Source organism: Rhodobacter capsulatus (assembly GCF_005144475.1).
Classification (GTDB): domain Bacteria; phylum Pseudomonadota; class Alphaproteobacteria; order Rhodobacterales; family Rhodobacteraceae; genus Rhodobacter; species Rhodobacter capsulatus_C.
This window is the reverse complement of sequence record NZ_SWJZ01000015.1, coordinates 1-82,233: the sequence shown is the minus strand read 5'-3', so window position 1 is coordinate 82,233 and position 82,233 is coordinate 1. Positions and strand designations below refer to the sequence as shown.

70 protein-coding genes and 4 riboswitches are annotated in these 82,233 nt (G+C 66.7%); of the genes, 39 read left to right on the top strand and 31 right to left on the bottom strand.

Features of this window, described 5'->3' with window-relative positions; translation table 11 throughout:
* The 7 genes from FBT96_RS05235 to FBT96_RS05205 form a co-directional block, all read left to right on the top strand.
* Positions 1-1,254: chemotaxis protein CheA (locus FBT96_RS05235; RefSeq protein WP_169583228.1), on the top strand; the 1,254-nt coding region annotated here is incomplete at its 5' end.
* 10 nt (positions 1,255-1,264) lie between these two features.
* A complete protein-coding gene (locus tag FBT96_RS05230) occupies positions 1,265-1,747 on the top strand; it encodes a chemotaxis protein CheW (protein ID WP_169583226.1) in 483 nt (160 codons plus the stop codon).
* A 21-nt stretch (positions 1,748-1,768) separates the two neighbouring features.
* Positions 1,769-3,970 carry a HAMP domain-containing methyl-accepting chemotaxis protein gene (locus tag FBT96_RS05225; RefSeq protein WP_136905277.1) on the top strand — a complete coding sequence of 734 codons (2,202 nt, stop codon included), beginning with the start codon at positions 1,769-1,771 and terminating at the stop codon, positions 3,968-3,970.
* Between the two features lie 108 nt (positions 3,971-4,078).
* Positions 4,079-4,615 (top strand): chemotaxis protein CheW, encoded by a 537-nt coding sequence (locus tag FBT96_RS05220; RefSeq protein WP_136905276.1) that lies wholly within the window; start codon positions 4,079-4,081, stop codon positions 4,613-4,615.
* Positions 4,616-4,626: 11 nt separating this feature from the next.
* On the top strand, positions 4,627-5,517 hold the full coding sequence (locus FBT96_RS05215) for a CheR family methyltransferase (protein ID WP_136905275.1): 891 nt from the start codon (positions 4,627-4,629) through the stop codon (positions 5,515-5,517).
* 3 nt (positions 5,518-5,520) lie between these two features.
* Positions 5,521-6,627, top strand: a complete 1,107-nt coding sequence (locus tag FBT96_RS05210; protein WP_136905274.1) for a protein-glutamate methylesterase/protein-glutamine glutaminase — start codon at positions 5,521-5,523, stop codon at positions 6,625-6,627.
* Positions 6,628-6,788: 161 nt separating this feature from the next.
* Positions 6,789-7,388, top strand: coding sequence for a FecR domain-containing protein (locus FBT96_RS05205; RefSeq protein WP_169583225.1), 600 nt, complete (start codon positions 6,789-6,791; stop codon positions 7,386-7,388).
* Here the strand turns inward: FBT96_RS05205 and FBT96_RS05200 are convergent.
* Positions 7,378-9,129: an adenylate/guanylate cyclase domain-containing protein gene (locus FBT96_RS05200; protein WP_136905272.1), complete on the bottom strand. Its 1,752-nt coding sequence runs from the start codon at positions 9,127-9,129 to the stop codon at positions 7,378-7,380. The genes FBT96_RS05205 and FBT96_RS05200 overlap by 11 nt on opposite strands.
* The gene (locus FBT96_RS05195) at positions 9,129-9,830 is read right to left on the bottom strand and encodes a Crp/Fnr family transcriptional regulator (protein WP_023921105.1); all 702 of its coding nucleotides are present in this window, start codon (positions 9,828-9,830) and stop codon (positions 9,129-9,131) included. Before FBT96_RS05195 ends, FBT96_RS05200 begins: the two co-directional genes overlap by 1 nt.
* 133 nt (positions 9,831-9,963) lie before the next feature.
* Here FBT96_RS05195 and FBT96_RS05190 point away from each other — a divergent pair, with 133 nt between their 5' ends.
* Positions 9,964-11,841 carry a calcium-binding protein gene (locus FBT96_RS05190; RefSeq protein WP_136905271.1) on the top strand — a complete coding sequence of 626 codons (1,878 nt, stop codon included), beginning with the start codon at positions 9,964-9,966 and terminating at the stop codon, positions 11,839-11,841.
* A 57-nt stretch (positions 11,842-11,898) separates the two neighbouring features.
* On the opposite strand, the gene FBT96_RS05185 is transcribed toward FBT96_RS05190, so the two are convergent.
* The 3 genes from FBT96_RS05185 to FBT96_RS05175 all read right to left on the bottom strand — a co-directional run bounded on the left by FBT96_RS05185 (position 11,899) and on the right by FBT96_RS05175 (position 16,900).
* Positions 11,899-13,458 (bottom strand): 2-isopropylmalate synthase, encoded by a 1,560-nt coding sequence (locus FBT96_RS05185; RefSeq protein WP_136905270.1) that lies wholly within the window; start codon positions 13,456-13,458, stop codon positions 11,899-11,901.
* A gap of 316 nt (positions 13,459-13,774) precedes the next feature.
* Positions 13,775-15,244 carry a sensor histidine kinase gene (locus FBT96_RS05180; protein WP_136905269.1) on the bottom strand — a complete coding sequence of 490 codons (1,470 nt, stop codon included), beginning with the start codon at positions 15,242-15,244 and terminating at the stop codon, positions 13,775-13,777.
* Between the two features lie 198 nt (positions 15,245-15,442).
* Complete coding sequence (locus tag FBT96_RS05175) at positions 15,443-16,900, bottom strand: MORN repeat-containing protein (RefSeq protein WP_136905268.1); 1,458 nt, start codon at positions 16,898-16,900, stop codon at positions 15,443-15,445.
* 147 nt (positions 16,901-17,047) lie between these two features.
* Between FBT96_RS05175 and FBT96_RS05170 the strand changes: the two genes are divergently transcribed.
* The gene (locus tag FBT96_RS05170) at positions 17,048-18,706 is read left to right on the top strand and encodes an NAD+ synthase (RefSeq protein WP_136905267.1); all 1,659 of its coding nucleotides are present in this window, start codon (positions 17,048-17,050) and stop codon (positions 18,704-18,706) included.
* Positions 18,707-18,960: 254 nt separating this feature from the next.
* Here FBT96_RS05170 and FBT96_RS05165 read toward each other — a convergent pair whose 3' ends face one another.
* Positions 18,961-19,425: an REP-associated tyrosine transposase gene (locus FBT96_RS05165; RefSeq protein ID WP_136905266.1), complete on the bottom strand. Its 465-nt coding sequence runs from the start codon at positions 19,423-19,425 to the stop codon at positions 18,961-18,963.
* Between the two features lie 66 nt (positions 19,426-19,491).
* Positions 19,492-19,809 (bottom strand): antibiotic biosynthesis monooxygenase, encoded by a 318-nt coding sequence (locus tag FBT96_RS05160; RefSeq protein ID WP_136905265.1) that lies wholly within the window; start codon positions 19,807-19,809, stop codon positions 19,492-19,494.
* A gap of 331 nt (positions 19,810-20,140) precedes the next feature.
* Between FBT96_RS05160 and FBT96_RS05155 the strand changes: the two genes are divergently transcribed.
* From FBT96_RS05155 to FBT96_RS05140, 4 genes are all read left to right on the top strand, one after another.
* A complete protein-coding gene (locus FBT96_RS05155) occupies positions 20,141-21,199 on the top strand; it encodes an ABC transporter substrate-binding protein (RefSeq protein ID WP_249306319.1) in 1,059 nt (352 codons plus the stop codon).
* Positions 21,200-21,270: 71 nt separating this feature from the next.
* On the top strand, positions 21,271-22,164 hold the full coding sequence (locus tag FBT96_RS05150; protein WP_136905263.1) for an ABC transporter permease: 894 nt from the start codon (positions 21,271-21,273) through the stop codon (positions 22,162-22,164).
* Positions 22,161-22,943, top strand: a complete 783-nt coding sequence (locus tag FBT96_RS05145; protein WP_136905262.1) for an ABC transporter permease — start codon at positions 22,161-22,163, stop codon at positions 22,941-22,943. Before FBT96_RS05150 ends, FBT96_RS05145 begins: the two co-directional genes overlap by 4 nt.
* On the top strand, positions 22,940-23,986 hold the full coding sequence (locus tag FBT96_RS05140; protein ID WP_136905261.1) for an ABC transporter ATP-binding protein: 1,047 nt from the start codon (positions 22,940-22,942) through the stop codon (positions 23,984-23,986). The genes FBT96_RS05145 and FBT96_RS05140 overlap by 4 nt, the downstream gene beginning before the upstream one ends.
* 144 nt (positions 23,987-24,130) lie before the next feature.
* Here the strand turns inward: FBT96_RS05140 and FBT96_RS05135 are convergent, their stop codons facing one another.
* Entirely contained in the window at positions 24,131-25,003 is an 873-nt protein-coding gene (locus FBT96_RS05135) for a MurR/RpiR family transcriptional regulator (protein ID WP_136905260.1), read from the bottom strand.
* 272 nt (positions 25,004-25,275) lie between these two features.
* On the opposite strand from FBT96_RS05135, the gene FBT96_RS05130 reads away from it, so the two are divergent.
* The 8 genes from FBT96_RS05130 (at position 25,276) to FBT96_RS05095 (ending at position 35,234) form a co-directional block, all read left to right on the top strand.
* Positions 25,276-25,782 carry a TRAP transporter small permease subunit gene (locus tag FBT96_RS05130; RefSeq protein ID WP_136905259.1) on the top strand — a complete coding sequence of 169 codons (507 nt, stop codon included), beginning with the start codon at positions 25,276-25,278 and terminating at the stop codon, positions 25,780-25,782.
* The gene (locus tag FBT96_RS05125; protein WP_136905258.1) at positions 25,782-27,107 is read left to right on the top strand and encodes a TRAP transporter large permease; all 1,326 of its coding nucleotides are present in this window, start codon (positions 25,782-25,784) and stop codon (positions 27,105-27,107) included. Before FBT96_RS05130 ends, FBT96_RS05125 begins: the two co-directional genes overlap by 1 nt.
* Before the next feature lie 47 nt (positions 27,108-27,154).
* Positions 27,155-28,186: a TRAP transporter substrate-binding protein gene (locus FBT96_RS05120; protein ID WP_136905257.1), complete on the top strand. Its 1,032-nt coding sequence runs from the start codon at positions 27,155-27,157 to the stop codon at positions 28,184-28,186.
* Between the two features lie 53 nt (positions 28,187-28,239).
* Positions 28,240-29,604 carry a glutamine synthetase family protein gene (locus FBT96_RS05115; RefSeq protein WP_136905256.1) on the top strand — a complete coding sequence of 455 codons (1,365 nt, stop codon included), beginning with the start codon at positions 28,240-28,242 and terminating at the stop codon, positions 29,602-29,604.
* Between the two features lie 40 nt (positions 29,605-29,644).
* Entirely contained in the window at positions 29,645-31,033 is a 1,389-nt protein-coding gene (locus FBT96_RS05110) for an aldehyde dehydrogenase family protein (RefSeq protein WP_136905255.1), read from the top strand.
* Positions 31,030-32,184, top strand: a complete 1,155-nt coding sequence (locus FBT96_RS05105) for an iron-containing alcohol dehydrogenase (protein ID WP_136905254.1) — start codon at positions 31,030-31,032, stop codon at positions 32,182-32,184. Before FBT96_RS05110 ends, FBT96_RS05105 begins: the two co-directional genes overlap by 4 nt.
* 168 nt (positions 32,185-32,352) lie before the next feature.
* A complete protein-coding gene (locus FBT96_RS05100) occupies positions 32,353-34,548 on the top strand; it encodes a YjbH domain-containing protein (RefSeq protein ID WP_249306314.1) in 2,196 nt (731 codons plus the stop codon).
* Positions 34,545-35,234, top strand: a complete 690-nt coding sequence (locus FBT96_RS05095) for a YjbF family lipoprotein (RefSeq protein WP_169583223.1) — start codon at positions 34,545-34,547, stop codon at positions 35,232-35,234. Before FBT96_RS05100 ends, FBT96_RS05095 begins: the two co-directional genes overlap by 4 nt.
* A 175-nt stretch (positions 35,235-35,409) precedes the next feature.
* Here the strand turns inward: FBT96_RS05095 and FBT96_RS05090 are convergent, their stop codons facing one another.
* Both FBT96_RS05090 and FBT96_RS05085 read right to left on the bottom strand, forming a co-directional pair.
* Positions 35,410-35,595, bottom strand: coding sequence for a hypothetical protein (locus FBT96_RS05090; RefSeq protein WP_013067107.1), 186 nt, complete (start codon positions 35,593-35,595; stop codon positions 35,410-35,412).
* Between the two features lies 1 nt (position 35,596).
* Entirely contained in the window at positions 35,597-35,932 is a 336-nt protein-coding gene (locus FBT96_RS05085) for a hypothetical protein (RefSeq protein WP_136905252.1), read from the bottom strand.
* Between FBT96_RS05085 and FBT96_RS05080 the strand changes: the two genes are divergently transcribed.
* Entirely contained in the window at positions 35,910-37,214 is a 1,305-nt protein-coding gene (locus FBT96_RS05080; RefSeq protein ID WP_136905251.1) for a UDP-glucose dehydrogenase family protein, read from the top strand. The genes FBT96_RS05085 and FBT96_RS05080 overlap by 23 nt on opposite strands.
* Positions 37,215-37,223: 9 nt before the next feature.
* Here FBT96_RS05080 and uvrB read toward each other — a convergent pair whose 3' ends face one another.
* Positions 37,224-39,407: an excinuclease ABC subunit UvrB gene (uvrB, locus tag FBT96_RS05075; RefSeq protein WP_136905250.1), complete on the bottom strand. Its 2,184-nt coding sequence runs from the start codon at positions 39,405-39,407 to the stop codon at positions 37,224-37,226.
* A gap of 367 nt (positions 39,408-39,774) precedes the next feature.
* On the opposite strand from uvrB, the gene FBT96_RS05070 reads away from it, so the two are divergent.
* The 5 genes from FBT96_RS05070 (at position 39,775) to FBT96_RS05050 (ending at position 47,304) form a co-directional block, all read left to right on the top strand.
* Positions 39,775-40,086, top strand: coding sequence for an ETC complex I subunit (locus FBT96_RS05070; RefSeq protein WP_136905249.1), 312 nt, complete (start codon positions 39,775-39,777; stop codon positions 40,084-40,086).
* Positions 40,087-40,941: 855 nt separating this feature from the next.
* Positions 40,942-41,979, top strand: a complete 1,038-nt coding sequence (locus FBT96_RS05065) for a homocysteine S-methyltransferase family protein (RefSeq protein WP_136905248.1) — start codon at positions 40,942-40,944, stop codon at positions 41,977-41,979.
* On the top strand, positions 41,976-44,702 hold the full coding sequence (gene metH / locus FBT96_RS05060; protein WP_136905247.1) for a methionine synthase: 2,727 nt from the start codon (positions 41,976-41,978) through the stop codon (positions 44,700-44,702). The genes FBT96_RS05065 and metH overlap by 4 nt, the downstream gene beginning before the upstream one ends.
* 59 nt (positions 44,703-44,761) lie before the next feature.
* Positions 44,762-44,957, top strand: a riboswitch (cobalamin riboswitch).
* Between the two features lie 57 nt (positions 44,958-45,014).
* Complete coding sequence (locus FBT96_RS05055) at positions 45,015-46,250, top strand: aromatic ring-hydroxylating oxygenase subunit alpha (protein ID WP_136905246.1); 1,236 nt, start codon at positions 45,015-45,017, stop codon at positions 46,248-46,250.
* 4 nt (positions 46,251-46,254) lie between these two features.
* A complete protein-coding gene (locus FBT96_RS05050) occupies positions 46,255-47,304 on the top strand; it encodes a hybrid-cluster NAD(P)-dependent oxidoreductase (RefSeq protein ID WP_136905245.1) in 1,050 nt (349 codons plus the stop codon).
* A 13-nt stretch (positions 47,305-47,317) separates the two neighbouring features.
* On the opposite strand, the gene prpB is transcribed toward FBT96_RS05050, so the two are convergent.
* From prpB to FBT96_RS05030, 4 genes are read right to left on the bottom strand one after another with little or no spacing between them, the layout of a single operon-like run.
* A complete protein-coding gene (gene prpB, locus FBT96_RS05045) occupies positions 47,318-48,229 on the bottom strand; it encodes a methylisocitrate lyase (protein WP_136905244.1) in 912 nt (303 codons plus the stop codon).
* A gap of 3 nt (positions 48,230-48,232) precedes the next feature.
* Positions 48,233-49,408, bottom strand: coding sequence for a bifunctional 2-methylcitrate synthase/citrate synthase (gene prpC, locus FBT96_RS05040; protein ID WP_136905243.1), 1,176 nt, complete (start codon positions 49,406-49,408; stop codon positions 48,233-48,235).
* A gap of 10 nt (positions 49,409-49,418) precedes the next feature.
* Positions 49,419-50,930 (bottom strand): MmgE/PrpD family protein, encoded by a 1,512-nt coding sequence (locus tag FBT96_RS05035; RefSeq protein WP_136905242.1) that lies wholly within the window; start codon positions 50,928-50,930, stop codon positions 49,419-49,421.
* A 29-nt stretch (positions 50,931-50,959) separates the two neighbouring features.
* Positions 50,960-51,358 carry an acyl-CoA thioesterase gene (locus tag FBT96_RS05030; RefSeq protein WP_136905241.1) on the bottom strand — a complete coding sequence of 133 codons (399 nt, stop codon included), beginning with the start codon at positions 51,356-51,358 and terminating at the stop codon, positions 50,960-50,962.
* Positions 51,359-51,474: 116 nt separating this feature from the next.
* Between FBT96_RS05030 and FBT96_RS05025 the strand changes: the two genes are divergently transcribed.
* A complete protein-coding gene (locus FBT96_RS05025) occupies positions 51,475-52,860 on the top strand; it encodes a short-chain fatty acyl-CoA regulator family protein (protein WP_136905240.1) in 1,386 nt (461 codons plus the stop codon).
* A gap of 12 nt (positions 52,861-52,872) precedes the next feature.
* Here FBT96_RS05025 and FBT96_RS05020 read toward each other — a convergent pair whose 3' ends face one another.
* The 3 genes from FBT96_RS05020 to FBT96_RS05010 are packed head-to-tail and all read right to left on the bottom strand — an operon-like array spanning position 52,873 to position 55,719.
* Entirely contained in the window at positions 52,873-53,490 is a 618-nt protein-coding gene (locus FBT96_RS05020; RefSeq protein WP_136905239.1) for an anaerobic ribonucleoside-triphosphate reductase activating protein, read from the bottom strand.
* Positions 53,483-53,671: an anaerobic ribonucleoside-triphosphate reductase gene (gene nrdD / locus FBT96_RS21415; protein WP_074555516.1), complete on the bottom strand. Its 189-nt coding sequence runs from the start codon at positions 53,669-53,671 to the stop codon at positions 53,483-53,485. The genes FBT96_RS05020 and nrdD overlap by 8 nt, the downstream gene beginning before the upstream one ends.
* A 17-nt stretch (positions 53,672-53,688) precedes the next feature.
* Positions 53,689-55,719: a ribonucleoside triphosphate reductase gene (locus tag FBT96_RS05010; protein ID WP_169583221.1), complete on the bottom strand. Its 2,031-nt coding sequence runs from the start codon at positions 55,717-55,719 to the stop codon at positions 53,689-53,691.
* 96 nt (positions 55,720-55,815) lie between these two features.
* A riboswitch (cobalamin riboswitch) is annotated at positions 55,816-56,003 on the bottom strand.
* A gap of 185 nt (positions 56,004-56,188) precedes the next feature.
* Positions 56,189-56,393: riboswitch (cobalamin riboswitch) on the top strand.
* A 99-nt stretch (positions 56,394-56,492) separates the two neighbouring features.
* Between FBT96_RS05010 and FBT96_RS05005 the strand changes: the two genes are divergently transcribed.
* Positions 56,493-57,623 (top strand): BLUF domain-containing protein, encoded by a 1,131-nt coding sequence (locus FBT96_RS05005; RefSeq protein WP_136905238.1) that lies wholly within the window; start codon positions 56,493-56,495, stop codon positions 57,621-57,623.
* A 76-nt stretch (positions 57,624-57,699) separates the two neighbouring features.
* Here FBT96_RS05005 and FBT96_RS05000 read toward each other — a convergent pair whose 3' ends face one another.
* Positions 57,700-59,310, bottom strand: coding sequence for an isocitrate lyase (locus tag FBT96_RS05000; RefSeq protein ID WP_136905237.1), 1,611 nt, complete (start codon positions 59,308-59,310; stop codon positions 57,700-57,702).
* 123 nt (positions 59,311-59,433) lie between these two features.
* A complete protein-coding gene (gene aceB, locus FBT96_RS04995) occupies positions 59,434-61,056 on the bottom strand; it encodes a malate synthase A (protein WP_136905236.1) in 1,623 nt (540 codons plus the stop codon).
* Between the two features lie 156 nt (positions 61,057-61,212).
* Between aceB and FBT96_RS04990 the strand changes: the two genes are divergently transcribed.
* Positions 61,213-62,649: a helix-turn-helix transcriptional regulator gene (locus tag FBT96_RS04990; RefSeq protein WP_136905235.1), complete on the top strand. Its 1,437-nt coding sequence runs from the start codon at positions 61,213-61,215 to the stop codon at positions 62,647-62,649.
* 13 nt (positions 62,650-62,662) lie between these two features.
* Here the strand turns inward: FBT96_RS04990 and FBT96_RS04985 are convergent, their stop codons facing one another.
* The 3 genes from FBT96_RS04985 to FBT96_RS04975 form a co-directional block, all read right to left on the bottom strand.
* Positions 62,663-63,775 carry a CobW family GTP-binding protein gene (locus FBT96_RS04985; protein ID WP_136905234.1) on the bottom strand — a complete coding sequence of 371 codons (1,113 nt, stop codon included), beginning with the start codon at positions 63,773-63,775 and terminating at the stop codon, positions 62,663-62,665.
* A gap of 200 nt (positions 63,776-63,975) precedes the next feature.
* On the bottom strand, positions 63,976-64,749 hold the full coding sequence (locus tag FBT96_RS04980; protein WP_136905233.1) for an ABC transporter ATP-binding protein: 774 nt from the start codon (positions 64,747-64,749) through the stop codon (positions 63,976-63,978).
* Between the two features lie 212 nt (positions 64,750-64,961).
* Positions 64,962-65,179: riboswitch (cobalamin riboswitch) on the bottom strand.
* Positions 65,180-65,478: 299 nt separating this feature from the next.
* On the bottom strand, positions 65,479-65,808 hold the full coding sequence (locus FBT96_RS04975; RefSeq protein WP_136905232.1) for a HesB/IscA family protein: 330 nt from the start codon (positions 65,806-65,808) through the stop codon (positions 65,479-65,481).
* 73 nt (positions 65,809-65,881) lie between these two features.
* Here FBT96_RS04975 and FBT96_RS04970 point away from each other — a divergent pair, with 73 nt between their 5' ends.
* A complete protein-coding gene (locus FBT96_RS04970) occupies positions 65,882-67,030 on the top strand; it encodes a deoxyguanosinetriphosphate triphosphohydrolase (RefSeq protein WP_136905231.1) in 1,149 nt (382 codons plus the stop codon).
* A 130-nt stretch (positions 67,031-67,160) separates the two neighbouring features.
* Here FBT96_RS04970 and FBT96_RS20610 read toward each other — a convergent pair whose 3' ends face one another.
* Positions 67,161-67,325, bottom strand: a complete 165-nt coding sequence (locus tag FBT96_RS20610; RefSeq protein ID WP_013068032.1) for a hypothetical protein — start codon at positions 67,323-67,325, stop codon at positions 67,161-67,163.
* 94 nt (positions 67,326-67,419) lie between these two features.
* Complete coding sequence (locus FBT96_RS04965; protein ID WP_136905230.1) at positions 67,420-69,015, bottom strand: peptide chain release factor 3; 1,596 nt, start codon at positions 69,013-69,015, stop codon at positions 67,420-67,422.
* 204 nt (positions 69,016-69,219) lie between these two features.
* Here FBT96_RS04965 and FBT96_RS04960 point away from each other — a divergent pair, with 204 nt between their 5' ends.
* The gene (locus FBT96_RS04960; protein WP_136905229.1) at positions 69,220-69,438 is read left to right on the top strand and encodes a cysteine-rich small domain-containing protein; all 219 of its coding nucleotides are present in this window, start codon (positions 69,220-69,222) and stop codon (positions 69,436-69,438) included.
* Positions 69,439-69,450: 12 nt separating this feature from the next.
* Here the strand turns inward: FBT96_RS04960 and FBT96_RS04955 are convergent, their stop codons facing one another.
* From FBT96_RS04955 to ccmI, 4 genes are all read right to left on the bottom strand, one after another.
* A complete protein-coding gene (locus FBT96_RS04955; protein WP_136905228.1) occupies positions 69,451-70,446 on the bottom strand; it encodes a Hint domain-containing protein in 996 nt (331 codons plus the stop codon).
* Between the two features lie 251 nt (positions 70,447-70,697).
* Positions 70,698-70,949, bottom strand: a complete 252-nt coding sequence (locus tag FBT96_RS04950) for a DUF1289 domain-containing protein (RefSeq protein ID WP_136905227.1) — start codon at positions 70,947-70,949, stop codon at positions 70,698-70,700.
* The gene (gene ruvX, locus FBT96_RS04945) at positions 70,942-71,421 is read right to left on the bottom strand and encodes a Holliday junction resolvase RuvX (protein WP_136905226.1); all 480 of its coding nucleotides are present in this window, start codon (positions 71,419-71,421) and stop codon (positions 70,942-70,944) included. Before ruvX ends, FBT96_RS04950 begins: the two co-directional genes overlap by 8 nt.
* Entirely contained in the window at positions 71,418-72,689 is a 1,272-nt protein-coding gene (gene ccmI / locus FBT96_RS04940) for a c-type cytochrome biogenesis protein CcmI (RefSeq protein ID WP_136905225.1), read from the bottom strand. The genes ruvX and ccmI overlap by 4 nt, the downstream gene beginning before the upstream one ends.
* 238 nt (positions 72,690-72,927) lie before the next feature.
* Between ccmI and FBT96_RS04935 the strand changes: the two genes are divergently transcribed.
* Positions 72,928-74,172, top strand: coding sequence for a sarcosine oxidase subunit beta family protein (locus tag FBT96_RS04935; RefSeq protein WP_136905224.1), 1,245 nt, complete (start codon positions 72,928-72,930; stop codon positions 74,170-74,172).
* Here FBT96_RS04935 and FBT96_RS20605 read toward each other — a convergent pair.
* On the bottom strand, positions 74,169-74,336 hold the full coding sequence (locus FBT96_RS20605) for a hypothetical protein (protein WP_169583219.1): 168 nt from the start codon (positions 74,334-74,336) through the stop codon (positions 74,169-74,171). The two genes, FBT96_RS04935 and FBT96_RS20605, sit on opposite strands and share 4 nt — an antisense overlap.
* A 195-nt stretch (positions 74,337-74,531) precedes the next feature.
* Here FBT96_RS20605 and FBT96_RS04930 point away from each other — a divergent pair, with 195 nt between their 5' ends.
* The 5 genes from FBT96_RS04930 (at position 74,532) to FBT96_RS04915 (ending at position 79,444) form a co-directional block, all read left to right on the top strand.
* A complete protein-coding gene (locus FBT96_RS04930; protein ID WP_136905223.1) occupies positions 74,532-74,855 on the top strand; it encodes a sarcosine oxidase subunit delta in 324 nt (107 codons plus the stop codon).
* Positions 74,852-77,806 carry a sarcosine oxidase subunit alpha family protein gene (locus FBT96_RS04925; RefSeq protein ID WP_136905222.1) on the top strand — a complete coding sequence of 985 codons (2,955 nt, stop codon included), beginning with the start codon at positions 74,852-74,854 and terminating at the stop codon, positions 77,804-77,806. The genes FBT96_RS04930 and FBT96_RS04925 overlap by 4 nt, the downstream gene beginning before the upstream one ends.
* Complete coding sequence (locus FBT96_RS04920; protein ID WP_136905221.1) at positions 77,799-78,353, top strand: sarcosine oxidase subunit gamma; 555 nt, start codon at positions 77,799-77,801, stop codon at positions 78,351-78,353. Before FBT96_RS04925 ends, FBT96_RS04920 begins: the two co-directional genes overlap by 8 nt.
* A 201-nt stretch (positions 78,354-78,554) precedes the next feature.
* Positions 78,555-78,731 (top strand): hypothetical protein, encoded by a 177-nt coding sequence (locus FBT96_RS20600; RefSeq protein ID WP_055210617.1) that lies wholly within the window; start codon positions 78,555-78,557, stop codon positions 78,729-78,731.
* Positions 78,732-78,841: 110 nt separating this feature from the next.
* Positions 78,842-79,444, top strand: coding sequence for a superoxide dismutase (locus FBT96_RS04915; protein ID WP_136905220.1), 603 nt, complete (start codon positions 78,842-78,844; stop codon positions 79,442-79,444).
* A gap of 280 nt (positions 79,445-79,724) precedes the next feature.
* On the opposite strand, the gene FBT96_RS04910 is transcribed toward FBT96_RS04915, so the two are convergent.
* Positions 79,725-81,089, bottom strand: a complete 1,365-nt coding sequence (locus FBT96_RS04910; protein ID WP_136905219.1) for a tryptophanase — start codon at positions 81,087-81,089, stop codon at positions 79,725-79,727.
* Positions 81,090-81,313: 224 nt separating this feature from the next.
* Between FBT96_RS04910 and rarD the strand changes: the two genes are divergently transcribed.
* On the top strand, positions 81,314-82,198 hold the full coding sequence (gene rarD / locus FBT96_RS04905; protein WP_136905218.1) for an EamA family transporter RarD: 885 nt from the start codon (positions 81,314-81,316) through the stop codon (positions 82,196-82,198).
* Positions 82,199-82,233: the final 35 nt, after the last annotated feature.

Below are 82,233 nucleotides of genomic sequence, written 5' to 3'. Positions count from 1 at the left end.
GCCGAGACCTCCGCCGCCCCGCCCGCCGCCGCCGCGGCGCCTGCGGCCCCGCCGCGCTCCGCGCCCCGGGCGCAGACGATGGCGGGACAGGACACCGTGCGCGTGCCCTCGGCCAAGCTCGATTCGATCCTTGATCAGCTCGGCGAGCTGGTGATCGCCCAGGCCCGGCTGAATCAGACCGCGGCACGGCTGGGCGATGCGACGCTTGAGGGTCTGGTCGAAGAGGTGCACCGTCTGGTCACCGGCCTGCGTGACACCACGCTGTCGGTGCGGATGCTGCCGATCGAGACGGTCTTCGGCAAGTTCCGCCGCGTGGTGCGCGATCTGTCGACCGAACTGGGCAAGGACGTCGTCCTTGTTACCGACGGCGGCGAGACCGAGATCGACAAGAACGTGCTCGACCGGCTCAGCGAACCGCTCGTGCACATGATTCGCAACTCGGCCGATCACGGCATCGAAGCTGCCGCAGATCGTCTGGCCGCGGGCAAACCGGCGCAGGGCCGGGTGCGGCTGTCCGCGTCGCAGGACGCGGGCGAGATCGTCATCGTGATCGAGGATGACGGCCGCGGGCTTGATCACGAACGGATCCGGCTCAAGGCGATCGAACGCGGTCTTCTGACCGCCGAGGCCCGCCCGAGCGAGGCGGCCTTGGCGCAGATGATCTTCGCGCCCGGCTTTTCCACCGCCGAAAAAGTCTCCTCGGTCTCCGGCCGCGGCGTCGGCATGGATGCGGTCCTGTCGGCCATCACCGGGCTGCGCGGCACCGTCGAGGTGACCTCGCGCAGGGGCGAGGGCACGCGGCTGACGCTGCGCCTGCCGCTCAGCCTGGCGATCATCGACGGTCTGCTGGTGCGGCTTGGCCCCGATGTCTTCGTGCTGCCGCTGATCGCGGTCGAGGAATGCGTCGAATTCGACGTCACCGAACTGACGCGCAACAGCGGGCGGCGGATGCTGCGGATCCGCGACCATCTGGTGCCCTTCGTCGATCTGGCCGATGCGCTGGAGGGCACGGTCGAAAACGACGGCCGCCGTCGCGTGGTGATCGTGCGTGCCGAGGGCGAGCGGATGGGGCTCGTGGTCGATGACATCCTCGGCCAGCACCAGACCGTGATCAAACCGATGAGTGCCTATCACGCCGATCTCGACGATTTCGCCGGCGCGACGATCCTTGCCGACGGCACGGTGGCGCTGATCCTCGATGTGGCGATGCTGCTGCGCCGTCTGGGCGGCACCGGCATCAGCCTTGCGGCCTGAGGAGGCGCCCATGACACAATCTTCCGCCGCCACCGTCCTTGCCGAGGAGGACAGCAATTCGATCGCGCTGATCATCCGCGTCTGCGGCGAGGCCCTGGCGATCCCGGTCACCCATGTGCACGAGGTCATCGACCCGATCCCGCGCACCCGGGTGCCCCGCGCCTCGAGCTTCGCGCCCTGGCTGATCAACGTGCGCGGCGCCGTCGTGCCGCTGGTCGATGTCCGGCAACGGCTGCGGATGCCGGTCCACGCCGCCAACGAAGGCCGGGTGGTGGTGCTCGACATCACCCTTGGCGCCGAGTCGTTCCGCCTCGCGATGCTGGCCGACGAGGTGCAGGAGGTGATCGACATCGACCCGGGCGCGATCGAATCGCTGCCGGAAAACGGCTCTCCCTGGCCTTCGAATTATGTCACCGGCGCGCTTCGGCGCGGCGACGATCTCATCCTCCTCCTCGATCCCGAAAACCTCTTCCGTCCCGAACAGGCGGCTTGAACCGAACAAAGTGAGACGATCATGAAGCTGACAATCAAGGCCAAGCTGATGGCCACCTTCGGGTTGGTGCTGATCCTGCTGGCAGCCATATCCTGGATAGGGCTGTCCTCGTTGAAATCCTCCAACACCGATGCGAACCGGATGGCGAATGTTCAGGCGCGCATCCAGACGCTTTCGGTGATGCTGAAGGACAGCTACGCCAATTCCGACATCAAGACCCTGCAGCATATCGCCACGGAGACCGAGGCCGACATGCAGGCGCTGGAAGATGGCATTGCCGCCGACCGGGGCGAGCGGACGAAGATCGTCGAGGAGATGCGCGCGCTGGACGAAGGGGCTCTCGGAGCGGAGCTGACCGCGCTTGATGCGCAGGTGAAGCTGGTGGCCGAGACCCGCAATGAACTGCTGACGCTGTCGCGCCAGGCCACGGTTGCCAAGGCCAAGGTGCTCTTCCAGGGGCCGTCCTATGACGATCTGAAGAAAATGGACATCGCGATCGACGCGCTGCACGACGCCCTGGCCCGGGCCCCGGTTCTGCCGGTTCCCGCCGATGTGGCGAAAATGCAGGTCATGCAGGTCGAACGCGCGATCATGGAAATCGCGACGATGAATGCGCTTGCGATCATGGACAGCAGCGACGCGGGCACGGCGACCAAGCTGGGCGAGGTCGAGAAGCTGCGCGCCGCCCTCACGGAGGTTGTGGACGAGCTTGACACGATGATGGGCACGCGGTTCCCGACCGAGGTGACTGCGATCAAGGTCATCGTGGCGGATTACCTCTCGATCAACGATGAACTCGAGAAGCTGACCCTCGCCAATACCGAAGGCAAGGCCGCGGTGCTCATGCGGGGCAAGTTGAAGGATGAACTTGCGCAGCTCTATGGTCTGCTCGACAAGGTCTCGCAGGTTGCCAGCACCGCGATGCGCCAGTCGCAAGACCAGCTGAACGCCAGCTATGCCAACAGCAAGACCCTGATCCTGACGATTTCCGGCATCGCGGTTCTGGGGTCGCTGATCGCCTCGACGCTGATCCTGATCGGCATCAGCCGCGGCATGAGCCGCGCCGTGAGCGTGGCCCGCAAGGTCGCCGAAGGGGATCTGAAGGTCGATACCCGCGTCACCTCGAAGGACGAGATCGGCGAGCTGATGCAGGCGCTGGGCGAGATGACGGTGGCGCTTGACGGCATGGCCACCGTGGCCGATGCGATCGCGCGCGGCGATCTGACGGTGAACATCAAGCGCCGCTCGGAGGCCGACTCGCTCGGCATCGCGCTCGAAACCATGATCGGCAAGCTGCAGGAGATCGTGATCGACATGCATGTCTCGTCGCAAAGCGTCTCGGCCGGGGCCCATGCGATGAGCGCGACTGCCGAGGATCTGTCCTCGGGCGCCACCGAACAGGCGGCGGCGGCGGAACAGGCCAGCTCGGCGATGGAAGAGATGACGGCGAACATCCGTCAATCGGCCGACAATGCCGCGCAGACCGAAAAGATTGCCACCCAGGCCTCGAGCCGGGCGATCGACACCGGCAAGGCGGTGGACGAGGCGGTCGGCGCGATGAAGACGATCGCCGACAAGATCACCATCATCCAGGAAATCGCCCGTCAGACCGACCTTCTGGCGCTGAACGCGGCGGTGGAAGCGGCGCGGGCGGGTCAGCATGGCCGCGGCTTCGCGGTGGTGGCCTCGGAGGTGCGCAAGCTCGCCGAACGCAGCCAGCAGGCGGCGCGCGAGATCAACGAACTGTCGAGCCGGTCGGTCGAAGTCAGCCGCAATGCCGGCGACATGCTGGGCGAACTGGTTCCGGCGATCCAGCGCACCGCCGATCTGGTGCAGGAGATCTCGGCCGCGATGCGCGAGCAGAACACCGGCGCCGATCAGATCAACCTGGCGATCCGCCAGCTCGACACGGTGATCCAGCGCAACGCCTCGGCCTCGACCGAAGCCGCCTCGGTCTCCGAGGAACTGGCGAGCCAGTCCGAGCAGCTGCATGACGTGATCGGCTTCTTCAAGGTGCAGGGGCAGCCCGGCCGTTCCGATCGCTCCGATCGGGCCGAACGCGCCAAGGATGCCGCCTGGGCCCGCACCGCGCGGCACGAAACCCCCGCCGCGGCTCCGGCCAGCCGTCGCAAGACGCGCGTGGCGGCGGGCACCCGCAACGGCGGCTTTGCCCTTGATCTGTCGGAAGATGATATCGACGACTCCGACTTCGAGAAGATCTGACACGATGGGCTTTGCCCGACGCGCTGCCCGGCCCGCCATGGTCCGGGCAGGTTTCCTCCGGGCGGTCCGGCCGCCGGGGAATTTTCCAGAAACGAAAGGGATCTCCGGATGACTGCCGCCCCGCTTCTCAAGGAACCGTCACAGTTTCGCCCCCCGGTCGAAGCCGAAGTGGTCGAAACGCGGCGGGCTTATGTGACCTTCGACATCGGCAACCAGGTTCTGGCGGCCGATGTGGCGGATGTCCGCGAGATCCTCGACCATCAGGTGATCGCCCCGTTGCCGAATGCCACGGCGGCGCTTCTGGGGATGATCGACCTGCGCGGCGAGGGGATCGCGGTGATGGACATCGCGCAGTCGCTGGGCCTGTCGCGGCAGGCCGATGATCGCAGCGGCCGGATCATCGTCCTGGACCTGCAGACCGACCGCGAGGCGGCGATCGCGATCGTCGTCGACCGGGTGCGGACCGTGGTCGAGGTCGACGAGGCCGAGGTCGATCCGGTGCCGTCGGTGCCGGGGGGGTGGAATTCCGGGGCGATGTTCGGGCTGACCCGGGTCGAGGGCGACCTCGTTTACATGATCGACCTGCGCGCGGCGCTTGGCCAGTCGGGATCGGCGGCCTTGCCCGGGCCGTTCGATTTCGAGTGACGGAGATCGCCTTGCGCCCGACCTCTCAGGACTATGCCGACATGCTGACACAACCCTCCGTGCCGATGAGCACGGTGGCGGCGCGTGAACTCGTGAGGATCCTGAAGGCGGAAGCCGGGATCCGGATCGACCCTTCGAACACGCAGTTCATCTCCTACCGGCTCGACCGGCGGGTGACGGAACTGGGGCTGGAAGATTACGATCAGTATCTGGCGCATCTGCAAAGCCCCGAGGGGCCCGCCGAGATCCAGCGCCTGGTCGAGAGCCTTGCGACCCACACCACCAGCTTCTTCCGGGAAAAGGCGCATTACGACTGGCTTGACACGGTCGGTCTGCCAAAGCTGGTCGAGGCCGGTGCCGGGCGGGCGCATCCGCTTGTCGTCTGGAGCGCCGCCTGTTCTTCGGGGCTCGAACTCTGGTCGGCGGGCATCGTGCTGGATCGCTACAGCCACAAGGTGCAGGGCGGCCTGCGCTGGGGGCTTGTCGGCACCGACATTTCCGCCGCCATCCTGCGCAAGGCGCGACTGGGCATCTATTCCTCGTCGGAGCTGTCGGGGCTCTCGATCGACCTGCGCTCGGATTATCTGCTGCGCTCGAAACCCGGGGCGCGGATTTCGCCGAAACAGCGCGTCTACCGGATCGCCCCGGCGCTGCGCAGCCGCGCGCATTTCAGCGCGGCCAACCTGCTCGGGAAGCTCGAAGGGCAGGTGCCGCTTGCCGATGTGATCTTCCTGCGCAACGTGCTGATCTACTTCACCGCCGAGGACCGGATCCGGGCGATCCGCAACGTCATGCAATGCTTGCGGCCGGGGGGCTACCTGCTTCTGGGCCATTCCGACAATCTGCGCAGCCTGCCCGAGGGGTTGACCCCCGCGGGCACGGCGGTTTTCCGAAAGGACTAGGTGATGACCGTGATGCCCGATCCGCATTCCACCCGCCGCCCGCCGGGCGACCGCCCGGTCCGGGTCTTCATCGTCGACGACAGCGCGGTGGTGCGGCAAGCCCTGACCGATATCATCGGCTCCGATCCGCGGCTCGAGGTGATGGCGACGGCCTCCGATCCCTTTGCCGCGGCGGAGCGGCTGAAATCCATGGTGCCCGATGTCATCATCCTCGATGTCGAGATGCCGCGGATGGACGGGCTGACCTTCCTGCGCAAGCTGATGGCGCAGCATCCGCTGCCGGTGGTGATCTGCTCCTCGCTGGTCTCCGACCGCTCCGAGACCTATCTGGCCGCGATGTCGGCGGGGGCGGTCGACGTGATCGCCAAGCCCGAGATCGGGGTGAAGCAATATATCTCCGAAAGCGCGCAGCGGATTCGCGACGTTCTGGTGCAGGCCGCCTCGGCCAAGGTGCAGCCGATGCGCGAACGCGCGGTGCAGCCGAAGCTCAGCGCCGATGCGATGCTGGCGCCGCCGCGCGAAAGCGGGGCGATGCTGCACACCACCGAAAAGATCGTGGCGATCGGCGCCTCGACCGGCGGCACCGAGGCCCTGCGCGAATTGCTGCAGGCGATGCCGCCCGACTGCCCGCCGATCGTGATCGTGCAGCACATGCCGGAGCTGTTCACCGGCGCTTTCGCCAAGCGCCTTGACGGGCTTTGCGCGATCACCGTGAGCGAGGCGAAACCGGGCGACCGGCTCTTGCGCGGCCATGCGCTGATCGCGCCGGGCAACAAGCACACGCTGCTGGCCCGCAGCGGCGCGCAATATCATGTCGAGATCCGCGAAGGGCCGCTGGTGTCGCGGCACCGGCCCTCGGTCGATGTGCTGTTCCGCTCGGTCGCGCGCTTTGCCGGGCGCAATGCGGTCGGCGTGATCATGACCGGCATGGGTGATGACGGCGCCCGCGGCCTGCGCGAGATGCGCGACACCGGCGCCACCACGCTTGGCCAGGACGAGGAAAGCTGCGTCGTCTACGGCATGCCGAAGGAGGCGATGGCCCGCGGCGCCGTCGGGCAGGAAATGGCGCTGGGCCAATTGCCCGCGGCGATCCTGCGCGCGGCGCGCTGATCCGGACGGCGCAAGACCCGGCGCTTGATCCGCGGCGGTTTCGCGTCATACTCGACGCGGGGCACTTCGGAACATCCGAGCAAAGGGGGCGGCACCGCGTCATCGCGCGCGGCACCGGCCGGGGGCCCGCAGGGAACCAACCGAACGGGTGTCACATGGCGATGAGCCGACGTCTTCTGCTGTCTTTGCCCGCGGCGCTTGCCCTGGCGCCCCGCGGCGCCTTCGCGCAACCCGCGATCGGCACCACCCGGGCGCTGACCGGGCAGGCCAGCCTGACCCGCGCCGGTCTGCGTGCCGATCTGCATGCCCGCGATCCGCTGATGGAGGGGGACGAGATCGCGACCATGGCCGCCTCGACCGCGGCGCTGGAGCTTTTCACCGCGACGCAGATCACCCTTGGCCCCGAAACGCGCTTCACCCTCGATCGCTTCACCGCCGATCTGGGCGGGGTGGTCAGCATCGGCGGCGCGATGGTCTTCGACCGGCCCGAGGCTCTGCCGAAACTCGATCTGACCGTGCAAAGCGCCTTTGCCCGCATCGGCGTGCGCGGCACGCGGTTCTTCTGCGGCCCGTCGAAAGGCGTTTACGGCATCTTCGTCGCGCGCGGCAGCGTCGAGGTGGTGGCGGGCGGCGAGACCCGGCGTCTGGGACCGGGCGAGGGCATCGACATCGCCCGCCCGGGGGCCGCGCCCGGCGCCGTCGCGCAGTGGAAAGCGCCGCGGATCGCCGCCGCCTTCGCCTCGGTCGGGCTCACGCCCTGAGCGTGTAAAGCGGCAGTCGCCCGAAGCTGCGCAGCTCGATCTCGCCGAGCGCCACAAGGCCCGGCTCCCGCGCCCCCAGCGTCGGGCCGATGCAGATCCTTGTGCCCAGCGCCTTGTTCGCCTCTTGCAGCCGCGCGGCGAGGTTCACCGCAGGTCCATGCGCGGTGTAGTCGATCCGGGTGCCGAACCCGACATCGCCCAAGACCGCGGGGCCGCATTCGACGCCGATCCGCGTCTTGCCGAAGCCGTTGTTTTCGCGTGCGAAAGCTTCGGTCGCCGTCACGATCTCGGCGGCACAGGCCAGCGCCGCCGCCTCGTGGCCGGGTTGATCCAGCGGCGCGTTGAACAGCGCATGCAGGCTGTCGCCGACGAGCTTGTCGATCATCCCGCCGTGGCGCAGCACGATGGCGCAGGTGAGCGCGAAATAGGCATCAAGCCGCGCCACCATCTCCACCGCGCCCATCGCCGAGGTGGCGGTGGAAAAGCCCTCGATATCGGTGAAAAGCGCCGTGATTTCGCGGGTTTCGCCCTCAAGCCGCATCAACCGCGGCTGCGCGGCCAGGCGGCTGACAAGCGCGGGGGGCAGCACTTGCCCCATGCGGTCGCGCAGCACCCGTTCGGCCCGGGCCAGCGCGGCGGCGCGGCCCAAAAGCGCGGCCAGCAGGATCAGCGCCAGCGCGACAACCGGCAGGACGGGGTCGAGCAGCAGCCCGCCGCGGCCGAAAAGCACCGCCGCCCCGGCCCAGAGCGCGGCCAAAGTCGCGGCCATCGCCGCCGCGCGGGCAGGGCGCAGGCGCAACAGCCCCAGCAGCGTCAAAAGCCCCGTCAGCGCGACGAAGCCGCCTTCAAGCGCCGGGGCCCAGCCCGGGCGGTGCGGCAGCTGCCCCGAACGCAGCCCTGCCACCGCATCGGCAAGGATCTGCACCGAGGGCATCACCGGGCTGGTTGCGCTCGGGCGCAGCCCGCCGCGCTCGGGCAGGCTTGAGCCGATCAGGAGCACCGCGTCTGCGGGCGGCCTCGCCTGTCCGGCCAGCACCGCGGCGGCGGGCAGGGTGCGGCGGGCCCAGCTTTCGGGGCGGGAGGCGGCAAAGCGCAGGCTGCCCGCCTCCAGCGGGAAGGTCGTCGCCCCCAGCCGCAGGCCCGTCGGGCCGATCAGCGGCAGGAGGCCCTCGGCCCGGGCGGCGATGGCGACGGCAAGACCGGGCAGGGTCTGGTGCCCCACCGCCACCGCGACCGGCAGATGGCGCACCGTGGCATCCGCATCGCCCATCAGCGCCATCACCGCCCAATCCTGCGCGGAAAACTGCGGGCAGGGCGTCTCGGCCCCCGCGGCCTGCCAAAGCGGCAGCGGCCCGGTCTGGCCCAGCCGGGCGGGCGGCAGGGGCGGGCCGGGCGTGTCGGAGAGCAAAAGCCCCAGCACCGCGGGCTGGCCCCGCAAGGCCGCCGCCAGATCACCGGCGGGGGCGCCGTCGCACTCCCCCGCGATCAGCATGTCGAGGCCGATCACCCGCGGCTTGGCCTCGGCCAGCCGGGCCACCAGCCGCGCCGTCGCCGCCCGGGTCCAGAGGGCGCCGGTCTCGTCCCGCGCGCCGATGTCGAGCACGACGATGCCGCCCGTGTCCGGCGGCCGGGGCAGGGGGGCGAAGACCCGCTCCTGCAGCGCGACGAGCGGCGCGGGCGGCCGCGCCAGCAGCAGGCCAAGCGCCGCCGCGATTGCAAGGACCGCGCCGCGCCAGGCCATCACGCCTCCGGCTCGGCGGCGGCGGAAAGGGCGGCCATGTCGAGCGTCCAGGCCCCGTCCTTGCGCCCGATCGCCCCCGCGGCTTCCAGCGCCTGCAGCGCCCGGTTGACCTTGGGACGGCTCGCGCCCAGCACCGCCGCAAGATCGCCTTGCGAGATTTCCAGCCGCAAGACCGCCGTCGGCGGCAGATCGGCGCCATTCAGCTGGCGCAGGGTGAACAGCAGAAACCGCGCCAGACGCGCCTCGAGCTGGTAAAGCGCGATGCCCTCGAGCTGCTCGGTCGTCTCGCGCAGGCGGCGGCAGAAATAGCGCGCGACCGACAAGCCCAGATCCGGATGCGCCCCGGCCAGTGCGGTGAACTGCGCCCGGTGCAGCACGAAGCCGGTCGTCGCCTGCACCGCCGTCGCATCGGCCGAACGCGGCCCGCCATCGACGAGCGCGAATTCGCCGAGCGTGTCGCCCGCCTCGGCATGGCGCAAGATCAGCTCGCGCCCGCCCGGCGCCAGAAGCGTCAGCTTCACCCGCCCCGCCGCCAGCGCCACCATCCAGTCGCCCGGATCGCCGCGCTGAAACAGCATCTCGCCCGGCTGCCACTGCTGCTGTCGCGCCAACCCCGCAAGCGCCGCCAACGCCGCCGCCTCCAGCGCTTCGAAAAGCGCGAAAGAGCGCCAGAACGCCGGTTTTTCCGCCAGTTTCCGCATGTTTGGCCCCCATCCCGTGCCCCATGCTGGCCGGGTCGGGGCCGTCTGGCAAGCCTGTTCCCTGCGGAACAGCGCGACCGGCCGCAACCGGGCAGGGTGAGCCCACGCAACCCCCAACCGAAAGGTTCCTTCCATGTCGGACATCATCGGCACCAACGGCTCCAACAGCCTCGACGACGCCTTCTCCTTCGGCATCCCCGGCTTCCGCAACGACCGCGTCGCGGCGCTGGGCGGCAACGACACGATCACCATCAACGACGGCAATGACACGGTCTTTGGCGGCACCGGCCATGACCGCATCGTCGATGCGGCGCTGGCGGGCTTCGTCTCGGGCGATGACCAGATCTTCGGCGAGGCGGGCAATGACACGATCGTGGCGGGCGCGGGCCGCGACACGATCAACGGCGGCGCCGACAGCGACACCGTCGATTACAGCCGCTCGGGCGCGGCGATCACCGTCAACCTGGGCTCCAGCGCGGCGCAATCGGGCGGTCTGGCCGCGGGCGACCGGCTGATCAGCATCGAGAGCGTGACCGGCAGCACTTTCAGCGACAACCTGACCGGGTCGGGCGTGGCCAACCGCCTTTTGGGCCTTGGCGGCAACGACCGGATCTTCGGCCTTGGCGGCAACGACCTGATCGATGGCGGCAGCGGCAATGACACGATCCTGGGCGGCACCGAGAATGACGGTCTGTCCGGGGGGAGCGGCAATGACCGCCTGCTGGGGGAAAGCGGCGCCGACACGCTGTCGGGCGGTGACGGGACCGACACGCTGTCGGGCGGCACCGGCAACGACCAGTTGGCGGGCGGCACGGGCAACGATCAGCTGGACGGCGGCGAACATGACGACCGGCTGGCGGGCGATGCGGGCAATGACGCGCTCTCGGGCGGCGCGGGCCATGACGTGCTGACCGGCGGCGCCGATGCCGACACGCTTGCGGGCGGGGCGGGCAATGACACGGTTGACGGCGGCAGCGGCAACGATGTCGTGCAGGTCGAAAGCCGCGCGGAGGCCGACCGTCTGGAGGGCGGCGCCGGGATCGACACGCTCAGCTTCGCCTCGCTGCCCGCGGTCTTGCTGCCGCCCGGCGTCTTCAACGGCATCGATCTGGTCGCCGGGCGCAGCTTTGCCACCACCTATCACGGCTTTGAAAATGTCATCGGCTCCTCGGGGGCGGATGCGATTTCGGGCGATGCGCTGGGCAACCGGCTGGAAGGCGGCGCGGGCGGCGACCGGATTGACGGCCGCGACGGGGTCGACACGCTGATCGGCGGCAGTGGCGCCGATACGGTGGCGGGCGGCCGCGGGGCGGATGCGCTGTTTGGCGGCACCGAGGGCGATCAGCTGTCGGGCGGCGATGACGCGGACCGGCTGGAGGGCGAGGCCGGGGCCGACCGGCTCGCGGGCGATGCGGGCAATGACACGCTTTCGGGCGGGTTCGACGCCGACACGCTCTCGGGCGGGACCGGGAATGATCTGGTCTCGGGCGGGGCGGGGGACGATCTGGCGCAGGGCGATGCGGGCGATGACCGGGTGTTCGGCGACGGCGGGGCGGATGCGCTGTTCGGTGACGCGGGCGCGGATCAGCTTTCGGGCGGCAGCGACGCCGACCGGCTGGACGGCGGCAGCGAGAATGACCTGCTGCGCGGCGGAGACGGCGCCGATGTGCTGATCGGCGGCACCGGGGCCGACACGCTGGAGGGCGGCGCGGGGGCGGACACCTTCGTCTTCCTGACCACCCTCGACTCGCTCAACTCGGTCGGCGGCAGCGACCATATCACCCGTTTCGAGCTGGGCGTGGACAGGATCGACCTGTCGGCGCTGGCGCCCGGGGCCGAATTCCATCTGGCGCTGGTGGCCGATGGCGCCGGGGCGGTGGTGACGAATGTGGTCAATGGCGCGACCGTGGTCAGCGTCTTCACCGATGCCGACGCCGCCCCCGATCTGGTGTTTCAGATCGACGCGCTGGTCGGCACCGGCGGGCTGACCGAGGCCGACTTCCTGTTCTGAGCCCGAAAGAAAATGCCCCCGGGCCGCAAGGTCCGGGGGCTTTCGTGGTTGGACGGATTACAGCTTGTAGCTGATCGATTTCACATCGGCATCGGGCGCGGTCTTCTGGCTGCGCACGCGCAGACGGTTCAGCGCGCCGACATAGGCCTTGACCGAGGCGAGGATCGTGTCGGTGTCGGCGGCCGAGCCGGTGACGATGCGGCCATCCTCGGCCAGACGCACCGAGACGGTGGCCTGCGCATCCGTCCCTTCGGTCACGGCATGGACCTGATAGATCTTCAGCTCGGCCGTGGTCGGATAGATCGCCTGCACCGCCTTGAAACAGGCGTCCACCGGGCCGTCGCCCGCACATTTCGCCGTCTTTTCAACGCCATCGACCAGCATCTTCAGTTCCGCTTCCTGCCCGTCGCTGCCGCAGATCACGCGCAGCCATTTCACCTGCAGGAAGTCGTGGTCGGTGTTCGCGGTGCTGTCGGTCAAAAGCGCGATCAGGTCGTCGTCATAGACTTCCTTCTTGCGGTCGGCGAGCGCCTTGAAGCGCACGAAGACGTCGTTCAACTGGTTGTCGGCGAGTTCAAACCCCAGATCGCGCATCTTGGTGCGCAAGGCGGCGCGGCCCGAATGCTTGCCCATCGCGATGTTGGTCTCGGTCAGGCCGATGTCGGCGGGGCGCATGATCTCGAAGGTTTCGACGTTTTTCAGCACGCCGTCCTGATGGATGCCGGATTCGTGCAGGAAGGCGTTCTTGCCGACGACGGCCTTGTTGAACTGCACCGGGAAGCCCGAGACCTGCGCGACGCGGCGGCTCAGATTCATGATCTTCGTCGTGTCGATGCCGGTGGTGAAGGGCATCAGATCCTTGCGGACCTTGATCGCCATCACGACTTCCTCAAGCGCGGTGTTGCCCGCGCGCTCGCCCAGACCGTTGATCGTGCATTCGATCTGCCGCGCCCCCGCCGAAACCGCGGCCAGGGCATTCGCCGTCGCCATGCCAAGGTCGTTGTGGCAATGCGTGGCAAAGATCACCTCGTCGGCGCCCGGCACCTTTTCGAGCAGCATCGCGATGATGTCCGAGGATTCCGAGGGCAGGGTGTAGCCCACGGTGTCGGGGATGTTGATCGTGGTGGCGCCCGCCTTGATCGCGCATTCGACGACGCGGCACAGATAGTCGCGCTCGGTGCGGATCGCGTCCATCGCCGACCATTGCACATCGGCGCAGAGGTTGCGCGCATGGGTCACGGTGTCGTGGATGCGTTCCAGCATCTCCTCGGTGCCGAGGTTGGTGATGCCCCGGTGCAAGGGCGAGGTGCCGATGAAGGTGTGGATGCGCGGCCGGGCGGCGTGTTTCACCGCCTCCCAGCAGCGGTCGATGTCCTTGTAATTGGCGCGCGACAGCCCGGCGATGACGGAATTTTTCGAGGCTTTGGCGATCGCGGACACGGCTTCGAAATCGCCTTCCGAGGCGATCGGGAAGCCGGCTTCGATGATGTCGACGCCCATTTCGTCGAGCAACATGGCGATTTCGAGCTTTTCGTCATGGGTCATGGTGGCGCCGGGCGATTGTTCGCCGTCGCGCAGCGTGGTGTCAAAAATCAGAACGCGGGATTTGTCGGTCATGGTCTGGGCCTGAGAATGTTCAATGTCGGTGTCTTAGCCTTGCGGTCTCCCGAATGCCAGCGTCTCGCCTGGGGTTCGGGGGGTGGGCGCTGATACATCTGAGCGGTCGCGCCCGGGGGCACGCTCAGAGCAGGCTCAGAAGAAGGAGGCCGCGCACGGACAACAGGGGGGCGAAAGCCCCGCGCTTGCCGATAAAACTGATCGTGTTCCGTGCCATGGCGGGACTATGGCGGGGCGGCGGGAAAATGAAAAGACCGAAAATGCGCGGTTTCGAAAATGTACTGTCCCGAAAAGGGGGGGCGAAAAGGGGGCAGGCTCAGGCCCGCGAGGTGCGCAGCCCGGGTGCCGGGCCGCGCCCGCCCGGCTGCGCCCGGCTCGACGCTGGCGGGCTCGGCGTCTGCGGCGGTGTTTCCGGGGGCGATTCCGGCGGCGGCATATCCTCTGCGGTATCCGGCCGGGGCTCCTCGGCGGGGGCGATCGGCAGCAGAAGATGCATCGCCGTGCCCTCGGGCGAGCTGTCGATGGTCAGCAGGCCGCCCGATTGCCGGGCGAATCCGTCCACCATGCTCAGCCCCAGCCCCGAGCCCTGACCCACGGCCTTGGTGGTGAAGAAGGGTTCGGTGACGCGGCGGATGATCTCGGGCGGGATGCCGGTGCCGGTATCGGCCACCGTCACCTCGGCATAATCGCCCGCGGGCAGGACCGTGCCGTCGGGCTGCACGTCGTCGGTAAACAGATGCACCGGCCGCGCCGAGACCGTCAGCGTGCCGCCCCCGGGCATGGCATCGCGGGCGTTGACGACCAGATTGACCAGCGCGGTGATGAACTGGTTTTCATCCAGCGCGACCCAGAGCGGCGCCTGCGGCGCCTCGAAATCCTGGGTGATCGAGGCGGGCAGAAGCCGCCGCGTCAGCAGTTGCAGCTGTTCGAGCAGCGCGCCGACATCGCGCCGCGCGATCCGCATCTGCGTGCGCCGGGCATAGGCGAGCAGCTGCTTGACCAGCTCTGCCGCGCGCAAGGCCGCCGTCTTCGCCTCGGTCACCGCATTGAGCCGTTCGGCCTCGGTGTCCATGGCGTCGTAAAGATCGAGATTGCCGATCACCGCGGTCAGGATGTTGTTGAAATCATGGGCAACTCCGCCCGCAAGCTGGCCGATCGCCTCCATCTTCTGCGCCTGGACCGAGCGCAGCGCGGCCCGTTCGGCCTCGATCCGGATGCGGCGATGCGCGAGCAGCGTCAGCGAGAAATAGACATGCAGCCCCACCGCCGCCAGCACCGTGCCAAGGATCGCGCCCGGATGGTCAAGCTGCTGGATGGTGCGAAAGACCACCCAGGCGATGGCCGCGCCGATCACCGCGATCTCGCCCAGCATGACCGCCAGCACCCGATCCGAGCGGTAGATCAGGAAGACGAGCATCGCCCCCATCCCCGCCGCGCCGCCGATCCGCAAGGCCGGGTCCGCGGTGGTGATCATCTCGGCGGGCAGCCAGATGAAGGCGGCGACCAGATACCAGAACACCGCCCCCGCAATCAGCACCTCGCGGCGCGAGCAGGTCTCGCCGCGGCTGCGCAGGAACAGGAAATGGGCGATGTGCCCGACGATTTGCGCCGCGATCCACCAGACAGCCATCAGGTTGTCGAGATAGAAATACAGCACCACGCCCACGGACAGGATGACCCCGAAGCGGAACGCCGTATCAAGGCGCCGCCCGTATTCCAGATCAAACAGCCGGTCGATTTCCTTGCGGCCGTCGATGCCATCAATCTCGGACTGCTGACTTGCCAACACACCCACCTGCCCGATCGCTGCGGGCTGTTCCGCGCGGACTGCCCACACAGGCCGAATCCCGCCTGTCTCAGCAATACCCCGGTTTCCCCTACCGATTTCTTACGATCCTAGCGCATTCGCGGGGCAGATGCCAATAACGGCAGTTCCGGCGCGAAAAATCGCGGCAGGATTGCGCTGCGCCGCCGGGCGGGCGCCTCAATCGGGACTGCCCGGCGGCTGCGGTTGCGGTTGCGGCGGGGGCGGCGCCGGGGGCAGCGGCTGGGCCGGTTCGGCCAGACGGTCGTCGGCCCAGGTGCCGCCCGCGACCTTGCCCGAGGCATAGCGCATCACCCCCTTGCCCTGACGGCGGCCCTGCACGAAATTGCCCTCGTAGACATCGCCATTGGCATAGGTGGCCTTGCCCGGCCCGTCGATCTCGCCGTCGCGCCACATGCCCTCGTAGGTGAAGCCGTCGGGCATGATCAGCTTGCCCTGGCCCGAGCGCTGCCCGGCCTCGAACCCGCCCTCGTAGATCGTGCCGTCGGGATGGGTGGCCCGGCCGCGCCCCTGCCTTGTGCCGTCGGCCCAGTCGCCGTCGTAGACATAGCCGTCAAGATAGGTCATCCGGCCCTTGCCATGCTGCCGGGCTTCCAGGAAGTCGCCTTCATAAACAAGGCCGTTGGCGTAACGGGCGACGCCCCGGCCGGCGATGTTTCCGGCCAGCCAGCCGCCCTCGTAGCTGGCGCCGTCGGGATAGGTGATCTTGCCCTGGCCTTCGGGCATGTCGTTGCGAAAGGCGCCCTCGTAGACCGAGCCGTCGGGAAATTGTGCCCGGCCCAGGCCTTCGATCCGGCCCTCGACCCAGCCGCCGGTATACTCATAGCCGTCGGCGCCGCGGAAATGGCCCTGACCCTGCGGCTTGTCGGCCAGAAACTCGCCCTCGTAAAGATCGCCGTTGGCATAGACCACCCGGCCCTTGCCCTGCCGCTTGCCCGCCACCATCGCGCCCTCGTAGCGATCGCCATTGGGCTGGATCAGCACGCCCTGACCCTCCATCTGGCCAGCCTTCCAGTCGCCTTCATAGGTGACGCCGGTCTTCAGGATCAGCGTGCCGCGGCCCGCGCGCTGGCCGCCCGCCATCTCGCCTTCGTAGCGGGCGCCGTCGGGGTAGGTGATCTTGCCGCGGCCCTGTTTCACGCCCTGCACCCAGTCGCCCTCGTAGCGGTAGCCGTCGGGGCCGGTCAGCACGCCCGCGCCATCATGCAGCGCATTGGCGAACCGGCCCTCGTAGCGGGTGCCGTTGGCATAAAGCGCGACGCCGGTGCCGGTGATCTGCCCCGCGACCCAGTCGCCCTCGTAGGTGCCGCCATCGGGATAGGTGATCTTGCCGCGGCCCTCGGGCTTGCCATGGGCGAACTGGCCCGCGTAGAGCGACCCGTCGGGAAAGCGGGCGCGGCCCTGACCGACGATTTCGCCCGCGCGCCAGTCGCCCTCGTATTCATAGCCCGAGGGCAGGCGGTATTTGCCATGGCCATCCTGCTTGCCGTCCTTGAACGTGCCCTCGTAAATGCCGCCGTCCTGATATTGCTTGGTCTGCACCTCCTCGGCCTGCGCCGCCGCGGCGAAAACCAGCGCCGCCGCCAGCATCAGCCCCCGCTTGCCCGCTTGCCCCATGCTTTTCCCCTGACTGTTGGCCGATCGGGGCAAACCTAATGGCGTGCCAAAAGCGTGACAAGCGCCCGGCGGCCGCGGATTTCGCGCCCGGGTGCTTTTCCCCGCCCGCCCTTGGCGTTACATCAGGGGCAACAGACAGGATCCAGCATGACCGATCGTTTCCGCATCACCCTTGCGCAACTGAACCCGACGGTGGGGGCGCTGGCCGCCAATACTGAGCAGGCGCTGGCGGCCTGGCAGGCGGGCCGCGCCGCGGGGGCCGATCTGGTGGCGCTGCCCGAGATGTTCCTGACCGGCTATCAGACCCAGGATCTGGTGCTGAAACCGGCCTTCCTGCGCGATGCGATGGCGGCGATGCGGGCGCTGGCGGCGCAGGTGGTGGACGGTCCGGCGCTGGGCATCGGCGGGCCTTATGTCGATGAAACAGGCAGTTACAATGCCTGGTGGGTGCTGAAGGACGGGCATGTGATCGCCCGCGCGCTGAAGCATCATCTGCCGCATGACGATGTCTTCGACGAGATGCGGCTTTTCGATCAGGGACCGGTCAGCGACCCCTTGCGGCTTGGCCCGGTGGCGCTTGGCATGCCGGTCTGCGAGGATGCCTGGCACCCGGATGTGGCGGGGGCGCTGGCGGCGGCGGGGGCCGAAGTGCTGATGGTGCCCAATGGCTCGCCCTATCGGCGCGGCAAGCTGGATCTGCGGCGGCAGGTGGCGGCGGCGCGGGTTGCGGAAACCGGCCTGCCGCTTTTGTATCTGAACATGGTCGGCGGGCAGGATGATCAGCTCTTCGACGGCGCCAGTTTCGTTTTGAACCCCGATGGATCGGTGGCCGTGCAGCTGCCCGCCTTCGAGGAAGCGGTGGTGCATGTCGATCTGCAGCGCACCGCGGCGGGCTGGCGGGCGGTGCCGGGCGAGATCGTGCCGCAGCCCGGCGACATCGAGCAGGATTACCGCGCCATGGTGCTGGGCCTGCAGGATTATCTGCGCAAATCCGGGTTTTCCAAGGTGGTTCTGGGGCTTTCGGGCGGGATCGATTCCGCGCTGGTGGCGGTGATTGCCGCCGATGCCCTGGGGGCCGGGAACGTGCAGTGCGTGATGCTGCCCTCGCGCTACACTTCGCAGGGCTCGCTTGACGATGCCGCCGATCTGGCGCGGCGGCTGGGGGCGCGGCTTGATACGGTCGCCATCGAAGGCCCGCGCGCGGCGGTCGAGGGCGCTTTGGCGCCTGTGCTGGCGGGCACCGCGCCCGACGTGACCGAGGAGAACATCCAGTCGCGTCTGCGCGGCGTGATCCTGATGGCGATCTCGAACAAGTTCGGCGCGATGCTGCTGACCACCGGCAACAAATCCGAGGTGGCGGTGGGCTACTGCACCATCTACGGCGACATGGCGGGGGGCTACAACCCGCTGAAAGACCTGTATAAAACCCGCGTCTTCGAGACTTGCCGCTGGCGCAACGCCACGCATCGGCCCTGGATGCAGGCGCCCGCGGGTGAGATCATTCCGGTCGCGATCATCGACAAGCCGCCCTCGGCCGAGCTGCGCGAGAACCAGACGGATCAGGACAGCCTGCCGCCCTATGAGGTGCTGGATGCGATTCTGGAGCGTCTGGTCGAGGGCGATCAATCGGTCGAGGAGATCGTCGCGGCCGGGTTTGAGCGCGCCACGGTGAAGCGGATCGAGCATCTGCTTTATGTTTCGGAATGGAAGCGCTTCCAGTCCGCGCCCGGGCCGCGGCTGACGACACGGGCGTTCTGGCTCGATCGGCGCTATCCGATGGTGAACCGCTGGCGGGACACCGTCTGAGTCTGGGCCCCGGCCGCGGTCGCCCTGACCGAGGCCATTGCCGAGGTCATGCGAAACAGCCGTCCCCGGACTGCCGGGGCGCCAAAGCGTCCCGGCCAGCGCCCGCCCCGACCTGGCGGGCGCTTCTCGCCCGCGAGGTCGGGGCGGGCCTCTGTCAGGCTTGGGGAAACGGTCCTGTGACCCCGTGGCGATGCGGGCGGGGAAAGGCAGTGCCTTTCCTGATCCGCCCGAAACCGGGGGGAAGGGCAGGGGGCCTAGACCCCCAACCGCCGCCTTGCGGCAATCCGCAGATCGCGGTGCAGCGAGGAATAGGGCCAGTCCTCGGGATGCGTCGCCAGACCCAGCCGCACCGGCGCCTCCCAGCAGAAGGCCAGGGCGCGGTTCACCGCGGTCGCATCCGGCAGTGGCTCGATCAGGATCTCGGGCTGCCAGACCGTCTCGGGCGCCTCGGGCGCCACACGGCCCGCGAAATCGCGGCGCAATTGCGACCAGCGCACCGACACCGCCCGCGGCCCCGGCGGCAGTGTCAGCACCGCATGCAGGTGATCGGGCAGAACCACCATCGCGCCGCAGACCGTGGGGTGATCCGCCACCATCGCGGCCCAGGCGGCCCGCAGGTCTTCGATGTGATCGACAAGCAGACAGCTTCCGGCCCGCGCCAGGCGGAGCGTGAAGAACCGGGTCTGCCCCGGAAGCGGGAATCGGTCCATGATGCTCATGCAACGATCCTGCGCCCACAGGGTTAACGAAATCTGAATCGGGCCGGAATCAGGGCCGGTTCGGACCTAGAAATCGGCCGCGACCTCATACATCACCGGCTCGAAGCTGCGGCAGAGCGTGGCGATGTGGCGATTGCGGGTGATCATCTCGGGGCTGCGCAGCATCGCCTGATAATCGCCGCGCTTTTCCCATTTCGAATAGGTGGCGATGCGGGTGTGGGCATCGTTCATGTGCAGCCCCGCACCGATGAAGCCCGCCGATTTGCTGATGCAGTCGGCATAGGCCGATTGCAGCGCCTCCATCAGCTCGATCGCCGTCGCGGGCGTCATCTCGAAGGTGCAGATCACCGTCTGCCCGGTGAAATCCTTGGTAATCTCGGCCATTTCATCCTCCCATTCGGTTTGCTCAAGTTCAAGAATGACGCAGTTGCCCGAAAAATCCACCCCCCGCAGCAGGGCTTGCGCGACCTGCCGCAGCGGCAAGCTCGCGTTCCGGCTGAATGTGACGGATCGATAACAGAAATGTTGCAAGCGGCTGGTTTTCGGGCAAGTCTTTCGCTGTCGGCCACGACCGACCGCCGGGGGCCTGGCTGTCAACAGACTGTCACAGAACGCGCCTAGGTGCTGGCTGGTGCCCATAGTGGGCCCAACCTTCCGATAACGGGGAGAGAGACAGATGAAACCGATGCACGTCCTTGCCGGTGCGGCTTTGCTGATGGCCACGACGGCGCTTGTTCACGCCGAGGATCTGGCCGCGATCGAAGCTGCCGCCAAGGCCGAGGGTCAGCTGACGACGATCGCGCTGCCGCATGACTGGTGTGGTTACGGGGCGGTGATCGAGGGCTTCAAGGCCAAGTATCCCGACATCAAGGTGAACGAGTTGAACCCCGACGCCGGTTCGGCCGACGAGCTGGAGGCGATTCGCGCCAACAAGGGCAACACCGGCCCGCAGGCCCCCGACGTGATCGACGTCGGCCTGTCGTTCGGCCCGCAGGCCAAGGAAGAGGGGCTGATCCAGCCCTACAAGGTCTCGACCTGGGACGAGATCCCGGCCGAAATCAAGGATGCCGACGGCTACTGGTATGGCGATTACTATGGCGTCATGTCCTTCATGGTGAACAAGGATCTGGTGCCGACCCCGCCCGCCGACTGGGCCGATCTGCTGAAATCGGATTACGCCGGACAGGTGGCGCTGGCGGGCGATCCGCGCGCCTCGAACCAGGCGATCCTCGCGGTTCTGGCCGCGGGTCTGGCCAATGGCGGCAAGGCCGGGGCCGAAGCCGGGGCCAAGGGGCTCGATTACTTCAAGGCGATGAACGACGCGGGCAATTTCGTGCCGGTCATCGGCAAGGCGGGCACGCTGGCGCAAGGTGCCACGCCGATCGTCGTGATGTGGGACTATAACGCGCTGTCGGCGCGTGACACGCTCAAGGGCAACCCGCCGGTCGAGGTGGTCGTGCCGCAGACCGGCGTTCTGGCGGGCGTCTATGTGCAGGCGATCTCGGCCCATGCGCCGCATCCGAATGCCGCGAAACTCTGGATGGAATACCTTTATTCGGATGAAGGTCAGAACCTCTGGCTGAAGGGCTACTGCCACCCGGCGCGCTTCAACGCGATGTCGGCGGCGGGCAAGGTTCCGGCTGACCTGCTGGCGGCGCTGCCCCCGGCCGACGCCTATGCCAAGGCCTATTTCCCGAGCCTTGACGAGCAGGCCGCCAACAAGGCCGCCGTCACCGAGGGCTGGGACAAGGTCGTGGGCGCCAACGTCCAATAATCGGCTTGAAAGATCTGCGCCGCCTCCGGGGATCCCGGGGGCGGTTTTCCCGCTCTCGACCAAGGGCCGCCGTGACCGACACATCCCCCTCTGCCGCCCCCCCGGCCGCCCCGTCTCGCCGACGGTTGAGCCTTGCCTGGCTGGGCCTCGTTCCCTTCGCGCTGTTCGTCGGGCTTTTCCTGATCGCGCCGACGATGAAGATCGTGATCGGCGCCTTTCAACGCGCCGATGGCAGTTTCACCTTTGAAAACCTGATCGGGCTCTTCACCCCCTCGATCCTGGCGAGCTACTGGATCTCGATCAAGATTTCCGTGGCCTCGGCGGCGCTGGGCGCGCTGATCGGCTTTCTGATGGCCGCCGCGATGGTGCTGGGCGGGCTGCCGCGGGTCATCCGCGCGCCGCTGCTGACCTTTTCCGGCGTCGCCTCGAACTTCGCGGGGGTGCCGCTCGCCTTCGCCTTTCTGGCGACGCTCGGGCCGCTTGGCCTTGTAACCGTTTGGCTGCGCACCGAATTCGGCATCAACCTGCGCGCCTATGGCTTCAACATCCTGTCGTTCTGGGGCCTGACGATCACCTATATCTTCTTTCAGATCCCGCTGATGATCCTGATCATCACCCCCGCGCTTGACGGGCTGAAGCGCGAATGGCGCGAGGCGGCGCAAAGCTTGGGCGCCACCGCGACGCAATACTGGACCTCGGTCGCCTTGCCGATCCTGTTTCCGTCGCTTCTGGGCACCTTCGCGCTTTTGTTCGCCAATGCCTTTGGCGCGGTCGCCACCGCCATCGCGCTGACGGGATCGAGCCTGAACATCGTGCCGATCATGCTGTTTGCGCAGATCCGCGGCGACGTGCTGGGCAATCCGCATCTGGGCTATGCGATGGCCTTTGGCATGATCCTGATCACCGCGCTGGCCAACATCCTGTACATCTGGCTGCGGATGCGGTCGGAAAGGTGGCTGAAATGAAGACCGCCGCCGCTTGGGCCATCTTTTTGCTGGGCATGGCCTATTTCATCCTGCCGCTGGTGGGGCTTGTCGAATTCTCGCTCTCGATGACGCGCGGCGAATACAGTCTTGAGGCCTACCGTGTCGTCTTCGCCGATCCGCGCTTTCGCGACACCTTCAGCTATTCGGTGCTGATGGCGGTCTTGACCATCGTCTTCGGCGTCGTGCTGGTGGTGCCGACGGCGTTCTGGGTGCGCCTCAAGCTGCCGCATTGGCGCCCGGTGATCGAATTCGTCACGCTGTTGCCGCTGGTGATCCCGGCCATCGTCATCGTCTTCGGCTATATCCGGCTTTACAACACCTCAAGCTGGCTGCCGCTGACCGGCTCCACATCGGGCACCAACCTGCTGCTTTTGTTCGGCTATGCGACGTTGAGCCTGCCCTACATGTATCGCGCCATCGACACCGGGCTGCGCACCATCGACGTGGCGACCCTGACGGAAGCCGCGCAATCCTTGGGCGCGGGCTGGGGCACGATCCTGGCGCGGGTGATCCTGCCCAATGTGCTGGTCTCGGTGCTCTCGGGCGCCTTCGTCACCTTTGCCATCGTCATGGGCGAATTCACCCTTGCGGCGCTTCTGGACCGCCCGGCCTTCGGGCCCTATCTGCAACTGATGGGGGCCAACCGCGCCTATGAGCCCTTCGCGCTCGCCACCATCGCCTTCATCATCACCTGGGCCTGCATGGGGCTGATCCAGCTCGTCACCCGGTTCACCAAACACGACAAGGCCCCGCGATGAGCTATCTTGCGCTGACCCATCTGGAGAAACGCTTCGGCACGCTGCGCGTGGTGAAGGACTTCAACCTGACCGTCGAAAAGGGCGAGTTCATCTCACTGCTCGGCCCCTCGGGCTGCGGGAAAACCACGGTGCTGCGGATGGTGGCGGGGTTCGAGACGCCGACCACCGGGACGATCTCGATCGCGGGCAAGGAGGTGACGGACCTGAAGCCGAACCAGCGCAATATCGGCATGGTGTTTCAGGCTTACGCGCTGTTCCCGAACCTGACCGTGGCGCAGAACGTCGGCTTCGGGCTCAAGGTCAAGGGCACGCCCAAGGCGCAGATCGCCAAACGGGTCGAGGAGATGCTGGCGCTGATCGGCCTGCCCGAGCTTGGCAACCGCTATCCGTTCCAGCTTTCGGGCGGGCAGCAGCAGCGCGTGGCGCTGGCCCGGGCGCTGGCGCCGAAACCCTCGGTGCTGCTCTTGGATGAGCCGCTGTCGGCGCTCGATGCCAAGGTGCGGGTCAGTTTGCGCAATGAAATCCGGGCGATCCAGCGCGAATTGGGCATCACCACGATCTTCGTGACGCATGACCAGGAAGAGGCGCTCTCGATGTCGGACCGGGTCGTGGTGATGCACGAGGGCATCGCCGATCAGGTCGGCACGCCCTTTGACATCTACAACCGCCCCGCCACCCGCTTTGTCGCGGGCTTCGTCGGCACGCTGAACACGCTCGATGTGCAGGTGCTGGACGCCGCGCGGGGCCGGGTGCGGCTGGGCGCGACCGAGATCGACCTGGCCCGGCCGCTGCCCGCGGGCGCGGTGACGCTGGGCCTGCGCCCCGAGGCGGTGACGCTGGGGCAGGGGACGCACGACACGCGGCTGACCGCGACGATCCGCGAGGTCGATTTCCTCGGCTCGGTGATCCGGCTGCGCGCCGATCTGGCGGGCCAGCCGATCGCCTTTGACACGTTCAACAACAGCCATGCCGCGCCGCCGCAGGTGGGGACCGAGGTCACGCTCGGCCTCAATGCGGCCGATCTGCTGGTGATCGGCGCCTGAGGGCGGGGGCGCTGCCCCCGCACCCCCGGGATATTTGGGGCAAGATAAAAGCACGATCTGCGGCTTTCATTTATCTTGCTTCAAATATCCCGGGGGGTGAATTGGCCGAGAGGCCAAGAGGGGGGCAGCGCCCCCCCCCTTTTCTTACTTGCGGCCGCGAAAGAACCGCGCGCGTTCGTAAAGTGCTTCCAGCCGCGCCATCCGCTCTGCGGTGCTTTGCCAGGTCAGATCCTGCACCGCCGCCATCAGCGTCTCGACCAGAAGCTGGATCGCCACCGTGCTGTCCCAGGCCGAGGGCACCTCGACCTGAACCGAGAACCGATAGCGCGCATGCGCCGCCGCGGGGCTGATCCAGGGGTCGGTGACCAGCACCACCTCGGCCCCTTGTTCGGAAGCCATTTCAACCAGTTGCAGCACGTTGTTCTCATAGCGGCGGATGTCGAAGACCAACAGCACATCGCCCGGCCGCATCTCCAGCAGCGCGGGCGGCCAGGCGTTCGAGACCGGCATCAGCAGTTCCACCTCGGGGCGGATCACCTTCATGTGGGTGACGAAATATTCCGCCATAGCGAGCGTGATCCGGCCCCCCGTCGCAAAGACCTTGCGCGCCGGATCCGCCATCAGATGCGCCGCCGCGTCGAAATCCTGCTGGTCGATCTGGGCCAGCGTCGCCTGCAGATTGCCCAGCACCGCATCGGCGAAGCGATTGAGCACATGGGCTTTCGGCGCCTGCGCCGACCAGCGGTCGTGCTTCGAGATCGGACCTTCCAGCCGCGCTTCCAGCTCGTCGCGCACCGCCCCCTGCAGCCCCGGATAGCCGCCATAGCCCATCTTCTGCGCCAGCCGGACCACCGTGGGCGAGCTGACCTGCGCCGCCCGCGCCAGCTGCGTGACCGAGCCGAGCAGCGCCACCGGATAATGCCGCAGCACATGGCCCGCCAATTGCCGTTCCGCGCGCGTCATCGTGTCGATCGCCTGGCGCAATTGCTCCTCGATCGTGGCCTTGCCTGCCGCCAAAACGGGCACCTCGCTGCGGCACGGGCGGTTCGCCCTTGCCGAACAGATTGTAACAGAATTGCTTCCCCTGAAATGAAGTTGACAGTTTCTTGCGTCCGGTCAAGCCTGCACGACAGGAGATCGCAGAATCGCCGTCAAGACCAGGGAGCCAGGGTGAAAGAACCGACAAAAGGCGCGGTCGTCATCACGGGATGCGCGGCGGCGGACCGCAGCGCCCGGATCCGGCCTGCTGCGGCGCCGATGCAACCGCGTGCAACGAAGGAGGCCGCCTGATGCCCCGTGTGCTTGTCGCCTATGTGCATTTCATTGACGGGGTGAACCGGCGCGTCGGCCGGTTCGCCATGTATCTGCTCTATCTCATCATGGCGATCATGATCGTCTCGATGGTGACGAAGGCCGTGCATGTCCCGGCGCTCTGGACGCTCGAGATGGCGCAGTTCACGCTGGTCGCCTATTACATGCTGGGCGCGCCCTTTGCGTTGCAGACCGATGTGAACGTGCGGATGGACCTGATCTATGGTCGCTTCTCGCGCAAGGGACAGGCGCTGACCGATGTCTTCACCGTCTTCTGTCTGATGTTCTATCTGGGCGTGATGCTGTATGGCGCCTTTGACAGCACCGTCTATTCCTTTGAAATGTCGGAACGAAATCCGACCGCCTGGCGCCCGGTGCTGTGGCCGATCAAGTCGATCATCACGCTGAGCTTCGGGCTGATGCTGTTGCAGGCCGTTTCGCTGCTGATCCGCGATGTGGCCACCCTGCGCGGAGTGAAACTCTGATGGATTACAACACGATTGCCGCGCTGATGTTCTCGTCGATGCTGTTGATGATGCTGACCGGGCAGCGCGTCTTTGGCGCCATCGGCATCGTCGCCGTGGTCGCGGCGCTGACGCTTTGGGGCGATGGCGGCGCCGACATGGGCTTTTCGGCGGTGATGAAGCTGATGAAATGGACCGCGCTTTTGACGCTGCCGATGTTCGTCTTCATGGGCTATGTGATGTCGGAAACCCGGCTGGCCGAGGATCTCTACCGGATGTTTCACGTCTGGTTCGGGCCGCTGCCGGGGGGGCTGGCCATCGGCACCGTGCTGTTGATGGTGCTGATTTCCGCGATGAACGGGCTTTCGGTGGCGGGCATGGCGATCGGCGCCACCATCGCCTTGCCCGAGTTGCAGCGGCGCGGCTACGACAAGCTGATGATTTCCGGCGTGATTCAGGCGGGCTCCAGCCTTGGCATCCTGATCCCGCCCTCGGTCGTGCTGGTGCTTTATGCGATGATCGCGCGCCAGCCGGTGTCGAACCTCTGGCTGGCCGGGATCATGCCGGGGCTTTTGATGGCGGCGCTGTTCATCGTCTATATCGTCATCCGGACCTGGGCCAACCCGTCGCTGGCGCCGCGGATGTCGGCCGAGGAACGCGCCGCGATCACCCGGGCCGAGAAGTTCAGCCTGCTGCGGGCGGGTCTGCTGCCCGTCTTCATCTTCGTCGCGATGATGGTGCCCTTTGTCAACGGCTGGGCCAGCCTGACCGAGACCTCGGTGATCGGCGTCGCGGCCACCGTGCTGGTCGCCTGGGCGAAGGGCCGGATGAGCTGGCCTGTGCTGGAAACCGCGACGAAACAGACGCTGCTGATCACCGTGATGTTCATGATGATCATCACCGCGGCGCTGAGTTTCGGCGCGGTCTTCGATGGCCTGGGCGCCGGGCGCTCGATCCAGACCTTCTTCACCAAGGATCTGGCGCTGGAGCCCTGGCAGATCCTCGTGCTGATGCAGGTCAGCTTCCTGATCATGGGGATGTTTCTGGACGATACCGCGATGCTGGTCATCGTCGCGCCGGTTTATGTCAGCCTTGCCAAGGCGCTCGGCTTCGATCTGATCTGGTATGGCGTGCTTTATACCATCACCTGTCAGATCGCTTACCTCACGCCGCCCTTTGGCTATAACCTGTTCCTGATGAAGGCGCTGGCGCCGCCCGAATATACGCTGCCGGTGATCTACCGCTCGGTCTGGCCCTTCGTTCTGGTGATGCTGCTGACGCTTGTGCTGATCATGGTGTTTCCGCAAATCGCGCTCTGGCTGCCGCAGGCGATGCTGGGGCGCTGACACGAACGACCCCGAAAATGGGGCATCAACGCAACAAGGAGAGAGAAATGACGACCAGACGGACGTTCCTCACCACCGGCGCGATGGGTGTTGCGGCGGGTCTTGCGACCCCGGCGCTGGCGCAATCGGCGCCGATCAAGTGGCGGTTGCAGACCTATGCCGGCACGGTGCTGGCCGAGCAGGTGGTGAAACCGGCGATCGACGCCTTCAACACCATCGCCAATGGCCAGATGGAGATCGAGCTTTACACCTCGGACCAGCTGGTGCCGACGGGCGAGCTGTTCCGCGCGATGCAGAACGGCACCATCGATGCGGTGCAGTCGGATGATGACAGCATGGCCAGCCCGACCGAGGTGACGGTCTTTGGCGGCTATTTCCCGCTTGCGCTGCGCTATTCGCTCGATGTGCCCGCGCTGTTCAACGAATGGGGGCTCGATCAGATCTGGAAGGAAGAATACGCCAAGGTCGGCATCAAGCATATCTCGGCGGGGTCCTGGGATCCGTGCAACTTCAACATGAAGGAGCCGGTGAAGTCGCTCGCTGACCTTTCGGGCAAGCGCGTCTTCACCTTCCCGACGGCGGGGCGCTTCCTGGCGCAATTCGGCGTCATCCCGGTGACGCTGCCCTGGGAGGATGTCGAAGTGGCGCTGCAGACGGGCGAGCTCGATGGTCTGGCCTGGTCGGGCATCACCGAGGATTACACCTCGGGCTGGTCGAAGGTCGCGCCCTATTTCCTGACCAACAACATCTCGGGCGCCTGGATCGGGCATTTCTTCGCCAATATGGAGCGCTGGAATGCCCTGCCGCCGCATCTGCAGGCGTTGATGCAGACCTGTTTCGACCAGTCGCATTACCGCCGCCAATGGTGGTATTGGGCGGGCGAAGCCAAGCTGCGCGTCGAGGGCGCCGACATGACGCTGACCTCGCTTCCGCCCGAGGATTACGCGAAGATCGAGGAGGCCGCGACGAAGTTCTGGGACGAGATCGCCGCGGAAAGCCCGCTCAAGGCAAAGGTGGTCGAGATCATCAAGAAATACAACGACACGATGGTCAAGGCCGGCGTGCCCTATCGCTACTGATCGGTGGGGCCGGGGGCAGCCCCGGCCTTTCCCCGCCCGAGGAGGAGAGAGAGATGCCCGCAAACCTGACCTTTGCCGCGCTGAAGAAAGCCGTTGCCAGCGGCGAGATCGACACCGTCATCACCTGCCTCTGCGACATGCAGGGCCGATTGCAGGGCAAGCGCTTCCATGCCGCGCATTTCCTCGAAAGCGCGCATGAGGAAACGCATTGCTGCAACTATCTGCTGGCCACCGACATGGAGATGATCACCGTGCCGGGCTACAAGGCGTCAAGCTGGTCGCGCGGCTATGGCGACTATGTGATGAAGCCCGACATGGCGACCTTGCGCACCATTCCCTGGGCCCCGGGCACGGCTTTGGTGATGTGCGATCTGCTTGACCATCACACCCATGCGCCGGTCGCCCATGCGCCGCGCACGGTCTTGAAGCGGCAGATCGAGCGGGCGAAAGCCATGGGCTTTGACGTGATGATGGCGACGGAACTGGAATTCTTCCTGTTCGAGGAAAGCTTCCCGGCGCTGTTCGATGCGGGCTATCCGCTGCCCACGCCGATGGCGCGCTACAATGTCGATTACAACCTGATGGGCTCGGCGCGGGATGAAAAGATCATGCGCGACATCCGCAACAAGCTTTACGGCGCGGGGATCCCGATCGAATGCTCGAAGGGCGAGGCCGAGGCCGGTCAGGAAGAGATCAACGCGAAATATTCCGACGCGCTTGACACCGCCGACATGCACAGCCTGATCAAGCTTGGGGTGAAGGAAATCGCGCAACAACACGGCGCCAGCGTGACCTTCATGGCGAAATACGATCACCGCAAGGCGGGGTCGTCGAGCCACATTCACCAGTCGCTCTGGAAGGATGGCCAAAACGCCTTTCACGATCCTGCCGCCGAACATGGCATGAGCGCGGTGATGCGGCATTTCCTCGCCGGGCAGCTGGCGTTTTCGCGCGAGATTTCGGTCTTTCTGGCGCCCTATGTCAACAGTTACAAGCGCTTCTGCGTCGGCATGTTCGCGCCGACAAAGGCGGTCTGGTCGCTGGACAACCGCACCGCGGGCTATCGCATCTGTGGCGAGAACACCAAATCCGTCCGCGTCGAATGCCGCATCGGCGGCGCCGATCTGAACCCCTATCTGGCCTGTGCGGCGCTTCTGGCGGCGGGGCTTGAAGGGATCGAACAGATGCTCGATCCGGGCAACCCGGTGAACGGCGATCTCTATCAGTCCGAGACCGCGCCCGAGGTGCCGCGCTCGCTGATCGAGGCGGCCGAGGCGCTGAAGGATTCCGCTTTCCTCGCGCAGGCGCTGGGGGCAGATGTGGTGGAACACTATTATCACGCCGCGCGCTGGGAGATCGAGGAAAGCCTGCGCGTCGTGACCGATTGGGAACGGCACCGCGGCTTCGAGCGGGCGTAACGGGTTCACGGGGGCGACGGCGCCCCAAAGGAAGGTCGACATGACGAAGATGATCCAATGTATCTCGCCGGTGGATGGGCGGGTTTATGCAGAGCGCCCGGCGCTGTCGCTGGCCGAGGCCGAGGCGGTTGCCGCGCGCGCCCGGGCGGCGCAGGCCGATTGGGCGGCGCGTCCGCTTGAAGACCGCATCGCGCTGGTCAAGGCCGGGGTGGCGCGGCTCAATGACATGAAAGACCGCGTGGTCGAGGAGCTGGCCTGGCAGATGGGCCGCCCGACGCGCTTTGGCGGCGAATTCGGCGGCGTGAACGAGCGCACGAATTACATGGCCGAGATCGCGGGCAAGACGCTGGCGCCGACGCTGGTCGAAGACAGTGACCGCTTCCGCCGCATGCTTGCGCGTGAACCCGTGGGCGTCGTCTTCATCATCGCGCCGTGGAACTATCCCTATCTGACCACGATCAACACGTTGGTTCCGGCGCTGATCGCGGGCAACACGGTCGTTCTGAAACACGCCACGCAAACCATGCTGGTGGGCGAGCGTCTGGTCGAGGCCTTCACCGAAGCGGGCATTCCCGAGGACGTGTTCCAGAACGTCTATCTGACGCATGATGTGACGGAATCCCTGCTGCAGAACCGCGCCTTCAACTTCGTCAACTTCACCGGCTCGGTGGGCGGTGGTGCTGCGATCGAACGCGCGGCGGCGGGCACCTTTACCGGGCTGGGCCTTGAACTCGGTGGCAAGGATCCGGGCTATGTGATGGACGACGCCGATCTGGACGCGGCGGTCGACAGCCTGATGGATGGGGCGATGTTCAACGCCGGGCAATGCTGCTGCGGCATCGAGCGGATCTATGTGCATGAAAGCCTGTATGACGCTTTCGTCGAAAAGGCGGTGGCCTGGGTCAAGGCCTTGAAACTGGGCAATCCTTTCGATCAGGCGACGACGCTGGGCCCGATGGCGCACAAGCGCTTTGCCCATGTGGTGCGCGAGCAGGTGGCCGAAGCCATCGCCGAGGGGGCGACGGCGCTGATCGACCCCGCGCTGTTTCCGGAAGACGACGGCGGCGCTTATCTGGCCCCGCAGATCCTGGTGAATGTGAACCACGAAATGCGGGTGATGCGCGAGGAAAGCTTCGGCCCGGTCGTCGGCATCATGCCGGTTGCCAATGACGAAGAAGCCATCGCCGCGATGAATGACAGCCCTTACGGTCTGACCTGCTCGCTCTGGACGCAGGATGTGGAGCGCGCCGCCGCCATCGGCGCGCGGATCGAGACCGGCACCGTCTTCCTGAACCGCTGCGACTATCTGGACCCGGCCTTGTGCTGGACCGGCTGCAAGGACACCGGCCGCGGCGCGGCGCTGTCGGCCCTTGGCTACCATTCGGTCACCCGGCCGAAATCCTACCATCTGAAGAAGGTGACGAAATGAGCGTTCCGAACAGAAACTGGAACTACCCGACGCCGATCAAATTCGGTTGCGGCCGGATCGCGGAGCTGGCCGAGCATTGCAAGGCGGTGGGCATCCAGAAGCCGCTGCTGGTCACCGACAAGGCGCTGGCCAGCCTGCCGATCACCGCGCAAGCCCTTGATGTGATGGACAAGGGCGGGCTTGGCCGGGCGGTGTTCTCGGAGGTCGATCCGAACCCTAACGAGGGCAACATGGCCGCGGGCATCGCCGTCTACAAGGCGGGCGGCCATGACGGGGTGATCTGTTTCGGCGGCGGCTCGGCGCTGGATCTGGGCAAGATGATCGCGCTGATGGCCGATCAACGGCCGGATCTGTCGGTCTGGGATCTGGAGGATGTGGACGACTGGTACACCCGGGCGGACGCGACGAAGATCGCACCGATCGTCGCCGTGCCGACGACGGCGGGGACGGGGTCCGAAGTCGGCCGCGCAGGCGTTTTGACGAATTCCGTCACCCACAAGAAGAAGATCATCTTCCACCCGAAGCTGATGCCCGCGGTCACCATCTGCGATCCGGAGCTGACGGTGGGCATGCCCGCCTTCATCACCGCGGGCACCGGCATGGACGCGCTGGCGCATTGCCTCGAGGCCTATTGCAGCCCCTTCTACCACCCGATGTCGCAGGGCATCGCGCTGGAAGGGATGCGGCTTGTCTTTGAAAACCTGCCCAAGGTCTACAAGGACCCGCAGGATATCGAGGCCCGCGCCCATATGATGTCGGCCGCCGCGATGGGGGCGGTGGCGTTCCAGAAGGGCCTTGGCGCGATCCATTCGCTGAGCCACCCCGTGGGCGCGGTTTACGGCACCCATCACGGCACGACGAATGCCTGCGTGATGCCGATGGTGCTGGATTACAACCGCGCCGCCATCGAAGAGCGGATCGAGAAAGCCGCCGCCTATATCGGCATCCCGGGCGGGTTTGACGGCTTCCGCGCCGCCGTGGTGGCCTTGAATGCGGAGCTCAAGATCCCGGAAACGCTGACGAAAATGGGTGTGAAACCGGAAGATCTGGAGATGCTGACCGAGATGGCGCTGGAAGATCCCTCCTGCGGCGGCAACCCGATCCCGATGACGCGCGAAAACACCCGCGCGCTGTTCGACGCCTGCATGTAAGCGCGGCGCCCGGCGGCTTCGATGCCGCCGGGCCACCACCCTTGGCGGCATCCCCCACAGGTTGCGGCTTTCCTGCCATTCCCCCACATTCCTGCCACAATCGCTGCGTTTCGCTCTCGTCTCGAAACGGAAAACGGGTATAACGGGGAAAAGATTTGGGAGATCCTCGTGCAGACTGCGATTGCGCCCATGCCGCAACCGGGAAAATCCGGCCTTGGCCGCTGGTTGTCGGCCACAAGCCTTGTCGTTCTTGCCGCGGCCCTGGGGGCGGCGCCCGCGCTGGCCGATCCGCTGGTCGGCAAGACGCGCAACACCTTCGGCATGCCCGGCGTGCTCGACATGCCCACGGCCGAGATGTTCCCCGATGGCGAATTGGGCATCGGTCTGACGGTGCTTGATGACGGCACCTCGCGCGCGACGCTGACCTTTCAGATCGCCCCCTCGCTGGTCGGCGCCTTCCGCTATTCGCGCGTGCCCGGGCTGATGCCGGTCAAGGACGACGACGACAAGGAAACCGGCGCCTATACCGCGCTTTACGACCGGTCCTTCGACATCCGCTGGCAGATGCTGGAGGAGGGGCGCTATCGTCCCGCCGTCGCGGTGGGGATGAACGATTTCGTCGGCACCGGGGTCTATTCCTCGGAATATATCGTCGCCACGAAAAGCTTTGGCGACCGGCTGCGGGTCTCGGGCGGTCTGGGCTGGGGGCGGCTTGGCTCGCATGGCTCGATCGCCTCGATGGGGACGCGGCCCGAGTATGACTACGGCTCGACCGGCGGGCAGTTCAACGGCAAGAACTGGTTCCGCGGCGATATCGCGCCCTTCTTCGGCCTGTCTTACGCGATGACCGACCGGCTGACGCTGAAGGCGGAATATTCCTCGGACGCCTATGAAAAGGAAACCGCCGACAGCCCGCCCAATGGCGAGTGGGAGCGGCGCACCTCGGTCAACATCGGTGCCGATTACCAGCTTGGCGCCTTTACCCACATGCAGTTCTTCTACATGCATGGCGACAAGTTCGGCTTCCAGATCACCCGCGCCATCAGCCCGCAAGAGCCGCCCTTCGCCTCGGGCATCGAGCGTGCGCCCTTGCCGGTGCAGCCGCGCCCGCCGGTGTCCGCCGACCGGCTGGGCTGGTCGGGCGCCTGGAGCCAGGATCCGACCGCGCAGCCCGCGATTCAGGGCGCGCTGGCGCAGGCGCTGGAAAAGGACGGGCAGGTGCTGGAATCGATGTCGCTTTCCGCGACGCGGGCCGAGCTGCGCATCCGCAACATGACCTATGGCGCGCAGCCGCAGGCAATCGGCCATGCCGCCCGGACCGCGACCCGCGCGCTGCCGCCCTCGGTTGAAACCATCACCATCACCTCGGTCGAGCGCGGTCTGGCGATTTCCTCGGTCACCTTCCATCGCCGCGATCTGGAGCGGCTGGAAAACACCCGCGCGCTCGATATCCTGCCCTCGACCACGATCACCGCGGCGGACGCGCATGATCCGGCGCAGGTCCGCACCGCCGATCTTTACCCCCGCTTCCGCTGGGGGTTGATGCCCTATGCCGAGGCCTCGATCTTCGATCCCGACAATCCGCTGCGGGCCGATTTCGGCGCCCAGCTTTCGGCGAAATTCGAACTTGCCCCCGGGTTCGTGATGTCGGGCCTTGTCCGGCAGAAGGTCGTGGGCAACCTCGACAATTCCACCCGGGTCTCGGATTCGGAGGTGCAGCATGTGCGCTCGGATCTGGTCGAGTATCAGCGCGAGGGCGATCTGGCGCTGCAATATCTGACGCTCAGCCATTACGGCCAGCCGCTGCCCAATGTCTTTTCGCGGGTGACGGTGGGCTATCTGGAACGGATGTATGGCGGGGTTTCCGGCGAGATGCTGTGGAAACCCGTCGACAGCCGTCTGGCGCTGGGGCTGGAGGCGAACTGGGTGAAGCAGCGCGACTTCGACCAGCATTTCGGCTTTCAGGACTATGACACCGCCACCGGCCATGTCTCGGCCTATTACGATTTCGGCAGCGGCTATGTCGGCGAGCTGCATGTCGGCCGCTATCTGGCGCAGGACTGGGGCGGCACGGTCGAGCTGGACCGCGAATTCGAGAACGGCTGGAAGGTCGGCGCCTTCGCGACGATCACCGACATGTCTTCCGAGGAATATGGCGAGGGCTCGTTCGACAAGGGCATCCGCCTGACCATTCCGGTCGCCTGGAGCACCGGCAAGCCTTCGGTCAACACGCTGAAGACGACGATCCGTCCGCTGCAACGCGATGGCGGCGCGCGGCTGGATATCGACGGGCGACTGTTCGACACCGTTCACGGCGCGCAGACCGGCTCGCTTTACAACGAATGGGGGAGATTCTGGCGATGACGAACAGGCGTCGGGCCGTCCTGGCCGCGCTGGCGCTCGTCGCCGGGCTTGCGGCTTGCGGCACGGATCAGACCCGGCTGGAAACCGGGCGCGAGGCGACGGCCGAGGTGAAGGCGCTGCTGCGCGGGCTGCTCCATCGCGGGCCGAAGGGGGCTGCCCCCGATCCGCAGGTGATCGCGCGCGAGGCGCTGGCGGCCAATCCGGGGCCGGTGATGCTGGTCTCGCTCGAGGCGACGAAATCCACCTCGGTCTTCGGGCTGCGCGGCGAGAACAACGGCATGCGGACCTGGCTCTCGCCCTCGGGGCAGGGGGTGATCACCCGTGGCGGCGTGCTGGCGGGCACCCGCGGCTTCGGCAACGATCTGATGTCGTCCGACATCGGGCCGCTGATCGGCGCGGTGCAGGGGCGGCGCACGACCGAGCTGAAGATCGAGCTGCGTTATCTGGACGGGCTGGGCAAGGAACGGCCGCTGCCGCTGGACTGCCGGACCGGCACCGCCGCGCCCACCGGCTATGATTTCGCCGGGATGCGGTTCGAGGGGACGCCGGTGGCCGTGCATTGCGAGGGCTACGGCTTCAAGTTCGACAACAGCTATATCGTCTCGGGGGCGGGGACGGTGCTGTCCTCGCGGCAATGGATCGGGCCGCGGCTGGGCTATCTGACCCTGCAGTCGCTGCGCAACTGACCCCGCGCGCGACGCCGCGGGATCGACATGACAAGGGGCGCCCTGCGGGGCGCCCCTTTGTCGTCTGATCGGTCTTTGGGGGATCGGTCTTCTGTCCGGCGCGGCGGTCGGCGCAAAGAAGAAGGCCGGAAAGCTTGCGCTTTCCGGCCGTATCAGGCAAGCCTGATCGTCGAACTCAGTTCGACGAAGCGGCCACGGCCACGCCGACGAGCAGCAGAGCCGGGATCAGGATGCCGGCGTTCGACGACGAGGTGCCGGCGACGACCGGGGTCGATTCGACGACCGGAGCGGTGTAGCCGCCAGCGAAAGCGGTCGAAGCCGAGAGGCCGAGGGCCAGGGCGATGGTAGCGATCTTTTTCATGTCAATCTCCGTCATTGCTGTAGAGAGCCGCCAAGCCCGGCAGCATCATGGCGAGAAAAGCATATGAGCCGCTAAATGCAAAGGGGAATTCTTGACCGGTTCCATAAGGGTCCCCCAAAGTGTTGCACTTTCGCACCCCCTTGCGGGCGATTGGATGCTGCACGGCGGCATCGCGCCTGCAGCGCTCTGCAAAGGGTGCAAAAAGGCGCCGTTTTCCGGCCAGTTGCAAACTTTCGCCGCGGCTTGACAAGGGGCGGATTGACTTCGTGCCTTGGGGCATCGAATTTTGCCATGTCACGACGAAAGGACTTGCGATGAAGATTGCGATGATCGGCACCGGCTATGTCGGTTTGGTGTCCGGGGTCTGCTTTTCCGATTTCGGGCATGACGTGGTCTGCGTCGACAAGGATCCGGCCAAGATCGAGCGCCTGTTGCAGGGCGAGGTGCCGATTTACGAGCCCGGCCTGGACGCGCTGATGGCGAAGAACGTGGCGGCGGGGCGGCTGTCGTTCACCGGCGATCTGGCGGCGGCGGTCGATGGCGCGGCGGCGGTCTTCATCGCGGTGGGCACGCCGACGCGGCGCGGCGACGGCCATGCCGATCTGCGCTATGTGATGGCGGCGGCCGAAGAAATCGCCGCGGCGCTGACCGGCTACACTGTGGTGGTGACGAAATCGACGGTGCCTGTCGGCACCAACCGCGCGGTGAAACAGGTGATCCGCAAGGCCCGGCCGGAGGCGGAATTCGACGTCGCCTCGAACCCGGAATTCCTGCGCGAGGGCGCGGCGATCGACGATTTCATGCGTCCCGACCGGGTGGTGGTCGGCGTTTCCTCGGAGCGGGCGAAAGAGGTGATGGGCGAGGTCTACCGGCCGCTCTTCCTGCGCGAATTCCCGGTGCTTTACACCGATCTGGAAACCGCCGAGATGATCAAATACGCCGCCAACGCCTTCCTGGCGACGAAGATCACCTTCATCAACGAGATCGCGCGGCTGTGCGAAAAGGTCGGCGCCGATGTCAAGGAAGTGGCGCGCGGCATGGGGCTGGATGGCCGGATCGGCAACAAGTTCCTGCATGCCGGGCCGGGCTATGGCGGCTCGTGCTTCCCCAAGGATACGCAGGCGCTGGCGCGGATGGGGCAGGATCACGCCGTGCCGATGCAGATCACCGAGACGGTGATCAAGGTCAATGACGAGGTGAAGCGGCGGATGATCGACAAGATCGTCGATCTGTGCGACGGCTCGGTGAATGGCAAAACCATTACCGTTCTGGGGGTTACCTTCAAGCCCAACACCGATGACATGCGCGACGCGCCGTCCTTGACGATCGTGCCCGCGCTGATCGGGGCGGGGGCGAAGGTGCGCGCCGTCGATCCGCAGGGCATGCGCGAGGCGCAGCAGATGCTGCCCGGCGTGCATTGGATGGACGATGCCTACAAGGCGGCGCAGAAGGCCGATTGCCTGGTGCTGCTGACCGAGTGGAACGAATTCCGCGCCCTCGATCTGAAGAAACTGGCAAAGAAGATGACCACGCCCCGCATGGCCGATCTGCGCAACATCTATTCCGCCAGGGATGCGAAAAAGGCGGGCTTCGAGGGCTATGTCAGCGTCGGCCGCTAGGGCAGGGGGCTAGCGCTTCTTCGGCCGTTTCACCCCGCCGCGCTGCCCGGGCCGGCCGGCGGTGGAGCGGCCCTTGGCCTGGGTCGCGGCCTCGACCGCCTCCTCGACCGCCGATTGCCGCGCCAGCGGATCGTCGGCCACCGCCAGCTCGACCGCCTCCAGCCGCCGCAGCTCGTCGCGCAGCCGCGCCGCCTCCTCGAATTCGAGGTTCTCGGCCGCCTTGCGCATCTTCGTGCGCAGCGCCTCCAGATGCGCCGCCAGGTTCGAGCCCACCGGCGGGGCGTCCACCTTGGCGGTGACGCGCGACATGTCGGTGTCGCCCTGCCACAGCCCGGCCAGAACATCATCGACATTCTTGCGCACGGTCTGCGGCGTGATCCCGTGTTCCAGGTTGTAGGCGATCTGCTTTTCACGCCGCCGGTTGGTCTCGTTCAAGGCGCGGCTCATCGAGCCGGTGATGCGGTCGGCATACATGATCACCCGCCCGTCGGCGTTCCGCGCCGCCCGCCCGATGGTCTGGATCAGCGAGGTTTCCGAGCGCAGGAACCCCTCCTTGTCGGCATCGAGAATGGCAACGAGCCCGCATTCGGGAATATCCAGCCCCTCGCGCAACAGGTTGATGCCGATCAGCACGTCAAAGGCGCCCAGCCGCAGATCGCGCAGGATCTCGATGCGCTCGATCGTGTCGATGTCGGAATGCATGTAGCGCACCCGGATGCCCTGTTCGTGCAGATATTCGGTCAGATCCTCGGCCATGCGCTTGGTCAGCGTGGTCACCAGAACGCGCAGGCCGCGCGCCGCGACCTTGCGGATTTCGTCCAGCAGATCATCGACTTGCGTCTCGACCGGGCGGATCTCCACCTCCGGATCCAGAAGCCCCGTCGGCCGGATCACCTGTTCGGTGAAGACGCCGCCGGTCTGTTCCAGCTCCCAGGGCGCGGGCGTGGCCGAGACGAAGACCGATTGCGGCCGCATCGCATCCCATTCCTCGAATTTCAGCGGCCGGTTGTCCATGCAGGAGGGCAGCCGGAAGCCGTGTTCGGCCAGCGTGAACTTGCGCCGATAGTCGCCGCGATACATGCCGCCGATCTGCGGCACGGTCACATGCGATTCGTCGGCAAAGACGATGGCCGTGTCGGGGATGAATTCGAACAGCGTCGGCGGCGGCTCGCCCGGGGCGCGGCCGGTCAGATAGCGCGAATAATTCTCGATGCCGCTGCAAACCCCGGTCGCCTCGAGCATTTCAAGGTCGAAATTGGTGCGCTGTTCCAGCCGTTGCGCCTCGAGCAGCTTGCCTTCGTCATTGAGCTGCTTCAGCCGCAAGGCCAGTTCTGTCCGGATCGATTTCGTCGCCTGCTGCAGGGTCGGGCGGGGGGTGACGTAGTGGCTGTTCGCATAGATGCGGATCTGCTGGAAACTGTCGGTCTTCGCCCCGGTGAGCGGGTCGAATTCGGTGATCGCCTCCAGCTCCTCGCCGAAGAAGGAAAACCGCCAGCCGCGGTCCTCAAGGTGGGCGGGCCAGAGATCGATCGTGTCGCCCTTGACCCGGAACGAGCCGCGCTGAAAGGCGGCATCGAGGCGCTTGTATTGCTGCGCCACCAGATCGGCAAGGAACTTGCGCTGGTCGTACAGGCTGCCGACGGTCAGATCCTGGGTCATCGCCGAATAGGTCTCGACCGAGCCGATGCCGTAGATGCAGCTGACCGAGGCGACGATGATCACGTCATCGCGTTCCAGAAGCGCCCGGGTGGCCGAGTGGCGCATCCGGTCGATCTGTTCGTTGATCATCGATTCCTTCTCGATATAGGTGTCGGTGCGGGCGACATAGGCCTCGGGCTGGTAGTAGTCGTAGTAGGACACGAAATATTCGACCGAGTTGTCGGGGAAGAAGCCCTTGAATTCGCCGTATAATTGCGCGGCCAGGGTCTTGTTGGGGGCAAGGATGATCGCCGGGCGCTGCGTCGCCTCGATCACCTTGGCCATCGTATAGGTCTTGCCGGTGCCGGTGGCGCCCAGAAGCACCTGATCGCGCTCGCCCGCCAGCACGGCTTTCGATATTTCCGCAATCGCCGTCGGCTGATCGCCCGCGGGCGAGAAATCCGATTTCATCACGAATCGCTTGCCGCCTTCGAGCTTCGGACGGGTCAGAACCTCGGGGCGCGGGGTCGGGCGGTCATTGGTATTGTGGGGCATGGGGCCTCCTTGATCCGCCCCAATGTCGGTCCCTTTTCGTTCTCTTTCAAGGGATTGCTGCAGATGTTAAGCGAAGGTTAAGGCGTGGACGTATTTTTTCGATGCAAAACATGACCTTATGGATATTTTGCGCTTGCTTTTGATCGCGCGTGTTCGCATATTGTTCAGGCAAGCAGCGATTGGCTACCGGCCGGGGCACCACCCCCACCCCTCGCTCCCCAAGCCCGGCCGGTAGCACCCCTTCCCGCAGATCCCAAACCCCTGCCGGATCGGTCAACGTCGCGTCGCCTTCTGCACACCATTGTATGCAGAGCTTGAATTTTTTGTCGGATCGGCCTAGGACTGGGGCAAGACAAAGGGGGATCCCATGCGCGCACGCATCTACCAACCGGCCCGCAATGCCATGCAATCCGGTCAGGCGAAAACGAAGCTCTGGTATCTTGATTTTCTGCAGGCCGATGCCCGCAATCTGGACCCGCTGATGGGCTGGACGGGCACGGACGACACCCAGGCGCAGGTGCGTCTGAAGTTCGACAGCCGCGCGGCGGCGGAGGCTTTCGCCAAGGCGCGGGGTCTGGACTACACGGTGACCGAGGGTCACAAGCGCTCGGTCAACATCCGGCCGATGGGCTACGGCGAGAATTTCGCGACGAACCGCCGGGCAAACTGGACGCATTGAGGGTGTAGAAAAGACTAGAGTTCTCACCGAGGTCTACATATTGGGCGCCCGATGGGTGCCCTTTCCATATCTTGATTTCCGCATCGCGCACCCGGCCCCCTTTTCAGGCGGGGGCCTGCAGGAAGCCCATCGGGCAGATTCCTTGTGTCCGACCGAACCTGATTTTGCGGCCGTCACAGGCTCTCCAGCACCTCCCCGATCGCCTGCGCCAGATCGGTTCCGACACGTTGGAATCCCAACAGACGCGCGATCGCCCGTGTCATCTCGTCGGGCGGCATTTCACCGCTTTCCTTGACGAGGCGCCGCGCGGCCGCCGCTATTTCCGTCAGTGGCAGGTTTGAGGCCTTGAGAAGGCTCGCCCCCCGCGCCGGGGCTGGTCCATCATTCCGACCGCGGAGCGCAATCGCTGTCGATCAAAGACATCGGGCGGCTGGCCAAGGTCGGCATCGACCCTTCGGTGGCCAGGACGATCCCCCCTTTCGCGGCTTGTGCGGCCCACCGGGGCCATGCCCCCCACATCTTCAAGGCCGAGGTCCTCTATCGTCGCGGCCCGTGGCGCGGCTTCGAGGCCGTCGCCTTTGCAACGCTCGAATGACTCGACGGGTTCAACAATCGCCGCCTGCCCAAGCCGATCGGGAATATTCCGCCCGCCGAAGCAGGGCCAAACGTCGACGCCGCGCCGGGCCCCGCAGCCATGGCCGCGTCGCGTTGAACCCCTGCTGCGACCGGCATGGCCTGCGCTCCGGAACCTCCGCAAGTTGCGGACATGAAATTATTTCATAATCGTGCTGACGAATATGAATTTGATGCGAGATGACTTGTGGTCTATCTGCTCGGCGTCCTGCGGAGACTGTGATGGTGACCCAAAACTTGCCCCGATCGCCGGCCTATGCCGAGCTTGACGCCCTTTCTCGCGAAAGGATCCTGATCCTTGACGGGGCCATGGGCACCCAGATCCAGCAGCTTGGCCTGAGCGAAGACGACTTTCTGGGCCATGGCTCGGGCTGCGCCTGTCGTCACGCGACGGATCATCCGCAAAAGGGCAACAACGATCTGCTGGTGCTGACCCAACCCGAGGCCATCGAGGAGATCCATTTCCGCTATGCGATGGCGGGGGCGGATATCGTCGAGACCAACACCTTTTCCGCCACCACCATCGCGCAGGCCGATTACGGGCTGGAAGGCGCGGTGTTCGATCTGAACGCGGCGGGGGCGCGGGTGGCGCGGGCGGCGATGGACCGCGCCGAGGCCACCGATGGGCGGCGCCGCTTCGTCGCGGGCGCCGTGGGGCCGACGAACCGCACCGCCTCGCTCTCGCCCGATGTGAACGACCCGGGCTACCGCGCCGTCACCTTCGACGATCTGCGCACGGCTTACGGCCAGCAGCTGCGCGGGTTGATCGCGGGCGGCGCCGATATCCTGCTGATCGAGACGATCTTTGACACGCTCAACGCCAAGGCGGCGATCTTTGCCTGTTTCGAAGCCTTTGCCGAGCGCGGCGAGCGGTTGCCGGTGATGATTTCCGGCACGATCACCGATGCTTCGGGGCGCACGCTGTCGGGGCAGACGCCGACCGCATTCTGGCATTCCGTGGCCCATGCCCGGCCCTTCACCGTCGGGCTGAACTGCGCTTTGGGGGCAAGCGCCATGCGCCCGCATCTGGCGGAACTCGCGGGCGTGGCCAGCTGCGCGATCTGCGCCTATCCCAATGCCGGGCTGCCGAATGCCTTTGGCCAATATGACGAAACCCCCGACCAGACCGCCGCGCAGGTGGCCGACTTCGCCCGCGAGGGGCTGGTGAATGTGGTGGGTGGCTGCTGCGGCACCACGCCCGATCACATCCGCGCCATCGCAAACGCCGTGCAATCTTTCCCGCCGAGGGCCCTGCCATGAGCCGTTATCTGCGCCTGTCGGGGCTGGAGCCCTTCACGCTTACGCCCGATATTCCGTTTGTGAACATCGGCGAGCGGACCAACGTCACCGGCTCGGCCCGCTTCCGCAAGATGATCGTGGCGCGGGACTATGCTGCCGCGCTCGATGTGGCGCGCGATCAGGTGGAAAACGGCGCGCAGATCCTTGACATCAACATGGACGAGGGGCTGATCGACAGTCAGGCGGCGATGGTCGCCTTTCTCAACCTGCTCGCCGCCGAGCCCGACATCGCCCGGGTGCCGCTGATGATCGACAGCTCGAAATGGGAGGTGATCGAGGCCGGGCTGAAATGCGTGCAGGGCAAGCCCGTCGTCAATTCGATCAGCCTCAAGGAGGGCGAGGAGATCTTCCGCCATCACGCGGCGCTCTGCCTTGCCTATGGCGCGGCGGTGGTGGTGATGGCCTTTGACGAACAGGGGCAGGCCGACAGTTTCGCCCGCAAGACCAGCATCTGCGCCCGGGCCTATCGCATTCTGGTCGAGGAGATCGGCTTTCCGCCCGAGGACATCATCTTTGACCCGAACGTCTTCGCCGTGGCGACGGGGATCGAGGAACACGACAATTACGGCGTCGATTTCATCGAGGCCACGCGCTGGATCCGGGCCAATCTGCCCCATGCCCATGTCTCGGGCGGGGTGTCGAACCTGTCGTTCAGTTTTCGCGGCAACGAACCGGTGCGCGCGGCGATGCATGCGGTGTTTCTGTTCCACGCCATCCGCGCGGGGATGGATATGGGCATCGTCAATGCCGGGCAGCTGGTGGTTTACGACCAGATCGACCCCGAGCTGCGCGAGGCCTGCGAGGATGTGGTGCTCAACCGCGCGCCGAAAGCGGGCGGCACCGCGACCGAGCGGATGCTGGAGGTGGCGGAAAAGTTTCGCGGCGGCGCGCGGGAGGAAAAGACCCGCGATCTGGCCTGGCGCGATTGGCCGGTGGACAAGCGGCTGGAACATGCGCTGGTGAACGGCATCACCGAGTTCATCGAGGCCGATACCGAGGCCGCAAGGCAGCTGGCCGAACGCCCGCTGCATGTGATCGAAGGCCCCTTGATGGCGGGGATGAATGTGGTGGGTGACCTGTTCGGCGCGGGCAAGATGTTCCTGCCGCAGGTGGTGAAATCGGCGCGGGTGATGAAACAGGCGGTCGCCGTGCTGCTGCCCTACATGGATGCCGAGAAGGCCGCGCGCGGCGGCGAAGGGCGCGAGACCGCAGGCAAGATCCTGATGGCGACGGTCAAGGGCGATGTGCATGACATCGGCAAGAACATCGTCGGCGTCGTTCTGGCGTGCAACAATTACGAGATCGTCGATCTGGGCGTGATGGTGCCGCCTCAAAAGATCCTTGAGGTCGCGCGGGCCGAAAAGGTCGATGCGATCGGGCTTTCCGGGCTGATCACGCCAAGCCTTGACGAGATGGTGCATCTGGCCGCGGAAATGGAGCGGGAGGGGTTTGACATTCCGCTTTTGATCGGCGGGGCGACCACGTCGAAAGTGCATACGGCGGTGAAGATCGCCCCCGCCTACAGCCGCGGGCAGGCGGTCTATGTGCTCGATGCCAGCCGGGCGGTGGGGGTGGTGGGGGCGCTGCTCAGCCCGACGCAAAAGGACGCCACCCGGGCGCAGATCCGCGCGGACTATCTCGACATCGCCGCCCGTCATGCCCGCGACGATGCCGCCAAGGTGCGGCTGCCGCTGGCCGTGGCCCGGGCCAATGCGCTGCGGCTTGACTGGTCGGGCTATGTCGTTCCCGCGCCGCAGTTTTTCGGCCCGCGCGTGATTGACGACTGGGATCTGGCCGAGGTGGCGCGGTTCATCGACTGGACGCCGTTCTTTCACGCCTGGGAATTGAAGGGGGTCTATCCGCGCATTCTGGAGGACGCGCAAAAGGGCGAAGCCGCCCGGTCGCTGTTCGCCGATGCGCAGGCGATGCTGGCGCAGATCATTGCCGAACGCTGGTTCACGCCGCGCGCCGTGGTGGGGTTCTGGCCCGCGAATGCGCAGGGCGACGATATCCGGCTTTACACCGGCGAGGACCGCACCGAGGATCTGGCCACCTTCTTCACCCTGCGCCAGCAGACCGGCAAGCGCGAGGGCCGCCCGAATGTGGCTTTGGCCGATTTCGTCGCGCCTGCGGGCACGGTGCGCGATTATCTGGGCGGTTTCGTGGTCACCGCCGGCCCCGAGGAAGCCGAGATCGCCGCGCGGTTCGACGCCGCCAATGACCATTATTCCGCGATCATGGTCAAGGCGCTGGCCGACCGGTTCGCCGAGGCGCTGGCCGAAGCCCTGCATCAGCGGGTGCGCCGCGACTATTGGGGCTATGCGCCCGAGGAAAGCTTCGCCCCCGATCAGCTGATGGGCGAGCCCTATCGCGGCATCCGCCCCGCGCCCGGCTATCCGGCCCAGCCCGACCACACCGAAAAGCTGACGCTGTTCCGGCTGCTTGGGGCCGAGGCCGCGACCGGCGTGACGCTGACCGACAGCATGGCGATGTGGCCCGGCTCTTCCGTCTCGGGGCTCTATATCGGCCATCCGGAGGCCTATTATTTCGGTCTGGCGCGCATTGAGCAGGATCAGGCCGCCGATTACGCCGCGCGCAAGGGTATGGCTTTGTCCGAGGTGCAGCGCTGGCTGGCCCCGGTGCTGGGGTCGGCCGCACCCGCCGCCGCTTCGGTGGCCGCGTGATCCTGTCTGAAAGCGTGGACAGCGCGTCGTTTTTGGCGCGCGCCCTCTGCGACAATCTGTCAGGCTGAAGGCCTCAGGGTGCCCGTCCGCAAGGCCGGGAGAATTGGGAAGCCGGTGCAAGACCGGCGCTGCCCCCGCAACGGTAAGCAATGAGGGACGGCAAGGCCACTGGACCCCGGGTCCGGGAAGGGGCCGCGCCCGGGTGCGACAGCACGCTTTGCAAGCCCGGAAACCAGCCCCGAGACCGCCGGGCCCAAGGGCTCATCCATCCAACCAGCCCTTGCGGGGAGGCAGGGGCAAGTGAGGTGCAAGATGCCGAACGCATCCGACATCCGTGCGCAGCTCGCCGCACGGCGCAAGGACCATTCCCTGCCGCAGCCCTTTTACTGCGATCCGGGGATCTTTCAGACCGATCTGACGCAGGTCTTCTACCGCGAGTGGCTCTTCGCCATTCCCGCCTGCCAATTGGTCAAGCCGGGCGATTACGCCACGCTGCAGGTGGGGGCCTATCCGGTGATCCTCGTGCGCGGGGGCGATGGGATGATCCGCGCCTTTCACAACGTCTGCCGCCATCGCGGCCAGCGGCTTTGCGCCAAGACCATGGGCAACAGCCCGAAGCTTGTCTGCCCCTATCATCAATGGACCTATGACCTTGACGGAAAACTGCTCTGGGCCAAGGACATGCAGGAAGATTTCAACCCCGCCGCGCATGGGTTGAAGAAGGTGCATTGCGTCGATATCGGCGGGATGGTCTTCATCTGTCTGGCCGAGGTGCCGCCCGCCATCGCCGATCTGGCGGGCACTCTGGGCCGCTATCTGCTGCCTGCCGGGCTGAAACAGGCTCGCGTCGCCCATACCTCGACCATCATCGAGAAGGGCAACTGGAAGCTGGTGATCGAGAACAACCGCGAATGCTATCACTGCGGCGGCTCGCATCCCTCGCTCTGCCGGACCTATTCCGACAATCCGCGCATGACCGCGATGGAGGGCCCCGAGGCCGCCAGCCCCGATATTCTGGCGCATTGGGCGCGGTGTGAGGCGGCGGGTCTGCCCTCGCGCTTCGTGCATCATCCGCAGATGCAATGGCGGCTGGCCCGCATTCCGCTGCTCAACGGCGCCGAAAGCTACACGATGAGCACCAAGGCTGCGGTCAAGGGCAAGCGGCTGGGCGAGATGCCCTTCAACGATGCCGGAAGCCTGCTCTTCTTCCACTATCCGAACACCTGGAACCATTTCCTGGCCGATCATGCGATCGTCTTCCGGGTGCTGCCGATCTCGGCCACCGAGACCGAGGTGACGACGACCTGGCTTGTGCCCGGCGATGCGGTCGAGGGGGTCGATTACGACCTGACCGAGTTGACCGAGGTCTGGACGGCGACGAATGACGAGGACCGGCAGGTGGTCGAGGAAAATCAGGCCGGGATTCTCTCGCCCGCCTATGAGCCCGGCCCCTATTCGACGCTGCAGGAAGAGGGCGTGATCCAGTTCGTCGACTGGTATTGCGGCACGCTTCAGGCGCGGCTCGACCCGCCGCTGGCGGCGGAGTGATGCGATGAGCCGGATCAACTGGGCCAGCGCGCCGTGGAGTGACGCCGAGCCGCTCGAATGCGCGATGGTGGTGCCCGAAACCGCCGATACCGCCACGATCACCTTCCGCGCGCCTTCGGGCGCGTGGTTCGACTACCTGCCCGGGCAATTCCTGACGCTGGATCTGCCGGTGCCGGGCCAGCCGGTCAGCCGGACCTATACGATCTCGTCCTCGCCCTCGCGGCCCCTGTCGCTGTCGGTCACGGTGAAGGCGCAGCCCGGATCGGTCGGCTCGCGCTGGCTGATCGAGCAGTTGAAGCCGGGCATGCGGCTGCGGGCGCATGGGCCTGCGGGCGATTTCAGCCTGCGCCAGCATCCGGCGCGGAAATACCTGTTCATCTCGGCCGGTTCCGGCATCACGCCGATGATGTCGATGACCACCTGGGCCTGGGACAGCGGCGAGATGCCCGACATCGTCTTTGTCCATGCGGCGCGGCGGCCCTCCGACATCATCTTCCGGCCGCGCCTTGAACAATTCGCCGCGCGGGTGCCGGGGTTGCAGTTGCGCTTCACCGTCGAGGAGGTCGAGCCTTTCAGCGTCTGGCACGGCTTTCGCGGGCGGCTCAACCAGATCATGCTGGGGCTGATGGCGCCTGACTATCTGGACCGCGAGGTGTTCTGCTGCGGCCCCGAGCCCTTCATGCGCGGGGTGAAGGACAGCCTCGCGGCGCTGGGCTTCGACATGGCGAAGTATCATCAGGAAAGCTTCGGCCCGCCCGAGACCGCGCCCGAAACGGTGCCCGAGGCGACCGAGGCCGCCGAGATCAGTTTCACCGCCTCGGGTGTCAGCACCGCCTGCACGCCCGGCGAAACCGTGCTCGCGGCGGCGAAACGGGCGGGGCTGAACATCCCGTCGGGGTGCAACTTTGGCCTTTGCGGCACCTGCAAGGTGCGAAAGACCGCGGGCGAGGTGCAGATGCTGCACAACGGCGGCATCTCCGAAGACGATATCGCCGCGGGCTACATTCTGGCCTGCTGTTCGCGGCCTTCGGGCAAGGTGGCGGTCGAGATCTGACCGCCCCCCCCTGTCACCCCACGCTCGGCAACACGCTTTGCGCGATCGAGGCGTCCAGCGCCTCGAAAGCCGCAAGGCCGAGCGTGGCGTAAAGCTCTGCCCGGGTCTGCATCTCGGGCAGAAGCGCGGTGGTGGCGCCGTCGCGGGCAAGCGCGGTGTAAAGCCGTTCCTGCGCGCGGTTCGCCACCCGCAGGGAGGACACCGGCCAGATCACCATCTGATAGCCCAGTTCCTCGAACTCGGCCGCGGTCAGGGCCGGGGTGCGGCCGAATTCGGTCATGTTCGCCAGAAGCTTGACCCCGGGCAGCCGGGCGCGGAAGGCGCGGAACATCTCGACCGAGGTCAGCGCCTCGGGGAAGATCGCATCGGCGCCGGCCTCGACATAAAGCTTCGCCCGCGCCACCGCCCCCTCGATCCCCTCGGCGGCGGCCGCATCGGTGCGCGCGATCACCACCAGATGCCGCCGCGCCCGCACCGCCGCCGCGACCTTCGCCGCCATCTCGGCCGGGCTCGCCAGTTTCTTGTCGTTCAGATGGCCGCATTTCTTTGGCAAAAGCTGGTCTTCCAGATGCACCGCCGCCGCCCCGGCCTCTTCGAACACCCGGACCATGTGCATGACGTTCAGCGCCTCGCCATAGCCGGTGTCGCCATCGACCAAGAGCGGCAGCCCCGAGGCCCGGGCGATCTGGCGGATGAAAAAGGCGACCTCGTCCACCGTCAGGATGCCCAGATCGGGCAGGCCCATCGAGGCCGACATCGCCGCCCCCGACAGATAGAGCGCCTGAAACCCCGCGGCTTTCGCTTGCAGCGCGGCCATGCCGTTCTGCGCGCCGGGCAGGCGCAGGATGCCGGGCCGGGCCAGGGCCGCGCGAAACCGCGCCCCCGCAGGCGCTTCGGGATGATCGGAGCCGATCAGATAGGGCATGGGTCACTCCGTCCGTTTGGGGGCCGCCAAAAGGCCGCCGCGGGCTTCGAGGGGCAGGAAGGCCCGGGTTTCGGGGCCGGTGTAATTGGCCGAGGGGCGGATGATCTTGCCGTCCAGCCGTTGCTCGATCACATGCGCCCCCCAGCCCGCGCTGCGGGCAATGACGAAGATCGGCGTGAAGAGCAGCGTCGGCACGCCCAGCTGATGATAGGAGACCGCCGAATACCAGTCGAGGTTCGGAAACATCGCCTTGGTGTCCGCCATCACCTGTTCGATCCGCTCGGCGATGTCGAACATCCGCAGCGCGCCATGGTGCAGCGCCAGCCGCCGCGCCACCTGCTTGATCACCGCGTTGCGCGGATCGGCGATCGTATAGACCGGATGGCCAAAGCCGATGATCACCTCTTTCGCGGCCACCCTTGCGCGGATATCGGCCTCGGCCTCGTCGGGGCTGGTGTAACGCTTCTGGATCTCGAAAGCCTGTTCATTCGCGCCGCCGTGTTTCGGCCCGCGCAGCGCGCCGATGGCGCCCGCGATACAGGAATAAAGATCCGATCCGGTCCCCGCGATGGTGCGCGCGGTGAAGGTCGAGGCGTTGAATTCATGCTCGGCATAAAGGTTGAGCGTGGTGTGCAGCGCCCGCACCGCTTCCTCGCCCGCCGGGCGGCCATGCAGCAGATGCAGGAAATGCCCGGCGATGCTGTCGTCTTCGGTCTCGACCTCGATGCGCCGCCCGTTCTGCGCGAAGTGATACCAGTAGAGCAGCATCGAGCCCTGCACGGCGATCAGCCGGTCGGCGATGTCGCGCGCGCCCGGCGTGTTGTGATCGGCGGCCTCGGGCAGCACGCAGCCCAAGGCCGAGACGCCCGAGCGCAGCACATCCATCGGATGCGCGGCGGCCGGGATCGCCTCGAGCGTCTGGCGCACCGCAAGCGGCAGCCCGCGCAGCGCCCGCAGCTTGACGCGATAGGCCGCCAGTTCCGCCAGCGTCGGCAGGGCGCCATGGATCAGCAGATGCGCCACTTCCTCGAAATCGCAGGTCTCGGCGATGTCGAGAATGTCGAAGCCGCGATAATGCAGGTCATTGCCGGTCTGGCCGACGCTGCACAGCGCGGTATTGCCCGCCACAACCCCCGACAGGGCCACGGATTTCTTCGGTTTCATCATCGAACCGGACATGGTTTCCCCCTCATTCCCAATCAAAGATGCCACGCGGACGCGGCGCGCCCAGCTGATCGGCCGCCACGGTGAAATTCAAAAGACCGAGCCCGTCGGCGGGCAGATCGGCCAGGTTTTCCGCCGCATCCAGAAAGCGGGTCTGTTCCGCGCCGCTCAGGATGCCGTCGGACAGGGTCAGGAACTTGCGCACGTAATTCTCGCGCCGGAACGGCCGGGCGCCATCGGGGTGGGCATCGGCCAGCGCCAGCTCGTCGACGATCTGCCGCCCGTCCTTCAACGTCACCACCACGCGGCCGCCAAAGGCCTTTTGCTTCGGGTCGCGGGCATGATAGCGGCGCGTCCAGTCCGGGTCTTCGACGGTCGAGATCTTGTGCCAGAGCGCCAGTGTCGCGGGCCGGTGCGCGCGTTCGGGGGCATAGCTGCGGACATGGTGCCAGCCGCCATCCTCCAGCGCGACGGCAAAGATATACATGATCGAATGGTCCAGCGTCTCGCGGCTGGCATCGGGGTCCATCTTCTGCGGATCATTGGCGCCGGTGCCGATGACGTGATGGGTGTGATGCGAGGTGTGGATGACGATGCTTTCGACCTGCGCAAGATCGCCGATCTGCGGCCCAAGGCGGCGGGCGAGATCAATCAGCGCCTGACTTTGATATTCCGCCGAATATTCCTTGGTGTAGGTGTCAAGGATCGCGCGTTTCGGCTCGCCGTGGCCGGGCAGGCGGACGGTGTAACGCGCCTCGGGGCCCGACAGCATCCAGGCGATGAAGCCGTCCTCGCCCTCCCAGGCGGGGCTGGGGGCGCCCTCGCCGCGCAGGGCGCGGTCCACCGCCTCGATCGCCATCTTGCCCGCGAAGGCCGGGGCAAAGGCTTTCCAGCTCGAAATCTCGCCCTTGCGGCTTTGCCTTGTGGTGGTGGTCACATGCAACGCCTGTTGCACCGCCTGATAGATCACCTCGGCGGGCAGGGTCAGCAGCGTGCCGATCCCCGCCGCCGCCGAGGGCCCGAGATGGGCGATATGGTCGATCTTGTGCTCATGCAGGCAGATCCCGCGCACCAGTTCGACCTGGATTTCATAGCCCGTGGCGATCCCCCGGATCAGCTCGGCGCCCGAACGCCCGCAATGCTGCGCCACCGCCAGGATCGGCGGGATGTTGTCGCCCGGATGGCTGTAATCGGCGGCAAGGAAAGTGTCGTGGAAATCCAGTTCCCGCACCGCCGTGCCATTCGCCCAGGCCGCCCACTCGGGCGAGACCCGGGTGCCGTGCGGCATCCCGAAGATCGTCGCGCCGCGCCGCATCGGGTGGCACAAAGCCTGCGCCCGGGCCGAGGCGACGGGACGGCGCCCGACCGAGGCGGCGGCCACGGCGGCATTGTCGATGATCCGGTTGATGATCATCTCGGTCACCTCGGGCTGCACCGGCACCGGGTCGGCGGCGACTTCGGCAATCTTCCAGGCCAGCTGGTCGGCGCGCGGCAGGATCTCGGCCGAGCGGTAGCTGCGCAGGTCATGGGTCTTCATCGGGACTTTCCTTGTCTTGTCGTCAATTTTCAAAAAACCAGCGGGCGGGGGCGGCCATCGGCATCGACGGCGACCATCACGAATTGTCCGTCTAGCGCCGGGCGGGGGGCACCGGGGCCGATCGGCTGGGCGATGCCCCGCACCGCCACGGTCATCGAGCTGCGCCCCTCGCGCAGGATCTCGGCGCGCAGTTCCAGCATCTCGCCGACCCGGATCGGGGTGGCGAAATCCACCCGCTCGGATCGCGCCATCACCACCGGCCCCGCGGCGCGGCGGCAGCCGGCGACAAAGGCCGCCCGCGCCATCAGCGCCAGCGCATGGCCGCCAAACAGCGTGCCGTAATGGTTCGCCTGATCGGGAAAGATCATCTCGACCAGAACGGTCGGCGGCGCACAGGAGGGAAGCCGGGGGGAGGGGGCGGGGGACATGAGAAACCTTTGCAAGATTGGCAAAGGGATACTTCCCTGTATTCTGATTTCTGGTAAACTATTGATAAGGCGTGATTATGCGAAGGATGACGCCGTAAATTGCGAAGGTTGCGAAGATGGCAAAGGCATTCATGGGCGTGCGGCTGAAACGGCTGCGCGAGGACCGCGGGATCACGCAGGCCAGCCTGGCCCGCACGTTGGGCATTTCGCCAAGCTATCTGAACCAGATCGAGAACAATCAGCGCCCCCTGACCGTGCCGGTGCTGCTCAAGCTCAATGCGGCCTTCGGGCTGGATGTGCAGCTGTTTTCGGATGCCGACGAGGCGCGGCTGATCGCCGAATTGCGCGGGGCGCTGGCCGATCAGGGCGCGGGGGCGAGCCTGGCCGAGGTGCGGGAGATCGCGGCGAACATGCCTGCCGTCGCGCGCACGATCGTGGCGATGCAGGCGCGGCTGCGCGATCTGTCCGACCGGGCCGATGCGCTTGCGGGGCAGATCAGCGCGCCTGCGCCGTCCGCGACGCCCGCGGCCTTCGAAGCGGTCCGCGACTGGTTCTACGAGCGGCGCAACCATGTGCCCGATCTTGACACCGCAGCCGAGGCGGTGGGGGCGGATCTGCCTGCGGGGCGGATGACGCAGGCCCTGGCCGAACGTCTTGCCAGCCGTCACGGCATCCGGGTGGTCCATGCCGAGGGCGGCACGCTGCGCCGGTTCGAGCCCGGGGCGGGGCTGTTGCATCTGGGCGCGCATCTGACGCCCGGCCAGCAGGCGTTCCAGATCGCGACGCAGCTGGCGCTATCGGAACAGGGCGGGCTGATGGCGCGGCTTTGCGCGGCGACGCAGCTGGACCCCGAGGCGCAGGCGCTGCTGCGGGTGGGGCTGGCGAATTATTATGCGGGGGCGCTGATCATGCCCTATCGCGCCTTTCTGGCCGCGGCCGAGGCGCTGTCTTACGATATCGAGCTGCTGGCCAGCCGCTTCGGTGTCGGCTTCGAGACCGTCTGCCACCGGCTGTCGACCCTGCAACGGCCCGAGGCGCGCGGCGTGCCGTTCTTCTTCATCCGGGTGGACCGGGCGGGCAACATTTCGAAGCGGCAATCGGCCACCGATTTCCATTTTTCCCGCATCGGCGGGTCGTGCCCGCTGTGGAACATCTACGAGGCGTTTTCCCGCCCGGACGAGATCTTGCGGCAGGTGGCGCAGATGCCGGACGGGCGCAGCTATCTGTGGATCGCGCGGCAGGTGCGGCAGGGCGGCGGCGGCTTCGGTGCCCCGCAAAAGCGGTTTGCCGTGGCGTTGGGCTGCGATCTGGCGCATGCCGACCGGCTGGTCTATGCGCGCGGGCTGAACCTGCGCGCGCCCGATCTGGCGACGAAGATCGGCCCCGGCTGCAAGCTCTGCGAGCGCGCCGATTGCCCGCAGCGCGCCTTTCCGACGCTGGGCAAGCCCTTGCGGCTGCGCCCCGAGGAAACCCGCTTCGCCCCCTATTCCGGTTCGGAGTGAGGGGCGAAGCGCTCAGCCTGCGCAAAGTTCGGTGTCGATGCAGCCCGCGGCGCGGAAGCGTTGCACCTGTGGCATCGGCAGGCCCATTTCGGCCAGATCGGCGCCGATCCGGTCCAGATCCTCGGGGCCGAGCAAAAGCGGATGCACCGTCGTGCGCAACGCATGGGCGACGCCGCTTGCCTGCAAAAGCCGCAGGCTTTCCTGCGCCCGCAGCCCCGATCCGGGCACGCCGGTCACGCGCGGATACTCGGCAAAGGGCGCCTTCACGTCAAAGCCCACCCAATCCAGAAGCGGCAGCACGCGCGCCAGCCGCTCGGGGTAGGGGCCCGCGCTGTGCAGCCCGGTGCGAAAGCCCATCGCCCGGATCTCGGCCAGCGCCTCGGGCAGGGCGGCCTGCAAGGTCGGCTCGCCGCCCGAGATCACCACCCCGTCCAGCAGCCCGCGGCGGCTTTGCAGAAAAGCCCGCACCTCCGACCAGGGCAGGGTTCCCGCCCCGGCCGGGATCAGGTCGGGGTTGTGGCAATAGCGGCACGACCACGGGCAGCCCTGGGTGAACAGGACCGCCACCAGCTCCCCCGGCCAGTCGCAGGCCGAGTGCCGCACCAGGCCCGAGAGCGCCAGCTCAGCCAAGATGCGCCCGCGCTTCGGAGAAATAGACCCGCTCGGCCGCCTCGCCCTTCTTGCCGGTGTTGAACGAGGCCATCGGCCGGTGATAGCCCATCACCCGCGTCCAGATCTCGCAGCGGGTGCGTTCGGCATCGTCAAGCACCATGGCGGTGTCCAGGTCTGTCTGTGTCAGCGGCTTGTTCATCTTGGTCTCCTTTGGGGTCAGCAGGTGCAGGCGCGTTTCTTCGCGATCAGCTCGGCATCGCAGGTCGGACAGAATTCGTGTTCGCCCGCGATGTAGCCGTGTTTCGGGCAGATCGAGAAGGTGGGGGTGACGGTGATATAGGGCAGGCGGAAGTTGGTCAGCGCCCGGCGCACCAGCTTGCGGCAGGCTTCGGCGGAGGAAATCCGGCTGCCCATGTAAAGATGCAGCACCGTGCCGCCGGTGTATTTCGCCTGCAACGCCTCCTGATGCGCCAGCGCCTCGAACGGGTCATCGGTGAAGCCCACCGGCAGCTGCGAGGAATTGGTGTAATAGGGCTGCTCGGGGCTGCCCGCCTGCAGGATATCGGGGAAACGCTTGCGGTCTTCGCGGGCGAAGCGATAGGTCGTGCCCTCGGCCGGGGTGGCTTCAAGGTTGTAAAGATGGCCGGTTTCTTCCTGAAACGCCACCATCTGCGCCCGCAGCCGGTCGAGCACCCGCAAGGCCAGCGCCTTGCCCGCCTCGGTCGTGATATCCTCGGCATCCTTGGTGAAATTGCGCACCATCTCGTTGAGCCCGTTCACGCCCAGCGTCGAGAAGTGGTTCCTGAGCGTGCCAAGGTAGCGCTTGGTATAGGGGAACAGCCCGGCATCGATATGGCGCTGGATCACCTTGCGCTTGATTTCAAGGCTGGTGCGCGCCAGCCGCGCCAGATGGTCGAGCGCCACCATCAGCTCGCCCTCGTCGCCGCGGTGCAGATATCCCAGCCGCGCGCAATTGAGCGTGACGACGCCCAGCGATCCGGTCTGTTCCGCCGAGCCGAACAGCCCGTTGCCGCGCTTGAGCAGCTCGGTCAGGTCCAGCTGCAACCGGCAGCACATCGAGCGCACCATATGCGGCTGCAATTCCGAATTCACGAAGTTCTGGAAATAGGGCAGGCCGTATTTCGCCGTCATCTCGAACAGCGCGTCCGCGTTTTCGCTCTCCCACGGGAAATCGGGGGTGATGTTGTAGGTGGGGATCGGGAAGGTGAAGACCCGCCCCTTGGCATCGCCCGCCGTCATCACCTCGATATAGGCGCGGTTGATCAGGTCCATCTCGGCCTGCAGATCGCCATAGGTGAAGCCCTGCTCGCGGCCCTGCACCACCGGCACCTGATCGCGCAGATCCTCGGGGCAGGTCCAGTCAAAGGTCAGGTTGGTGAAGGGCGTCTGCGTGCCCCAGCGCGAGGGGACGTTGAGGTTGTAGATGAATTCCTGCATCGCCTGACGCACCTGCGCATAGCTCAGCCCGTCAATCCGCACATAGGGCGCGAGATAAGTATCAAAGGACGAAAACGCCTGCGCCCCCGCCCATTCATTCTGCAACGTGCCCAGAAAGTTGACGATCTGCCCCAGCGCGCTGGACAGATGCGCGGGCGGGGCGGATTCGATCGCACCGGGCACGCCGTTCAGCCCCTCGTGCAAAAGCGTGCGCAGCGACCAGCCCGCGCAATAGCCCGCGAACATGTCGAGATCGTGGATATGCAGATCGCCTTCCCGATGCGCCGCGCCGACCTCGGGCGGATAGACATGGCTGAGCCAGTAATTCGCCGTCACCTTGCCCGAGATGTTCAGGATCATCCCGCCCAGCGAATAGCCCTGATTGGCATTGGCATTCACCCGCCAGTCGGAGCGTTCCAGATATTCGCTGACCGAGCGTTCGACATCGATCATCACCCGGTTGTCCTCGCGCAGGCGGGCGTGCTGCTCGCGGTAGACCGCATAGGCGCGGGCGGTGGCAAGATGGGCGGTATCGGCCAGAACCGCCTCGACGGTGTTCTGGATCGTCTCGACATCGGGGGGGCTCGACGGGGCCAGAAGCGCCAGCCGGTCGAGCACGGCTTGCGTCAGCCGCCGCGCCTCGGCCCTGCCGAAGTCGCCGCTGGCATCGCCCGCCCGCGCCAGCGCCGCGACGATGCGGCGGGCGTCAAAGGGCACAAGCGCGCCCTGCCGGTTGCGCACGGTGGCAAAGCCCTCCGGGGCGGTCAAAAGGTCTTCGGCGATCGGCATCGCGGTCCTCGTCCTTGGGCCTTTGCAGGGACGGGAACGCGAAACGGCCCCGGGCAACGGGTCCGAAAGCGCCCCCGCAAGGCCCTCCGCCAGCGGTGGTCATCAAGGCTCCGGGCAGGTCTCCTGGCTTTGCGGGTCACAGCTTGGCTGGCCTTCCCGGGCCGGGGCCCAGTGGCATGATCAGCCGCGCTCGCCGCTTACAGTTGCGGGGGCAGCGCCGGAATCGCACCGGCTTCCCTCTTGGCTTGCGGGGGAACCACAAGACCCAGAGCGTCACGATATAGCAATCAATTGGCGCTTCCTGTCAACATGTAGCTTTCCGTTTGCGGCCGCCGCGGCTGCCGCCGCCCGTGCCCCAAGGCCCGCCGGGGCCAGTGCAGACAGGCGATTGCGCCGCTGCGCCCTGCGACCGAGTGCCGCGCAACGGCCCTTCGGGGGCGCAAACCCGCTTTACAGCGCCGCCGGTTGCTTTCATTCTTGCGGCGATGGTGGCGCCGTCTTCCGGGCTGCGCCTGAAAAGGGAATGCGGTGCGCCTTTCGGGGCAAGGCCGCGGCTGCCCCCGCAACTGTGAGCGACGAGCAACGCCGGAAATGCCACTGGGTCACCGACCCGGGAAGGTCCGGGGGCGCGATGACCCGCAAGCCAGGAGACCTGCCATCGCAGACGTTTCGGGCGGGGTGCACCGGGGGGACGTGACGCCGAAGGCCCGCCGCCTTTTTTCGTGTCGCCATTTCCCCGCCCTGTTCAGGCATGACCGAGGAGGGCAGGGACCATGGGCACGAGGGCGGATGTTTCGGGAGGCCGGTCGCGGCTTCTGCGGGCGGTTCTGATCGGCAGGACGGCCGAGGGGGCGGGGGCGCGGCGGGGCGGGTCGATCCGGCACGATCTTGCGGCCCTGCCGGGCGATCTTGGGCTGAGCGGGGCCGCGGTCGCGGCGACGGACGGCTGGCTGCAGTGGATCGAAGGGCCCGGCCCGCAGCTTTGCGCCGCGATGGCGCAGATTGCGCCCGACACCGTGCCGGAAGATGTGCGGCTTCTCTCCGCCGGGTGGACCGACGCGCGCCGGTTTGCCCGCTGGCCGCTGTTCCACGCGGTGGTGCATCGGCACGCGGCCCGCCTGTGCGCGGGGGCGGCCTGGAGCCCCGAGGAAGACCTCCTCCGGCTGGCGATGCCGGTGTTCGACGATCTGTCCCAGGACCATGCGCTGGGATCCTTTGCGCAGTCCGATCTGTTGCGCCGGGTGCCCGATTTCGTCGAACGGCTGCTGGATTGCGATGCCGAGCCGGCCTTGCCGGTGACGGCGCGCGACGATCTGCAGGCGCGGGCCGGGTTTGTCGAGGCCTGCCTGCAGCGGCTGGGTCAGATGCGGGACGCCGCCGCCATCGGCCTTGCCGAGGGGGCTCTGGCGCAGACCCGGCTCAACAGCCTGTTGCAGCGGGCGGGGCGGCCGTCGCAGCCGCTCGATCCGCGCGGGCGCGTCTGCCTCGTGCTGCCGCCCGGGCAGGCCGAGATGATCGGCACGATCCTGAAGGCGGATCTGTTGCGGCTGGCGGGGCTGTCGGTGCGGGTGATCCTTGAGCCCGAGACCGGCGACATTCTGGCCAGCCTGCGCGACGAGGCCGGGGCGGTGGTGATCGTGACCGGTCCGCGGATGGCTGCCGAGACCGCCGACGGGCGCTCTGCACAGCTGGTTGCGCAGCTGCGTCAGGCCTTGCCCGAGCGGCGGGTCCTGCGCGGCGGTCTGGCTTCGGGCCCGCTTGCGGAGTGTGCGGAACGGCTGGCGCTGCTGCGTCATCGCGCCGGGCTTGCGCCGGTGCAAGGTCTCGACTGGGCGGCGATGGGCAGCCTGGCGACGCTGATCGGCGCCGGGCCGCAGGGCGCCGTGCCCGGCCTCTTCGCCTGAGCGCCGGGGCGGACCGGAGCAGATCCGGCCGCCCCGGGGTCGTGGGGCGGCACGGCGCATCTATCCTCCCTTTGGTTTACTCTGCCGCGAACTGGTTCATCGTATTGGCATGCCCGCCCGCCTTGAGCGCGCGATCGCCCGCGACCATCTCCTTGAACGTGTCGCCCAGATCCGAGCCGACCTCGTGCTGATGCTTCACCGCCGAGACGCCGCCGCGGATTTCCGCGCGCTGCACCGTGGCGACATAGGCCAGCATCTTGTCGTCGCCGAAATAGCCGCGCGACAGTTCATCCATCGATTTCGCCGTCAGATGGAAGGTGGGCAGGGTGATCAGGTTGTGGAACACCCCCGCCCGCGTCGCGATGTCAGTCTGGAAGGCCTTCAGCCAGGCATCGGCCTCGCGGCCCAGGGGCGTGTCGTCATAGTCGGGCTTCATCAGCTCGGGGCCGTTCGGATAGGCGTCCTCGGTGATCGTGCCCTCGGCCAGCCACTGCGCGCGCACCTGCTTGCGCAGGTTCAGCGTCCAGTTGAAGCTGGGCGAGTTGTTGTAGGTCAGCTTCGCATCGGGCACGACCTTGCGGATTTCCGCCACCATCCCGGCGATTTCATCGACATTCGGCGTGTCGGTCTCGATCCACAAAAGATCGGCGCCGCCCAGCGTCAGCGAGGCGATGCAATCTTCCACCACCCGGGCGCGGCCGGTGCCGGGGCGGAACGGGAACAGCCCGTTCGCCAGCCGCTGCGGCTTGACGAAAGCGCCGTTCTGATAGAGCGCCAGTTCCCCCTCGCGGATCGGGTTTTCGGCGCTGATCGGCTCGGTCGCCAGCCATTTGAGGTAGTTGGCCGCCAGATCGCCCGGGCGCTGCGACACCGGCACCTTCTGCGTCAGACCGGCGCCAAGGCTGTCGGTGCGGGCGACGATCACCCCGTCCTCCACCCCCAGCTCCTCGAAGGCCAGCCGACAGGCGCGCAGTTTCTCGATGAAATCCTCGCGCGGGACCGTCACCTTGCCGTCCTGATGGCCGCATTGCTTGGCATCCGAGACCTGGTTTTCGATCTGCAGACAGCAGGCACCCGCCTTGATCAGCTCTTTCGCCAGAAGATAGGTCGCATGTTCATTGCCAAAGCCCGCGTCGATATCGGCGATGATCGGCACGACATGGGTTTCGAAACCGTCGATCGCCGCAATCGCCGCCTGCCGCTCGGTCTCGGTCTGCGCGGCCTTCAGCGCCTTGAAGAGATCGTTCATCGCCACCTCGTCGGCCTGCCGCAAGGAGGTGTAGATCTCCGCGATCAGATCGGCGACGGCGGTCTTTTCATGCATCGACTGATCGGGCAGATGGCCCCAACGGTTGCGCAGACCGGCGACCATCCAGCCCGAGAGATAGACATAGGTGCCGCGTGCCGTGCCGCGCAGCCGTTTCACCGCCTTGATCATCTGCTGGGCGTGAAAGCCCGACCAGCAACCGAGGGATTGGGTGAATTGCGTCGGATCGGCGTCATAGGCCGCCATGTCGGCGCGCATCACCCCGGCCATCGCCCGCGCGATGTCCAGATGCGTGTCCCAGGTGTTTTGCAGCCGCAGCTGCACGATGTCATCGACCGCAACGCCACCCGGCGTGACCCCGCAGGGGTAGCGGCACAGGATAGCGGACCGGATTTCCGAAAAAGTCTGTCTTTTCTTCATGATGTTTCCTTTCGACGGGCTCTGCCCGGGGGTTGGGGGAAGCGGGAAAAGGTTGCGCCGAGGGTCTCAGGCAAGCTTCGGGGATCGGGCCGCCAAAGGGCGAAAAAAGCGGGATCGGGTCCATCAGTCGAGCGCGTTCAAAACCGCATAGGCGGCGGTGGTGAGGAAATCGGGCAGGGTTTCGGCGGTGGCGGCCTCCAGCAGCAGCCGCGCGGCGGCGGCGTAATGGCCGCGGTGAAAGGCGTTCGCCCCGATCCGCTCCAGCACGGCGCCGATCTCCTGCTGCACCAGTTCGCCCAGCCAGTCAGAACTCACCCCCCGGCTGCCGCCCGCCGCAAGCGCCACCGAAACGCCATGATGGCGCCATTGCCAGAGCTGCGCGCGGCAGATCTCGGCCGTGGCCGCATCCTCCATCAGGTTGCGGATCGGCACCGCGCCGCGCCCCGACAGCCAGGCCGCCAGATAGTCGAGCGCCACCGAGATGTTGGTGCGCAGACCCGCCTCGGTCACCCGGCCCTCATGCGGGCGCAGAAGCATCGCCGGTTCGATCCGCCAGGCCTGGCGCGGGATGCGGATCTGGTTCGGCCCCGGCATCTCGGCGTCAAAGACCGCCATCGCGACCGGCACCAGATCGGGATGGGCGACCCAGGTGCCGTCATGGCCCATCCCCACCTCGCGCAGCTTGTCGGCGCGGACCTGGGCAAAGGCGCGGGCGTTCGCCTCGGGGTCGCCGCGCACCGGGATCGCCGCCGCCATGCCCCCCATGGCGTGAATGCCGCGCCGGTGGCAGACCTTCACCAGCCGCGCCGCATAGCTGGCCAGAAAGGCGCGGTCCATCGTCACCTCGGCGCGGTCGGGCAGGGTGAAATCCTTGTGGTTGCGCAAGGTCTTGATGTAGCTGAAGATATAATCCCAGCGCCCGCAGTTCAGCCCGGCGATATGCGCGCGCAGCTCCCAGATGATCTCGTCCATCTCGAAGGCGGCGGGCAGGGTTTCGATCAGCACCGTCGCCTTGATCGTGCCCCGCGCCAGCCCGACGCGATCCTGGGCAAAGACGAAGACCTCGTTCCACAGCCGCGCCTCGTGGTGGCTTTCCAGCTTCGGCAGGTAATAGAACGGGCCGCGCCCGCTGGCCGCCAGCGCCCGGCCGCAATGCCACAGCGTCAGGCCGAAATCAAAGAGCGCCGCCGAGATCGGCTGCCCGGCCAGCAGCACATTCGCCTCGGCCATGTGCAGCCCGCGCGGCCGTACGATCAGGACCGCCGGATCGGCGCCGACGCGATAGCTCTTGCCCGTCTTCGGATCGTCGAACGCCAGCGTGCCGTCGCGGTAATCCAGCATGTTGCGATGGCCGGCGAGGATATTGCCGAAGCTCGGCGCGGTCGCATCCTCGAAATCGGCCATGAACACCCGCGCCCCGGAATTGAGCGCGTTGATCATCATCTTGCGCTCGACCGGGCCGGTGATCTCCACCCGACGATCGCGCAGGGCTTCGGGCACCGGCGCGGCCTCCCAGATACCCTGCCGGATCTCTTTCGTTTCGGGCAGGTAATCGGGCAGGGCGCCCGCGTCGATCCGCGCCTGCCGCCGGGCCCGCGCCAGCATCAGCGCATGGATGCGGGTGCCGAACCGGGTCTGCAGCTCGGCCAGAAAGGCCAGCGCCTCGGGGGTCAGCACAAGATCCTGACCGGGAAGGTTGCGCAGGACCAGCGGCGGGGCGGTGGGGGATGGGCAATCCAGCGACATGGGGTTCCTTTCGGGGGCGGGGCTTCGGGCCGCCGGGTGACTCGGGTGAAGTCAGGCTAGTAATGTTATGCCGCATGTGCATTATGTGTTTGAAAGCATTGGGTTGTTCTGTCACTTTCGTCATGTGACAGGCGGAAAATCTGTAAGGATTGTCACATGGCGCCGCGGGCGGAAAAGCTGGTCATCGGGCAAAGGCTGAAGGTGCTGCGGCAGTCGCTGGGGCTGACGCAGGCGCAGATGGCGGCGGAACTGGGGGTCTCGGCGAGCTACATCACCCTGATCGAGGCCGATCAGCGCCCCGCCTCGGTCAAGCTGCTGATGCGGCTGGCCGAGGTTTATGATCTGAACATCTCGGAACTCTCGCCCGCCGCGGATGCGCAGCTGGCCGCCGAGTTCGCCGCCGCGCTGAAGACGCCCGCCGCCGGGGCCGATGCCGTTCCCCGCGCCGAGATCGAGGCGGTGTTGCAGGCCTCGCCCCGGATCGCGGCGGCTTTCGTGCGGTTGCAGGCGGCGCATCGGGCCGCCGTGCTGGCGCCGATGGCCGAGGAGAACCCGCTGACCGACCGTGACAAGGTCGAGGCTTTGGGCGAGACCTCGCGCCCGGTCGAGGCGGTGCGGGCCTGGTTTTACGCCCGGCGCAACCATGTCGACGCGCTGGACCGCGCCGCCGAGGATCTGGCGGACGAATTGGCCCCGCACCGGCACGAGCCGCATCTGGCGCTGACCGGGCGGCTGGCGGCGCATGGGGTGACGGTGCGGATCGACCCGGCCGAGGTGATGCGGGGCCAGCTGCGCCGCTATGACCCCGAGCGGCGGGAATTGCTGCTCTCGGAACTGCTCGGGCAAGCCAGCCGCCGCTTTCAGATCGGCGTGCTGCTGGCCAGTCTGGAGCAGGAACCGATCCTGGCGCGGCTGATCGCCGAGGCGGGGCTCGATGATCCCGCGGCGGCGGCGCTGATGCGGGTGAGTCTCGCGAATTACTTCGCCGCGGCGCTGATGATGCCTTACGGCCGGTTTCTGGCCAGCTGCGAGTCGCACCGCTACGACATCGAGCTTCTGTCGCATCGCTTCGGCACCAGTTTCGAGCAGACCGCGCATCGGATGTCGACGCTGCAACGCGACGGCGCGCGGGGGATCCCGTTCTTTTTCGTGCGGGTGGACCGGGCGGGGAACCTCTCGAAACGCTTCAGCGCCGGGCGGTTTCCGTTTTCGCGCTTTGGCGGCACCTGTCCGCTTTGGAACATCCACGCCGCCTTCGAGATGCCCGACCGGGTGCAGACGCAGGTGATCCGCATGCCCGAAGGCGCCAGCTATTTTTCCGTGGCGCGCACGGTGACGCGGGCGGGGGGCACGCATGGCGCCCCGGCGCAGCGGCTGGCGATCGGGCTCGGTTGCGATGTCGCCTATGCGCCGCGGCTGATCTATGCCGAGGGGATCGACCTGGCCCGCACCCGGCCGGTGGAAATCGGGTTGAACTGCTATCTGTGCGAACGCGCCGATTGCACCGCCCGCGCCCATGCCCCGGTGAACCGGCCGTTGCAGGTGAACGAACGCGAACGCTCCTTGGCGCTGTTTCGTTTCGACGCGACCTGAGGCGGCCCGGGCCTCAGGCGGTCAGCGGGTGCACCGTCGTTCCGGCCCGCAGCATCTCGACACTGTCGCGCAGCGCCTGTTGCGGCAGGTCCCGCCCGATGATCACGATGCGGCTTTTGCGGTCGGTGCCGGTCCAGCGCGCCAGCCGCACCGGCGGATCGACGATATGCTGCACGCCGTGGATCACATAGGGCGTGTCGATCCCCTCGGCCCAGAGCACCGCCTTGAGCCGCAGGATTTCCGCGCCCCGGGTGGCCAGAAGCGTCTCAAGCCAGAGGTCGAGCATCACCGGGTGGATCGGCGTGTCGATCACCATCGAGACCGAGGTGATGCGGTCGTCATGGCGGGCGGGGGGCATCATCGCGGTCTGCGGGCTCGGTCTGGCGGCGGGAAGGCCGAAGAGCCCATGCGTCGGGCCGGAAGGCGGGCCGGATCGCTGGGCGGGGAAGGGCGGTTGCGGGGCGGTCGGCGGCGCCTTGATCCAGGCTTCGGCCTCGGGCAGGGTGCCGCCCGCCCCGGGGGCGCCGTGGCCGAAAAGTGCGGCCAGCGGCACCCGGCCGTGCCGGGCGTGCAAAAGCCGGGCACCGGGGGCAAGCGCCGCCAGCCGCGTTTCCAGCCGGGCGATGTCGAAGGGGTGGGCCAGATCGGTCTTTGTCAGCACCAGCACATCGGCCATCGCCACCTGTTGCACGCTTTCGAACCCGGCATCGAGCGTCGCCGCCCCGTTCACCGCATCGCAGACGGTGATCACGCCATCGAGCCGCAGCCTGCCGCCCAGCTGCGGCGCGACGACCAGCGTGTGCAGGATCGGCGTCGGATCGGCCAGGCCCGTGGTCTCGATCACGATGCGCTCGAAGGCCAGGTCTCCGGCCGCGCGCCGCATGAGCAGCCCGTCCAGCGCCGTGACCAGATCGCCGCGCACCGTGCAGCAGAGGCAGCCCGAGGCGAGCAGCACGGTTTCCTCGGTCGTGCCGATGATCAGATCGTGATCCAGCCCGACATCGCCGAATTCATTCACCACCACCGCGATCCGCCCCGCCGAAGCATCGGCCAGAAGCGCGTTGAGCAAGGTGGTCTTGCCCGCGCCAAGGTAACCGGTGAGGAGCGTCAGGGGAATGCGGGTCATGGCGGCCTCGTGATTGTTATAATATAACACATACGGGGCCGGGCAGCGCGACGCAACCCCCGAGACGCGGACGATGCGGGCGCCCAGATCGGCGAGGATCAGGAACACCGCCCCGCATGGGCGCGGCCGGGCACCAGCCGCGCCAGATGCGGCATCCTCAGGCCCCCAAAGCCGATCATCGGGGCTTCCTTTCGGAAAGCTCAAAGATGGAAGGAAAAACCGGGGGTTGCGCCGGTGCGGTCGATCTGCGCCTGGCCGGGGAAGGCGGTGGAAAGCACCGTCTCGGTCAGGGCGGTCCCGGGCGGGCCATCGGCCAGAAGCCGGCCCTCGTGCAGCACCAGCACCCGGTCGGCGACGTCGGCGGCCAAGGTCAGGTCGGGCAATGTGGTGATCACCGTCAGCCCGAGGCCCCGGAGCAACGTCCAAAGGTCACGCTGCTGGCAGATGTCGAGAGCGGGCGTCGGCGCGTCAAGCACGATCACCCGCGGCTCCTGCGCCAAGGCCCGGGCGATCAGCACGCGCTGCCGCGCGCCGCCCGAGAGCGTGCCGAAGGGGCGGCTGGCGAGCCGCGTCAGGTCGAGCCGGTCCAGCGCGGCGCGCACAAGCGCCGCATCGGCACCATCGGGCGTGGCCAGCCCCGCGCCCCAGCCGCGCCGATGCGGCAACCGCCCCAGCGCCACGATCTGCCGCACCGTCAGGCCGAATTCGCCCGGCTGGTCCTGCAGCACCGCGGCCAGCGCGCGGGCGGCCTCGGGCGCGCTCATCAGCCACAGATCGCGGCCCATGAGCCGCACCGTGCCGCGCCTGGGCGCGTGATGGCGGCAGATCAGCCGCAAGAGTGCGGATTTGCCCACCCCGTTCGCACCGCAGATTGCCAGGATCTGCCCCTCGGGCACGGCAAAGGAAATCTCCGACAGCAGGTCCGGCTGCCCCTTCGGCCCCCAGCACACCCCGGAGAGGTCGACCACGGTCACGGCGTCGTCCTTTCGCAAAGACCGGCGCCGCCGACGGGGCGGCCGTGTCGGGGGGACGAAAGGCGGGCGACTGGCGCGCGGGCACATCCCGACCGGGCCCCGCGACCCGGGGCGGGGGACCGGCCATCGGCCGCCCGAAAAAGTTGCGGCCCGGCCAAAGGCCGCCGCTTGCGCAGATCCATCGCATGCTCCTTCCGGGACACCCCGCCCGGTGGTTGATGACGCTGATGGCAGGTCTCCTGACTTGCGGGTCCTGGCTTCCCCCACCTTCCCGGCCCCGCGATCGGGGCCAGTGGTTGCCGGGGGGCGCTCGCCGCTTACAGTTGCGGGGGCAGTTACGGGTTTGGCGGCTGATGCCTACACCTCACCGTATTCCCTTTTCACCCGGCCGCGCGTGGCTTGGCCGGGAACCATCAGGGCGAAGGTGCCCGCGAAGTCCCGCGCCGTCAAGCCGCATTGCGGTGTTGCCCATGCTGCCCGCCGCGATTGTTGGCGCAGCCGTGGTGCCAGATCGGCGTCTTCGTCAGAGAGAAAGCGCGGCTGCGGATCGCCCCGGCGATGGCCCGGCACAAAGCCGTTGACCGGCATCCTCGCCGCCGCAAGATCGCGCAGAAGCCAGATCGATGCGGCGGAGGCATTGCGGCCCGGTCTCGGGACGGCGCAATCGCCTGGCATCATGGCGCGTGGCCCGGTCCGACCTCCGCCCCGCCTTGCCGCGCGCCGGGGCCGTCACATCGAAAAGGAAATGCCGCAGCCGCAGCTGGCCGTCGCATTCGGGTTTTGCACCACGAACCGCGCCCCGATCAGTTCCTGCGTGTAATCGATCACCGCATCTTGCAGGAAGGGCAGGCTGACCGGGTCGATCAGCACGCGCTGACCTTCTCCCTCGATCACCAGATCATCGGGGGCGGCCCCCTCCTCCAGCTTCAGGTCATATTGGAAGCCCGAACAGCCGCCGCCCTCGACCGCGACGCGCAGCGCCTTGGGCGTGGCTTCCTTCGCATTCAGTTTCGCCAGACGCTCGAAGGCGCGGGGGGTGACTTTCGGCGGCAAAAGCATCGGGTTGGACCTGTTCTGTTGTTCCCTTTAGAGTATAGGAGGGGGCATGCCCTGCGACAAGGTGAGGTGAGAGATGCTGCAACCCTATGCCTGCAATCCCGAGGCCAGCCGCGGGCGGCTGCATGCCGAGAGTTACTCCACCTTCCGCACGCCATTTCAACGTGATCGCGACCGGATCATCCATTCCTCGGCGTTCCGGCGGCTGAAACACAAGACCCAGGTCTTTGTCGAACACGAGGGCGATTATTACCGCACCCGGCTGACCCATACGATCGAGGTGGCGCAGGTGGCGCGCACGATCGCCGGGGCGCTGGGGCTGAACACCGATCTGGCCGAGGCGGTGGCGCTGGCGCATGATCTGGGCCATCCGCCCTTCGGCCATACCGGCGAGGATGCGCTGGCGCTGCTCATGGAGCCCTATGGCGGCTTTGACCACAACGCGCAGGCGCTGCGGATCGTGACGCGGCTCGAACGCCATTACGCCGATTTCGACGGGCTGAACCTGACCTGGGAGACGCTTGAAGGCATCGCCAAGCACAACGGCCCGGTCGAGCAGCCGTGGAATTACGCGCTGGCCGAGGTCAATGCGCAATGGGATCTGGAACTGACGACGAATGCCAGCGCCGAGGCGCAGGTGGCCGCGGTGGCCGATGACTGCGCCTACAACCACCACGACCTGCACGACGGCCTGCGCGCCGGGCTTTTCACCGAAGCCGACCTGTGCGAATTGCCGGTGCTGGGCGAGTGTTTCGCCACGGTGGACAAGCTTTACCCCGGCCTTGATCCGATGCGGCGCCGACACGAGGCCTTGCGGCGGGTCTTTGGCGTGATGGTTGAAGACGTGATCGCGGTGGCGAAGAACCGGCTTGAATCCCTGCGCCCCCGCCATGTCGACGAGATCCGCGCGATGCAGGGGCCGATCATCCGGTTTTCCAAGCCGCTTTACCAGAACATCAAGGCGATCAAGGGGTTCCTGTTCACCCGCATGTATCGCGCGCCGACCGTGGTGGTGGAACGCAAGCGGGTGACGGGGATCGTGAACGCGCTGTTCCCGCTTTTCCTCGAGCGCCCCGAGCTTCTGCCCGAGGATTGGCAGGCCGATGTCGCCCGCGCGCGGGCCAAGGGGAATTCCGAACTGGCGCGCACGGTCCTCGATTACGTTGCGGGGATGACCGACCGGTTCGCGATCCAGGAATACCACCGGCTCTTCGGCGAGGACTGAGCGCGCAGTCGCGTATTTGCGCCAAGAAGAAACGCATGGGGTTTCTTGGGTAAGATACGCCCTTGACCAAGCCTTGCGGCGGCGTCGCAAAATGCGCCGTCCCCCGGGGCGAGGGGACGGCGCACCGGGTTCAGCCAGCTTCGGCGTCACATTCGCCTTCGTGACCGAAGGCGTCCTTGTTCGCCTTTTTCTGGATCTTGATGTCGCCGGGGCTCGCGCCCTCTTCGGTCATCCGCGTGATGATCTTGTCGGCGGCTTTCTGACGTTTCTTGTCCATCACATCGTCGTCGGACATGGCATCCTCCAAAGTGTTCAGACATGCGAGCTGTGTCGCATCCTCAGTCTAACACAACTTTAACGCGCATGCCATGCCTTCCGGCGCGGGGCCGTCACTGCATCATTTCCTTTGTCGCCGACAGTTTCACGCCCTCGTAGTCGCGCACCACCCGGTCGATGTCCCACTGCAGCCGGGTCAGGAAGACGATGTCGCCATCGTGGTCCGTCGCGATATGCTGCTTGTTCACGTTGACCAGTTTCTCGACCGTGTCCTTCGGCCCCAGCACCCAGCGCGCCGAGGTGAATTGCGAGCTCTCAAACCGCACCGGAATGCCGTATTCGACCTCGATCCGGCTGGCGAGCACGTCGAATTGCAGCGCGCCGACGACGCCGACGATGAAGCCCGAGCCGATCATCGGCTTGAAGACCTTGGCGGCCCCTTCCTCGGCGAATTGCATCAGCGCCTTTTCGAGGTGCTTGCCCTTCATCGGATCGGTCGAGCGCACGGCCTGCAGCAGTTCCGGCGCAAAGGACGGAATGCCGGTGAAGCGCAGCTTTTCGCCCTCGGTCAGCGCGTCGCCGATGCGCAATTGGCCGTGGTTCGGAATGCCGATGATGTCGCCCGCCCAGGCCTCCTCGGCCAGTTCGCGGTCGGCGGCCAGAAACAGCACCGGGTTCGACACCGCCATCGGCTTGCCCGTCCGGACGTGCTGCAGTTTCATGCCGCGCTCGAAATGCCCCGAGGCCAGACGCACGAAAGCCACGCGGTCGCGGTGCTTCGGGTCCATGTTCGCCTGCACCTTGAAGACGAAGCCGGTGACCGGGGTTTCGTCCGACGCGATCTGCCGCTCGGCCGCCTTTTGCGGCTGCGGCTCGGGGCCGTATTCGCCCATGCCGTCCATCAACTCCTTGACGCCAAAGGAATTGATCGCCGAGCCGAACCAGATCGGCGTCATGTGGCCTTCCAGAAAGCTTTGCCGGTCGAAGGCGGGCAGCAACTCGCGCGCCATCGCCACTTCCTCGCGCAGCTTCGCCAGCAGGTCGGCAGGCACATGGTCTGCCAGCTTCGGATCGTCAAGCCCGTCGATCTTGATGCTTTCTGCGACGCGGTTGCGGTCGGCGCGGTCCATCAGTTCAAGCCGGTCATGCAAGATGTCGTAGCAGCCGACAAACTCGCGCCCCATCCCGATCGGCCAGGAGGCCGGGGCAACGTCGATCGCCAGGTTTTCCTGGATCTCGTCGATGATCTCGAAGGTGTCGCGGCTTTCGCGGTCCATCTTGTTGCAAAAGGTCAGGATCGGCAGATCGCGCAACCGGCAGACCTCGAACAGTTTCCGCGTCTGGCTTTCCACCCCCTTCGCCCCGTCGATCACCATGATCGCGGCATCGACCGCGGTCAGCGTGCGATAGGTGTCCTCGGAAAAGTCCGAGTGGCCGGGCGTGTCGACCAGATTGAAGCGATAGTGCCGGAAATCGAAGCTCATCGCCGAGGCCGAGACCGAGATGCCGCGTTCCTGTTCCAGCTTCATGAAGTCCGAGCGCGTGCGCCGCGCCTCGCCTTTGGCGCGGACTTGCCCCGCCATCTGGATCGCGCCCCCGAACAGCAGGAATTTCTCGGTGAGCGTGGTTTTCCCGGCGTCGGGGTGCGAGATGATCGCAAAGGTCCGGCGGCGGGCGATTTCGGGCGGGAGGGGGGCACGGTTGCTCATGCGCGGCCTTTACCGCAAGGCGGGATTGCGGGCAAGAAGGACGGATTTTTCCCGCCCGGGCTGCGGCAAATTGATCCGCATCATGGCGCGGGGGGTAGAATCGTTCCAACCTTGACCAGCGTCGGGCGGGCTTCGTGGGGGAGCCTGTCTTCGGCGGACGGGGGTCGTTTACGCGCCCGACCCCGATGGGAACAGGAGGCTGCCATGGCAAGGGTCGATCCCGCTGCCGGGTCTTTGACTGTGCGCGAAACGGTTCTGTGCCGCTATTGCGGGGTGCCGCTTTTCACCGCGAGGGATCGCGAGAAGCATCTGGACCTGAAACTGTGCCGTTCCGAGGGCGAGGGGGCCTGGGACTGCGCCGATTGCACCGATCCGCATGCGCGCCCGCAAGGCCGCTGCGCTTGCGGGCCTGCGGCGGAATAGGCGCCGAAAGGGTCAGTCCTTCTTGCGAAACAGCGCCTCGCGGCCGACGCGGTCAAGCATCTCGCGCCCGGCCTCGGTGCCGAAATGCGGCGTGTGCGACAGATCGGGCAGACGGGCCTTGATCTCGGCCGACAGTTCCTCGGGCATCAGCTTCAGCGTCGCCTCGGACACCTGCAGGCTTTCGACCGGCACGCCCTCGGCATAGACGATCTCGTGCCGGTCGAAAACGAGCGCGAAATAATCGACATAGCCGCCCTCGCGGCGCCAGACATGTTCGCCGTCGACCAGATGCTTGGCTTGCACGAGGATTTCCGCGGTGTCGCCCAGCCGTTTCTCGCCGCGCCGATACAGGAACACCCGGTGATGCGGCGCGACGACCAGATCGCTTTCATTGCCCAAAGTGCCCGCCGAAATCACCACCGGCGCGAAAGAGCCGAGCGCCCGCAGCGTCGCGCGCGCCACCAGCCGCACCGGCTGCGGGCCGCTGTCGCGCGTCAGCACCCGGTCGCCGGGCGCCAGCGTCTCGATCGGGCGCTGCGCGCCGCCCGCCATGGTGACCAGCGTGCCGGTGGTGAAGGCGATGCAGACCAGGTCCGAGAGCCGCACATCGCCCGGATCGTCGGTGGCCTCAAGCAGCGTGTAATCGACCCGCGGCGCGATCGGCGACAGCGGCAGGGCATAGAAGATCTGCGTTTCCTCGTGCCGGATCAACAGGATATCGACCGTGTCGCCGTCCGGCGTGATGAAGACATGCCGCGCCAGCAGGGCGATCCGGTCGCCCTCGACGCCCAGCTCCGAGCCCGCGCAGATGCGCTGCCCGGTGTCGGGATCGGCGGCGATCAGCAGCCGCAGCGGCCGCGCCGCGCGCTCGAGCTGATAGATGTCGCCGGGCTGGCACAGCGCGGCCAGATCAAGCCCGTCGCCCTGATTGGCGCCCGAGGTCACCCAGATCAGATCGGCCTCATAGACGTGGACGACCTGAGGCGGCAGGGAACGCGAGGCGGTCATGGCGGGTCCGGGGAACGAGGGTTGGGCGAGGATCGCAGCATCTGTTGCAAATTCGGTTAATGCCCGCGCCCCCGCCCGTCAAGGCGCCGCCACGGACCGCCGGGGCAGGGGGGCGCTGCCCCCCTCTGGCCTCTCGGCCATTCACCCCCCGGGATATTTCGGCCAAGGTGAAACGAAACCGGGGCGCTGCTTTCACCTTGGCGCAAATATCCCGGGGGGAGTCCCGCAGGGACGGGGGGGCAGCGCCCCCCTTACTCCAGTTGTCGCGCGGCGCGCCCGCCGCGGCGCTGGGCCAGACGCGGCGCGCGGGCGGGCAGCTCGGCCATCACCGCGCGGCGGTCCTCGGGGGTCATGCGCGACCAGCGGCCGATCTCGTCCAGCGTGCGCAGGCAGCCGATGCAAAGCCGCTCGGTCGGGTGGATCTGGCAGATCTTCACGCAGGGCGTGTCGATTTCCGCCCGTTTCCAGATCCCGTCGGTGTTGTCCGGCGTGTTGTCAGCCATGCGCGCGCCCCAGATGCGCAAGGCGGTCGAGCGCGCCTTGCAGAATGAACCCCGCCGCGACGTGATCGACCAGTTCGGCCCGGCGCTTGCGGGAAAGATCGGCCTCCAGCATCGCGCGTTCGGCCGCCACCGTCGAGAGCCGCTCGTCCCAGAAGGTTATCGGCAGCGGCGTCAGCTTTTCAAGGTTGCGCGCGAAGGCCCGGGTCGATTGTGCCCGCGGCCCTTCCGAACCGTCCATGTTCACCGGCAGCCCGAGAACGAACCCGACAATCTGCCGCTCGGCCACCGTCTTCATCAGATCCGCCACGTCGAGGGTGAATTTCTCGCGCCGGATCGTGCGCAGGGGCGTCGCGATGCCCCGCAGCGTGTCCGAGACCGAGACCCCGATCGTCTTCGTGCCCAGATCCAGCCCGGCCAGCGCCCCCACCCGCGGCAGCGCTCCCGCGAAATCGCGGATCTCGGTGCAGATCATGGCGCGGCTCCGATCGTGCCAAGGGGCGTTTGCGTCGCCGCCTCGATCTTCGCCAGATCCTCGGCGCGGCCGGTGAATTTCGTCCGCGCCTCGGTGGCGATCGCCGCGGCGCGGTCCGCCTCGCCCAGCACCCGCAGCGAGGAGATCAGCTTCGCCCAATCCTCGGCGCTGCCGCCCTCGTTCGCCAGCCGCGCGTTCAGGTTTTCGACCATGCCGCGGATCATCGCCAGACGGTCGGCAGGGGCCATGCCCTCGGCGGCCCGCATCTGTTCGGCCGAGGGGCCCGCGGGCACCGGCAGCGGCGCGGTGTAATCCTGCTCGCCCGCGAGCCAGGCCAGCGTGTCGATGCCCTGCGCGATCTCGGCCACCCAGGGCGCCTCGGGCGGCGAGACGCGCAAGGACGCATCCCAGAGCTTGAAGGCCCGGTCGGGGCGGTCGTTCTGCCCCATCATCAGCCCGACATAGAACAGCGCCAGCCCGTCTTTCGGATCCCTGTCCAGCGCCTTGGCAAAGGCCGCCTCGGCCTCGGCCGTCACCAGCCCGCCCGCGGCGATGGTCATCAGCTCGCCCAGACGGGTGTAATCCGCCGCCTCGGCCCGGTCGCCCTTGAGCGCGACAAGCCGCCGTTGCGCCTCCCATCCGGCGCGGTAATTGCCCAAAGCCATCTCGTTTTCCGACAGCAGCGCCAGCCCCTGCGGATCATTGGGCCGCGACGCCACCGCCTGGCGCAACCGCTCCATCAGCTCGAGGTATTTCGGATCGGGCTGCGGCACCGGGCTGCCCGCCGCCGCCGCCCGCGCCTCGGCGGCCTTGCGCTCGGCCGCCGCCGTCGCTTCCGCCGCCGCCTGATCGGGGCGGGCCTGATAGAGCGCCTCCGCCCCGGCCAGCCGTTTGGCCAGCGGCGCATCGGGCAGACCGGCCGCGCCGAGCCGGTCGTAGATCGCGAAGGCCCCGGCCAGCGCCGCCACGGTCAGCGCCGCCGCCGCCACCGTGCCGCGCCGCGGCGCATCGCCCCCCGTCACCGCCGCCTGCAGCGCCCGGTCCGCGTCGAGCAGCCGGCGCGAGATTTCCACCCGGCTCCGCGCCGCCTCCTCGGGGCTCAGCACGCCGCGGGCAAGGTCCTTCTCCACCTCGGCCAGTTGCGCGCGATAGACCTGCAGATCCTGCGCCTCGGCGGGCTGGGCCTGGCCGCGCGGGCGGATCAGCGTCAGGGCAAGGGCGAAGGCGATGGCGGCGACCAGCGTCGCGCAGATGATCCAGAACAGCATGGGGTCTCCTATCCTGCATCTCCCATAAGGCTTTTGACGCCGTGCAGAAAGAGACAAGAGCGTGAAAGGCCGTCTCACGGCTCTGTGTTGCGGCTCTTGTCAACGATGTCGCTTTTTGCTGCCGATTGCCGCATGGGGGGGGCTTTCGGGGTTCCGGGCGGTTCATCTAAGGTGGAACAGCCAGACTCGGGGCGCGCGCACAGCCTGTGGCACCCCAACCCGAAGCGAGAGAGGGCAGATGAGACGCTATTCGATCTTCGCCGTGGCGCGCGAGGCGCTGCGCTACCACAGCGGTTGGGAAAAGGCCTGGGCCTCGCCCGAGCCGAAGAAACGCTACGACGTGATCGTGGTGGGGGCGGGCGGGCACGGGCTCGCCACGGCCTATTACCTGGGCAAGGTCCACGGCATCAAGAATGTGGCGATCATCGAAAAGGGCTGGCTCGGCGGCGGCAACACCGGGCGCAACACCACGATCATCCGCTCGAACTACCTGCAGGACCCTTCGGCGGCGATCTATGAAAAGGCGCGCTCGCTTTACGAGGGGCTGAGCCAGGATCTGAACTACAACGTCATGTTCAGCCCGCGCGGCCTTCTGATGCTGGCGCAGTCGGAACATGAGATGCGCGGCTACAAGCGCACGGTCTATGCCAACAACCTGCAAAACGTCGAAACCCGCTGGATCGAGCCGAGGGAAGTCAAGAAGCTGGTGCCGATCCTGAACATCGCCGGGCCGCGCTATCCGGTTCTGGGCGCGCTGTTGCAGGAAAAGGGCGGCACCGCGCGGCATGACGCGGTGGCCTGGGGCTATGCGCGGGCCTGTTCCGACATGGGCATGGACCTTTTGCAGAACACCGAAGTCACCGGCGTGCGGACCGAGGGCGGCAAGGTCGTGGGCGTCGACACCTCGCGCGGCGCGATCGACTGCGGCAAGCTCGCCATCGTCGTCGCCGGTCATTCGAGCGTGCTGGCGGGCATGGCGGGGTTCCGTCTGCCGATCGAATCGATGGCGCTGCAGGCCTGGGTGTCGGAACCGATCAAGCCCACGATCGACGTCGTGGTGATGGCGAACCTCGTGCACGGCTACATGTCGCAATCCGACAAGGGGGAACTCGTGATCGGCGGCGGCACCGACGGCTTCAACAACTACTCGCAGCGCGGCTCGTGGCACCATGTCGAGGAAACCACCCGCGCCCTGATCGAGACCTTCCCGGTGATCTCGCGGCTCAAGATGCTGCGGCAATGGGGCGGCATCGTCGACATGACGGGCGACCGCTCGCCGATCCTGTCGAAAACCCCGGTGGACGGCATCTTCGTCAACTGCGGCTGGGGCACCGGCGGCTTCAAGGCGATTCCGGGCTCGGGCTTTGCGATGGCGGAGCTGGTGGCCAAGGGCTATTCGCCGCTTGCCGCCGAATTCGGCCTGCACCGCTTCAAGGAAGGCCAGTTCATCGACGAATCCGTCGCCGCCGGGGTGGCGCACTAAGATGCGGACCATTTGTTCCTCGGATCGGACTGCCAGTCGAACTCCGCTTGCAGCGCGTTCATGGCGTAGATATCGTGATACTCGAACGCCCGCACGGCCCATCTGCGCACTTCCTCATCGGGATGGGCGCGGCCCCAGCTTTCCATGTCTCGCCAGTTTTTCACTTCGGGCTCCCCGAATGCAGGATTCGGAAGACATACTCCGTCGAGAAGGTTGCGAGGCTTTAGCGGGGCTTAACAGGTATCCGCGTTCTGTTGCGCATCCCTGCTTCCCCCTTTCACCTTGGTCCAAATATCCCGCGGGGGTCCGGGGGCGCGAAGCCCCCGGCGCCTGCCCTGCCCAGCCAAAGGCCTGCTGACATGCTGACACTGACCTGCCCCTGCTGCGGCGTCACCGTCGAGGAAACCGAACTGGCCCCCGGCGGCGAGGCGCATCTGAAGCGTTTCGGACCGGGCTCGACCGATGCCGAATTCGAAACCTACATGTTCGCCCGGAAGAACCCGAAAGGCGTGCATTTCGAACGCTGGCGCCATGCCTATGGCTGCGGCAAGTGGTTCCTCGCCGCGCGCTGCACCGTCACCTGGGAGGTGTTCGGCACCTATCCGGCGCAGACCTCCGAACCGCCCGCCGAGCTGATCGCCAAAATCAAAGAGAAACGTCCGGGCTGGGAGGGCTGGAAATGAGCCATCGTCTGTCTTCGGGGGGCCGTCTGATCGACCGCTCCAAACCGCTCGCCTTCAAGTTCAACCGCGCGAAAGCCCGGGGCTTTGCGGGAGACACGCTCGCCTCGGCGCTGCTGGGGTCCGGCCGCACGCTTCTGGGCCGCTCGTTCAAATACCACCGCCCGCGCGGCCTGGTCGCCTCGGGCGCCGAGGAGCCGAACGTGCTGGTGAACCTTGGCAAGGGCAACCGCCACGAGCCCGACCAGCGCGCCACCACCACGGAACTGTTCGACGGCGCCTGGGCCACGTCGCAAAACCACTGGCCGAGCCTTGGCTTCGACATCGGCGCGGTGAACGACTTCGCCTACAAGCTGATGCCCGCGGGCTTTTACTACAAGACCTTCATGCATTCGCTCGAAGCCTGGCATTCCGTGTTCGAGCCGATCATCCGCCGCGCCGCGGGGCTGGGCAAGGCGCCGACGAAACCCGACCCGGACCGCTATGAACAGGCCTATGCCTATTGCGATGTGCTGGTCGCGGGCGGCGGCGTCGCCGGTCTTGCCGCGGCGCTGAAGGCGGGCCGTGAAGGCAAGCGGGTGATCCTGGCCGAACAGACCGCGCATTGGGGCGGTCGCGCCCCGGTGGATGGCGGCCTGATCGACGGTCAGACGCCCGAAGCCTGGATCAAGAACACGCTGCAAGCCCTTGAAGGCATGGAGAATGTCCGGCTGATGACCCGGACGATGGTGGCCGGGCTGCATGACCACGGTTATGCGATCCTCTATGAGCGCGTCGCCGATCACACCCCGGGCGACGGCCGCCCGCGCCATCGCCTGTGGCGCACCCGCGCCGGGATCACCCAGGTCGCCACCGGCGCCATCGAACGGCCGCTGGCCTTCGCCGGCAACGATATTCCGGGCGTGATGCTGGCTTCGGCGGTGCGCGATTACATCGTGAACTGGGCCGTCGCGCCGGGCAAACGCATCGTCGTCGTGACGAACAACGACGACGCTTACCGCACCGCGCTTTGCGCGCTCGGCGCCGGGCTCGAGGTGGCCGCCGTCATTGACGCCCGCCCGGCGCCGACCGGGCCGCTGGTTGAAGCCCTGCGCGAACGCGGCGTCAAGGTGCTCGAAGGCCGGGCCATTGCCAAGGTCAAGGGATCGAAGGCGGTGAAGGCGGTCGAGATCGCCAGCCACGCGGGCGAAGGCGGCGCGGTCGAGCGGATCGACTGCGATTGCGTCGCGATGTCGGGCGGCTGGTCGCCGGTCGTGCATCTTTATTCCCATGCGGGCGGCAAGGTGAAATGGGATGCGGCGGCGGTGATGTTCCGCCCCGATGCCGCGAAACCGCCGACCGGCGACAAGGGCCAACCGATCGCCGCGGCCCTGGGCGCCGCGAATGGCCATCTGACGCTCGACGCGATCTGCGCGGAAGCGGGCATGGTGGGCCAAGTCGAGGCCGAAGCGCCGCTGATGCCGGTCTGGGTGATGCCTGCCAAGGCCTCGGAAGCCTTAAAATTCAAGGCCTTCCTTGACTATCAGAACGACGTGAAAGTGTCCGACGTGCAGTTGGCCGCGCGCGAAGGCTACGCCTCGGTCGAACATACCAAGCGCTACACCACGCTCGGCATGGCCACCGATCAGGGGAAACTGAGCAACATCAACGGTCTGGCGATCCTCTCCGAGGCCTTGGGGCAGGAGATCCCCGCCACCGGCACGACGACCTTCCGCCCGCCCTACACGCCGATTTCCTTTGGCGCGATCACCGGCGAAGCCCGCGGCGAGATCTTCCAGCCTTTGCGCAAGACGCCGATGCACGACTGGCATCAGGCCCGGGGCGCGCATTGGGAGCCGGTGGGCCTGTGGCGCCGCCCCTATACCTATCCGCGCAAGGGCGAAAAGCACCGCGAGTCGGTCAACCGCGAGATCGTCAACACCCGCACCAATGTCGGGCTGCTCGATGCCTCGACGCTGGGCAAGATCGTGGTCAAGGGGCCGGATGCGGGCCGCTTCCTGGACATGATGTATACCAACCTCATGTCCACCCTGCCGGTGGGCAAGTGCCGCTACGGGCTGATGTGTTCGGACAACGGCTTCCTGATCGACGATGGCGTCGTCGTGCGGCTCTCCGAGGATACCTGGCTGTGCCACACCACCTCGGGCGGCGCGGACCGGATCCATGGCCACATGGAAGACTGGCTGCAATGCGAATGGTGGGACTGGAAGGTCTATACCGCCAACCTGACCGAGCAATATGCGCAGGTCGCGGTTGTGGGGCCGAAGGCGCGGAAATTGCTGGAAAAGCTGGGCGGGATGGATGTCTCGAAAGAAGCGCTGCCCTTCATGACCTATCAGGAAGGCACGCTTGGCGGCTTCCCGGCGCGGGTGTTCCGGATCAGCTTCTCGGGCGAGCTCTCCTATGAAATCGCGGTCCCCGCGAACATGGGGCTGGCGTTCTGGGAAGCGCTGAACACCGCGGGCGCGGAATTCGGCGTCATGCCTTACGGCACCGAAGCGCTGCATGTGATGCGGGCCGAAAAGGGCTTCATCATGATCGGCGACGAGACCGACGGCACGGTGATCCCGCAGGATCTGGGCCTTGGCTGGGCGATCTCGAAGAAGAAGGCGGATTATCTGGGCAAGCGCGCGCAAGAGCGCAAGCACATGACCGACCCGGACCGCTGGACGCTGGTGGGGCTCGAGACGCTCGACGGTTCGGTTCTGCCCGATGGCGTCTATGCGGTGGACGAGGGCGTGAACGAGAACGGCCAGCGCAAGGTGCAGGGCCGCGTGACCTCGACCTATTTCTCGCCGATGCTGAAGAAGGGCATCGCCATGGGGCTGGTCAGGCATGGCCCGGCGCGGATGGGCGAGGTGCTCGAATTCCCCGCCGACGCGGGCAAGGTCATTCAGGCGCGGATCGTCGATCCGGTGTTCTACGACAAGGCAGGGGAGAAAGCCGATGTCTGAAGCGGTGTCTGCACTCAAGGGCGAAAGCCATGCCGGCTTCGCCACGGTGACCGAGGCGGGGCTGTCGGGCATGGTGACGCTGCGCGCCGATCTGTCGGCGACGGCGACGCGGATCGCGCTGGCCGGGCAGGGGCTGAAACTGCCGGGCGCCCGCGAGATCGTCGCGGGCGAAAAGGGCCGCTGCACCGCCTGGATGAGCCCCGACGAGCTTCTGGTGATGTGTTCCTATGACGACGCGCCCGCGGTGGCGGCGGGGCTTGCGCATTCGCTGCACACCGAACATGCGCTGGTGACCAACGTTTCGGATGCCCGGGCGCGCTTCACCATTGCGGGGGCGAAGGCCGATCAGGTGCTGATGAAGCTCTGCCCGGTCGATTTCGCCAATCTGAAGCCGGGCGAGATGCGCCGCACCCGCGCCGCGCAGGTGGCGGCGGCGATCTGGCGCTCGGGCCGCGAGGAACTCAGCCTCGTCTGCTTCCGCTCGGTCGCGGCCTATGTGATGGGGATCCTCGAGGTCTCGGCCCGCCCGGGGGGCGAGCTTTCCTGACCGGGCAGGGGGGCTCTGCCCCCCGTCCTGCGGACTCCCCCCGGGATATTTGCCCCAAGGTGAAAGGCAATCGGTCTTGTTTCACCTTGGGCCAAATATCCCGGGGGTGAATTGCCCGGCACGGGCAAGCGGGGGCGGCGCCCCCTTTTTGCTTGCCTTGCGGCCGGGCTTGCCGCAGATCGGAGGCAAAGGAGATCCAGCATGGACTATTCGAAATCCGGGGGCGCGCGGCCCGACAAGAACAATCCGCGTCATTCCGAACACAATGCCAAGGGGTCGGAAAAGAACCCCTTCGGCAAGGGCGCGGCGAAAGAAGATCTGATCGCGCGGATGAAGGCGGCCGCCGAGGCGCGCAAGGACGCGGCCAAGAAACCCTGATCTGCGCCCGGGGAAGGGGCTGTGCGGGAAAATCACCCGTCAACCCTTGACCTTGGGGCGTTCAGTGCTTCAATTGGTCGCAACAGAACCCGAGTAAAAGGATCGCTCAAATGGCTTTCGAACTTCCCGCCCTTCCCTATGCCCATGATGCCCTGGCCGCGCTGGGCATGTCGAAGGAGACGCTCGAGTATCACCACGACCTGCACCACAAGGCCTATGTCGACAACGGCAACAAGCTGATCGCGGGCACGGAGTGGGAAGGCAAGTCGGTCGAGGAGATCATCAAGGGCACCTATTGCGCCGGGGCCGTGGCGCAATCGGGGATCTTCAACAACGCGTCGCAGCACTGGAACCATGCGCAGTTCTGGGAAATGATGGGGCCGGGCGAAGACAAGAAGATGCCGGGCGCGCTGGAAAAGGCGCTGGTGGAAAGCTTCGGCTCGGTCGCGAAGTTCAAGGAGGATTTCGCCGCCGCGGGCGCGGGCCAGTTCGGCTCGGGCTGGGCCTGGCTGGTGAAGGACACCGACGGCGCGCTGAAGATCACCAAGACGGAAAACGGCGTGAACCCGCTCTGCTTCGGGCAGACCGCGCTTCTGGGCTGCGATGTCTGGGAGCACAGCTATTACATCGACTTCCGCAACAAGCGCCCGGCTTACCTCACGAACTTCCTCGACAAGCTGGTGAACTGGGAAAACGTCGCCTCGCGTCTGTGAGGCGGATGGACGGATGAAAGAAACCGGCCCCTGCGGGGGCCGGTTTTGTTTTGCCCTCTCCTTGGCTGAGGCCATTGCCGAAGCCACGCGGACCAGTTGCCCCATGACCGCCGGGGGCCCAAAGGCCCTCGGCCAGCGCCCGCCCAGCCCCGGCGGGCGCTTCTCGCCCGCCGGGGCTGGGCGCTGGCCTCTGTCGCGCCTGGGGCTGACGGCCCCGGGGCAGGCGTTGCCCACGCGGGCGGGGAAAGGCGGTGCCTTTCCTGATCCGCCCGAAACCAGCTCAGAGCTTCTCGAAGCGGCAGGTGAAATGCCGCATCAGCTTCGGCTCCTTCACGATCCGGTAGCCGCGCAGGGCGTCTTTCGTTGCCGCCAGCTCCTCGAAGGCCTCGACGATGTAATCGGCGTGGCTTTGCGTATAGGTCCGGCGCGGGAAGGCGAGCCGCACCAGATCCATCGCCGCAGGCTTTTCCGAGCCGTCGGGTTGGCGGCCGAACATCGCCGTGCCGATCTCGCAGGACCGCACCCCGGCGATTTCATACAAAGCCACCGCCAAGGCCTGCCCCGGATATTCGAGCGGCGGGATATGGGAAAGCCAGGCCCGCGCGTCGATGAAGACCGCATGCCCGCCCGCGGGCTTCACCACCGGCACCCCCATCGCATCCAGCCGCTCGACGATATATTGATGCGTGCGGATGCGGTAGCGCAGGTAATCCTCGTCGACGATCTCGACCAGACCCTGCGCCAGCGCGTCCAGATCCCGCCCCGCCAGCCCGCCATAGGTCGGGAAGCCCTCGGTCCGGATCAGGTGCCCCCGCGCCTCCTCGGCCAGATCATCGTCGTTCAGCGCCAGCCAGCCGCCGATATTGCCAAAGGCGTCCTTCTTCGCCGACATCGTCATGCCGTCCGCCACCGCGAAGCAATCGCGCACGATCTCGGGGATCGAGCGCTCCGCCTGCCCCTCCTCGCGGGTCTTGATGAACCAGGCGTTTTCGGCAAAGCGGCAGCCGTCGATGAGGAAGGGTTTGCCATACCGATGCGCCAGATCGGCGACGGCGCGGATATTGGCCAGGCTGACGGGCTGCCCGCCGCCCGCATTGTTGGTGATGGTGATCATCACCAGAGGCACGCTTTCGTGATGCTCGGCCAGATAGGCCTCGAGCCGCGCCAGATCCATGTTGCCCTTGAACGGATGCAGGTTTTGCGGGTCTTTCCCCTCGGCGATCACCAGATCGTCGCCGATCGCGCCCGAGGCCTCGATATTGCCGCGCGTGGTGTCGAAATGCGTGTTCGAGGGGATGCGCTTGCCCGTGCCCCCGAAGATCGAGAACAGGATCGCTTCCGCCGCGCGGCCCTGGTGCGTCGGGATGATGTGCTTGAAAGGCATCAGGTTTTGCACGGCGGCTTCAAAGCGGAAGAAGCTGGGCGATCCGGCATAGCTTTCGTCGCCCTGCATCACCGCCGCCCATTGCAAGGACGACATCGCGCCGGTGCCGCTGTCGGTCAGAAGGTCGATCAGCACGTCATCCGAATGCAGGCCGAAGAGGTTGTAACCCGCCGCGCGCGCCAGTCGTTCTCGCTCGGGGCGCGAGGTGAGGCGGATCGGTTCGACCGATTTGATGCGGAAGGGTTCGATGATGGTTTTCACCGCGGGGCTCCTGTCGATGGCCCCATATACCCGTGGCAACCGTCGCACGATGGGGCCGCAGCGTCGCGGTTGCCCGGAGACCCGGACCGCGCTCGACGCCCATGATGGTTGCAAGGCCGAATTTCGCATCCCGCGTCGGTTCCGTCAAGTCAGGCGGTGGGATCGGGATTGACGGGCGCGGCGGGGCGGGGTTCTGTGGCCGTCTTGAGCCTGGGGAGACACGGATGAAGGACGCCACGAAGGGTTTTGTCGCGATGGTGGCGACTTGCTGCGTCTGGGGTCTGTCGGGGATCTATTACAAGGCCTTGTCCGAGGTGCCGCCCTTGGAGGTGCTGGCCCATCGCACGCTCTGGTCGGTGGTGTTTCTGGGCGCCGTGGTGGCGGTGCAGGGGCACTGGGCGATGCTTGCCCGCGCGCTCACCGGGCGCAACCTGCGGATCGTCGCCGGGGCGGCGGTGGTGATCTCGCTGAACTGGTTCGGCTTCATCTGGTCGGTGCAGAACGGCCGCGCGGTCGAGGCCTCGCTTGGCTATTACATCTTCCCGCTGGTCGCGGTGGCGCTGGGCATGGTGTTTTACGGCGAGCGGATGGGGCGGGCGCAGGCGGTGGCGGTGACGATCGCCGCGGCGGCGGTGGGCTATCTGACCTGGGCCTTGGGCGCGGCGCCCTGGATCGCGTTGATGCTGGCGGGGACCTTCGGGCTTTACGGGCTGCTGAAGAAGAAGCTTTCGGTGCCCTCGGTCGTCTCGGTCCTGGCCGAGGTGGTGCTTTTGGCGCCGCTGGCCGCGCTGGTGCTGGCTGCGGCGCATTTCGGCTGGTTCGGTCGCGTGCCGGGCTCGGGGCATTTCGGCGACGACCTCGGATCCTCGCTGATGCTGGCCTTTTCCGGGGTGATGACGGGCGGGCCCTTGATGCTGTTTTCCTATGCCGCGCAGCGGGTGCGGATGGCGACGATCGGGCTGGTGCAATATCTCAACCCGACGCTGCAATTCGCCGTTGCGGTCATGGTCTTTGCCGAACCCTTCACCTCCGCGCATGCCATCGCCTTTGCGATGATCTGGGGGGCGCTTGCGCTTTATTCGGCCGCGGCCTTGCGGGCGAGGGGGTAGGGGGGCTCTGCCCCCCTCTGGCTGCGCCATTCACC

Excerpts from the sequence above, each read along its gene's own strand:
- FBT96_RS05030 (WP_136905241.1), bottom strand. The coding sequence starts at position 51,358 with ATGTCCCCCGCCCCCTCCCCCCGGCTTCCCTCCTGTGCGCCGCCGACC.
- FBT96_RS05155 (WP_249306319.1), top strand. The coding sequence starts at position 20,141 with ATGGCCACGACGGCGCTTGTTCACGCCGAGGATCTGGCCGCGATCGAA.
- FBT96_RS04990 (WP_136905235.1), top strand. The coding sequence starts at position 61,213 with ATGGCGCCGCGGGCGGAAAAGCTGGTCATCGGGCAAAGGCTGAAGGTG.
- FBT96_RS05190 (WP_136905271.1), top strand. The coding sequence starts at position 9,964 with ATGTCGGACATCATCGGCACCAACGGCTCCAACAGCCTCGACGACGCC.
- FBT96_RS05140 (WP_136905261.1), top strand. The coding sequence starts at position 22,940 with ATGAGCTATCTTGCGCTGACCCATCTGGAGAAACGCTTCGGCACGCTG.
- uvrB (WP_136905250.1), bottom strand. The coding sequence starts at position 39,407 with ATGCCCCACAATACCAATGACCGCCCGACCCCGCGCCCCGAGGTTCTG.
- FBT96_RS05035 (WP_136905242.1), bottom strand. The coding sequence starts at position 50,930 with ATGAAGACCCATGACCTGCGCAGCTACCGCTCGGCCGAGATCCTGCCG.
- rarD (WP_136905218.1), top strand. The coding sequence starts at position 81,314 with ATGAAGGACGCCACGAAGGGTTTTGTCGCGATGGTGGCGACTTGCTGC.
- FBT96_RS05225 (WP_136905277.1), top strand. The coding sequence starts at position 1,769 with ATGAAGCTGACAATCAAGGCCAAGCTGATGGCCACCTTCGGGTTGGTG.
- FBT96_RS04965 (WP_136905230.1), bottom strand. The coding sequence starts at position 69,015 with ATGAGCAACCGTGCCCCCCTCCCGCCCGAAATCGCCCGCCGCCGGACC.
- FBT96_RS04935 (WP_136905224.1), top strand. The coding sequence starts at position 72,928 with ATGAGACGCTATTCGATCTTCGCCGTGGCGCGCGAGGCGCTGCGCTAC.
- FBT96_RS04930 (WP_136905223.1), top strand. The coding sequence starts at position 74,532 with ATGCTGACACTGACCTGCCCCTGCTGCGGCGTCACCGTCGAGGAAACC.
- FBT96_RS05130 (WP_136905259.1), top strand. The coding sequence starts at position 25,276 with ATGCCCCGTGTGCTTGTCGCCTATGTGCATTTCATTGACGGGGTGAAC.
- FBT96_RS05120 (WP_136905257.1), top strand. The coding sequence starts at position 27,155 with ATGACGACCAGACGGACGTTCCTCACCACCGGCGCGATGGGTGTTGCG.
- FBT96_RS05095 (WP_169583223.1), top strand. The coding sequence starts at position 34,545 with ATGACGAACAGGCGTCGGGCCGTCCTGGCCGCGCTGGCGCTCGTCGCC.
- FBT96_RS05175 (WP_136905268.1), bottom strand. The coding sequence starts at position 16,900 with ATGGGGCAAGCGGGCAAGCGGGGGCTGATGCTGGCGGCGGCGCTGGTT.
- FBT96_RS04950 (WP_136905227.1), bottom strand. The coding sequence starts at position 70,949 with ATGGCTGACAACACGCCGGACAACACCGACGGGATCTGGAAACGGGCG.
- FBT96_RS05070 (WP_136905249.1), top strand. The coding sequence starts at position 39,775 with ATGCGCGCACGCATCTACCAACCGGCCCGCAATGCCATGCAATCCGGT.
- FBT96_RS05105 (WP_136905254.1), top strand. The coding sequence starts at position 31,030 with ATGAGCGTTCCGAACAGAAACTGGAACTACCCGACGCCGATCAAATTC.
- prpB (WP_136905244.1), bottom strand. The coding sequence starts at position 48,229 with ATGCCCTATCTGATCGGCTCCGATCATCCCGAAGCGCCTGCGGGGGCG.
- FBT96_RS05055 (WP_136905246.1), top strand. The coding sequence starts at position 45,015 with ATGCCGAACGCATCCGACATCCGTGCGCAGCTCGCCGCACGGCGCAAG.
- FBT96_RS20610 (WP_013068032.1), bottom strand. The coding sequence starts at position 67,325 with ATGTCCGACGACGATGTGATGGACAAGAAACGTCAGAAAGCCGCCGAC.
- FBT96_RS05010 (WP_169583221.1), bottom strand. The coding sequence starts at position 55,719 with ATGCCGATCGCCGAAGACCTTTTGACCGCCCCGGAGGGCTTTGCCACC.
- FBT96_RS05080 (WP_136905251.1), top strand. The coding sequence starts at position 35,910 with ATGAAGATTGCGATGATCGGCACCGGCTATGTCGGTTTGGTGTCCGGG.
- FBT96_RS05145 (WP_136905262.1), top strand. The coding sequence starts at position 22,161 with ATGAAGACCGCCGCCGCTTGGGCCATCTTTTTGCTGGGCATGGCCTAT.
- FBT96_RS04955 (WP_136905228.1), bottom strand. The coding sequence starts at position 70,446 with ATGACCGCCTCGCGTTCCCTGCCGCCTCAGGTCGTCCACGTCTATGAG.
- FBT96_RS20600 (WP_055210617.1), top strand. The coding sequence starts at position 78,555 with ATGGACTATTCGAAATCCGGGGGCGCGCGGCCCGACAAGAACAATCCG.
- FBT96_RS04915 (WP_136905220.1), top strand. The coding sequence starts at position 78,842 with ATGGCTTTCGAACTTCCCGCCCTTCCCTATGCCCATGATGCCCTGGCC.
- FBT96_RS04925 (WP_136905222.1), top strand. The coding sequence starts at position 74,852 with ATGAGCCATCGTCTGTCTTCGGGGGGCCGTCTGATCGACCGCTCCAAA.
- FBT96_RS05195 (WP_023921105.1), bottom strand. The coding sequence starts at position 9,830 with ATGCGGAAACTGGCGGAAAAACCGGCGTTCTGGCGCTCTTTCGCGCTT.
- FBT96_RS05090 (WP_013067107.1), bottom strand. The coding sequence starts at position 35,595 with ATGAAAAAGATCGCTACCATCGCCCTGGCCCTCGGCCTCTCGGCTTCG.
- FBT96_RS05230 (WP_169583226.1), top strand. The coding sequence starts at position 1,265 with ATGACACAATCTTCCGCCGCCACCGTCCTTGCCGAGGAGGACAGCAAT.
- FBT96_RS05205 (WP_169583225.1), top strand. The coding sequence starts at position 6,789 with ATGAGCCGACGTCTTCTGCTGTCTTTGCCCGCGGCGCTTGCCCTGGCG.
- prpC (WP_136905243.1), bottom strand. The coding sequence starts at position 49,408 with ATGTCCGGTTCGATGATGAAACCGAAGAAATCCGTGGCCCTGTCGGGG.
- FBT96_RS04970 (WP_136905231.1), top strand. The coding sequence starts at position 65,882 with ATGCTGCAACCCTATGCCTGCAATCCCGAGGCCAGCCGCGGGCGGCTG.
- FBT96_RS05210 (WP_136905274.1), top strand. The coding sequence starts at position 5,521 with ATGACCGTGATGCCCGATCCGCATTCCACCCGCCGCCCGCCGGGCGAC.
- FBT96_RS05110 (WP_136905255.1), top strand. The coding sequence starts at position 29,645 with ATGACGAAGATGATCCAATGTATCTCGCCGGTGGATGGGCGGGTTTAT.
- FBT96_RS05200 (WP_136905272.1), bottom strand. The coding sequence starts at position 9,129 with ATGGCCTGGCGCGGCGCGGTCCTTGCAATCGCGGCGGCGCTTGGCCTG.
- FBT96_RS05185 (WP_136905270.1), bottom strand. The coding sequence starts at position 13,458 with ATGACCGACAAATCCCGCGTTCTGATTTTTGACACCACGCTGCGCGAC.
- FBT96_RS05220 (WP_136905276.1), top strand. The coding sequence starts at position 4,079 with ATGACTGCCGCCCCGCTTCTCAAGGAACCGTCACAGTTTCGCCCCCCG.
- ccmI (WP_136905225.1), bottom strand. The coding sequence starts at position 72,689 with ATGCTGTTCTGGATCATCTGCGCGACGCTGGTCGCCGCCATCGCCTTC.
- FBT96_RS04975 (WP_136905232.1), bottom strand. The coding sequence starts at position 65,808 with ATGCTTTTGCCGCCGAAAGTCACCCCCCGCGCCTTCGAGCGTCTGGCG.
- FBT96_RS05125 (WP_136905258.1), top strand. The coding sequence starts at position 25,782 with ATGGATTACAACACGATTGCCGCGCTGATGTTCTCGTCGATGCTGTTG.
- FBT96_RS05160 (WP_136905265.1), bottom strand. The coding sequence starts at position 19,809 with ATGGCCGAGATTACCAAGGATTTCACCGGGCAGACGGTGATCTGCACC.
- nrdD (WP_074555516.1), bottom strand. The coding sequence starts at position 53,671 with ATGAACAAGCCGCTGACACAGACAGACCTGGACACCGCCATGGTGCTT.
- FBT96_RS05170 (WP_136905267.1), top strand. The coding sequence starts at position 17,048 with ATGACCGATCGTTTCCGCATCACCCTTGCGCAACTGAACCCGACGGTG.
- metH (WP_136905247.1), top strand. The coding sequence starts at position 41,976 with ATGAGCCGTTATCTGCGCCTGTCGGGGCTGGAGCCCTTCACGCTTACG.
- FBT96_RS05025 (WP_136905240.1), top strand. The coding sequence starts at position 51,475 with ATGGCAAAGGCATTCATGGGCGTGCGGCTGAAACGGCTGCGCGAGGAC.
- FBT96_RS05050 (WP_136905245.1), top strand. The coding sequence starts at position 46,255 with ATGAGCCGGATCAACTGGGCCAGCGCGCCGTGGAGTGACGCCGAGCCG.
- FBT96_RS05165 (WP_136905266.1), bottom strand. The coding sequence starts at position 19,425 with ATGAGCATCATGGACCGATTCCCGCTTCCGGGGCAGACCCGGTTCTTC.
- FBT96_RS04920 (WP_136905221.1), top strand. The coding sequence starts at position 77,799 with ATGTCTGAAGCGGTGTCTGCACTCAAGGGCGAAAGCCATGCCGGCTTC.
- FBT96_RS05065 (WP_136905248.1), top strand. The coding sequence starts at position 40,942 with ATGGTGACCCAAAACTTGCCCCGATCGCCGGCCTATGCCGAGCTTGAC.
- FBT96_RS04960 (WP_136905229.1), top strand. The coding sequence starts at position 69,220 with ATGGCAAGGGTCGATCCCGCTGCCGGGTCTTTGACTGTGCGCGAAACG.
- FBT96_RS04985 (WP_136905234.1), bottom strand. The coding sequence starts at position 63,775 with ATGACCCGCATTCCCCTGACGCTCCTCACCGGTTACCTTGGCGCGGGC.
- ruvX (WP_136905226.1), bottom strand. The coding sequence starts at position 71,421 with ATGATCTGCACCGAGATCCGCGATTTCGCGGGAGCGCTGCCGCGGGTG.
- FBT96_RS05000 (WP_136905237.1), bottom strand. The coding sequence starts at position 59,310 with ATGAAGAAAAGACAGACTTTTTCGGAAATCCGGTCCGCTATCCTGTGC.
- FBT96_RS05115 (WP_136905256.1), top strand. The coding sequence starts at position 28,240 with ATGCCCGCAAACCTGACCTTTGCCGCGCTGAAGAAAGCCGTTGCCAGC.
- aceB (WP_136905236.1), bottom strand. The coding sequence starts at position 61,056 with ATGTCGCTGGATTGCCCATCCCCCACCGCCCCGCCGCTGGTCCTGCGC.
- FBT96_RS05005 (WP_136905238.1), top strand. The coding sequence starts at position 56,493 with ATGGGCACGAGGGCGGATGTTTCGGGAGGCCGGTCGCGGCTTCTGCGG.